The sequence below is a fragment of the Mesorhizobium sp. P2_C4 genome, from assembly GCF_056404575.1.
Genome location: NZ_JBFUDT010000012.1, coordinates 1 through 98,076, shown reverse-complemented (window position 1 = coordinate 98,076; position 98,076 = coordinate 1). Strand labels below are relative to the sequence as shown.

At 63.1% G+C, this 98,076-nt stretch carries 97 protein-coding genes, 1 tRNA gene, 1 other RNA gene and 1 pseudogene; 68 read left to right on the top strand and 32 right to left on the bottom strand.

The features are described from left to right. The 3 genes from AC1DX6_RS29660 to AC1DX6_RS29650 all read right to left on the bottom strand — a co-directional run. A partial coding sequence (locus AC1DX6_RS29660) for a DnaJ domain-containing protein (protein ID WP_477319974.1) occupies positions 1-276 on the bottom strand: 276 nt, incomplete at its 3' end. Positions 277-433: 157 nt separating this feature from the next. Next, a complete protein-coding gene (locus AC1DX6_RS29655; RefSeq protein WP_477319972.1) occupies positions 434-1,144 on the bottom strand; it encodes a pentapeptide repeat-containing protein in 711 nt (236 codons plus the stop codon). A 461-nt stretch (positions 1,145-1,605) separates the two neighbouring features. Next, positions 1,606-1,695 (bottom strand) — tRNA-Ser (locus AC1DX6_RS29650). Between the two features lie 371 nt (positions 1,696-2,066). On the opposite strand from AC1DX6_RS29650, the gene AC1DX6_RS29645 reads away from it, so the two are divergent. From AC1DX6_RS29645 to AC1DX6_RS29635, 3 genes are all read left to right on the top strand, one after another. Further along, positions 2,067-2,747: a 50S ribosomal protein L21 gene (locus AC1DX6_RS29645; RefSeq protein ID WP_477319970.1), complete on the top strand. Its 681-nt coding sequence runs from the start codon at positions 2,067-2,069 to the stop codon at positions 2,745-2,747. 101 nt (positions 2,748-2,848) lie between these two features. After that, positions 2,849-3,118 (top strand): 50S ribosomal protein L27, encoded by a 270-nt coding sequence (gene rpmA / locus AC1DX6_RS29640; RefSeq protein ID WP_013529063.1) that lies wholly within the window; start codon positions 2,849-2,851, stop codon positions 3,116-3,118. Positions 3,119-3,237: 119 nt separating this feature from the next. Further along, positions 3,238-3,825 carry a GNAT family N-acetyltransferase gene (locus AC1DX6_RS29635; RefSeq protein ID WP_477319968.1) on the top strand — a complete coding sequence of 196 codons (588 nt, stop codon included), beginning with the start codon at positions 3,238-3,240 and terminating at the stop codon, positions 3,823-3,825. Positions 3,826-4,006: 181 nt separating this feature from the next. Here the strand turns inward: AC1DX6_RS29635 and AC1DX6_RS29630 are convergent, their stop codons facing one another. After that, positions 4,007-4,870: an endonuclease/exonuclease/phosphatase family protein gene (locus tag AC1DX6_RS29630; RefSeq protein WP_477319966.1), complete on the bottom strand. Its 864-nt coding sequence runs from the start codon at positions 4,868-4,870 to the stop codon at positions 4,007-4,009. Positions 4,871-5,028: 158 nt separating this feature from the next. Between AC1DX6_RS29630 and obgE the strand changes: the two genes are divergently transcribed. Together obgE and proB are read left to right on the top strand one after the other, a co-directional pair. Next, positions 5,029-6,060 (top strand): GTPase ObgE, encoded by a 1,032-nt coding sequence (gene obgE, locus AC1DX6_RS29625; protein ID WP_477319964.1) that lies wholly within the window; start codon positions 5,029-5,031, stop codon positions 6,058-6,060. Position 6,061: 1 nt separating this feature from the next. Beyond that, on the top strand, positions 6,062-7,189 hold the full coding sequence (gene proB / locus AC1DX6_RS29620; protein ID WP_477319962.1) for a glutamate 5-kinase: 1,128 nt from the start codon (positions 6,062-6,064) through the stop codon (positions 7,187-7,189). Positions 7,190-7,236: 47 nt separating this feature from the next. Here the strand turns inward: proB and AC1DX6_RS29615 are convergent, their stop codons facing one another. After that, positions 7,237-7,692 (bottom strand): hypothetical protein, encoded by a 456-nt coding sequence (locus AC1DX6_RS29615; protein ID WP_477319960.1) that lies wholly within the window; start codon positions 7,690-7,692, stop codon positions 7,237-7,239. A 78-nt stretch (positions 7,693-7,770) separates the two neighbouring features. Between AC1DX6_RS29615 and AC1DX6_RS29610 the strand changes: the two genes are divergently transcribed. The 12 genes from AC1DX6_RS29610 (at position 7,771) to AC1DX6_RS29555 (ending at position 20,461) form a co-directional block, all read left to right on the top strand. Next, positions 7,771-9,051: a glutamate-5-semialdehyde dehydrogenase gene (locus AC1DX6_RS29610; protein WP_477319958.1), complete on the top strand. Its 1,281-nt coding sequence runs from the start codon at positions 7,771-7,773 to the stop codon at positions 9,049-9,051. 251 nt (positions 9,052-9,302) lie between these two features. Continuing rightward, complete coding sequence (locus AC1DX6_RS29605; RefSeq protein ID WP_477319986.1) at positions 9,303-9,890, top strand: nicotinate-nucleotide adenylyltransferase; 588 nt, start codon at positions 9,303-9,305, stop codon at positions 9,888-9,890. Continuing rightward, positions 9,887-10,657, top strand: a complete 771-nt coding sequence (locus AC1DX6_RS29600; protein WP_477319956.1) for a glycosyltransferase family 32 protein — start codon at positions 9,887-9,889, stop codon at positions 10,655-10,657. The genes AC1DX6_RS29605 and AC1DX6_RS29600 overlap by 4 nt, the downstream gene beginning before the upstream one ends. 76 nt (positions 10,658-10,733) lie before the next feature. Then, positions 10,734-12,023 carry an MFS transporter gene (locus tag AC1DX6_RS29595; RefSeq protein ID WP_477319954.1) on the top strand — a complete coding sequence of 430 codons (1,290 nt, stop codon included), beginning with the start codon at positions 10,734-10,736 and terminating at the stop codon, positions 12,021-12,023. A 179-nt stretch (positions 12,024-12,202) separates the two neighbouring features. Beyond that, on the top strand, positions 12,203-12,580 hold the full coding sequence (rsfS, locus tag AC1DX6_RS29590; protein WP_477246006.1) for a ribosome silencing factor: 378 nt from the start codon (positions 12,203-12,205) through the stop codon (positions 12,578-12,580). Between the two features lie 34 nt (positions 12,581-12,614). Then, positions 12,615-13,097, top strand: coding sequence for a 23S rRNA (pseudouridine(1915)-N(3))-methyltransferase RlmH (gene rlmH / locus AC1DX6_RS29585; RefSeq protein WP_477319952.1), 483 nt, complete (start codon positions 12,615-12,617; stop codon positions 13,095-13,097). A gap of 127 nt (positions 13,098-13,224) precedes the next feature. Further along, positions 13,225-14,568: a murein hydrolase activator EnvC family protein gene (locus AC1DX6_RS29580; protein ID WP_477319950.1), complete on the top strand. Its 1,344-nt coding sequence runs from the start codon at positions 13,225-13,227 to the stop codon at positions 14,566-14,568. Between the two features lies 1 nt (position 14,569). After that, positions 14,570-15,895, top strand: coding sequence for a S41 family peptidase (locus tag AC1DX6_RS29575; RefSeq protein WP_477319948.1), 1,326 nt, complete (start codon positions 14,570-14,572; stop codon positions 15,893-15,895). 204 nt (positions 15,896-16,099) lie between these two features. Beyond that, a complete protein-coding gene (locus AC1DX6_RS29570) occupies positions 16,100-17,281 on the top strand; it encodes a divergent polysaccharide deacetylase family protein (protein WP_477319946.1) in 1,182 nt (393 codons plus the stop codon). Positions 17,282-17,349: 68 nt separating this feature from the next. Further along, the gene (locus AC1DX6_RS29565; protein WP_477319944.1) at positions 17,350-17,868 is read left to right on the top strand and encodes an RNA pyrophosphohydrolase; all 519 of its coding nucleotides are present in this window, start codon (positions 17,350-17,352) and stop codon (positions 17,866-17,868) included. 85 nt (positions 17,869-17,953) lie between these two features. Next, positions 17,954-19,105 carry an alanine racemase gene (gene alr / locus AC1DX6_RS29560; protein WP_477319942.1) on the top strand — a complete coding sequence of 384 codons (1,152 nt, stop codon included), beginning with the start codon at positions 17,954-17,956 and terminating at the stop codon, positions 19,103-19,105. A gap of 99 nt (positions 19,106-19,204) precedes the next feature. After that, positions 19,205-20,461 carry a D-amino acid dehydrogenase gene (locus AC1DX6_RS29555; RefSeq protein ID WP_477319940.1) on the top strand — a complete coding sequence of 419 codons (1,257 nt, stop codon included), beginning with the start codon at positions 19,205-19,207 and terminating at the stop codon, positions 20,459-20,461. 103 nt (positions 20,462-20,564) lie between these two features. Here AC1DX6_RS29555 and AC1DX6_RS29550 read toward each other — a convergent pair whose 3' ends face one another. The 3 genes from AC1DX6_RS29550 to AC1DX6_RS29540 form a co-directional block, all read right to left on the bottom strand. Next, positions 20,565-22,703, bottom strand: a complete 2,139-nt coding sequence (locus AC1DX6_RS29550; RefSeq protein ID WP_477319984.1) for a phospholipase D-like domain-containing protein — start codon at positions 22,701-22,703, stop codon at positions 20,565-20,567. 14 nt (positions 22,704-22,717) lie between these two features. Continuing rightward, entirely contained in the window at positions 22,718-23,158 is a 441-nt protein-coding gene (locus tag AC1DX6_RS29545; RefSeq protein ID WP_477319938.1) for a hypothetical protein, read from the bottom strand. 143 nt (positions 23,159-23,301) lie between these two features. Further along, positions 23,302-24,183, bottom strand: coding sequence for a LysR family transcriptional regulator (locus AC1DX6_RS29540; RefSeq protein WP_477319936.1), 882 nt, complete (start codon positions 24,181-24,183; stop codon positions 23,302-23,304). A gap of 379 nt (positions 24,184-24,562) precedes the next feature. Between AC1DX6_RS29540 and AC1DX6_RS29535 the strand changes: the two genes are divergently transcribed. Both AC1DX6_RS29535 and AC1DX6_RS29530 read left to right on the top strand, forming a co-directional pair. Then, the gene (locus AC1DX6_RS29535) at positions 24,563-26,059 is read left to right on the top strand and encodes a CoA-acylating methylmalonate-semialdehyde dehydrogenase (protein WP_477319934.1); all 1,497 of its coding nucleotides are present in this window, start codon (positions 24,563-24,565) and stop codon (positions 26,057-26,059) included. Positions 26,060-26,339: 280 nt separating this feature from the next. Next, positions 26,340-26,657 (top strand): hypothetical protein, encoded by a 318-nt coding sequence (locus AC1DX6_RS29530; RefSeq protein WP_477319932.1) that lies wholly within the window; start codon positions 26,340-26,342, stop codon positions 26,655-26,657. Between the two features lie 9 nt (positions 26,658-26,666). On the opposite strand, the gene AC1DX6_RS29525 is transcribed toward AC1DX6_RS29530, so the two are convergent. Further along, a complete protein-coding gene (locus AC1DX6_RS29525) occupies positions 26,667-27,320 on the bottom strand; it encodes a GntR family transcriptional regulator (protein WP_477319982.1) in 654 nt (217 codons plus the stop codon). A 108-nt stretch (positions 27,321-27,428) separates the two neighbouring features. Between AC1DX6_RS29525 and AC1DX6_RS29520 the strand changes: the two genes are divergently transcribed. The 3 genes from AC1DX6_RS29520 (at position 27,429) to AC1DX6_RS29510 (ending at position 30,796) form a co-directional block, all read left to right on the top strand. Further along, entirely contained in the window at positions 27,429-28,322 is an 894-nt protein-coding gene (locus tag AC1DX6_RS29520) for a dihydrodipicolinate synthase family protein (RefSeq protein WP_477319930.1), read from the top strand. A gap of 141 nt (positions 28,323-28,463) precedes the next feature. Continuing rightward, on the top strand, positions 28,464-29,783 hold the full coding sequence (locus AC1DX6_RS29515) for an NAD(P)/FAD-dependent oxidoreductase (RefSeq protein WP_477319928.1): 1,320 nt from the start codon (positions 28,464-28,466) through the stop codon (positions 29,781-29,783). Positions 29,784-29,794: 11 nt separating this feature from the next. Beyond that, entirely contained in the window at positions 29,795-30,796 is a 1,002-nt protein-coding gene (locus AC1DX6_RS29510; protein WP_477319926.1) for a 4-hydroxyproline epimerase, read from the top strand. Here AC1DX6_RS29510 and AC1DX6_RS29505 read toward each other — a convergent pair. After that, positions 30,789-31,706 (bottom strand): LysR substrate-binding domain-containing protein, encoded by a 918-nt coding sequence (locus AC1DX6_RS29505; RefSeq protein WP_477319924.1) that lies wholly within the window; start codon positions 31,704-31,706, stop codon positions 30,789-30,791. The two genes, AC1DX6_RS29510 and AC1DX6_RS29505, sit on opposite strands and share 8 nt — an antisense overlap. A 174-nt stretch (positions 31,707-31,880) precedes the next feature. Here AC1DX6_RS29505 and AC1DX6_RS29500 point away from each other — a divergent pair, with 174 nt between their 5' ends. The 11 genes from AC1DX6_RS29500 (at position 31,881) to AC1DX6_RS29450 (ending at position 43,887) form a co-directional block, all read left to right on the top strand. Then, entirely contained in the window at positions 31,881-32,267 is a 387-nt protein-coding gene (locus tag AC1DX6_RS29500; protein ID WP_477319922.1) for an ectoine synthase, read from the top strand. Between the two features lie 435 nt (positions 32,268-32,702). Continuing rightward, a complete protein-coding gene (locus tag AC1DX6_RS29495) occupies positions 32,703-33,605 on the top strand; it encodes a branched-chain amino acid ABC transporter permease (RefSeq protein ID WP_477319920.1) in 903 nt (300 codons plus the stop codon). Positions 33,606-33,609: 4 nt separating this feature from the next. Beyond that, positions 33,610-35,232 carry a high-affinity branched-chain amino acid ABC transporter permease LivM gene (gene livM, locus AC1DX6_RS29490; RefSeq protein ID WP_477319917.1) on the top strand — a complete coding sequence of 541 codons (1,623 nt, stop codon included), beginning with the start codon at positions 33,610-33,612 and terminating at the stop codon, positions 35,230-35,232. Continuing rightward, positions 35,232-36,359, top strand: coding sequence for an ABC transporter ATP-binding protein (locus AC1DX6_RS29485; RefSeq protein WP_477319915.1), 1,128 nt, complete (start codon positions 35,232-35,234; stop codon positions 36,357-36,359). Before livM ends, AC1DX6_RS29485 begins: the two co-directional genes overlap by 1 nt. Next, positions 36,359-37,087 (top strand): ABC transporter ATP-binding protein, encoded by a 729-nt coding sequence (locus AC1DX6_RS29480; RefSeq protein ID WP_258606637.1) that lies wholly within the window; start codon positions 36,359-36,361, stop codon positions 37,085-37,087. The genes AC1DX6_RS29485 and AC1DX6_RS29480 overlap by 1 nt, the downstream gene beginning before the upstream one ends. A gap of 107 nt (positions 37,088-37,194) precedes the next feature. Continuing rightward, entirely contained in the window at positions 37,195-37,542 is a 348-nt protein-coding gene (locus AC1DX6_RS29475) for a DUF6867 family protein (protein WP_477319913.1), read from the top strand. 137 nt (positions 37,543-37,679) lie between these two features. Further along, entirely contained in the window at positions 37,680-38,798 is a 1,119-nt protein-coding gene (locus AC1DX6_RS29470; RefSeq protein WP_477246042.1) for a branched-chain amino acid ABC transporter substrate-binding protein, read from the top strand. Positions 38,799-39,088: 290 nt separating this feature from the next. Then, positions 39,089-42,547, top strand: a complete 3,459-nt coding sequence (pyc, locus tag AC1DX6_RS29465) for a pyruvate carboxylase (RefSeq protein WP_477319911.1) — start codon at positions 39,089-39,091, stop codon at positions 42,545-42,547. Positions 42,548-42,697: 150 nt separating this feature from the next. Beyond that, complete coding sequence (locus AC1DX6_RS29460) at positions 42,698-42,958, top strand: DUF2312 domain-containing protein (RefSeq protein WP_477246046.1); 261 nt, start codon at positions 42,698-42,700, stop codon at positions 42,956-42,958. Positions 42,959-43,135: 177 nt separating this feature from the next. Beyond that, entirely contained in the window at positions 43,136-43,582 is a 447-nt protein-coding gene (locus AC1DX6_RS29455; RefSeq protein ID WP_477319909.1) for a hypothetical protein, read from the top strand. After that, the gene (locus tag AC1DX6_RS29450) at positions 43,579-43,887 is read left to right on the top strand and encodes a hypothetical protein (protein WP_477319907.1); all 309 of its coding nucleotides are present in this window, start codon (positions 43,579-43,581) and stop codon (positions 43,885-43,887) included. Before AC1DX6_RS29455 ends, AC1DX6_RS29450 begins: the two co-directional genes overlap by 4 nt. Positions 43,888-43,949: 62 nt before the next feature. Here AC1DX6_RS29450 and msrB read toward each other — a convergent pair whose 3' ends face one another. The 4 genes from msrB to AC1DX6_RS29430 form a co-directional block, all read right to left on the bottom strand. Next, positions 43,950-44,354 carry a peptide-methionine (R)-S-oxide reductase MsrB gene (gene msrB / locus AC1DX6_RS29445; protein ID WP_477246052.1) on the bottom strand — a complete coding sequence of 135 codons (405 nt, stop codon included), beginning with the start codon at positions 44,352-44,354 and terminating at the stop codon, positions 43,950-43,952. A 217-nt stretch (positions 44,355-44,571) separates the two neighbouring features. Further along, positions 44,572-45,762 carry a vWA domain-containing protein gene (locus AC1DX6_RS29440; RefSeq protein ID WP_477319905.1) on the bottom strand — a complete coding sequence of 397 codons (1,191 nt, stop codon included), beginning with the start codon at positions 45,760-45,762 and terminating at the stop codon, positions 44,572-44,574. Between the two features lie 6 nt (positions 45,763-45,768). Then, a complete protein-coding gene (locus AC1DX6_RS29435; RefSeq protein WP_477319903.1) occupies positions 45,769-46,215 on the bottom strand; it encodes an N-acetyltransferase family protein in 447 nt (148 codons plus the stop codon). A 90-nt stretch (positions 46,216-46,305) separates the two neighbouring features. Next, a complete protein-coding gene (locus AC1DX6_RS29430; protein WP_477319901.1) occupies positions 46,306-47,145 on the bottom strand; it encodes an AAA family ATPase in 840 nt (279 codons plus the stop codon). 139 nt (positions 47,146-47,284) lie between these two features. Here AC1DX6_RS29430 and AC1DX6_RS29425 point away from each other — a divergent pair, with 139 nt between their 5' ends. The 7 genes from AC1DX6_RS29425 (at position 47,285) to AC1DX6_RS29395 (ending at position 51,593) form a co-directional block, all read left to right on the top strand. After that, positions 47,285-47,710 (top strand): DUF4345 domain-containing protein, encoded by a 426-nt coding sequence (locus tag AC1DX6_RS29425; RefSeq protein ID WP_477319899.1) that lies wholly within the window; start codon positions 47,285-47,287, stop codon positions 47,708-47,710. A 25-nt stretch (positions 47,711-47,735) separates the two neighbouring features. Beyond that, a non-coding RNA gene (ssrS, locus tag AC1DX6_RS29420) (6S RNA) lies at positions 47,736-47,891 on the top strand. A gap of 98 nt (positions 47,892-47,989) precedes the next feature. Next, positions 47,990-48,577 carry a 5-formyltetrahydrofolate cyclo-ligase gene (locus AC1DX6_RS29415; protein WP_477319897.1) on the top strand — a complete coding sequence of 196 codons (588 nt, stop codon included), beginning with the start codon at positions 47,990-47,992 and terminating at the stop codon, positions 48,575-48,577. A gap of 61 nt (positions 48,578-48,638) precedes the next feature. Then, positions 48,639-49,463: a TIGR00282 family metallophosphoesterase gene (locus AC1DX6_RS29410; RefSeq protein ID WP_477319895.1), complete on the top strand. Its 825-nt coding sequence runs from the start codon at positions 48,639-48,641 to the stop codon at positions 49,461-49,463. An 80-nt stretch (positions 49,464-49,543) separates the two neighbouring features. Beyond that, on the top strand, positions 49,544-50,308 hold the full coding sequence (locus AC1DX6_RS29405) for a TerC family protein (protein WP_477319893.1): 765 nt from the start codon (positions 49,544-49,546) through the stop codon (positions 50,306-50,308). Positions 50,309-50,528: 220 nt separating this feature from the next. After that, positions 50,529-51,278, top strand: a complete 750-nt coding sequence (locus AC1DX6_RS29400; protein ID WP_477319980.1) for a YebC/PmpR family DNA-binding transcriptional regulator — start codon at positions 50,529-50,531, stop codon at positions 51,276-51,278. A 24-nt stretch (positions 51,279-51,302) separates the two neighbouring features. Continuing rightward, positions 51,303-51,593 (top strand): Rdx family protein, encoded by a 291-nt coding sequence (locus AC1DX6_RS29395; protein WP_477319891.1) that lies wholly within the window; start codon positions 51,303-51,305, stop codon positions 51,591-51,593. Between the two features lie 158 nt (positions 51,594-51,751). Here the strand turns inward: AC1DX6_RS29395 and AC1DX6_RS29390 are convergent, their stop codons facing one another. Continuing rightward, positions 51,752-52,228 carry an anthrone oxygenase family protein gene (locus tag AC1DX6_RS29390; RefSeq protein ID WP_477319889.1) on the bottom strand — a complete coding sequence of 159 codons (477 nt, stop codon included), beginning with the start codon at positions 52,226-52,228 and terminating at the stop codon, positions 51,752-51,754. A gap of 1 nt (position 52,229) precedes the next feature. Beyond that, positions 52,230-53,063, bottom strand: a complete 834-nt coding sequence (locus AC1DX6_RS29385; RefSeq protein WP_477319887.1) for a Rossmann-fold NAD(P)-binding domain-containing protein — start codon at positions 53,061-53,063, stop codon at positions 52,230-52,232. Between the two features lie 111 nt (positions 53,064-53,174). On the opposite strand from AC1DX6_RS29385, the gene AC1DX6_RS29380 reads away from it, so the two are divergent. Continuing rightward, a complete protein-coding gene (locus AC1DX6_RS29380) occupies positions 53,175-53,816 on the top strand; it encodes a TetR/AcrR family transcriptional regulator (protein WP_477319885.1) in 642 nt (213 codons plus the stop codon). Positions 53,817-53,930: 114 nt separating this feature from the next. Here AC1DX6_RS29380 and rpmE read toward each other — a convergent pair whose 3' ends face one another. Beyond that, positions 53,931-54,152 carry a 50S ribosomal protein L31 gene (gene rpmE, locus AC1DX6_RS29375; protein WP_477319883.1) on the bottom strand — a complete coding sequence of 74 codons (222 nt, stop codon included), beginning with the start codon at positions 54,150-54,152 and terminating at the stop codon, positions 53,931-53,933. Between the two features lie 217 nt (positions 54,153-54,369). On the opposite strand from rpmE, the gene AC1DX6_RS29370 reads away from it, so the two are divergent. After that, on the top strand, positions 54,370-56,172 hold the full coding sequence (locus AC1DX6_RS29370; protein WP_477319881.1) for an ABC transporter transmembrane domain-containing protein: 1,803 nt from the start codon (positions 54,370-54,372) through the stop codon (positions 56,170-56,172). Between the two features lie 23 nt (positions 56,173-56,195). Here AC1DX6_RS29370 and AC1DX6_RS29365 read toward each other — a convergent pair whose 3' ends face one another. Further along, positions 56,196-57,683 (bottom strand): carboxypeptidase M32, encoded by a 1,488-nt coding sequence (locus AC1DX6_RS29365; RefSeq protein WP_477319879.1) that lies wholly within the window; start codon positions 57,681-57,683, stop codon positions 56,196-56,198. Between the two features lie 153 nt (positions 57,684-57,836). Here AC1DX6_RS29365 and AC1DX6_RS29360 point away from each other — a divergent pair, with 153 nt between their 5' ends. Next, a complete protein-coding gene (locus tag AC1DX6_RS29360) occupies positions 57,837-58,190 on the top strand; it encodes a DUF1304 domain-containing protein (RefSeq protein WP_477319877.1) in 354 nt (117 codons plus the stop codon). Between the two features lie 68 nt (positions 58,191-58,258). On the opposite strand, the gene AC1DX6_RS29355 is transcribed toward AC1DX6_RS29360, so the two are convergent. From AC1DX6_RS29355 to AC1DX6_RS29315, 9 genes are all read right to left on the bottom strand, one after another. After that, on the bottom strand, positions 58,259-58,678 hold the full coding sequence (locus AC1DX6_RS29355) for a hypothetical protein (protein WP_477319875.1): 420 nt from the start codon (positions 58,676-58,678) through the stop codon (positions 58,259-58,261). A gap of 248 nt (positions 58,679-58,926) precedes the next feature. Continuing rightward, complete coding sequence (locus AC1DX6_RS29350) at positions 58,927-59,955, bottom strand: peptidoglycan -binding protein (RefSeq protein ID WP_477319873.1); 1,029 nt, start codon at positions 59,953-59,955, stop codon at positions 58,927-58,929. Between the two features lies 1 nt (position 59,956). Further along, positions 59,957-60,982, bottom strand: coding sequence for a MotA/TolQ/ExbB proton channel family protein (locus tag AC1DX6_RS29345; RefSeq protein ID WP_477319871.1), 1,026 nt, complete (start codon positions 60,980-60,982; stop codon positions 59,957-59,959). Positions 60,983-61,144: 162 nt separating this feature from the next. Next, positions 61,145-61,831 (bottom strand): PAQR family membrane homeostasis protein TrhA, encoded by a 687-nt coding sequence (trhA, locus tag AC1DX6_RS29340; RefSeq protein WP_477319869.1) that lies wholly within the window; start codon positions 61,829-61,831, stop codon positions 61,145-61,147. A 114-nt stretch (positions 61,832-61,945) separates the two neighbouring features. Beyond that, positions 61,946-62,746 carry an inositol monophosphatase family protein gene (locus AC1DX6_RS29335; RefSeq protein ID WP_477319867.1) on the bottom strand — a complete coding sequence of 267 codons (801 nt, stop codon included), beginning with the start codon at positions 62,744-62,746 and terminating at the stop codon, positions 61,946-61,948. Positions 62,747-62,829: 83 nt separating this feature from the next. Continuing rightward, entirely contained in the window at positions 62,830-63,396 is a 567-nt protein-coding gene (efp, locus tag AC1DX6_RS29330; protein WP_477246089.1) for an elongation factor P, read from the bottom strand. A 113-nt stretch (positions 63,397-63,509) separates the two neighbouring features. Further along, the gene (locus AC1DX6_RS29325; RefSeq protein WP_477319865.1) at positions 63,510-64,601 is read right to left on the bottom strand and encodes a tetratricopeptide repeat protein; all 1,092 of its coding nucleotides are present in this window, start codon (positions 64,599-64,601) and stop codon (positions 63,510-63,512) included. Next, a complete protein-coding gene (locus AC1DX6_RS29320) occupies positions 64,573-65,220 on the bottom strand; it encodes a thiamine phosphate synthase (RefSeq protein ID WP_477319863.1) in 648 nt (215 codons plus the stop codon). The genes AC1DX6_RS29325 and AC1DX6_RS29320 overlap by 29 nt, the downstream gene beginning before the upstream one ends. Positions 65,221-65,350: 130 nt before the next feature. Further along, positions 65,351-66,256, bottom strand: a complete 906-nt coding sequence (locus AC1DX6_RS29315; RefSeq protein ID WP_477319861.1) for a DMT family transporter — start codon at positions 66,254-66,256, stop codon at positions 65,351-65,353. A 130-nt stretch (positions 66,257-66,386) separates the two neighbouring features. Between AC1DX6_RS29315 and AC1DX6_RS29310 the strand changes: the two genes are divergently transcribed. Then, a complete protein-coding gene (locus tag AC1DX6_RS29310; protein WP_477319859.1) occupies positions 66,387-66,839 on the top strand; it encodes an Lrp/AsnC family transcriptional regulator in 453 nt (150 codons plus the stop codon). Positions 66,840-66,935: 96 nt separating this feature from the next. Further along, positions 66,936-67,706 carry a sulfite exporter TauE/SafE family protein gene (locus AC1DX6_RS29305; RefSeq protein WP_477319857.1) on the top strand — a complete coding sequence of 257 codons (771 nt, stop codon included), beginning with the start codon at positions 66,936-66,938 and terminating at the stop codon, positions 67,704-67,706. 43 nt (positions 67,707-67,749) lie between these two features. Here the strand turns inward: AC1DX6_RS29305 and AC1DX6_RS29300 are convergent, their stop codons facing one another. Beyond that, positions 67,750-68,301, bottom strand: a complete 552-nt coding sequence (locus tag AC1DX6_RS29300) for a DUF2269 family protein (protein ID WP_477319855.1) — start codon at positions 68,299-68,301, stop codon at positions 67,750-67,752. 275 nt (positions 68,302-68,576) lie between these two features. Here AC1DX6_RS29300 and AC1DX6_RS29295 point away from each other — a divergent pair, with 275 nt between their 5' ends. The 6 genes from AC1DX6_RS29295 to AC1DX6_RS29270 all read left to right on the top strand — a co-directional run bounded on the left by AC1DX6_RS29295 (position 68,577) and on the right by AC1DX6_RS29270 (position 73,327). After that, positions 68,577-68,954: a hypothetical protein gene (locus AC1DX6_RS29295; protein WP_477319853.1), complete on the top strand. Its 378-nt coding sequence runs from the start codon at positions 68,577-68,579 to the stop codon at positions 68,952-68,954. Between the two features lie 368 nt (positions 68,955-69,322). After that, a complete protein-coding gene (gene rcdA / locus AC1DX6_RS29290; RefSeq protein ID WP_477319851.1) occupies positions 69,323-69,853 on the top strand; it encodes a protease adaptor protein RcdA in 531 nt (176 codons plus the stop codon). 218 nt (positions 69,854-70,071) lie between these two features. Continuing rightward, on the top strand, positions 70,072-70,581 hold the full coding sequence (gene ruvC / locus AC1DX6_RS29285) for a crossover junction endodeoxyribonuclease RuvC (protein ID WP_477319849.1): 510 nt from the start codon (positions 70,072-70,074) through the stop codon (positions 70,579-70,581). Between the two features lie 10 nt (positions 70,582-70,591). Then, positions 70,592-71,212, top strand: coding sequence for a Holliday junction branch migration protein RuvA (ruvA, locus tag AC1DX6_RS29280; protein WP_477319847.1), 621 nt, complete (start codon positions 70,592-70,594; stop codon positions 71,210-71,212). Positions 71,213-71,255: 43 nt separating this feature from the next. Beyond that, positions 71,256-72,293, top strand: a complete 1,038-nt coding sequence (gene ruvB / locus AC1DX6_RS29275) for a Holliday junction branch migration DNA helicase RuvB (protein WP_477319845.1) — start codon at positions 71,256-71,258, stop codon at positions 72,291-72,293. A gap of 131 nt (positions 72,294-72,424) precedes the next feature. Beyond that, on the top strand, positions 72,425-73,327 hold the full coding sequence (locus AC1DX6_RS29270) for a metallophosphoesterase (protein WP_477319843.1): 903 nt from the start codon (positions 72,425-72,427) through the stop codon (positions 73,325-73,327). A gap of 12 nt (positions 73,328-73,339) precedes the next feature. Here the strand turns inward: AC1DX6_RS29270 and AC1DX6_RS29265 are convergent, their stop codons facing one another. Then, positions 73,340-74,590: a glycoside hydrolase family 5 protein gene (locus AC1DX6_RS29265; RefSeq protein WP_477319841.1), complete on the bottom strand. Its 1,251-nt coding sequence runs from the start codon at positions 74,588-74,590 to the stop codon at positions 73,340-73,342. Between the two features lie 56 nt (positions 74,591-74,646). Here AC1DX6_RS29265 and ybgC point away from each other — a divergent pair, with 56 nt between their 5' ends. The 10 genes from ybgC (at position 74,647) to ppk2 (ending at position 85,745) form a co-directional block, all read left to right on the top strand. Then, positions 74,647-75,120, top strand: coding sequence for a tol-pal system-associated acyl-CoA thioesterase (ybgC, locus tag AC1DX6_RS29260; protein WP_477319839.1), 474 nt, complete (start codon positions 74,647-74,649; stop codon positions 75,118-75,120). Between the two features lie 299 nt (positions 75,121-75,419). Then, positions 75,420-76,130 carry a protein TolQ gene (gene tolQ / locus AC1DX6_RS29255; protein WP_477246118.1) on the top strand — a complete coding sequence of 237 codons (711 nt, stop codon included), beginning with the start codon at positions 75,420-75,422 and terminating at the stop codon, positions 76,128-76,130. 9 nt (positions 76,131-76,139) lie between these two features. After that, positions 76,140-76,595, top strand: coding sequence for a protein TolR (tolR, locus tag AC1DX6_RS29250; protein WP_477319837.1), 456 nt, complete (start codon positions 76,140-76,142; stop codon positions 76,593-76,595). Positions 76,596-76,603: 8 nt separating this feature from the next. After that, positions 76,604-77,758, top strand: coding sequence for an energy transducer TonB family protein (locus AC1DX6_RS29245; protein ID WP_477319835.1), 1,155 nt, complete (start codon positions 76,604-76,606; stop codon positions 77,756-77,758). Between the two features lie 40 nt (positions 77,759-77,798). Further along, the gene (tolB, locus tag AC1DX6_RS29240) at positions 77,799-79,103 is read left to right on the top strand and encodes a Tol-Pal system beta propeller repeat protein TolB (protein WP_477319833.1); all 1,305 of its coding nucleotides are present in this window, start codon (positions 77,799-77,801) and stop codon (positions 79,101-79,103) included. A 270-nt stretch (positions 79,104-79,373) separates the two neighbouring features. Next, on the top strand, positions 79,374-79,880 hold the full coding sequence (pal, locus tag AC1DX6_RS29235) for a peptidoglycan-associated lipoprotein Pal (protein WP_477246126.1): 507 nt from the start codon (positions 79,374-79,376) through the stop codon (positions 79,878-79,880). A gap of 176 nt (positions 79,881-80,056) precedes the next feature. Further along, positions 80,057-81,151, top strand: a complete 1,095-nt coding sequence (gene ybgF, locus AC1DX6_RS29230; RefSeq protein WP_477319831.1) for a tol-pal system protein YbgF — start codon at positions 80,057-80,059, stop codon at positions 81,149-81,151. 57 nt (positions 81,152-81,208) lie between these two features. Next, positions 81,209-82,576, top strand: a complete 1,368-nt coding sequence (gene tilS, locus AC1DX6_RS29225) for a tRNA lysidine(34) synthetase TilS (protein ID WP_477319978.1) — start codon at positions 81,209-81,211, stop codon at positions 82,574-82,576. A 123-nt stretch (positions 82,577-82,699) separates the two neighbouring features. Further along, complete coding sequence (gene ftsH, locus AC1DX6_RS29220; protein ID WP_477246130.1) at positions 82,700-84,628, top strand: ATP-dependent zinc metalloprotease FtsH; 1,929 nt, start codon at positions 82,700-82,702, stop codon at positions 84,626-84,628. A gap of 184 nt (positions 84,629-84,812) precedes the next feature. Continuing rightward, positions 84,813-85,745 carry a polyphosphate kinase 2 gene (gene ppk2, locus AC1DX6_RS29215; protein ID WP_477319829.1) on the top strand — a complete coding sequence of 311 codons (933 nt, stop codon included), beginning with the start codon at positions 84,813-84,815 and terminating at the stop codon, positions 85,743-85,745. 54 nt (positions 85,746-85,799) lie between these two features. Here the strand turns inward: ppk2 and AC1DX6_RS29210 are convergent, their stop codons facing one another. Together AC1DX6_RS29210 and AC1DX6_RS29205 are read right to left on the bottom strand one after the other, a co-directional pair. Then, the gene (locus AC1DX6_RS29210; RefSeq protein ID WP_477319976.1) at positions 85,800-86,252 is read right to left on the bottom strand and encodes a hypothetical protein; all 453 of its coding nucleotides are present in this window, start codon (positions 86,250-86,252) and stop codon (positions 85,800-85,802) included. Positions 86,253-86,494: 242 nt separating this feature from the next. Further along, positions 86,495-87,502: a hypothetical protein gene (locus AC1DX6_RS29205; protein WP_477319827.1), complete on the bottom strand. Its 1,008-nt coding sequence runs from the start codon at positions 87,500-87,502 to the stop codon at positions 86,495-86,497. Between the two features lie 367 nt (positions 87,503-87,869). Between AC1DX6_RS29205 and glmM the strand changes: the two genes are divergently transcribed. From glmM to serA, 5 genes are all read left to right on the top strand, one after another. Next, the gene (gene glmM / locus AC1DX6_RS29200; protein WP_477270667.1) at positions 87,870-89,222 is read left to right on the top strand and encodes a phosphoglucosamine mutase; all 1,353 of its coding nucleotides are present in this window, start codon (positions 87,870-87,872) and stop codon (positions 89,220-89,222) included. A 253-nt stretch (positions 89,223-89,475) separates the two neighbouring features. Then, positions 89,476-90,327: an outer membrane protein gene (locus tag AC1DX6_RS29195; protein ID WP_477319825.1), complete on the top strand. Its 852-nt coding sequence runs from the start codon at positions 89,476-89,478 to the stop codon at positions 90,325-90,327. 190 nt (positions 90,328-90,517) lie between these two features. Continuing rightward, positions 90,518-91,390 carry an outer membrane protein gene (locus AC1DX6_RS29190; protein ID WP_477319821.1) on the top strand — a complete coding sequence of 291 codons (873 nt, stop codon included), beginning with the start codon at positions 90,518-90,520 and terminating at the stop codon, positions 91,388-91,390. A 199-nt stretch (positions 91,391-91,589) separates the two neighbouring features. After that, the gene (locus AC1DX6_RS29185; protein WP_477319819.1) at positions 91,590-92,765 is read left to right on the top strand and encodes a phosphoserine transaminase; all 1,176 of its coding nucleotides are present in this window, start codon (positions 91,590-91,592) and stop codon (positions 92,763-92,765) included. A 67-nt stretch (positions 92,766-92,832) separates the two neighbouring features. After that, positions 92,833-94,434 carry a phosphoglycerate dehydrogenase gene (gene serA, locus AC1DX6_RS29180; RefSeq protein ID WP_477319817.1) on the top strand — a complete coding sequence of 534 codons (1,602 nt, stop codon included), beginning with the start codon at positions 92,833-92,835 and terminating at the stop codon, positions 94,432-94,434. A gap of 143 nt (positions 94,435-94,577) precedes the next feature. On the opposite strand, the gene AC1DX6_RS29175 is transcribed toward serA, so the two are convergent. After that, on the bottom strand, positions 94,578-95,492 hold the full coding sequence (locus AC1DX6_RS29175; protein ID WP_477319815.1) for a DMT family transporter: 915 nt from the start codon (positions 95,490-95,492) through the stop codon (positions 94,578-94,580). Between the two features lie 215 nt (positions 95,493-95,707). Here AC1DX6_RS29175 and AC1DX6_RS29170 point away from each other — a divergent pair, with 215 nt between their 5' ends. Both AC1DX6_RS29170 and AC1DX6_RS29165 read left to right on the top strand, forming a co-directional pair. After that, positions 95,708-97,006, top strand: a complete 1,299-nt coding sequence (locus AC1DX6_RS29170; protein WP_477319813.1) for an adenylosuccinate synthase — start codon at positions 95,708-95,710, stop codon at positions 97,004-97,006. A 75-nt stretch (positions 97,007-97,081) separates the two neighbouring features. After that, positions 97,082-98,076, top strand: a pseudogene (locus AC1DX6_RS29165) (hypothetical protein); the annotation flags it as partial.

Below are 98,076 nucleotides of genomic sequence, written 5' to 3'. Positions count from 1 at the left end.
GACGCTATCTCGTTCTAGGCCTTTGGTGTCGGTGGCTTCCTGGGTCAGCTCGCGATGTATGTTCAGCTGCTCATTGTAGTGAATGTCGTACTGCGCGCGCTTGACGGGATCCTTGAGCGTATCATGTGCCTCGACGATTTCGCTGAAGCGCGCTTCGTCCCCGGTATTCTGGTTGTCGGGATGATAGCGCATGGCAAAATAGCGAAACACGCGCTCTATCGTTTCTGAGTTGGCGTTTCGGCTGACTTCTAAAAGCTCGTAGTAGTCAACGAACAAAGCGGTGCTCCCTCCAGCGCTATTATAAAAGCACTCGCCGAACGGCACGGCAAATTAATCATTAGTAAAGGGTTAATCACCTCCACCAGCACCGCAGGCTTCGCCCCGCAAGGGCGTGCTTGACGATTTCAGCCCCGGCAGCGACACGGCGCCGAGCCTATGGCTCGCTACAGGGCCAATCTTCAGGCCTCGTCAAGCCAGAAGGCAACTCGGTCCGGGCGTCTCCGCAAGCCATGTTGAGCTGCCACTGGGACAGACCCGCCGAATCGGAAAGATCGAGGCCCTCGATACGGGTCAGAAAGAAAAAAGCGCTGTCAAAGTCTATCGGCGCGGTGAACGTCGCTCCTCGGAAGTCCGCCCGCGCGAGATTGGCAAACGAAAAGCGGCTGCCGCTGATATCGGCGTCATGGAACTGCGCTCGCCCCAATTCCGCCTTTGTGAAATCAGCATTGGTCAGATTGGCGTCCTGGAAATTCGAGCGCTGCACTTCCGCGCTCGTAAACACAGCGCCCTGCGCGTCCATACGGCTGAAGTCGGTCCTGTAAGCCTCGATTTTGTCGAACCGGGCGCCCTTGGCGGTCGAGTCGGCCAGGGAAGCACGCACAAGCGTTGCCTTCTCAAAATTTGCCCCAAGGAGATTGCTGTTCCTGAGGTCGGTCGAAGTGAAATCAACACCAAACAGGTTCGCCCCGCTCAGGTCCTGTCCTTTTAGGATGAGAAGCTTTTTGTCACAGTCCTGCCAATTGACGCCTGGCGTCGCCGCTGCGTCGCAATCTTGAGCGGCAGCGGCGTTCTGCCAAGCAAATACAATGCAAACCGCTAGAACCAAGCCGGATGCGCCGTAAGCTCTGGTTCGTCTCAAAGTCATTGTTGCTGGACCTCTGCTACTCGCCGACAATCAACCTTACCACATCTGCTGACACTCGAAAGCGACGGCGTTTTGCCCGCTAATCCCGCTAGTCCCCACCGCCAAATGAACAGCCCGCCACCGTTGAGGCAGCGGGCTAAAATGGTGGGCGTCGGACCTATTGAATGCAAGAGCCCGGTGGGTAGCGCTCAGGGTCGTAGTGCGACGGCGAGACGAGCATGAAATCGTCTTGAGTGCGCACAGGGATCATTCCGAAGTTGTCGCGGTAAGCGTGGTGGAACGGCAGAACGATCATGCTGGGTGCACAATTGCCAGTCACTGAGGGGCCATAACGTGCAGCCAAGAAAACGTGGGGGAAAGCCCGGAAGATAATTTGGTGGGGCACCGCCGTGGGGCATCAGCATCAGGTCGCGCCGTAAATCGCGAAGCAAAATCAATTAGTTAGGAGGACATCAGAAGAATGGCGGAGAGGGAGGGATTCGAACCCCCGATGGGCTTGCACCCATGCCGCATTTCGAGTGCGGTGCATTCGACCACTCTGCCACCTCTCCGCGGTCATGGTCGGCCGTTGCCGGCGCGGCGCACTAGATAACGGCTGCATCGGCAGGTTACAAGGCCCAATCTGCCTGTTATCCGGCTTCTTCGGCACAGCACCGTTTCCGAGGGGTGCGAACGTCCGGCGCCTTACCGTTTTGGGGGCGATTGCGGGACGTGGATGGTGTACAGCCGCAAACAGCCGGCGCAGAGGCGCTTGTCCTGGCCGATTGCCTTGACTTCACCGCAACCTTCGGTTAGGGACAGCGCGCAATCGGCGTGGAGGGTTCTTCCGCGCCGCTTGTTTTTTGAACCCGCAGACTGACAAAAAGACGGCTGAACCGCCAACGCGGTTCATCAAGGCCGACCGAACAGCGAAAGGCAAAAAATGTTCGCAGTCATTAAAACGGGCGGTAAGCAGTATCGCGTTGCCGCCAACGATCTCCTGAAGATCGAGAAACTCGAAGCCAATGTCGGCGATATCGTCGAAATTGGCCATGTTCTCGCCCATGGCGAGGGCGAGAATGTCACCTTCGGCGCACCGTTCGTCGATGGCGCTCTGGTCACGGCGGAAGTCGTCGAGCAGGGCAAGAACCGCACCGTCATCGCTTTCAAGAAGCGTCGCCGGCAGAATTCGCGCCGCAAGATCGGCCACCGCCAGCTTCTGACCACTGTGCGGATCGCCGAAATCCTGCTGGGTGGCGCCAAGCCGACGAAGAAGGCCGCCGTAAAGGCTGAGGCCAAGGCCAAGGCAGAAATTGCCCCCGAGGCGAAGGCCGAGGCCGCGCCGAAGGAGGCCAAGGCCAAGAAGGAAGCCAAGGTCGAGGCCGCTGAAGCCACCGCTGCGCCGCTGTTCAAGGCGCCGAAGGGCGAGCCGGACGACCTGACCGTGATCAAGGGCATCGGCCCGGTCGCCGCCAAGGACCTTGCCGAGCAGGGCATCATCACCTTCGCGCAGCTGGCCAAGCTGTCGGACAAGGATGTCGCCAAAATCGACGAGCACATGCCGTTCAGCGCCGAGCAGATCAGCGACTGGCGCGAGCAGGCCAAGGAACTGGCGAAGAAGTAAAACGAACCGGCGAAACGATCGCCGGATCGGACTTGAAACGGAACGCGAACGCGTTCATAAGACCATTCAAGCGCCCTCGAGGGCGCATCGGAGTTAGTTAGATGGCACACAAGAAAGCTGGCGGCTCGTCGCGCAACGGTCGCGACTCGCATTCCAAGCGCCTGGGCGTGAAGAAGTTCGGCGGCGAAGCCGTGATTCCGGGCAACATCATCATTCGTCAGCGCGGCACCACGTGGCATCCCGGCGTCAATGTCGGCATGGGCACGGATCACACCCTTTTTGCGCTCGAAACTGGCGCAGTCACCTTCAACAAAAAAGCCAACGGCCGAACCTACGTATCGGTCAATCCGATCGCCAAAGCCGCGGAGTAGCCGGTTCCGTACGAGAACACCGGCACCCATCTCGGGAACCGGTGTCTGGCCAAGCCAGGAAATGGATCAGGGGAGATGGGTTTTCCATCTCCCCTTTTTCTTGTGCCTGGAGGACTGACATGGTTGCCGAAGCGGAAGACACGGACGACGAAAGTTACGCGATAGACTGCCCGGTGCTGGCCACCGAGCGGCTGGTGATGCGTGCACCGCGTGAAAGTGACATCGGCCAACTGGCAGCACTCGCCGACAATCGTCATATCGCCGAAATGCTGGCCCGCATGCCGCACCCCTATGGCGAGGCCGAGGCGCGCGCCTTCCTGGCGATGACGGCGTCGCGCCGGGCGGGTATCGCCTTTGCCTTGACGCTGGCGGGAACCGACACCTTCGTCGGCTGCGCCGGTCTCAACACCACCGATCGCGGGCTGGAACTCGGTTACTGGATCGGCGAACCCTTCTGGAAGCGCGGCTATGCGACGGAGGCCGCGCACGCGCTGGTCGACCTCGCCTTCCAGAGGACGACAATCCAGGTGCTGCATGCCTCGACGCGGGTCATCAATCCGGCTTCGCGCCGGGTCATCCACAAATGCGGCTTCCAGTATGCCGGCCAGGGCATGCTGAACTCGATCGTCGCCGGTCAGGTGCCGGTCGAGCGCTACCGGCTTGATCGCAAGACCTGGACCAGCCTGCGCAACTGGGTCCACTTCTAGCTGTGTCGATATTCAGGTGATGCCGGCCTGCAAACGCTGGTTTTCTGCGCTTCCGGTGCTCACGTACTTTAAGTACGCTCCGCTCCGGTTCTCGAAAGCGAGCGTTTTCGGCTCGGCCTGACCTGAATCTCGACACACCTCACCGCACGGCGAAACCAAAGGTTGCGAACCAGGCTTGAGGTCAGGCCGTCTCGAGCCAGACCGGCAGATGGTCGGAGCCGACCGCTTGCCGGTCGACCCACAGGCGCTTCAGTGATCCGGCGAGCGAGGCTGAGGTGAAGACATAGTCGATGCGTTTGTGGCGGCTCGCATCGTCGGGCCGTTTGGGATCGACCCAGGTGACGAGATTGGGCGTGTCGAGGCGCTGGGCGGCGTCGACGGCGAGATCGGCGGTCAGCGGCATGCCGAACTCATGATCCGGGCGGCCGGCGAGTTCGACATATTCGGGCGATCCGGGCAGCATGTTGAAGTCGCCGAGCACGATGAAGGCCTCGGGATAGGGCAGATCCGGCAGGCCGATCTCGGGAATGCCGGAGAGACCGCCGCCCTCGAGCGCATAGTTCAACAGGCGCTGGCGCAAGAAACGGATTTGGCTGGTGCGTTCGACCGGGCTGCGATGGTCGAGATGCGTGGAGTAGAAACGGATGAAGCCGAGCGGCGTCTCGATCAGCGCTTCCAGTGCGCCGCGCTGGAAGTTCATCGCCTCGAAACTGCGGCTGCGCGGCAAAAGCAGGTTGCGCGATAGATGAATGGGGGTTTTCGACAGCACCATGTTGCCAAGCTGGAAGGTTGTGGTGACAGCCCGGCCGTTCTCGACGCGCGAGCCGACATTGACCTCGAAATTGCTGCCATAGGCGGCGAAATATTCAGGCAGGGCGTCGCCGATCTCGGCCACCATGTCACGGTTGCCGTTCCTGGGGTTGTTGCGGGTGACCTCCTGCAGCGCGATCACGTCGGCGCCACGCACGGCGTCGGTGATGCGGCCGACATCGTATTGCCCATCGAGGCCGATGCCATACTGGATGTTGTAGGTTACAACCCGCATTACACATCTCCCCGGCCCGGGCAAATTGCAACAGCGCCGCAAAAAATCGCGCGGCGCCGTTGTCGCAAAACGGCCTCGCCCTTCGCCCCACCTTGGTTTAGAGCAGTGCCGAGGGTTAGAGCAATGCCGCAAGGCCAATAGAGAAACTACGAAATCCGATGAAATTTCTCGATCAAGCCAAAGTTTACATCCGCTCCGGCGACGGCGGCGCCGGTTCGGTGTCGTTCCGGCGCGAAAAATTCATCGAATTCGGCGGGCCGGATGGCGGCGATGGCGGCCGTGGCGGCGATGTCTGGCTGGAGGCCGTCAACGGGCTGAACACGCTGATCGACTATCGCTACCAGCAGCATTTCAAGGCCAAGACCGGCATTCACGGCATGGGCCGCAACATGACCGGCGCCAAGGGCGCCGACGTGACGCTGAAAGTGCCGGCGGGAACACAGGTCTTTGCCGAGGACAATGAGACGCTGATCTGCGACCTGACCGTGGTTGGCCAGCGTTATCTGCTGGCCAAGGGCGGCAATGGCGGTTTTGGCAACCAGCATTTCAAGACCTCGACCAATCAGGCGCCGCGCCGCGCCAATCCAGGCCTGCCGGGCGAAGAGCTCAACATCTGGCTCAGGCTCAAGCTGATCGCCGATGCCGGCCTGGTCGGCCTGCCCAATGCCGGCAAGTCGACCTTTCTGGCGGCGGTCACCGCTGCCAAGCCGAAGATCGCCGACTATCCCTTCACCACGCTGCATCCCGGCCTTGGCGTCGCGCGCATCGATGCGCGCGAATTCGTCATCGCCGACATTCCCGGCCTGATCGAGGGCGCGCATGAGGGCGTCGGCATTGGCGACCGCTTTCTCGGCCATGTCGAGCGCACGCGTGTGCTGTTGCACCTGGTGTCCGCGCAGGAGGAAAACCCTGGGAAGGCCTACAAGACCGTGCGCGCCGAACTCGATGCCTATGGCAACGGGCTGATCGAAAAGGTCGAGATCGTCGCGCTTTCGCAGGTCGACATTCTCGATGCTGCCGAACGCAAGAAGAAGGTCGCGGCGCTGAAACGTGCCGCCGGCCGTGCGCCGATGCTGCTGTCTGCCGTCACCGGTGAAGGCGTCGAGGCGGTGCTGCGTGCGCTGATGGCGGTGGTCGGCGAAGCCCGCGCCGCCACAGCGGCTCCGGTCGAGACGCGCTGGGATCGCTAGCATGGCCGCGCAGTCGCTGAAAAAATACCGGCGCATCACCGTTAAGATCGGCTCGGCGCTGCTCGTCGACCGCACGAGCGGCCTGAAGCGCGACTGGCTGGCTTCGCTGGCCGACGATATTGCCGTTCTGGCCGAGGGCGGCGCCGAAATCCTCGTCGTGTCCTCCGGCGCGATCGCGCTTGGCCGCACGATTCTGGGCCTCGGCAAACGGGCGCTGAAGCTGGAAGAGAGCCAGGCGGCCGCTGCCGTTGGGCAGATCGCTTTGGCCGGCGCCTGGTCGGATGCGCTCGGCAAGGGCGGCCTGAAATCCGGCCAGATTCTCCTGACGCTTGGCGACACCGAAGAGCGCCGCCGCTATCTCAACGCACGGGCGACGATTTCCACGCTGCTGAAGATGAAAGCGGTTCCGGTCATCAACGAGAACGACACGGTGGCGACCTCCGAAATCCGCTATGGCGACAATGACCGGCTGGCGGCGCGGGTGGCAACGATGATGGGCGCCGACCTCCTGGTGCTGCTCTCCGACATTGACGGGCTCTACACGGCGCCGCCGGCCAGAGATCCTGATGCCAGGTTCATTCCGGTGGTCGACCGCATCACGCCAGACATCGAAGCGATGGCGGGGGCGGCGGCTTCCGAATTGTCGCGTGGTGGCATGCGGACAAAACTCGACGCCGGCAAGATCGCCACCGCCGCCGGCACCGCCATGATCATCACCGCTGGAACGCGGCTGTCGCCATTGATGGCGATCGAGCGCGGCGAACGCGCCACCTTCTTCAAGCCGAGCACCAATCCGGTGAAAGGCTACAAGACCTGGATCGCCGGGCAGCTCGAACCGGCGGGACGGCTTACCGTCGATGCCGGCGCCATCGGCGCGCTTTTGTCAGGCAAGTCGCTGCTGCCGGCCGGCGTCAAACTGGTCAGCGGCAATTTCTCACGCGGCGATACGGTGGCGATCCTGTCGCCCGAGGGCCGCGAGATCGCGCGCGGGCTCGTTGCCTACGATGCCGCCGATGCGGTCAGGATCGCAGGCCTGAAGACCGCGGAGATCGAAACCGTGCTCGGCTACGAGGCGCGCTCGGCGATGATCCACAGGGACGATCTGGTGGTGAGCGGCGCGCCGGACTGAGACGCGGCCTCGCGATAGAGGGCGCGCTACTTGTCAGGTTCACGCGGCTATTTGGGTGGGTTGATTCGTCCATTCTCAAGGTCTTGCCGCAGTTTCAGAAGCCCGCTGCAGCCTCCCCAATCTGCTTTAATGCTAGCCTTGGCGCGTCGATCCACCTCGGCTTGGGGAACATCCTTCTCAACTCCCAGGAGATCGCGTATCGTCCAGTCGGCCGTCGTTGCGCCTGGTTCCTCGTCCAGCTTCTTGTATTTAGCCTCGAGCCGCGCCCTCGGCCCACATCCGAAGCTCTCCTCAACAATGACCAGGATATGGGAAAGCGCTGTCGGTGGCGCGCCGCAATAGCGTTCGGCGAGCGCAAAGGACTGTATCGCACCTATCGTGGCCATGATCTTGCCGTCCACGCTCTCGCCGGGCTCCATCTTGTCGTCGCAGTAATCGGCTGCGCGCAGGCCGGTAGGCGCCAGCATCGTGGCCAAAGCAATCAAGACTGCGGCGTTCTTCATTCTGCTCCCCCGAATTTGCAGCCATTGCCGCGAAGGCCGGCCGCGTGTAAATCCACCAGGCTTCACCGGAGCGGTCAGATGTTGAACAAACACCAAGGCGAAGATGTAGCCAGTTTGATGGCACGGACAGGCCGTAAGGCCCGCGCCGCCGCCCGACCGTTGGCCATCGCCACCACCGCCGCCAAGAATGCCGCGCTGCTCGCCATGGCCGACGCGATCATTTCGCGTGAGCAGGAGATTCTCGACGCCAACGCCATCGACGTCTCGAACGGCCACGAATCGGGCTTGTCCGGCTCCTTCATGGACCGGTTGAAGCTCGATCCGGCGCGCATCCGCGCCATGGCCGACGGCATTCGTGAAATCGCCGAATTGAAGGACCCGGTCCGCGACGTCATTGCCGCCTGGGACCGGCCGAACGGCCTGCATATCGAGCGCGTGCGCACGCCGCTTGGCGTCGTCGGCGTCATCTATGAAAGCCGGCCGAATGTGACGGCGGATGCCGGTGCACTCTGCCTCAAGGCCGGCAATCCGGTGATCCTGCGCGGCGGCTCGGATTCGCTCAATTCATCGGCCGCCATCCATGCCTGCCTGGTCGAAGGGCTGAAGGCCGCCGGCCTGCCGGAAGACGCCATTCAGCTGGTGCCGACCAGCGACCGCGCCGCTGTCGGCGAGATGCTGAAGGGGCTTGGCGGCGTGCTCGACGTCATCATTCCGCGCGGCGGAAAAAGCCTGGTCGAGCGCGTGCAGACCGAGGCCCGGGTGCCGGTCTTTGCCCATCTCGAGGGCATCTGCCACCTCTACATCGACCGCTCGGCCAAGCTCGATATGGCGGTTCAGATCGCGGTCAACGCCAAGATGCGGCGCACCGGCGTCTGCGGTGCTGCAGAGACTTTGCTGGTCGACCGCGCGGTTGCCTCGACGCATCTGGTACCGATCCTCGACGCGCTGCGCGCCGCAGGCTGTGAGATCCATGCCGATCTCGAAGTGATGAAGCTGTTCTTCGACGCCAAGCCGGCGATCGATGCCGACTGGGTGACCGAATATCTCGATGCCATCATCGCGGTGAAGCTGGTCGACGGCGTTGCCGGCGCGATCGAGCATATCGAGACGTTCTCCTCGCATCACACCGAGGCGATCGTCGCCGAAGATGCCAAGGCGGTCGAAAAGTTCTTCAACGAAATCGATTCGGCAATCCTGTTGCACAACGCCTCGACCCAGTTTGCCGATGGCGGCGAGTTCGGCATGGGCGCCGAGATCGGCATCGCCACCGGCAAGATGCATGCGCGCGGACCGGTTGGCGTCGAGCAGCTGACCTCGTTCAAATACCGCGTGCGCGGGTCGGGGCAGGTGAGGCCTTGACGTTTTTTGCCCAAAGGGCCTGAGGGCCTTGCGCGCGTCGGCCCCCCTCTGCCCTGCCGGGCATCTCCCCCTCAAGGGGGGAGATCGGCTGTTGTTTCTGACTTCGCCAATCGCCGCCGCTGCAGAATTTTTGCGGTCAGTGAAGCTGCCAATCTCCCCCCTTGAGGGGGAGATGTCCGGCAGGACAGAGGGGGGCGCCTAGCACCATGCTGTCGTCCGCTCAGCCTGCAATCCCCGCCCCCTACCTCCGCATGCCGCATGCCGAAAAGGGCCTGACCGTCGGGCTGTTCGGCGGTTCGTTCAATCCGCCGCATGCCGGGCATGCGCTGGTAGCCGAGATTGCGCTGCGGCGGCTGGCGCTCGACCAACTGTGGTGGATGGTGACGCCCGGCAATCCGCTGAAGAGCACCAGGGAATTGGCGCCACTGGCCGAGCGGCTGCGCCTGTCGGAGCAGATTGCCAAGAACCCGCGGATCAAGGTCACCGCCTTCGAGGCGGCTCATCATATCCGTTTTACCGCCGACACGCTGGCGCTGGTCAAGGCGCGCAACCCAGGCGTCGATTTCGTCTGGATCATGGGCGCCGATAGTTTGCGCGATTTCCATCGCTGGCAGCGCTGGCGGCAGATCGTGATGACGTTCCCGATCGCGGTCATCGATCGTCCGGGGGCGACGCTTTCCTTCCTGTCGTCGGTCGTCGCCAAGACCTTCGACTATGCCCGCGTCGACGAGGGCGACGCGCCGCGGCTCGCTCGCATGAACGCGCCGGCCTGGACTTTTATCCACGGCCCACGGTCATCGCTGTCATCGAGCGCGATCCGCAACATGGCAAAGCCATGATCGATCCGGGCTTGCCCGCGGTTCATGCTTTCTGGATCGGCGGGCCGCTCGGGCAGATGCATGTCGCCTGCCTCAAATCCATCGTCCGCCTTGGGCATCGCACCGTGCTGCATGTCTACGACGATCCCGGCGATGCGCCGCCTGGCGTAGAGCTTGCGGACGCGACGAAAATCCTGCCGCGGGAGCGCGTTATCGTCCACCGCAACGGCAGCTACTCGCTGTTCGCCGACATTTTTCGCTACAAGCTGCTTGCCAGCGGAGCCGAGATCTATGTCGACTGCGACATGTATTGCGTGCGGCCTTTGCCGCGCCGTTCCTACATGTTCGGCTGGGAGAGCCAGACCCGCATCAACAATGCGGTGCTGAGCCTGCCCATCGGGTCGCCGATCCTGTGCGATCTCGCTGAAGCGGTGGATCATCCCGAGCGGCTTCCGGAATGGTTTTCATGGACCAAGCGCTTGCGCTTCGGCGCCCGGCGGGCGTTCGGACGGATGAAGGGGTTCGAGAACCTGCCGCATGCCTCGCTCGGCCCGCCCTTGCTGACCTATCTGGTGCGCAAGCACGGCCTCTTGGCCGAAGCCTCGCCGCTGGATGTTTTCTACACCAACATCGAGGGGCAAGGCACTCTGCTCGATCCGCAACAGTCTCTCGCGGACCTGGTCAGGCCGAACACGTTGGCTATCCACCTCTGGCACGGGTCGCTGCGCAAACTCTCCTTCGCCGATGTGCCGCCGACCTCGCCGCTGGGCGAAATTCTGGCCATGTGAGGATCCGCGCTGCTGGCCGTCCGGCGATGTCGCTTTTGCGGCGGCTTTTCGCCATGCGGTGGGCGATGGTGCGCGAATGCTGGAGAAGGACCGCGCCACAATCGATCAGGAGCAAGGCAAGCCGTCGGCGCCGCTGATCGCCATTGCCAGCGTCGTCTTGTCGATGGCGCTGATCGCGGTCGGCAACGGGCTGATGTTCGCCTACATTCCGGTCCGGCTCGGCGCCGAGGGTTTCGATCCGACCTGGGCCGGACTGATCATCACCGGGCTGTCGGCGGGCGGTCTCGCCGGCTGCATCCTGACCGGACCGCTGGTCAGAAGGGTCGGCCATGCCCGCGCCTTCATGGTGCTGTCGGCGCTGATCGCGCTCTCCAACGCCGCTGTCGGCGCCGGGACGCATCCCATCGTCTGGATTGCTGCGCGGGCTCTTTATGGCTTCTCGATCTGCGGTCTCTTCATCGTCGCGCAGAGCTGGCTGAACGACGCCGTCGCCAACGCCATACGTGGCAGGGTGATGGCGTTCTTCTACGTCGCCTATGTCGCCGGACTCGGTTTCGGCTATGCGACACTGGCGCTGGTCGACATCAATACGGCCGAGGCACCGCTGGTCGGCATCGCCTTCACCGCTTTGTCGATCCTTCCTGTCGGCATGACACGGCTGGCGCAGCCGCCGGCGCCCAGGGCGGCATCGGTGGCGCTCGGCCGCGCCTGGCGGATTTCGCCGGTGGGCGTTGCCGGCATGCTGGCCGTCGGCGGCCTGTCGATGGCGATCGCCGGCTTCGCGCCGATCCATGCCACGGCCAAGGGCTACAGCCAGGCCGATGTGGCGCTGCTGCTTTCGGCAATGCCGGTCGGCACGCTGATCCTGCAGATCCCGCTTGGCTGGATTTCCGACCGCACAGACCGGCGCTATGTGCTGATCGCCGCCTCGGCGCTTGCCGCCGGTGCGGGAGCGTTTGCCCTCGGTTTCGATGGCGGCGCGCTGGCGGCACTGATCGTCATCTATGTGGTCTGGGACGGCGCCTCGGAATCGATCTACTCGCTGGCCAGCGCGCATGCCGCAGACCGCGCCGGCAAAGACGATATGGTGGCGCTGTCCAGTTCACTTTTGTTTGCCTGGTCGCTGTCGGGTTTTGTCGTGCCCGGTATCGTGACGGCGCTTTCGGCCATCTACGGCACGCAGGCCTTCATCTATGTGGCGATCGTCATTGCCACCGGCTTTTGCCTGTTCGTGCTGTGGCGGGTGGCCACCACGCAGGCGGTTCCCGCCACTGAAACCGGCAGTTTCGCGCCGATGACGGCGCAGGCGCCGCTGCCGGTGGAGCTTGCCTTCGCGGGCGAAGAGCATGCCGGGAAAAAGGGCTGATCGCGCCAAAGCATCCGCCGTTTCCGGCGCTCCAGGCTAATGCTTTGGGAGCCCCGTCTTGAAACTGCAACGGAACTCTGCCTATCTAAGTGGTGTCACCTGCTTTGAAGGGTGATTTGGTTGTTCTTGCTGCGAAAGGAAATACACTGAGAACAGCACTGCGGAAGAAGGCCGACATCGTGCCTTCGCCGGCCGGGATCAGCGTAAACGACGCCGTGTCCCGCGCCATCAAGACAGTCCTTGCCAGTCTGGAAGACTCCAAGGCCGAAAACATCGTCTCAATCGACATTCAGGGGAAATCGAGCCTCGGCGACTACATGGTCGTTGCGTCGGGCCGATCGCACCGTCATGTCTCGGCTGTCGCCGACCATCTGCTCAAGGCGCTCAAGGATGCCGGTCTCGGCATGGCGCGCGTCGAAGGGCTGGCCGGTGCCGACTGGGTCCTGATCGATTCGGGCGACATCATCGTCCATGTCTTCCGCCCCGAAGTCCGCGACTTCTACAATCTTGAAAAGATGTGGCAGGCGCCGGATCTCGAGGAAGAGACCCTGCACTGAGCAGCTTTTGTTCTAGCTGCTTTTTGAGGCGAGGATGAAGATTACCGTTCATGCCGTGGGCCGGATGAAAGCCGGCCCCGAGAAGCAACTTGCCGACCGCTACTTCGGGCGTTTCGCCAAGAGCGGCCCGGCGGTGGGGCTCGAATTCTCAGGCGTCGTCGAGATTGCCGAAGGCCGCGCCCAGACCGCCAACGAGCGTCGCCGCGAGGAAGGCCAGAAGCTGCAGACGCTGTTGCAGCAAGGCAGCGCGCTGATCCTGCTCGACGAGCGTGGCAAAAACCTGTCCTCCGAGGATTTCGCCGGGCGCATCGGCCTGTTGCGCGACGGCGGCCGCAAGGCCCTGGTCATCGCCATTGGCGGTGCCGACGGTCACGACCAATCGCTGCGCGATCAGGCGGAATTGATGGTGTCGTTCGGCGCGCTGACCTGGCCGCATCAATTGGTGCGGGTGATGCTGGGCGAGCAGCTTTACAGGGCCGCCACCATTCTTTCCGGGCATCCCTATCACCGCTCGTAATCCCGCGAATTGGCGCGAACCGCACGGATTTCCGCCCCAATGCGCAGCGAGATTGCGTCGGAGACGGCCCACCTTTCGAACATGGTTGATTGTTCGTTAACGATGCCGCGCATAGAGTCGGGCTTCAATGTCTGAAGACTGGAAATCAAGAACGAGCTCCTGGCGCGCGCGCTGCGGCATCGCCGCGGCGGCGGTTGCGTTGTCGCTCAGTGCCGTGCGGGCAGAGAACACGCTCGACCTGGCGCCGGATCCCGATCAGAGCCGGGCCGAATACGAGCAGGTCTCGAAAGAGATCACGCTGTCGTCCGAGCGGCTGGGCAAGCTCGCCGCCGACATAGCGGCGGTCAAGAAGGACCATGCCTCGATCACCGCGGCGCTGATCCAGTCGGCGATGACCGAGCAGAAGCTCGGCCAGGACATCGAGGACATCGGCGCAAAGCTCGAAGGGCTGAAGGGGCAGGAGCAGAAGCTCCGCACTTCGCTGCTGGCGCGGCGCGACGTCCTGGCTGAAGTGCTGGGCGCGCTGCAGCGCATGGGCCTCAACCCGCCGCCGGCAATCCTGGTCAAGCCCGAGGACGCGCTGTCGTCGGTGCGCAGCGCCATCCTGCTCGGCGCGGTGGTGCCGGAACTGCGCCAGCAGACCGACAACTTGCTGGCCGACCTCAAGGAACAATCGCGGGTGACCGCCTCGATCGAGGCCGAGCGGGTACGGCTGACCGCGGCGGTCAGCGAGCAGGCGGCGGAAAAGAAGCGACTCAGCATGCTGCTCGAGGCCAAGCAGAAGCTCGAAGCGGACACCTGGACGGCTATGGTGGCCGAAAAGCAGCGATCCCAGGCACTTGCGGCCAAGGCCGGCAGCCTGAAAGAACTGATCGCCTCGCTCGAGGCCGACAAGAGCCGCAAGGCGGCGGATGCGGCTAAAGCCGGCGAGCAGAAGGCGGCTGACGCCGACAAGGCGGACGCTGGCACAACCGCGTCAACGGAACTGGCGTCGCTGCCCGTGCCGGAAGGCAACCAGTTGACCGCCGCGGTCCCGTTTTCGGCGCTCCAGGGACAGGTCGCGCTGCCGGTCACCGGCAAGATCAAGCGGCGCTTCGGAGCCGACGACGGTAACGGCGCAGTGATGCTTGGCGACATGGTTGCGACACAATCGGGCGCCATCGTCACCGCACCGGCGGATGGAAATGTGCTTTATGCGGGGCCGTTTCGCTCCTATGGACAACTCTTGATCCTGAACGCAGGTGACGGCTATCATGTCGTCCTGGCGGGGATGAGCAGAATCAGCGTCGCGTCTGGCCAGTCGGTGCTCGCAGGAGAGCCGGTCGGCGCGATGGGAGAGGCCCGGGTGGCAAGCACCTCGGCCTCGAAGAATGGAAATGCCACGCCGGAACTCTATGTCGAGTTCCGCAAGGATGGAAAACCCGTCGATCCGACCCCATGGTGGGCGGACCGTTTTTCTGGAAGGACGTGAAATGATGCGGAAACTGTCGCTTCTGTTTGCCGGTGCGCTGATGGGCGCATCAGCGATGAGCCTGGTCTACGGCGCGCCTGGCTCGACGGCGAACGCTGCGGGCTCCGAAACGTACAAGCAACTGGCGATCTTCGGCGACATCTTCGAGCGTGTGCGGGCGCAATATGTGACGCCTCCGGACGACAAGTCGCTGGTCGAAAACGCCATCAACGGCATGCTCGCCTCGCTTGATCCGCACTCGTCCTACATGAATGCCGAGCAGGCGCAGGACATGCGCGTGCAGACCAAGGGTGAGTTCGGCGGCCTCGGCATCGAGGTCACCATGGAGAACGACCTGGTCAAGGTGATCACGCCGATCGACGACACACCGGCCGCCAAGGCTGGCGTGCTGGCCGGCGACTATATCGCCAAGATCGACGGCGACGAGGTGCGCGGCCTGACGCTGAACGACGCGGTCGAGAAGATGCGCGGGCCGGTCAACACGCCGATCAAGCTGACCATCCTGCGCCAGGGCGCCGACAAGCCGATCGAACTGACGGTCGTGCGCGACATCATCAAGGTCAAGGCGGTCAAGTTCCGGGTCGAAAACGACGTCGGCTACATGAAGATCACCTCGTTCACCGAGAAGACCTATGACGACCTAGAGAATGCCATCGACACCATCAAGAAGCAGGTGCCGAACGACAAGCTCAAGGGCTATGTGCTCGATCTCCGGCTCAACCCGGGCGGTTTGCTCGACCAGGCGGTGAGCGTGTCCGACGCCTTCCTCGACCGTGGCGAGATCGTCTCGACCCGCGGCCGCGATCCCAAGGATGTCACCCGCTTCGACGCAAGGCCGGGCGACGACATCGGCGCCAAGCCGCTGATCGTGCTCGTCAATGGCGGTTCGGCCAGTGCCTCGGAAATCGTTGCCGGCGCGCTGCAGGATCTGCGCCGCGCCACGGTGGTCGGCACGCAGTCCTTCGGCAAGGGTTCGGTGCAGACCATCATTCCGCTCGGCGAGAACGGTGCGCTGCGTCTGACGACGGCGCTCTATTACACGCCGTCCGGCAAGTCGATCCAGGGCAAGGGCATCACGCCCGACATCAAGGTCGACCAGCCGTTGCCGCCGGAATTGCAGGGCAGGGACCTGACCCGCGGCGAATCGGACCTCAAGGGCCACATCAAGGGCGCCGACGAGAGCGATACCGGTTCGGGCTCGGCTGCCTATGTGCCGCCGGATCCGAAGGACGATCTGCAGCTCATCTATGCTGAGCAATTGCTGCGTGGCCAGAAGACCGATCCGGCGTTCCCGCCGAATCCGGACAAGGCTGTGCTGAACCAGTAAGTCAGCCGGCCGGGCAAACAGCTCTGGCCGCCTGATCGAAGCGATGCAATGCTGCCGGGACCGCGAGGTTCCGGCAGTTTGATTCGGGGGACGTCGTTTCTGTGGGGCGTCGCGTCTCTGACGCGCCATCAGGTTTGAATTTGCGCAGGGTCTTTGCGACAGGGGGCATCCCTCTTTCGCCGATGATGCGCCCGGGGATGCGGCTTGGCTGACATCGTAAAAGATATCGAACGCCCGCTTGGACAGACAGCCGCCCGGCCGCCGCGCGCGGCGTCGCGCCGGGTCAGCTCCGGTGCGGTTGCGGCCACGCTTGCCGTGCTGGCGGTGATTGGGGTTTCCGGTGCGATCGCGCTGCGCGAAAAGCCGTTCCGGAAACCAGAAGCGGCCACCGTGTCGACGCCGAAAGTGACGGCGGCGGCGGAACCTGCGAAAGCACCAGTCACTGCAACGGCGGCGCCGAAGGCCGACGCGCCGGTTAAAACAGGCGGGCCGCAGATCATCCATGTGCAGACGGAAGAGGGCGACGGTCCGCCCAAGGCGGGCATCGTCATTCACGATCCATCGACGCTCGGCCAGAACCTGAAAATCGCGCATATTCCCGACAAGGCGCTGATCGAGCCCAGCGATACCGGCCCGCTGCCGATCCGTGCCGCCGACGGAAGGCGGCCATTCGACGTCTATGCACGGCCATGGTCCGGTGCGCGCGGTGCCCGCGTGGCGATCGTCATTGGCGGGCTGGCCGTATCGCAGACCGGCACGCAGGCGGCGATTGCCAAGCTGCCGGCCGAGGTGACACTGGCCTTCGCCCCGCAAGGCAACAGCATTGGCCGCTGGATGCAGGCGGCGCGGCAGAGCGGCCACGAGATCGTCCTGCAGGTGCCGCTGGAGCCGTTCGACTATCCAAACGTCAATCCCGGCCGCAACACGCTGACCGTTTCGGCGACGCCGGAAGAGAATCTGAAGAGCCTGCACTGGGCGCTGTCGCGCACGACCAACTATACCGGCGTCATGAACTATATGGGCGCGCGTTTTTCGGCCGATGCGACAGCGATGGGGCCATTCATGGCCGAGCTCGGTAAGCGCGGCCTGGCCTATATCGACGACGGCTCGTCCGCGCGGAGCCTGGCGCCGGACCTTGCCTTGAAGGACGGCGTGCCGTTCGTCGCCGGCGACACGGCGATCGATGCCATGCAGGATCGCGGCGCCATCCTGAAAAAGCTCGACGCGCTGGAAGCCACCGCGCGGGCCAAAGGCTCTGCCGTCGGCATCGGCTCGGCTTTCGATCTGACGGTCGATACGGTGTCGTCCTGGGTGGTGGAAGCCAAGAAGCGCGGCATCGAGATCGTGCCGATCTCGGCGGTGGCCATAGACCCGCAAAAAGGGTAGCTCCAGCTCTCGAAACCACTCGCCACCTGCCTCGCCGGAGCGAATTCTCAAAACGGCTGTAAAATCTGATGGTTAAAAAGAAAATCGATCCCGAGACGCTGCCTTATCGTCCCTGCGTCGGGCTGATGATCCTCAATGGCGATGGCCTGGTCTGGGTCGGCCATCGCATTGCCGAGCCGGACAGCGAATTCGCCGGCACCACGCAGCTCTGGCAGATGCCGCAAGGAGGCATCGACAAGGGCGAGGAGCCGCAGCAAGCAGCGGAGCGGGAACTCTACGAAGAAACCGGCATGCGCTCGGTCTCGCTGCTGGCCGAGGCGCCCCACTGGATCAACTACGACCTGCCGGTCGACCTGGTCGGCATCGCCTTCAAGGGACGCTATCGCGGCCAGACGCAAAAATGGTTTGCCTTCCGCTTTCACGGCGAGGCAAGCGAAATCCAGATCAATCCGCCGCCGGGCGGCCATACGGCCGAGTTCGACAAATGGGCCTGGCGACCAATGCAGGACCTGCCCGAGCTGATCGTGCCATTCAAGCGCAGGGTCTATGAGGACGTGGTGGCGGCGTTCCGGCATCTGGTGGCGTAAGGCGGCCAGGAACGGCATCGTCTCCGCATGGTTGCCGCGCCCGCGCGGCGGCCCTATTGATGGGTTGACGCAACAAGGGGCTGGCATGAGCAACGCCGCCGAAGGGTCTTTCCCCGAACCTGTCGACACTGCCGGCGAGCCGGTCAGCGAAGCGGCGGCCGGCGCGATTCTGACCATCGACCTTGGTGCCATCAGGGAAAACTACCGGCGATTGAAGGCGCAACTGGGCGGCGTGCGATGCGCCGGGGTCGTCAAGGCCGACGGCTATGGTCTGGGCGCGGCGCCAATCGCACGGGCGCTGGCAGAAGAAGGCTGCACGATCTTCTTCGTCGCGCTTCTGGCCGAGGGTCTGGCGCTGCGCAAGGCGCTTGGACCCCAACCCGTGGTCCATGTCCTCAACGGCCTGCCGCCCGGCTCGGAAGCAGAAGCGGTTGCGGCGGGGCTTGTTCCCGTCATCAACAGCACTGGCCAGCTCAAAGCCTGGGGTGAAGCCGGCCGACAGGCCGGCCGCAAGCTGCCGGCAGCGATCCAGGTCGACAGCGGCATGTCGCGACTCGGCATGGCACCTGCGGAAGTGGAAGCGATTGCTGCTGATCCGCATGCCTTCGACGGCATCGTCGTTACCCTTGTCATGAGCCATCTCGCTTGCGCCGACGAGCCGGAGCATCCAGCCAACGAGCGGCAATGGCTGGTCTTCGGACGCCTGCGCAAGGTGCTGCCCGAGGCTCCCGCTTCGCTCGCCAATTCTTCCGGCATCTTCCTCGGGTCAGCCTTTCACTTCGACCTCGCCCGCCCGGGAGCTGCGCTCTACGGCATCAACCCGACGCCGGGCGAACCGAACCCGATGCTGCCGGTGGTGCGGCTGCAGGCCAAGGTCGTGCAGACGCGCCGACTCGAAAAGGGAGCCGGCGTCGGCTACGGCCACACTTTTCACGCGACGGGTCCGTTGAGCGCGGCGACGATTTCGCTTGGCTATGCCGATGGCTGGCATCGCCGCGCGGCCTCCGCCGCCTGGTTCGAAGGCGTGCGCTTGCCCTTCCTCGGGCGCGTGTCGATGGACTCGATCATCCTCGACATTTCCGCGCTGCCGGAGGGCAAGCTTGCGGAAGGTAACCTCGTCGAACTCCTCGGTCCGTCGCAGAGCGTCGACGATGCCGCCGGCCATGCCGGCACCATCGGCTATGAAATCCTGACCAGCCTCGGGCCACGCTTCCATCGCCGCTACCTGAACGGATAGCGGCAGAGCACGCAGGCACTTGGCGAGCACCATAAAATCCGGCAGACAGAAGTCAGGACGATCCGGGCCTGAAAAGACGTCGTCGTGGAGAATGGTGCGATGAAGATCCTGGTGTTGGGCGGCGGCGTGATCGGGGTCACCACTGCCTATTTTCTCGCCGAGGCCGGCCACGAGGTGACGGTGATCGATCGCCAGAAAGGTCCGGCGCTGGAAACCAGTTTCGCCAATGCCGGCGAGGTCTCGCCCGGCTACGCCTCGCCCTGGGCTGGACCCGGCATTCCGCTGAAGGCGATCAAGTGGCTGCTGATGAAGCATGGGCCGCTGGTGGTGCGGCCGGCCTTCGATCCGCATATGTGGATCTGGCTGCTCAAGATGCTGCGCAACTGCACGGCGGAACGCTACGCGGTGAACAAGGCGCGCATGGTGCCGCTGGCCGAATACAGCCGTGATACGCTGAAGGCGCTGCGCGAAACGACCGGCATTGCCTATGACGCGCGGGCCAAGGGAACGCTGCAGCTTTTCCGCACGCAAAAGCAGCTCGACGGCACATCCGGCGATATCGAGGTGCTGAAGACCTATGGGGTTCCCTACGAGGTGCTCGATCCCGAAGGCTGCGTCGCGGCGGAGCCGGCACTGGCCGGCGTGCGCGAAAAATTCGTCGGTGGCCTCAGGCTGCCGGGCGACGAAACCGGCGACTGCAAGATGTTCACCGACCGCATGGCGGAGCTCTGCGTGGCGCGCGGCGTCACCTTCGAATACGGAACGACGATCAGACGCGTCGTCAAGAACCGCAACCGCATCACCAACATCGCCACCGACAAGGGCTGGCGGGCGGCTGACGCCTATGTGATGGCGATGGGCAGCTATTCGGCGCGGTTCATGCGCCAGCTGAAACGGCCGATCCCGGTCTATCCGGTCAAGGGCTATTCGATCACCGTGCCGATCAAGGATGCGGCCGGCGCACCCGAATCCACGGTCATGGACGAAACCTACAAGGTGGCGATCACCAGGCTTGGCGACCGCATCCGTGTCGGCGGCACGGCGGAGATTTCAGGCTTCGATCTCAGCCTGCACGAATCACGGCGCCGCACGCTCGAGCACTCGGTCGGCGACCTGTTTCCCGAGGGCGGCGACCTCAAGGCGGCGACGTTCTGGTGCGGTTTGCGGCCGATGACGCCGGACGGGCCGCCGCTGATCGGCCGCACCGAGTTTTCCAACCTCTATCTCAACACCGGCCATGGCACGCTCGGCTGGACCATGGCCTGCGGCTCGGCCAAGGTGCTGGCCGACATCATCTCCAGCCGGGTGCCTGATATCAATGTCCGCGACCTTGGGCCGGAGCGATACGTCAAGTAACTAGAGCCTGTTCCATCCCGATGGAAATCGGGATGGGGCTCTATCTCTTTGTTTGAGCATGATCTTTTCCGAAAACCGGATTCCACTTTTCGGGATCATGCTCTTAGAACGCCTCCTTCACCCAGCCTTTGCTGAACAGCAGCCGGTAGGCCCACGGGATCGTCACCTTCGTTGACACCGGGTTGGAATGGGCGACATAGTCGTCGTAGATCGGCTGCATCTTGGCATAGAAGGCGGGATCGAGCACCATCATGCCGTTCTCCGAATCGTGGAAGAAGCTGCGGTTGTTGAGGTTGACCGACGAGATCGTCACCAGCCTTTCGTCGATCATCATGATCTTGGAATGCAGCACCACATCGGGCGCCTTGAACTCGCGGATGTTGATGCGGTCGCCGTATTTCTCGACGAACAGCTTGTTGAGCGCGGTCAGGAACTTGCCGCCAATGTCGCCCTTCAGGTCGATGCGGCCGACAATGTCGATCTTGACGCCACGCGCCAGCGCCCGGTCGAAAGCCAGAGCCAGCTTCGGCGTCAGATTGAGATAGGGATTGACGATCTCGATGTGGTGCTCGGCGGTGTCGATCAGTTCGACGAAATAGGCCTCCAGCGCATGCCCGTCTTCGTAGGGCACGGAGATGAAATGCCGCGCCGTGCCCAGCGGCCGCTTGCCGCCTGAGCGGACCGGAATGGAGAACGGCCGGGCGATGTTGGTGTCGGCGTCGCGCAGCCACAGCGTCGAAAGATGCGCGGCGAGCGTCTCGACCGTGGCCCGGTCTGATATCTCGATGTCGAAGTCGCTCCAGTTCGAATAGTAGTTCAGCGACAGCCCGTCGGTCCGGCCATATTGCTGGAGGTTCGGGTAGTGCGACAGGTCGACCGGCTTGTGGAACAGGAAGCCGTCATGGATGTTGCGGCCGCCGATGATGACGCGCGAGCGGCCTGGATCCTGCGCCAGCGTCGCCAGCATCTTGACGTGGTGGGTCTTGTGGAATTGCGACAGCTGCTCGTCGATCGGCGCGCCGTGGTCTGGCCGCCAGCGGTATTCCTGCAGCTCGACATTGGGGTAGTCGGCCGCCAGCCGGTGCAGCAGCGCATCGTCCTTGTCGCGCTCCAGCACGTCGGTCACCATGATACGCACCTTGGTGCCAAGTGCGGCGTGATGGCGGATCAGCCGCTCGATGATGCGGCCGGAAAAGTCCGCCTTGAACTCCAGCGACGACAGGTAGATCAGCTTGAGTTTTGGCGCGTGCGAGAAATCGAGCGGCAGTTCGGGGTCGCCCTTGTCGAAGGCGCTGTCGGGCAGGGCCGCGCCCATCAGCGCTTCGACCTTGGCATTGAAGCCGTCGCGCGACTTGCGCAACAGGCGGGGCTGTGCGAGCGGCAGAGCGCAGGTCTGCGACAGCCAGCGGCTGGCGTAGAAAACGCGGTCCAGTTCTTCGAGGCCGGCCGGATCTGGGACCGGACAGCGCTGGTAGCGGCTGTCGAAGGCGGCCAGCGCCGGGTCGGCTATTTCTTCGCGCAGGATGGAGAGCGGCGCTCCGGCAGGCGCAAGGCTGGAGCGGATTTGCAGGTCGCAGCGGTTCAGGCCGTCGCTCGGGAACAGGCTGACGGCGACGCTCTCCCCGGACAGGTGGAAGCGAAATGCCGCGCCCTTGGCGATGGTGCGCGAATGGCCGCCGGCGCGGAGCCCCAGCGCACCGTCGCACGTGCCTGATATGTCGACTGGTTGCTGGCCCGCCTGGCGCAGCAGGATTTCGACCGAGCGCGCCTGCAGGCCGGAAAAGCTGAAAGTCTTGGGTAGGGAAGGTCGGGCGGCCGCATCGACATAGAGTGTCTGCCGCGACACCCGCCAGCGACCCTCGAAACGGCCTTCGCCCGCTTTCTCGCTCGCCGGCGGCACCTGTGCGGTGGCGAGCGGCTTTGCCAATTGTTCCAGCGCCCGATAGGTCGCCTGGAAATCGCTGTTGGCGATGGCGTGACGATCATGGCCGAAAGGGCCGGTGCCGTTGGTGCGGTCGATGGCGCCGATCTGGTTGTGGGCGAGCAATGCCAGGAACTGCTTTTCGTAGTCGCTGGTGCCGGCATCGCCGAAGAACTGCGCAGCCGCGATTTGCGGTCCTGATGCGCCCGTCGACAGCGATGGTCTCGTGCAATCTTTCCCGTCTGGGAAGAAATCACAGCCATGGCGAAGTGGTCCGGCGCAGCCGGCAAGCGCGGCAAACGCTAGTCCGAGCAGGGCCATGCATGCGGCGCGGTTCAACCCGCCGCCTCGTTCAATTCCTTCAACTGGGCGGGATCGCGCGGCGGCATGAAGCCTTGCGGAAACACCTTGCAGACCGGCAGCGCGAAGGTGGCGATCAAAAGCTCAGCCTCGCTGCGCATCTTTTTTGGCGCCGTCCTGTCGTCACGGATTGTCTTCGCCGAGGCGACGAGGGCGCTGTCGCAATCGCAATGGTTGTGACGGGCGATGTAGCAGGCGTCATGGGTTTGGCAAGCGGTGTCGAGACGATCGACCGGCCTGGCCGAGAGGTCGCCGGTGCGGGTGCCTGGACCGCAGTAATTGCCGAAGACGAAAGGCGACGGGCGCGCCATGGCGGTGCGGATCGGCTTGGGCAATTCCGCTTCCGGCACCTCCGTCCATGGGTTGGCGCAAGCCGAGACGAAAACCAGCGGCAGGATGGCAAGAACGGCTCGCATTTTTTCCGCGCCAGTTTTCCGAAAATGTCCCACCCAACGCTTTGGCCGAGAGCGCCTGCAGCTGATGCCACACTGGCGGATTTTGTGGCAAGGGCAAGGCGCGGCATCGTTTGTGCTATGGCCGGCTCCGATGCGTCCTGATCCTATACAAACAGCCCACGCTCCCGCTCCACCGCCTTGGTGATGAAGTTGGCGACGATCTGGACGCGGCGCAGCGGCCTGACCGATTCGTGATAGACCAGCCAATAGGCGCGGCGGATGGGTGCGACGATGTCGACCGGCACCAGCTCCGGCATCGAGCGGGCGACGAAGGTGTGCAGGATGCCGATGCCGGCGCCCGAGCGCACTGCTTCGGCCTGGCCAAGTGCCGAGGAGATGGCAAAACTGGTGCGCCAGTCGGCGCTGAACTCGGCCGCATAATCGAGCGACGGGCTGACGATGAGGTCCGGCACGTAGCCGATCAGATTGTGTTGGCCGAGCTCGGCGGCTGTTTTGGGCAAGCCATGCGCCTGCGCATAGGCGCGGGACGCGAACAGGCCGAGCGTATAATCGACCAGCTTTCCCGCCACCAGCCGTCCCTCCGTCGGCCGCTCGACGGTGATGGCGATGTCGGCCTCGCGCCTCGACAGCGAGAAGGAGCGCGGCACCGGTACCAGCTGGATGGTCAGTTCGCGGTGAAGGGAGGTCAGCGCGCCGAGATGCTTCGCCAGGAAGGCGACGCCGAAACCGTCCGGCGCGCCGATCCGCACGGTACCAGAGACATCGTCGCCCTCGCCAGCAACGGTCGAGCGCGCGGCGATCATGTCGCCCTCCATGCGCTCGGCGATGTCGAGGAAGCGCTCGCCGGCCGGCGTCAGCTCGCTGCCGGTGGTAAGCCGGCGAATGAGTTTTGTGCGCAGGGCGTCCTCCAGCGCGGCGATGCGGCGCGAGACGGTGGCATGGTTGAGCTCGAGCCGCTTGGCCGCGCCAAGGATCTGGCCGGCGCGCGCCACGGCAAGGAAGATGCGGACGTCATCCCAGTTCATGGGGATGGTCCCGGGGACAATGATCAAAGCCGCGTTCCTTCGCGCCCCCCTCTGTCCTGCCAGACATCTCCCCCTCAAGGGGGGAGATCAGCAGTTTCGCCGCCGGTCTTTTCCCTGCGACGCTGGAGCTTGGCGAAAGCAGAGATGACAAGGCAATCTCCCCCCTTGAGGGGGAGATGTCCGGCAGGACAGAGGGGGGTGTGACGAAGCTCAACCTTGAGAATTCCTGTAAAGACAGGCGCATCCTATCATTTGCGGCAATTAATGCACACTCGACCATCGTTGTCTATTTCACGCACAACGGTTGCGTTCTCCCTCGCGTTGCCATCGACCGCGCAAAGGCGTTGAATGATCCCATCACAACAAAGGGAGAGAAATCATGATCGACTACGGTCATTTCATCGGCGGCAAGCATGTCGCCGGCACCAGCGGCCGCAAGCAGGATGTCATGCAGCCGATGGATGGCACCGTGCGTGGCACGGTAGCGCTGGCTTCGCAGGCGGAACTGCGCGCAGCGGTAATCAATGCCAGGGAAGCCCAGCCCAAATGGGCGGCAACCAACCCGCAGCGGCGCGTGCGCGTCTTGATGAAGTTCCTCGAACTGGTTGCAAGAGAATACGACTCGCTGGCCGAAATCCTGGCGCGCGAGCACGGCAAGACCATCGCCGACGCCAAGGGTGACATCCAGCGCGGCCTCGAAGTGGTCGAAGTCTGCATCGGCGCGCCGCATATGATGAAGGGCGAATTTACCGACGGCGCCGGCCCCGGCATCGACGTCTATTCGATGCGACAGCCGCTCGGCGTCGTCGCCGGCATCACGCCGTTCAATTTCCCGGCCATGATCCCGCTGTGGAAGATCGCGCCGGCCATTGCTTGCGGCAACGCCTTCATCCTGAAGCCTTCCGAGCGCGACCCGGGCGTGCCGATGCGCATTGCCGAGCTGTTCATCGAGGCCGGCCTGCCGGCAGGCATCCTCAACGTCGTCAATGGCGACAAGGATGTGGTCGACGCCATCCTCGACGACCCTGATATCAAGGCCATCGGCTTCGTTGGCTCGACGCCGATCGCCCAGTACATCTATTCGCGTGGCACCGCGTCGGGCAAGCGCGTGCAGTGCTTCGGCGGCGCCAAGAACCACATGATCATCATGCCCGACGCCGACATGGACCAGACCGTCGACGCGCTGATCGGCGCCGGCTACGGCTCGGCCGGCGAACGCTGCATGGCGATCTCGGTGGCGGTTCCGGTAGGCAACGACACCGCCAACCGGCTGATGGAAAAGCTGGTCCCGCGCGTTGAAAGCCTGAAGGTCGGTCCTTCTACCGACTCGTCCGCCGATTTCGGCCCGCTGGTCACGGCGCAGGCGCTGGAGCGGGTCAAGGGTTACGTCGACATCGGCGTCAAGGAAGGGGCCAAGCTGGTCGTCGACGGCCGCGGCTTCTCCATGCAGGGCTATGAAGACGGCTACTATATGGGCGGCTGCCTGTTCGACAATGTGACCGCCGACATGCGCATCTACAAGGAAGAGATCTTTGGCCCGGTGCTCTCGGTGGTGCGTGCACCGACCTATGAGAGCGCCATCAAGCTCGCCAACGACCACGAGATGGGCAATGGCGTCGCCATCTTCACCCGTGACGGCGACGCGGCGCGCGACTTCGCAAGCCGTGTCCAGGTCGGCATGGTCGGCGTCAACGTGCCGATCCCGGTGCCGATCGCCTATTACACCTTCGGCGGCTGGAAGGGTTCTTCGTTCGGCGACCTCAATCAGCACGGCCCGGACGCGTTCCGCTTCTACACCAAGACCAAGACGGTGACCTCGCGTTGGCCGTCCGGCGTCAAGGACGGTGCCGAATTCGTCATCCCGACGATGAACTGAGGTCGGTAGCATTTCAAAATAAAGAAAGAGGCGGGTTATCCCGCCTTTTTCGTTTTTGTAGGTCCGGTGGCGCAGGTGACGGCAAGGCAATGGTGCTTGTTTTCGGTTCGGGACCTCACCATATCGAATCCAGGGAATGTGATAAAATTCCCAGACGACAGACCGGAAACCAGAAGGAGTGACGTGATGACGACGTCGGACCCGGCCTGGAACGCTCCGGCATATTGAGGCTGCCTATGTGCCTCCCTTTGCCGGAACGTGAAGGCGAAGGAGGTGCCAAATGGCACACAAATTTTCGTTTCGATGGATCAGGATAGCCGCGATCGCCGCCGCGCTGGCGCTGTCGACGCTGCCCGCACAGGCGCAACTCGTCTGCGGCGGCCACAGTGATGTTATCGCCGGACTGGCGCAGGCCTTTGAACAGAGGCAGACTGGCTACGGTGTTGTCGGGCAAGCTGCCATTGTTGAAATCTATGTCTCGGCAAGTGGGACATGGACCTTGCTGATAACCGACGTAAACGGCCAAAGCTGCATCCTCGCGATCGGTGAGGGATGGGAGAATACCCAAACCGTGACCGCGATGGCGCACGGGAACTGAACAGCCTGATCAGCGCGTGGCCGCCATCTCGGCATGGCCGCGCAGCAGCGCCATCAGGCGCTTGGCATCCTTGGCGGCGGCCTCTTCGTCGCCGGCGAGGATCGAGCGGATCAGCGCGACGTGGTGCTCGGCGGATTCGGCTAGACCCGTATCGGCCTTGTAGCGGAACCAGAAGCGGCGGCTGTGGGTCTGCAAGGGCGCGGCCAGCCGAGCGGCGAACGGATTGTCGGCGGCCAGCGCCAGCGCCTCGTCGAGCGCCTTGTCGGCCTGGATGAAGGCAAGCACGTTGCCGGAGATCACTGCCCTCTGCATGGCCAAAGCCGCATCGTGGAACAGGTCGGCGGCCTCGCGGGTGACGAAGCGGGCGGCCGAGCGGGCCAGCACGACCTCGACACCGCGACGGGCGTCGAGTACGCGCAGCCAGTCGCCGGGATGGAGCGGGGCAATGGCAATGCCGGCGCGCGGCCGAACATCCAGCAGGCCTTCCCAGGCCAGCCGCTGGATGGCCTCGCGCACCGGTGTGCGCCCGAGCTTGAGCCGCTCGATCAACGCGCCTTCGGTGACGAAACTGGCGGGTGCCAGTTCGAGCGTCACGATCATGTGCTCGAGCACGCGGTAGGCTTTTGCCGCCACCGGCTCGGAGCTTTGGCTTTCATCGACCAACGCCAAGGGTCATCTCCTGATATATTTTGGATATATCACAACGGAATCTGCATTGACAGCGGCTTTCGCTTTAAATATATCACTGATATATCAGATGGAGAGATGACCATGTGGACTGGAGTTTTCCCCGCCGTCACAACCAAATTCACCGTGGACGACCGCCTCGACCATGCCGAGATGGAGCGCTGCTTTGCGCTGCAGATGGAGGCCGGCTGCGACGGCATCATCGTCTGCGGCTCGCTCGGCGAAGGGCCGATGCTGTCGCCTGACGAGAAGATCGAAGTGCTGAAGACGGCGCAGAAGATCGCCGGCAAGAAGCCGGTGTTGCTGACCGTCAACGAGGCCGGCACCCGCGAGGCTGCCAGCATCGCACGCCGCGCCGCGAAAGAGGGTGCCAACGGGCTGATGGTGGTGCCGAGCCCGATCTACCACACCAATGAGGAAGAGACGGTTGCGGCGTTGCGCGCCGTCGCTCAGGCCGGCGACCTGCCGGTCATGATATACTCCAACCGGCTTGCCTACCGCGTCGACGTCACCGTCGACCAGATGGAAGAGCTGGCGGCGGACAAGCGTTTTGTCGCCATCAAGGAATCCTCAGATGACATCCGCCGCTCGACCGAGATCATCAACCGTTTCGGCGACCGCTACGATCTGTTCACCGGCGTCGACAATCTGGCGTTCGAGGCGCTGTCGGTCGGCGCCATCGGCTGGGTGGCCGGGCTGGTCGTGGCGTTCCCGCGCGAGACGGTGGCCATCTACCAGCTGATGAAGCAGGGCCGCCGCGAGGAAGCCTTGAGCATCTACCGCTGGTTCCGACCGCTGCTCGACCTCGACGTGTCGACCTATCTGGTGCAGAACATCAAGCTCGCCGAAGTTTTTGCGATTCAAACCAACGACCGGGTGCGCATGCCGCGCCAGCCGCTGTCGGGCGAACGCCGCAAGGTGGTCGAGAAGATCGTCAAGGACGCGTTGGCGGTGCGGCCGAATCTGCCGCAGTTTTGAGGCTCTCTTCTCCCCGTTTACGGGGGTGAAGCGTGGTTCGCGTAGCGTTCGAAAAGCCAACAGCTTGGCTTTTCGAACGGTGAACGCCCGGAGCGACAGCGAAGGGCCAATAACGGCAGCCAGATGAGGGGCAGCGCCTACGTGCAAGGAAATTCGAAATCGGCAGAAGCGGGGCGCCGCCCCTCATCCGCCCTTCGGGCACCTTCTCCCCGTGAACGGGGAGAAGGGGAAGATATCGCCATTGTCGGTGGCGGCATCATCGGCATCTGCGCCGCGGCCTTTCTGGCGGAAGCCGGGCGTAACGTCACGATCTTCGACCGCACCGGCATTTGCGAGGAGACCAGCTCCGGCAATGCCGCCGCCTTTGCCTTTTCCGATGTGCTGCCGCTCGCCCACAAGGGCATGATCAGGCAACTGCCGAAATGGCTTGCCGATCCGCTCGGCCCGCTCAGCATTCCGCCGGCCTATCTGCCGAAGCTGCTGCCTTGGCTGTTCCGCTTCTGGCGCGCTGGGCGCAGCGACCGCTACGAGGGCAGTCTTGCGGCGCAAGTGGCGATGATGCGGCTTGCCGAGGCCGAATGGGCCGGGCTGATGGCGCGCTCCGGCACCGGAGACATGCTGTACGAGAACGGCTCGCTCGAACTCTATGAGAGCGAAGCCGAGTTCAAGGCATCGCTGTCCGGCTGGGCCGCGAGGCAGCGTTTCGGCATCGGCTTTCGCCATGTCGATGGCGAGGAGCTGGCGCGGCTGCAACCGGGGCTGTCTTCACGCTTCGTCAAGGGCACGTTCGTGCCGGGATGGAAGACCGTCGCCGACCCGAAATTGCTCGGCAAAGCCATCTGGGCCTATGCGCAGAGCAAGGGCGCCCACTTTGAAAAGGCGCGGATCGAGCGTGTCGATGCGGCTCAGAACGGCGCGACGCTGACACTGGCCGACGGCACGACGCGGCAGGCAAAGTACCTCGTCATCGCCGCCGGCGCCTGGTCGCATCTTTTGGCCAGAAATCTCGGCGACCGCATTCCGCTGGAGACCGAGCGCGGCTACAACACCACGCTGCCGAAGACTGCCTTCGATGTGAAGCGGCAGCTGATCTTCTCCGGCCATGGCTTCGTCATCACGCCGCTTGTATCAGGCGTGCGCGTCGGCGGCGCGGTCGAGCTCGGCGGCATCGAACGACCTCCCAACTATGCCCGCTCGAAAGCGCTGCTGGAAAAGGCGAAAACTTTCCTGCCCGGGCTCGATCAGTCAGGTGGCCGCGAATGGATGGGTTTTCGTCCCTCGTTGCCGGATTCGCTGCCGGTCATTGGCTGCGCGCAAAAAAGTCCGTCGGTGATCTATGCCTTCGGTCACGGCCATCTCGGCCTCACCCAGGCTGCGGCGACCGGACGGTTGATCCGAGAGCTTGTTCTCGGGCAAAGTCCGGCGCTTGATCTTTCTGCCTTTTCGCCAAACCGCTTCTGACAGGGTCCAAAATGGCACGCCATTCCTTCTTCTGCATCGACGGCCATACTTGCGGCAATCCAGTTCGGCTGGTCGCCGGCGGCGGGCCGCTGCTGCAGGGCTCGACGATGATGGAGCGGCGCGCGCATTTTTTGGCCGAGTATGACTGGATCCGCACCGGACTGATGTTTGAGCCGCGCGGCCATGACGTGATGTCGGGCTCGATCCTCTATCCGCCGACGCGTGAGGATTGCGACATCGCCATCCTGTTCATCGAGACGTCGGGCTGCCTGCCGATGTGCGGCCATGGCACCATCGGCACGGTGACGATGGCGATCGAGCACGGGCTGATCAAGCCGAAGACGCCGGGCATGCTGAGGCTCGATACGCCGGCCGGCCTGGTCACCGCCGAATACAAGCAGGTTGGCGAGTATGTCGAGGAAGTGCGCATCACCAATGTGCCGTCCTTCCTCTATGCCGAGGGGCTGACAGTCGACTGCCCCGGGCTCGGCGAGATCAGTGTCGATGTCGCCTATGGCGGCAATTTCTACGCCATCGTCGAGCCGCAGAAAAACTATCGCGACATGGCCGATCATTCAGCCGGCGACCTGATCGCCTGGAGCCCGGTGGTACGGCAGCGGCTCAACGAGAAGTACACATTCGAGCATCCGGAAAATCCCGGCATCAACCGGCTGTCGCACATGCTGTGGACCGGGGCGCCGACGGTGGCGGGTGCGGATGCGCGCAATGCCGTCTTCTACGGCGACAAGGCGATCGATCGCTCCCCGTGCGGCACCGGCACCTCGGCCCGGATGGCGCAGCTTCATGCCAAGGGCAAGCTCAAGGCGGGCGACGACTTCGTCCACGAATCGATCATCGGCTCGCTGTTCAAGGGCCGGGTCGAGAAAGAGGTCACACTTGCCGGCAAGCCGGCGATCATTCCGTCGATCGGCGGCTGGGCGCGGATGACCGGGCTGAACACCATCTTCATCGACGACCGCGATCCGTTCGCGCATGGGTTTATCGTCAAATGACGTCGAGTTGCCCGGCCCGGGAGTCACCTGCTTCCTTGTCAACCGAGACCTCCTGGCGAAACCAGTCGGCGAATTTGAACGCTGCCGGTGAGGCTTGCGCCAGCATGGTCAGGAAGTAGCCCTTGTCGCGATTGGTCGCGATCTCCGACAGGACGATCAGGTCGCCGCGCTTCAGCTCGTCGCGAAAAACTTCGACCGGACAGAGCGCCACGCCGTGACCGGCGATGACCGCCGTCGCAAGAATGTTGAAGTCGGCGAAAACCGGCCCATTGCCGACATCGACGGCGGGCAAGCCGGCTTGCGAAAACCATTCGCGCCAGCCGTCGCGGGTCTCGTCATGCAGCAGGTCGGCGCCGGCGATGCCGGCCGGCGTGCGCAGATGATCCTTGCCGGCGAGATAGTGGGGGCTGCACACCGGCCGGTTGAGGCGGGAGAACAGCTTGAGGCTGGTGACGTCGGGCGAGGGATCGGCGCCGAGCGTGATCAGCACATCGTTCTGGCCGTCGATGAACCTCTCATCGGCCTTGGCATAGGCGACCCGCATGCCGATGCCGGGGTGACGGGCGGCAAAGCCGGACAGACGCGGCACCAGCCAGCGGCTGGCGATGGAAGGAATGCAGCCGACGGACAAGGTTTCCTGGCCGGCGTTGCGGCGAATGCGGCGGCAAGTGGCGCCGAGTTCGGCAAGCGCACCACTGGCCGAGATCTGCAGGATCAACCCGGCTTCGGTCAGCCGCACCTTGCGGGCATCCCGGTGAAACAGCGAGACGCCCAGCCATTCCTCCAGCCGCCGGATCTGGTGACTGATGGCAGGGTGGGTGACGTGAAGCTCTTCGCCGGCGGCCGAAAAGCTGAGATGGCGGGCAGCGGCCTCGAAAGCGCGGACGGCATTCAACGGGATGTAGTCCATCTGTTAAATTTACTAACATATCGGGTGAGAAGCAATCATTTGAAAGCGCCTCGCAGCTGCGGCATTGCTGCGTTCGGATCTCGGGATCGTCGCGGAGGCAATAACAAAAATAGCGCGATTCCCTGTCCATTTTGCGTGTCGTGGCCCGTGGCCGTAGCTTTCGAGAGAGCGATCATGTTTACAAGACAACTGACTGATGTAGAAAAATCTGACTTCTTCGTCGATTGGGGCAATGGCACCAGCCATCGTCTGCTGACGCAGCAGGACGGCATGGGGTTCACCGTCTGCCATACCGTGGTGCGCGCCGGCAGCGAATCACGCCTCCATTACCGCAGGCATTTCGAGGCCTGCTACTGCATCGCCGGCGCGGGTGAGGTCGAGGACATGTCCGGCCTGGTGCATCGCATCGAACCGGGCACGATCTATGTGCTCAACGAACATGACGAGCATTTTCTGCGCGCCGACGCCGCCAGCGACATGGTCCTGGTCAGCGTGTTCAACCCACCATTGAAGGGTACCGAGCGGCACGTTCTTGGCCAGGACGGCGGCTCGGCCTATTGAGGCCGGGGCGGAGCGATCATTGCTTCGATTGGATGGCAGGGCTGAAGGCCATCTTTGTCGCCGACCACGATCCGTTTTCGCGCAAGTTTGTCGCCAGCTAACAGAATCCGGAGCCGCTGGGCGCAAAAGGCGCGAAAACCGGATCGCCTTCAATGACGCAACGATCCTGCTCATCACCTAATTTTTACGGTGATTTCTTCGAAACGAGGCGCATGATGCGGCTGAATCGTCAAAGACATTGCGTTATGCCAATGATAGGGTCCGCGATAGTCCAGGGACCGGATAAGAAAAAACGGGCAATCTGATGGCGTGTCGGGAAAACACGCATGGCCATCGAAAAATCACGTTGCAATCCGGGCTCGAAACTTTACGACTAGGGGAAATACGAAAAGGAATGCGTCTGCATGGGCGACATTCCAGGGGAGCCACGACAGCATGCAGTACTTTGTCCAGCAGCTTATCAATGGGCTGACGCTGGGATCGATCTATGGGCTGATCGCAATCGGCTATACGATGGTCTACGGCATCATCGGCATGATCAATTTCGCCCATGGCGACATCTTCATGGTCGGAGCCTTCACCGCCCTCATCGTCTTCCTCATCCTCGGCGCCATGTTCACTTCGGTGCCGATCGTGCTCGCGCTGCTGATCATGATGATCGTGGCGATGCTGCTTACCAGCCTCTACAACTGGACGATCGAAAAGGTGGCCTACCGGCCGCTGCGCGGTTCGTTCCGGCTGGCGCCGCTGATCACCGCGATCGGTATGTCGATCGCACTGTCCAATTTCGTCCAGGTGACGCAAGGGCCGCGCAACAAGCCGGTCCCGCCGATGGTGTCCAAGGTCTTTACGATCGACGGTGTCAGCGTTTCGCTGAAGCAGATCATCATCGTCGTGGTCACCGCGATCCTGCTGGCGCTGTTCTGGTACCTCGTCAACAGGACCGCGCTTGGCCGAGCGCAGCGCGCCTGCGAACAGGACCGCAAGATGGCGGCACTGCTCGGCATCGATGTCGACCGCACCATTTCGATCACCTTCATCATGGGCGCCGCCCTTGCGGCCGTCGCCGGCACGCTGTTCCTGATGTATTACGGCGTGGTGGTGTTTTCCGACGGCTTCACGCCCGGTGTTAAGGCGTTTACCGCGGCGGTGCTCGGCGGCATCGGCTCGCTGCCCGGCGCCGTGCTCGGCGGGCTGATGATCGGCTTCATCGAGAGCATGTGGTCGGCCTATTTCTCCATCGACTACAAAGACGTCGCCGCCTTCTCCATCCTGGCGATCGTGCTGATCTTCCTGCCGTCCGGCATTCTGGGCCGGCCAGAAGTCGAAAAGGTCTGAGATCATGGCGGTTACCGTTTCTCCGGAAAGCGACGTCGTCGCCAGCCCCATCCAGCGCGCCTTTCGCGAGGCGCTCTATGCCGGCGCCATCGCGCTTGGCCTGTTCGTCCTGTTTATCGGCCTGAAGACCGATCAGAACATCTCCAACGAACTGATCCTGGTGCAGCGCTGGGGCCTCCTCGCCGTTGTGGTCGTCGCCGTGGCGGCCGGACGTTTCCTCTACGTCGCCTATGCCTTGCCGTTCATGGCTCGTCGAACAGCGGCCGATGCCGGCACAGGCAGCCTGGCGACGCGATTCTTCACGCTCCCCTATTTCATCGTCGCCGTCGTCATAGCGACCGCTGTGTTCCTTCTGGCCTTGACCGGCTCGCTTGAGGAGTTGCTGGGACCGTTCCTGGCCGACTTTTCCCGATTCCTGCGCGGGCTGGCCATCGTCTATGCCTTTGCCTCGGTGCTGTATTACTTCCGCAGGTTCATCCGTGCCCGCGGTTCCATATTGGGCATCATCGCACTGCTGCTCTATCCAGTTTGCGTCGTGCTGGTTCTTGCCGCCTTGTCGCGGTCGTGGTCGGCCGGTTTCCAGGGTTCGCTGCTGCTGGTTGACAATTTCGGGATCCAGATCCTGATCTACGTGATGCTGGCCTGGGGGCTAAACATCGTCATCGGCCTGGCCGGGCTGCTCGACCTTGGTTATGTCGCTTTCTACGCGGTCGGGGCCTATGCCTATGCGCTGCTCGGCACGCATTTCGGCCTGTCGTTCTGGATCCTGCTGCCGGCCGCGGGCCTGATGGCGGCGTTCTGGGGCGTGATGCTCGGCTTTCCGGTGCTGCGCCTGCGCGGGGACTATCTGGCGATCGTGACGCTGGCCTTCGGCGAGATCATCCGGCTGGTGATCATCAACTGGCGCGAGGTGACCAACGGCTCGGCCGGCATTTCCGGCATCCCGAAGGTCTCTTTTTTCGGCCTGATGTCGTTCAACGTCTCGGACCCGAACTATATTTCCAAGGTGCTGGGCATCGCCCAGTCGGGCGCCTACTACAAGATTTTCCTCTATTATCTGATCCTGGGGCTGTGCTTCCTGACCGCCTTCGTCACCGTCAGGTTGCGCCGCCTGCCGGTCGGGCGCGCCTGGGAAGCGCTGCGCGAGGATGAGATCGCCTGCCGATCGCTCGGCATCAACACCACCACCACCAAGCTGACGGCGTTTGCCACCGGTGCCATGTTCGGCGGCTTCGCCGGCGCGTTCTTTGCCGCACGGCAAGGCTTCGTCAGTCCGGAATCCTTCGTCTTCCTGGAATCGGCGATCATCCTGGCCATCGTCGTGCTCGGCGGCATGGGCTCGCTGATCGGCATCGCCATCGCGGCGATGGTGATGATCGGCGGCACAGAAATCCTGCGCGAGTTGGATTTCCTCAAGAGAGGCTTGGTCTGGGGCGACGTAACGGTCATCCCCGGCTTCGGTCCCGACTTCACACCGGAGCTCTACCGCATGCTTTTGTTCGGCATGGCCATGGTTATCGTCATGCTGTGGAAGCCGCGCGGCTTCGTCGGCAGCCGTGAACCGACCGCCTTCCTCAAGGAGCGAAAAGCGGTCTCGGGGTCCTTTACCAAAGAGGGACACGGCTGATGAGCATGAACTCGATTCAGAAGACCAATCCGGGCATGAACGACGCCATCCTCCAGGTCGACCATCTGTCGATGAAATTCGGCGGTCTGGTCGCCATCGGCGACCTGTCCTTCCAGGCCAGGCGCGGCGAGATCACCGCGCTGATCGGACCGAACGGCGCCGGCAAGACCACGGTGTTCAACTGCATCACCGGCTTCTACAAGCCGTCGGAAGGCATGATCACGCTCAACCGCAGCGACGGCTCGAGCTATCTGCTCGAACGGCTGCCGAACCATGAGATCCCGGCGCGCGCCAAGGTGGCGCGCACCTTCCAGAACATCCGCCTGTTCTCGGGCATGACGCTGCTGGAAAACCTTCTGGTCGCCCAGCACAACAAGCTGATGAAGGCGTCGGGTTATACGATGCTGGGCCTGTTCGGCTTCCCGAGCTATCGCAAGGCATCGGCCGAATCGATCGACTTGGCCAAGCATTGGCTGGAGAAGGCCAATCTCGTCGACCGTGCCGACGATCCGGCCGGCGACCTGCCCTATGGCGCGCAACGGCGCCTGGAGATCGCGCGCGCCATGTGCACCGGTCCCGAGCTTCTGTGCCTCGACGAGCCGGCCGCGGGCCTCAATCCGAAGGAATCGGCGGCGCTCAACGACCTGCTGATGGACATCAAGAGCAGCACCTCGATCCTGTTGATCGAACACGACATGTCGGTGGTCATGCAGATTTCCGACCATGTCGTGGTGCTGGAATACGGACGCAAGATCTCCGACGGCAGTCCGCAATCGGTGCGGACCGACCCGCGCGTCATCGCCGCCTATCTCGGTGTCGATGACGAAGAGGTCGAGACGGTGCTGACCGAGGTCGGTGACGAAGCCGTCATCGAGCAGTTGGACACCGGTCCCGACAAGGCGCACGGGTCCGACATGTCGTCGTCGATGATGGCCGGCCCGGTGACCGACACGATCGGCCACAGCGAGGGCGAGCGCATCACAGTGGCGAAGGGCGCTTCGAAGGCAGCGCAGGTCGATGCGAGGGCCAACTTGCCAAGAAAGCCGTCCGAGCGGGCCACGGCCAAGCCGACCGGCAAGCCGACCGGGAAGTCCTCGACAACCAAGCCGCGCGGAGGACGCAAATAATGGCCGGGACAACGCTGCTCGATATCAAGGGCGTCCAGACCTACTACGGCAATATCCGGGCGCTGAACGGCGTCGATGTCACCGTCAACGAGGGTGAGATCGTCGCGCTGATCGGCGCCAACGGCGCCGGCAAGTCGACGCTGATGATGACCATCTTTGGCGCACCGCGCGCCCGCGCCGGCACCATCACCTTCGCCGGCACCGACATCACCCAGATGCCCACCCACGAGATTGCGCGCATGCGCATTGCGCAATCGCCGGAGGGGCGCCGCATCTTCCCGCGCATGACGGTGATGGAAAACCTGCAGATGGGCGCCAGCCTCGACAACCTCAAGCACTATGACGAGGACGTCGAGAAGGTGTTCACACTGTTCCCGCGCCTCAAGGAGCGCATCGCCCAGCGCGGCGGTACGCTGTCGGGCGGCGAGCAGCAGATGCTGTCGATTGGGCGCGCGCTGATGGCGCGGCCGAAGCTGCTTTTGCTCGACGAGCCGTCGCTGGGTCTGGCGCCGCTGATCGTCAAGCAGATTTTCGACGCCATCCGCGAACTGAACCGCACGCAGGGGTTGACCGTGTTCCTGGTCGAGCAGAACGCCTTCGGCGCGCTGAAGCTCGCCACTCGCGGCTATGTCATGGTCAACGGCAACGTGACGATGAGCGGCACCGGCAAGGAACTGCTCGCCAATCCGGAAGTGCGCGCCGCCTATCTCGAAGGCGGCCACCACTGAGTTTGGAGCGGAATGTGCTTCCGATATTCCGTTCCAAGTTGTTTGTTTGCATGATCTTTGTCCGAAAAGTCTGCAACTTTTCGGGACCATGCTAGGGAGTTTTCATCATGCAGGGCATTCTCTACGAGGAACCCTCGATCTGGCAGTTCTTCTTCGTCACCTGCCTGCTTGGCGGCTGGGCGGCATGGATGACCGGCAAGGCCAGTGCCCAGACATGGCGCAGCTTCATCCAGCTGTTCGCCTACATGCTGGGCCTCGGCATCGGCATCAGGTTCATCCACCATGCGCTGTTCGGCGGCACGATGTTCTCTCTGCATTACTACATCGTCGATACCATCGTGCTGCTGATTCTGGGCTTCATCGGCTATCAATACACGCGCACCAACCAGATGGTGACGCAGTATAATTGGCTCTACGAACGAGCCTCGCTTTTGAGCTGGAAGCCGAAAGCTTGACGTTCATCATAAACGCCGTTTCGGGGATGAATCGGCGTGACAAGCGCCTGAAAATCGGCAAAGTAAACTTTCTGCGAGCAAGGGTGGGCATCGCATGAAAGCATCATCCACGCCCACTCGGTAAATGGGAGCGTTATATGAAAAAGTCACTTTTGTCCGCCGTCGCCCTGACCGCGCTTGTCGCGTTCAGCGGTAACGCGTGGGCTGACATTCTGATCGGCGTAGCCGGTCCGATCACCGGCCCGAACGCAGCGTTCGGTGCCCAGCTGCAGAAGGGCGCCGAACAGGCCGCCGCCGACATCAACGCGGCCGGTGGCATCAACGGCCAGCAGGTCAAGCTCGAGGTCGGTGACGACGTGTCGGACCCGAAGCAGGGCATCTCGGTCGCCAACAAGTTCGTCGCTGACGGCGTCAAATATGTTGTCGGCCACTTCAACTCGGGCGTCACCATCCCGGCGTCGGAAGTCTATGCCGAGAACGGCATTCTCGTCATCACGCCTTCGGCGACCAACCCGCAGCTGACCGAGCGCGGCCTGTGGAACACGTTCCGCACCTGCGGACGCGACGATCAGCAGGGCAAGGTTGCCGGCGACTATCTCGCCGCGCACTTCAAGGATGGCAAGATCGCGGTCATCCATGACAAGACGCCTTATGGCCAGGGCCTCGCCGACGAAACCAAGAAGGCGCTCAATGGCAACGGCCTGACCGAAGTCTTGTATGAAGGCATCAATGTCGGCGACAAGGACTTCTCGGCCCTCATCGCCAAGATGAAGGACGCCGGTGTCAACGTCGTCTACTACGGCGGCCTGCATACCGAGTTCGGCCTTATCGAGCGCCAGGCGGCTGACCAGGGCCTCAAGGTCCAGTTCATGTCGGGCGACGGCATCGTGTCGAACGAACTGGCTTCGATCGCCGGCGACGCCGTCGATGGCACGCTGATGACGTTCGCTCCCGATCCGCGCAAGAACCCGAACGCCAAGGAACTCGTCGAGAAGTTCCGCGCTGCCGGTTTCGAGCCTGAGGCCTATACGCTCTACTCCTACGCCGCCCTGCAGATCGTCGCCGCCGCCGCCGCCAAGGTCGGCTCGTCGGACGATGCGCAGAAGGTTGCCGCAGAGATCAAGGCGAGCGGCCCCTGGAAGACCGCTATCGGCGACATCGGCTATGACGCCAAGGGCGACATCACCCGCCCCGACTATGTCATCTACAACTGGAAGAAGGGTGACGACGGCAAGTACACCTACTTCGAGCAATAAGCCGACAAACGTCTGAAATCGGAAAATGCCCGGCGCGCTGCGCCGGGCATTTTTCATGTCGGGTACGACCTCTATCCAAACCCGAAATCGATCCTCGATGCACCGGGCGAAAGGCATCCGCCTGGATTGCAAATCGGAGGCCGCTGACGCGTCCAGGCAAGAGCATGCCGCTTTCGCGCGAAGAATCGATTTAAATCGGTTTAATCGCCTCCTGATTTTGTTTGCACTGCAGCATTTTCGCGTTAATCATTGCCTTTAGCCCCCATCCTCTCGTGTCTGGAGCCCAGTCCTTGGCAATCACGAAGATCCTTGTCGCCAACCGGTCCGAAATCGCCATCCGCGTCTTTCGCGCGGCCAACGAACTGGGCCTCAAAACTGTGGCGATCTGGGCAGAGGAAGACAAATATTCGCTGCACCGTTTCAAGGCCGACGAAAGCTACCAGGTCGGGCGCGGACCGCATCTGACCCGCGATATGGGGCCGATCGAAAGCTATCTGTCGATCGAGGAGGTGATCCGCGTCGCCAGGCTGTCGGGCGCCGATGCGATCCACCCGGGCTACGGCCTGTTGTCGGAGAGCCCCGAATTCGCCGACGCCTGCGCCGAGGCCGGCATCACCTTCATCGGCCCGAAGCCGGACACGATGCGAAGGCTCGGCAACAAGGTTGCGGCGCGCAACCTCGCCATCGAGGTCGGCGTGCCGGTGATCCCCGCCACCGATCCGTTGCCGGATGACATGGAGGCGGTCAAGAAACTGGCCAAGGAGATCGGTTACCCGGTGATGCTGAAGGCATCGTGGGGCGGTGGCGGTCGCGGCATGCGCGCCATTCGCGCCGAAGCCGACCTTGCCCGTGAAGTCACGGAAGGCAAGCGCGAGGCGAAAGCCGCCTTCGGCAAGGATGAGGTCTATCTCGAGAAGCTGATCGAGCGCGCCCGCCATGTCGAGGTGCAGGTGCTGGGCGACCGCCAAGGCAACGCCGTGCACCTGTTCGAGCGCGACTGTTCGATCCAGCGCCGCAACCAGAAGGTGGTCGAACGGGCGCCGGCGCCGTATCTTGAGATGGCGCAACGCGAAGAGCTGTGCGGTTACGCGCTGAAGATCGCCCGCGAGACGGCCTATATCGGCGCCGGCACGGTCGAGTTCCTGCAGGATGCCGACACCGGCAAATTCTATTTCATCGAGGTCAACCCGCGTATCCAGGTCGAGCACACCGTCACCGAACAAGTGACCGGCATCGACATCGTCAAGGCGCAGATCCACATCCTCGACGGCTTTGCCATCGGCACGCCGGAATCGGGTGTACCGGCGCAGAAAGACATCAGGCTGAACGGCCATGCCCTGCAGTGCCGCATCACGACGGAAGATCCCGAGCACAATTTCATTCCGGACTATGGCCGCATCACCGCCTATCGCGGCGCCACCGGCTTCGGCATCCGGCTCGATGGCGGCACAGCCTATTCGGGTGCGGTCATTACCCGCTTCTACGATCCGCTGCTGGAGAAGGTAACGGCGTGGGCGCCGACGCCGGTCGAGACCATCGCCCGCATGAACCGGGCGCTGCGCGAGTTCCGCATCCGCGGCGTGGCGACCAATCTGACTTTCCTCGAGGCGATCATCAATCACCCGAGTTTCGCGGACAATTCCTACACGACCAAGTTCATCGACACGACGCCGGAGCTGTTCCAGCAGGTCAAGCGGCAGGACCGCGCCACCAAGCTGCTCAACTATCTGGCCGATGTCTCCGTCAACGGCCATCCCGAGACGCGCGGCCGGCCCAAGCCGAAGGCCGATGCGGCGGCCCCTGTGGTGCCCTATCTCAATGGCAATGTACCTGGCGGCAGCAAGCAGAAGCTCGACGCGCTCGGGCCGGAAAAATTCGCCGCGTGGATGCGCGCGCAAAAGGAGGTGCTGGTCACCGATACGACGATGCGCGACGGGCATCAGTCGCTGCTGGCAACGCGCATGCGCACGCATGACATCGCCGGCATTGCCGGCACTTATGCACGCGCACTGCCGCAGCTTTTGTCGCTCGAATGTTGGGGCGGCGCCACGTTTGACGTCGCCATGCGCTTCCTCACCGAAGACCCGTGGGAGCGGCTGTCGCTGGTGCGCGAAGCCGCACCCAATCTGTTGCTACAGATGCTGCTGCGCGGCGCCAATGGCGTCGGCTACACCAACTATCCCGACAATGTCGTGCAGCATTTCGTCCGTCAAGCAGCTGCCGGCGGCATCGACCTGTTCCGCGTCTTCGACTGCCTGAACTGGGTCGAGAACATGCGCGTCGCCATGGATGCGGTTGGCGCCGAGGGCAAGCTGTGTGAGGCGGCGATCTGCTACACCGGCGACATCCTCGATCCGGCGCGGGCCAAATACGATCTCAAATATTATGTCGGGCTGGCCAGGGAATTGCAGGCGGCCGGCGCCCACATCATCGCCGTCAAGGACATGGCCGGCCTGCTGAAGCCGGCCGCGGCCCGCGTGCTGTTCAAGGCGCTGCGCGAGGCGAGCGACCTGCCGATCCATTTCCACACGCACGATACCTCAGGCCTGTCGGCGGCGACGGTGCTGGCGGCGGTGGAGAGCGGCGTCGACGCCATCGACGCGGCAATGGATTCGCTGTCAGGCAACACCTCGCAGCCATGCCTGGGCTCGATCGTCGAGGCGCTGAAGGGCACCGAGCGCGACCCCGGCCTCGATCCGCTGTGGATCAGGAAAATCTCGTTCTACTGGGAGGCGGTGCGCAACCAGTACGCCGCCTTCGAGAGCGACCTCAAAGGTCCGGCCTCGGAAGTCTATCTGCACGAAATGCCGGGCGGGCAGTTCACAAATCTGAAGGAGCAGGCGCGCTCGCTCGGGCTGGAAACGCGCTGGCACGAGGTGGCGCAGACCTATCACGACGTCAACCTGATGTTCGGCGATATCGTCAAGGTGACGCCGTCGTCCAAGGTGGTCGGCGACATGGCGCTGATGATGGTGAGCCAGGATCTGACTGTCGCCGACGTCGAGAACCCCAGCAAGGACATCGCCTTCCCGGACTCGGTGGTGTCGATGCTGCGCGGCGATCTCGGCCAGTCGCCCGGCGGCTGGCCGGAGGCGCTGCAGAAGAAGGTTTTGAAGGGCGACAAGCCGATCACGGTCAGGCCAGGCTCGCTGCTGAAGGCCGCCGACCTGAAGGCCAGCCGCAAGGAGATCGAGGAGAAGCTCGAGCGCAAGCTGTCAGAATTCGAATTCGCCTCGTGGCTGATGTATCCGAAGGTTTTTTCCGACTTCGTCGGCGCGCAGGAAACCTACGGGCCGGTCAGCGTGCTGCCGACGCCGACCTATTTTTACGGCATGAAGTCGGAAGACGAGATCTTTGTCGATATCGAGAAGGGCAAGACGCTGGTGGTGCGCTGCCTGGCCATCGGCGATGTCGACGAGAAGGGCATGGTGACCGTGTTCTTCGAGCTCAATGGCCAGCCGCGCCGCATCAAGGTGCCGGACCGCGCGCATGGCGCTTCCGCCGCCAAGGCGCGGCGCAAGGCCGAGCCCGGCAATGAAGCACATGTCGGCGCGCCGATGCCGGGCGTGGTCTCTGCACTTGCGGTTGCCGCCGGTCAGGCGGTTAAGGCCGGTGACGTGCTGCTGTCGATCGAAGCCATGAAAATGGAGACGGCGCTGCATGCCGAGCGCGACGGCACGATCGCCGAGGTGCTGGTCAAGGCCGGCGACCAGATCGACGCGAAGGATCTGCTGATCGCGTTTAATTGACGCGCGGATCGATCGCTCCGGGGACGGCTGGCAGCAGCCGTTCTCGAAGCGCCGATAATGTCTTGACCCGCCGCGCCCGCTCGGGCATCGAACCCGCTCCAATTTCGCCGCACCAGAATCGCGGCGCTTAAAAAGAAGCGGAGAAGAAAAATGGCCGACGACATCACCGATACCAGCCAGACTGTTGCCGCCGGCCAGTTGCGCGCCTTCATCGAACGCATCGAGCGGCTCGAGGAAGAGAAGAAGACGATTTCCGACGACATCAAGGAAGTGTTCGCCGAGGCCAAGGGCACTGGCTTCGACACCAAGGCGATGCGGTCGATCATCCGGCTGCGCAAGAAGGACCAAGCCGAGCGCCAGGAAGAGGAAACCATCCTCGATCTGTACAAGGCTGCGCTCGGCATGGTGTAGAGACTGTCTGGAAATTCTACTCCAGCGGCCATCTGATGGCGTTTTCTGTGCTCACCTAGGCTCACGGACCCAAAAGTCCGCTGCGCTCCGGTTCTCGAAACCACCACCATATGACTCGCCGGAGCGAATTTCGAAACAGTCTCGGGCCGAGCATGATGCTGGAGCGGGCATCGAACCATGAGCGAATTCGATTTTGGCGCTCGCCGCGCCTCTGAATTTCGCCAGCGCAGCTTCTGGACGCTGTTCGCGGAACGGCATCCGGAAGAACGCGCCCTGATGGCGCGGCGCGGACCCTGGTTCTGGCAGCGCGGGCTGCCCGATTTCGCGTTGGTGCTTTCCATGTATGTCGCGCCGGCGCAGAACCATGTCGGCGTCTTCTTCGGCCGCAACGAGAAGTTCGGCGCCACGCAGGCCTGGACGCGGTTGAAGCCGTTCCAGCCGGCGATCGAAGACAGGCTGAAGCTCAGGCCGGAGCAGAGTTGCGACGGCCTCGGCATCAATTCGATGTGGCGGGTCAACTGCTATGCCGAGGACAACTGGCCGGCCATGGCCGACTGGCTGGTGACGGAATGCTCACGCATCGAGCGCGCCGTCACCGAGGTGCTGGGGCAGAGCAAGATATGAAATCCGGCGTCGGGTCCTTCTTTGGCTCGCGCTGGCAAGGCTTGGTACCGCTCGACCGGCTGTTCTGGCGCGACCTGGCCTTTGTCGGCACCGCCATCAACATCGCCTCGACGGTGGCGGCACTCATCCTGCTCGGGCTGAAGCTGCCGCTCGCGTTGGTTTTGGCAGTGCATTTTTCGCCGGTGCCCTACAACATCTTCCTGACCCTTGCCGTCTGGCGAACCGCCGAGAAGGCCGGTGGCGCCAAGGCCTCGGCGATGATGCTCGGTTCCGCTTTGTGGCTAATCCTGACGGCTGTTCTCTGAGGCCGTCGCTGAACGAAAAAGGGCGGCCGGAGCCGCCCTTCGCGCGATGACCGAGTTGCGGCTTAAGCCGCCGGCTCGAATTTCAGCGCCACGCCGTTGATGCAATAGCGCAGGCCGGTCGGCGGCGGGCCGTCGTCGAAGACGTGGCCGAGATGGCTGCCGCAGCGGGCGCAGTGGCATTCGGTGCGGACCATGCCGTAGCTGCGGTCGACCGTGTTCTCGACCGAACCCGGGACCGGATCGTTGAAGCTCGGCCAGCCGGTGCCGCTCTCGAACTTCAGCTTGGATTCGAACAGCGGCTGGTCGCAGCCGACGCAGGAAAAGGTGCCGGCGCGCTTTTCGTAGAGCAGCGCGCAGCTTCCCGGCCGCTCGGTGCCATGGTTGCGCATCACCGCATATTGCTCCGGCGTCAGCCGGGCGCGCCATTCGGCATCGGTGCGGGTCACGGGATAGGTGTGGGTGTCCATTTGATCTCCTCAGCCTTGCCGGCTCGTTGTTGATTGCAAGCTATATTCGCACCAACATAGGCATTTGTTACAGCGATATTCAGGTGAGGCCGGCCTGCAAATGGCTGATACCTGCGCTTCCGGTGCTCACGTACGAAAAGTACGCTCCGCTCCGGTTCTCGGTATCAACCATTTTCGCCTCGGCCTGACCTGAATCTCCACCGTTCGAGCAGGCAAATCAATGTTTCCTGGAAAGCTGTTTCGTAGCGCCTTCCAGCCCGGCGAGCGTCAGCGGAAACATGCGGCCGCCGAAGATGTCGCGGATCATCGCGATCGAATGGGTAAAGCCCCAATTCTTCTGGTTTTCCGGGTTGAGCCATACCGCGTTCGGCCATTGCTGCAGCAGGCGACCGAGCCAGACGACGCCGGCCTCCGGGTTCCAGTGCTCGACCGAGCCGCCGGGGTGCGCAATCTCGTAGGGGCTCATCGAGGCGTCGCCGACGACGATCACCTTGTAATCCGGGCCGTATTTGTGAAGCAGGTCGAAGGTCGGAATCACCTCCGCATGGCGGCGGCGATTGTCCTTCCACACGCCCTCGTAGAGGCAGTTGTGGAAATAAAAATATTCGAGCTGGCGGAATTCGGCGCGCGCGGCCGAAAACAATTCCTCGACGGTTTTGATGTGATCGTCCATCGAGCCGCCGACGTCGAAGAACATCAACAGCTTCACCGCGTTGCGCCTTTCGGGCCGCGTCTGCACGTCGAGATAGCCATGCTCGGCGGTGGCATGGATGGTGCCGGGCAGGTCGAACTCTTCCTCCGCGCCTTCGCGCACCCAGCGGCGCAAGCGCTTCAGCGCGATCTTGATGTTGCGGGTGCCGAGTTCGACGGCATCATCGAAATTCTTGAACTCACGCTTGTCCCAGACCTTGACCGCGCGGCGGTTGCGGCTTTCGTGCTGGCCGATGCGCACGCCTTCGGGGTTGTAGCCATAGGCGCCGAAAGGCGAGGTGCCGCCGGTGCCGATCCATTTCGAGCCGCCCTGGTGGCGGCCTCTTTGTTCCTCCAGCCGTTGCTTCAGCGTCTCCATCAGCTTTTCGAAACCGCCCAGCGCCTCGACCAGCTTTTTCTCCTCGTCGGTCAGGTGTTTTTCGGCAAGGCGGCGCAACCATTCCTCGGGAATACTGGCGACGTCTACCGCATCCGGCCCTCCCAGCGCCTCGACACCCCTAAAGACATGCGCAAACACCTGGTCGAAGCGGTCGATATGGCGCTCGTCCTTCACCAAAGCGGCGCGGGCAAGGTAGTAAAAGCCCTCGACATCATAGTCGACCAGTCCCGCTTCCAGCCCCTCCAGCAGCGACAGATATTCCCTTAGCGAAACAGGAACCCGCGCGGCCTTTAGTTCGAGGAAGAAGGGGATGAACATGTCTATCTATAGCAAATCATACTCGATGAAGCCCGTGCGCCGCGCCACATGGTCGTATAGCTTGCGCGCGGTGGTGTTGGTTTCGTGCGTCATCCAGTAGACATTTTTCACGCCAATCTTGGCCGCTTCCTGCTTCACCGCTTCGATGAGGGCCGCGCCGATGCCCTTGCCGCGCACGTCGGGGTCGGCGAACAGGTCCTGCAGATAGCAATTGTTTTTCTCCGACCAGCCGGAGCGGTGGTAGAGATAGTGGGTCAGACCAACCGCCTTGCCGTCGAGCGTGGCGATGAAGCCTTTCGGCTCGAACTCGCCTTGCGTGAACAGTCGTTTCCAGGTGAGGGCGTAGACCTCTTGCGGCAGTTTCGTCTCGTAGAAGGTGAGATAGGCAGTCCACAGCCGCTGCCAGTCTGCGTGATCGGACTGTGCCAGCGGGCGCACGGTGATTTCGGTCATTTCATTTCTCCGAAGTTTTAGAGCGCCAAGCTGCCTCGGTGCGCAGTCGCCGGCAACGGTCCACAGCAGGGAAAACCCTATTGCTGCCGCTTACCCCTGCCGTCTCGCCATAAAAGCCAGGCGCTCGAACAGGTGCACGTCCTGCTCGTTCTTCAGCAGCGCCCCATGCAGTTTTGGCAGCGCATTCTTCGGGTCGGCGCGCAGATCCTCCGGTGCGATGTCGTCGGCCACCAACAACCGGATCCAGTCCAGCGCTTCGGAGGTCGACGGCTTTTTCTTCAGGCCGGGGACGTCGCGGATTTCGTAGAACTGGGTCAGCGCCGCGCGCACCAGATTCTGCTTGATGCCGGGATAGTGGACGTCGACGATTTTGTGCAGTGTCTCGACGTCGGGAAAGCGGATGTAGTGGAAGAAGCAGCGGCGCAGGAAGGCGTCCGGCAGCTCCTTCTCGTTGTTGGAGGTGATGATGACGATCGGCCTGACCTCGGCGCGGATCGTCTCGCCGGTCTCGTAGACGAAGAACTCCATCCGATCGAGTTCCTGCAGCAAATCGTTGGGGAACTCGATGTCGGCCTTGTCGATCTCATCGATCAGAAGCACGACCTTCTTGCCGGCGGCGAAGGCTTCCCAAAGCTTGCCGCGCTTGATGTAGTTCCTGATGTCGTTGAACCTGTTATCGCCGAGCTGGCTGTCGCGCAGCCGCGACACGGCGTCATATTCGTACAGACCCTGCTGCGCCCGCGTCGTCGACTTGACGTGCCATTCGATCAGGTCGAGGCCGAGTGCGGATGCCACTTGCCTGGCAAGTTCGGTCTTGCCGGTGCCGGGCTCACCCTTGACCAGCAAGGGCCGCTCTAGCGCGATCGCCGCGTTGACCGCCACCATCAGGTCCTTGTCGGCGACATAGGCCGCCGTGCCTTCGAAACGCATTTTTGCTCCTTGGTTCTCTTCAGTTGAACCGTAAGGACGCGGCCTTGCCTGTGCAAGGCTGCGGCGAAGCTGCCGTGAAACCTCGTGCCGCCAAATACGTTGCTTCGTCAGGTCCAACCTCGGACCGGGGGCGACAGAGTTGAAAGAAAAGACGTTCGGCAAAGCGGCGCTACAAGTGGCTGTCGGGGTGCTGGCGGCGACGCCGGTGCTGGTCGGCTTCGAAGGCATGGTGTCGGGACCGCAGTTTCTGCATGTCGCACCGCCGTGGCCGGTCGATCTCGACAGCCATTTCCGTTTCCTCTCCGGCTTTTTCCTAGCCGTCGGCATCGCCTGGTACAGCTGCATTCCCGGCATCGAGACCAATACCGAACGGTTTCGCCTGCTCGCCGCCTGCACCTTCACCGGCGGGCTGGCGCGGCTTTTTTCGCTGCTGATGGCCGGCGCGCCGTCGGCGGGCCACATCGCCGGGCTCTGCGTCGAACTGCTGGCGGTGCCGGCGCTGGTCTGGTGGCAGGGGCGTGTCGCGAATAAAGCAGCCGAGAATGCCCTGGCATCTGGTCTATAGGCCGCAACAAGCCTATATCGGGGGTGACGGTCTGCGCTTCCCGGCAGGAGAACATTTTCCCCGGGGCCTTAATGATCCCTAGGGAGCTGTCCCTGGGAAGACCCGTGGGTTTTCTCATACGGCGCCCACCTACTTTGTAGGTTCCCGGGATCGCTCTCTCCACCGGTTGTGTGGATCGTCACTCAAACGCTTTGGATCCACTGACATTTCGGCGGATCATGCGGTAGAAACGTCGTTCCTGACACTCCGTTCAAACCCGACCTTTTCTACCTTGGCTCCATGACATCTCCAAAAGAATTGAAGAAACACCTCCGCAAGGAAGCACTCGGCCGCCGCGATGCGCTCGATGCGTTCTGGCGGGTGGAAGCGGCGCTCGAAATGGCCGAGACGGCGCGCGATCACCTCGCGATCGAACCGGGACAGATCGTCTCCGGCTTTTGGCCGATGCGCTCGGAGGTGGATGTGCGGCCGCTGATGTTTGCGTTGCGCGAGCAAGGAGCGCGGCTCTGCCTGCCGGCCATTCTCGACAAGACGACCATCGTCTTTCGCGAACTGGTGCGCGGCGCGCCGATGGTCGAGATGGGATTCGGCACCGTCGGGCCGCATGAAGAGGCCGAGGTGCTCGATCCCGCGGTGATGCTGGTGCCGCTGGCCGCCTTCGACGCGCGCGGCCACCGTATCGGCTATGGCGCCGGCTATTACGATCGCGCCATCGCCAGACTGATCGACAAGGGCCAGCCGCCCCGGCTGATCGGCATCGCCTTCGACTGCCAGGAAGTGGCGCTGGTTCCCGACGAGCCGCATGACGTCGTCATCTCGGAAATACTCACCGAGAGCGGGTTGCGCCGGTTCGCGCCAAAATTGTAGATAGATTATCTTTCAGACGCATGATCCTTTCCAAGGAGCCATGCAGCTTTTCAGGACGTAGATGAGACTTCTCTTTCTTGGCGATATGGTCGGCAAATCGGGACGCACGGCAGTGTGGGAACAGCTGCCCGGCCTGATCTCGGATTTCAAACTCGATTTCGTCATCGTCAATGGCGAGAACGCCGCCGGCGGCTTCGGCATCACCGAAGACATCTTTCGCGACACGATCGCGGCCGGCGCCGATGTCGTGACCACCGGCAACCATGTCTGGGACCAGCGCGACGCGCTGGTTTTCGCGCCGCGCGAGGAGCGCTTCCTGCGCCCGTCGAATTTCCCCAAGGGCACGCCGGGGCGTGGCTCCGGCGTCTACATCGCCAGGAACGGCGCGCGCGTTCTGGTCGCCAACATCATGGGCCGGGTGTTCATGCACCCCGAGCTGGACGATCCGTTCCAGGCCGGCGAGCGCGAGCTGGCCGCCTGCCCGCTCGGCGAACAGGCCGATGCGGTGGTCATCGATTTCCATGCCGAAGCGACCTCGGAAAAAATGTGTTTTGCGCATTTCGTCGATGGCCGTGCCAGCCTCGTCGTCGGCACCCACACGCATCAGCCGACCGCCGATCACCAGATCCTCAATGGCGGCACCGGCTATCTGTCCGACGCCGGCATGTGCGGCGATTATGATTCCTCGCTCGGCATGGACAAGGAAGAGCCGCTCAACCGGTTTCTGTCAAAAGTGCCGAAAGGCCGGTTCGAAGCGGCGACCGGACCGGCGACATTGTGCGGCGTCGGCATCGATATTTCCGACCGCACCGGCCTGGCCGAGAAGATCGCGCCGTTTCGCCGCGGGCCACGGCTGGAGGAAACCGCGCCGTCCTTCTGGTCGTGACATTGATATGGGTGCGCGCAGTACCTAACTGCCGGCCAACCGCGAAACTGCTCTAGATCGTTAAAGAGGGGACGACCTCCATGCAGCTCATCGAATTCCTGGCGCCGCATTTTGCCTTCGTCAATGATCCGACCGCGTGGATCGCGCTGCTGACGCTGGTGGTGCTGGAGATCGTGCTCGGCATCGACAATCTGATCTTCATCTCGATCCTGACCAACAAATTGCCGGAAGCGCAGCGGGCCCGCGCCCGGCGGCTCGGCATTTCGGCGGCGCTGGTCATGCGGCTAGTGCTGCTTGCCACCATCTCGATCATCGTCCAACTGACGACGCCGGTGTTCACCGCCTTCAGCCACGGCTTTTCCTGGCGCGACCTCATCCTAATCGCCGGCGGCCTGTTCCTGGTGTGGAAGGCGACCAAGGAAATCCACCATACGGTCGATCTCGACGATCATCAGGACTCGATGATGGGCGAGACGCTGCAGCTTTCGCTCGCCGGCGCGATCTTCCAGATCCTGCTGCTCGACCTCGTCTTCTCGATCGATTCGATCATCACCGCCGTCGGCATGACCGATGAGATCGCCATCATGTACATCGCGGTGATCGTGGCGGTGAGCGTGATGATGCTGGCGGCCGCGCCGTTGGCCAATTTCATCGCCAAGAACCCGACCATCGTCATGCTGGCGCTGGGCTTCCTGTTGATGATCGGCATGACGCTGATCGCCGACGGCATGGGCTATCATGTGCCCAAGGGCTACATCTACGCCGCCATGGGCTTTTCGGCGCTGGTCGAAGGCCTCAACATGCTGGCGCGCAAGCGCAAGAAGTCCCGGTCCGGCGGCCATTAGCCCAGGAAAAGGCCGCGGCCCTCAACGCTCGCGCCGCATACACGGCGCGGCTGGACGAATTGAGCCGATTTATCTATAAGCCGGCCATTCCGACAGAGAGCGCCGTTGTGTCCGTCCGGACGCACAAGGGCCGTTCTAAATTTTGAATTTGAGCATTGCGGAAGACGAGGTGAAATCACCTCGCTTCGGCATGCTCAGCCGAGAAGACGACAGGGGTGCCATGGCTGGCCATTCACAGTTCAAGAATATCATGCACCGCAAGGGCCGCCAGGACGCGGTGCGGTCGAAAATGTTTTCCAAGCTTGCGCGCGAAATCACCGTCGCCGCCAAGAGCGGTACGCCCGATCCGTCGATGAACCCGCGTCTGCGACTGGCAATCCAGAACGCCAAGGCGGTGTCGATGCCGAAGGACAACATCCAGCGCGCCGTAAACAAGGCGTCGATGGGCGATGCTGAGAATTACGAAGCGGTGCGCTATGAAGGCTACGGGCCGGGCGGCGTGGCACTGATCGTCGAAGCGCTGACCGACAACCGCAACCGTTCGGCCTCGAACGTGCGCGCCGCCTTCACCAAGGCCGGTGGTGCGCTCGGCGAAACCGGCTCGGTGTCGTTCATGTGGAACCGCGCCGGCGAGATCTACTATCCGGCGTCTGCCGGCAGCGCCGACAAGGTCATGGACGCGGCGATCGAGGCTGGCGCCGATGACGTTGAAACAGACGAGGAAGGCCACACCATTTATTGTGGCTTCGAGAGCCTCGGGGAAGTGTCCAAGGCACTGGAAGCCTCGCTCGGCGAGGCTGAGTCGGTGAAGCCGATCTGGCAGCCGCAGAACAATGTTCCCGTCGACGAGGAACGGGCACAGTCACTGATGAAGCTGGTGGCCACGCTCGAGGACGACGACGACGTGCAGAGCGTCTACGCGAATTTCGAGGTCGACGACGAGACCATGGCCAAGCTCAGCGCGGCGTAAGATATGAGCGGAGCTCAATCTGATATGAGCGAAAAACCGCTGCCCACCATCCGCATCACCTATTGCACCCAGTGCCAGTGGCTGCTGCGGGCCGGCTGGATGGCGCAGGAGCTGCTCTCCACCTTCGGCACGGATCTGGGTGAAGTAACGCTGGTGCCCGGCACCGGCGGCATCTTCACCATCAGCTGCAACGACACGCTGGTCTGGGACCGCAAGCGCGACGGCGGCTTTCCCGATGCCGCCAAGCTCAAGCAGCTGGTGCGAGACGTGATCGACCCGGACCGCGATCTGGGCCATTCCGACCGCAAGGCCTAATCTGCGTCGATATTCAGCTGAGGCCGGCCTGCAAATGGTGGATACCTGCGCTTCCGGTGCTCACGTACGAAAAGTACGCTCCGCTCCGGTTCTCGGCATCCACCATTTTCGACTCGGCCTGACCTGAATCTCAACGCAGCTTACTTGCTCAACGACTTTCAGAGCAGCGCGAAGATGAAGCAGGCCATCGCCACGATGGCGGTGATGGTTCGGACGTGGTTCCACATCACCCATTGGCTCAGATGGTTCGCCCACACGGCAGCGCCGTTGGCGCTGGCCGGGTCGACGGCGGCGAGCGCATCGTTGAGCGGCACATTGAAGACCATGGTCACGATCGGGTTGCCGATCAGGTAGATCACCGCGCCGGCAAGCAACCAGTACGAGCCTGACTGGCTCCAGCCCATGATGGCGGCGGCGATAAGCACCACACAGAGCAGGCCGGTGCCGAAAAGCGCCGTCATGAAGGTCGGGGTGATCACCGTGATGTTGATCGAATTCATCGCGGCGATGCCCGCTGGGACGGGCAACCGGGCGAGCGCCGCCATGACGAAATTGGAAAAGGCGAAAAACACGCCGCCGACGACGCCCGAGCCGATTGCGGCAATGATGGTGAGGGTGGGAAGAAGCTTGATCATCTCATTTGCTCCAGATGCCGGTGGCGGCGGTTTCGGTTGCATAGGTGAAGAAGTCCTTCGGCGCGCGGCCAAGCACGCGCTGGACGCCGTCGGTGAGCGCCTCGTTGCGGCCGTCGAGCACTTCGGTGAACAGCTCGTTGAGCAGCCAGGCGAACTCAGGCGGCATTTTGTGCGCGGCCACCGCGGCCGTGAACTCGGCGTGCGAAATCCTGACAAAGCGGATGTCGCGTCCGGTGGCCCTGGCGATCTCGGCGACCGCGTCGGCGAAGCTCAGCAGTCGCGGCCCGGTCAGCTCATAGAGCTGGCCGGCATGGCCCGGCTCGGTCAGCGCGACGAAGGCGGCTTCGGCGATGTCGTCGGCATCGACGAAAGGTTCGCCGACACCGCCGACCGGCAACGCCACCTCGCCGTCGAGCAAGGAATAGATGAGGAAGCCTTCGCTGAAGTTCTGGGCGAACCAGGCGCAGCGCAGGATCGTCCAGTCGGCGCCGGAGGCTTTTACCATCTCTTCGGCGCGTTGCGCTTCCGTCTCGCCGCGCCCCGACAGCAGCACCAGCCGGGTGACGCCGCTGGCCACGGCAAGCCTGGCGAAGGCACCGATCGCTTCGGCGGCACCCGGAACGGCCAGGTCTGGATAGTAGCTGATGTAGACGGCGCCGACGCCCTGCAGCGCCTGGCCCCAGGTCGCGGGGATTTCCCAGTCGAAGCCTGGGGTGCCGGTGCGCGAGCCGATCCGCACCGGCAGGCCGCGCGCGGTCAGCCGCTCGGCAAGGCGGCGGCCGGTTTTCCCGGTGCCGCCGAGTACCAGAATTGGTTTCGATGTCGTGTCAGTCATTTCGGGTTCCTCTGTTTTGCAAATATGAGCAATCCTCACATTTGCAAAACGTGATAAACCCTCGTATTTTGTGAGTCAAGTGATTTTGGCGGCGATTTTTGGGAGACAGTCATGGAAGACACCGCAGCATCCGTTTCGCCGCCGGAGCAGATCGCATCGCCGCGCCGGGCGCCGAGCCAGCAGCGCAGCCGCGAACGCGTCGAGCGGATGCTGGCCGCCGCCTCGGCCCTGATCGCCGAGCAAGGCAGCGACGCCATGCGCATGGGCGAAGTGGCGGAAAGGGCCGGCGTGTCGATCGGTTCGCTCTACCAGTTCTTTCCCGACAAGCGGGCGATCATCTGGGCCCTGGCCGAGCGCCATACCGCCGAAAGCCAGGCCTGCATTGCCGCCGCTTTGGCCGATGTCAGTGACGCCGAGGGCCTGCGACGGGCGTTTTCGGAGCTGGTCGATATCTATTACGGGCTGTTTCTGGCGGAGCCCGTGATGCGCGACATCTGGTCGGGCACACAGGCCGACAAGGCGCTGCGTGAACTCGAACTCGCCGACAGCCGCGCCAACGCCGAATTCCTCACCACGGTGCTGAAGCGGCTGCGGCCGGCCGCCGATCCGGCGGCGCTGGAAACCACGGCATTTCTCATCTGGCAGATGGGCGAGGCCGCCATGCGGCTGGCGATCTCGGTTGAGCGGCAAGAGGGCGATGATCTGGTCGCCGCCTACAAGCGCATGGCGCTCAGGGAACTGGTCGGTGAGTAGGACAGGGCTTTGACGGAATGGCCGAACCAGCAAGTTTCGCTGGATTTCAGCCAACAAAAAACCGCCAAAAGGGCGGGTTTTTGATCTGCGAGAAGCCGAAAGGGGCTATTTAGTTTAGAGGCCGAAGCCTTCGAAGCGCTTCTTGAACTTCGACAGGCGGCCACCGCGGTCGAGCAGGGTCTGCTGGCCGCCGGTCCAGGCCGGGTGGGTGGTCGGGTCGATATCGAGGTTCATCGTATCGCCTTCCTTGCCCCAGGTCGAACGGGTCATGTAGTCGGTGCCGTCGGTCATGACGACCTTGATGGTGTGGTAGTCGGGATGGATGTCGGTCTTCATTGTTCTGATCCTGGGCTTTGTTCGTGGCTTGCCGGAGCGGCCGACGGGCGCAAAGCCTGCGTCGATGCGCCCCTTTTTAAAACTCGAAGCCGCAGCTATTGAGGAGCCACGGCTTCTAAAACGGTCGGCGAGCCTATACATCAGCCGGAATTGAATCACAAGGCCGCGGCAGGCGCATATTGAAGCGCCCACCCGAAAGCGGCCAGAGGAAACGGTCATGGCGGATATCAGCGGCGGGGAAGACGAGCGTCGGCGCTCGCTCAGGCCGCTGCGGCGCCTGTTTCCCTATCTCACCCGCTACCGGAAAATGGTCATCGGCGCGGTCATCTCGCTGGTCGTCGCGGCGGCAACGACGCTGGCGCTGCCGCTGGCCGTGCGGCGCATGATCGACCACGGCTTTTCGGCTTCCGATTCCAATTTCATCGCCGAGTACTTCGCCATGCTGGTGGTGATGGCTGCCTTGCTGGCGGCGGCGTCGGCCAGCCGCTACTATTTCGTCATAACGCTGGGCGAGCGCGTCGTTGCCGACATCCGCAGCGATGTGTTCCGCCATGTCACCACGCTGTCGCCGTCCTTCTTCGACACCGCACAGTCGGGCGAGATCGTGTCGCGTCTCGCCGCCGACACGACGCAGGTGAAATCGGCTGTCGGGGCGACTGCCTCGGTGGCGCTGCGCAACGTCATCCTTGGCCTTGGCGCCGTTGCGATGATGGTCGTCACCAGCCCGAAACTGTCGGGGCTGGTCATCGCTGCCATTCCGCTGATCGTGCTGCCGCTGGTCGCCTTCGGCCGCTCGGTGCGGCGCAAGTCGCGGCTTGCGCAGGACACGCTGGCCAATGCGACGGCCTATGCCAGCGAGCAGATCGGCGCCGTGCGCACGCTGCAGGCCTTCACCAACGAAAAGCTGGTCACCAATCGCTTTTCGGCTGCCGTGGAAGCCGCGTTCGACGCGGCGCGGGCCTCGGTCTTTGCCCGCTCCTTCCTCACCTTCTTCGCCATCTTCATGATCTTCTCCTCGGTGGTGGCGGTGCTGTGGTTCGGCTCGCGCGACGTGCTCGCCGGCACGCTGTCGCCGGGCACGCTCGGCCAGTTCCTGCTCTATTCGGTGTTCGCCGCCGGCGCGCTCGGCGCGCTGTCGGAAGTGTGGGGCGAACTTGCCCAGGCGGCCGGTGCCGCCGAGCGGCTGACCGAGATCCTCGCTGAAAAACCGGCCATCCAGGCACCGGCCGATCCGAAGCCGCTGCCGGCGACGGCGAAAGGCGCGATCAGCTTCGACGATGTGTCCTTCTCCTATCCGGCCCGGCCGGATCGCGCCGCCGTCCATGGCCTCAGTTTCCAGGTCAAGCCCGGCGAAACGGTGGCGATCGTCGGTCCCTCGGGGGCCGGCAAGAGCACGGTGTTCTCGCTGATCCTGCGCTTCTACGACCCCGAGACCGGCAGGATCGTCATCGACGGCGTCGACGTGCGCGAAGCCGATCCTGCCGCGGTGCGGGCGCGCATCGCCATCGTGCCGCAGGATGTCACCATCTTCGCCGCGACCGCGCGCGAAAATATCGGCTTTGGCCGGCCGGGCGCCAGCGAGGCCGAAATCGAGGCGGCAGCGAAAGATGCGCTGGCCGACGAATTCATCCTGAAGCTCGAGAAAGGCTATGACAGCCAGGTCGGCGAGCGCGGCGTGACGCTGTCCGGCGGCCAGCGCCAGCGCGTCGCGATTGCCCGCGCGATCCTGCGCGACGCGCCGATCCTTTTGCTCGACGAGGCGACTTCGGCGCTCGATGCCGAAAGCGAGACGCTGGTGCAGATGGCACTGGAGCGCCTGATGCAGGGCCGCACCACCATCGTCATCGCCCACCGGCTGGCGACGGTGCTGAAGGCCGACCGCATCCTGGTCATGGATGGCGGCCGCATCGTCGAGGAAGGCACCCACCAGAGCCTCGTCGCCAAGGGCGGCATCTATGCGCGGCTGGCCAAGCTGCAGTTCGAAACCGGCGCCAGCGCATTCAGGGGCGCTGCCGAGTAGGCATGCGCATTCCGCCTATTTGCCTAGGCTTCCCCATATCGCTTGCGCAAATGATCGGTGAAATGCGCTGCATTGAGCTTTTCGCCCGTGGCGCGTTCGAGCAGTTCCGGTGTCGACCAATGCGACCCTTGCGACCAGATTTTCCTGCGGCGCCAGTCGTTGATGGCGGCGAAATCGCCCCTGGCAAGATCGTTGTCGACTGAGGGATGGTCTTTCGTCAGCGCCGCCCATTGCTGCGCCGCCATCATGGCGCCCAGCGTGTAGGAGGGGAAATAGCCGAAGGCCGCACCCGGCCAATGTACATCCTGCATCGGCCCGTCGGCCGGATTGTCGATGGTCGACAGGCCGAGATAGTCGCGCATCTTGGCGTCCCAGGCCTCGGGCAGGTCGGCCGCCTGCAGCCGTCCGGAGACCAGTTCCTGCTCGAGCTCGTAACGCAGGATGACATGCAGCGGGTAGGTCACCTCGTCGGCGTCGACGCGGATCAGGCCGCGCTCGACCCGGTGCACATGCGGCAGGATGTCGTCGAGCGTCCAGCTTTCGCCGAGATGCCGTTCGACCACCGGCAGTGCCCAGCGCCAGAATTCAGGGTTGCGGCCGAGCTGCTTTTCGACGAACAGGCTCTGGCTTTCATGCACCGCCATGCCGCGCGCCTTGCCGAGCGGCCAGTGCGCCCACGCCTTCGGCAGGTTCTGCTCGTAGAGCGCATGGCCGGTCTCGTGCAGCACGCCCATCAGCGCCGACAGGAAATCGGAAGTCTTGTAGCGGGTGGTGATGCGCACGTCGCTGGGCACGCCGCCGCAGAACGGATGGTGCGACACAGACAGCGAGCCGTGGGTAAGGTCGAAGCCGACCGCCGCCATCATGGCGAGGCCAAGCTCGCGCTGCCTGTCGATCGCATAGCTGCCTGACAGCGGCTTTAGCGGGCGTTTGCCCAGGCGCTCTTCCTGCACCGCCAGCGCCTCAGGGACAAAGCCTTTCAGAAAAGTCTTCAATTCGGCGAACACCGGCGTGATGTCGGCGGCGCGGTTGCCGGGATCGTACTGCTCCATCAGCGCGTCATAGGGATCGAGGCCGAGCACATCGGCGCGCAGTGCTGCCTCTTCGCGCACTAGCGTCACGATGCCTTCGAGCGCCGGCAGGAAACCGGCCCAGTCGTTCTTGGCGCGCAGGTCGCGCCAGAGCTGCTCGGAGCGCATGCGGGCGACCGTCTGCCGCTCGACGAATTCCACCGGCAGGCAGGTCAGGTTGGTGTATTGCCGGCGCAATTCCCTGACCGCCACCTGCTGTTCTTCGTTCAGCACTTCCTGTTCGGCCGCCGCGATCCAGTCGGCGATCTCCGGCGCTGTCGCCTGTCGGTGATGCATGCCGGCAAGGGCCGACATCGCCTCGGCACGCTTCTCGCCACCGCCGACGGCCATATGGGTCGCCTCGTCTGCGCCGAGGATGGCAAGCGCATGCTCCAGCGCTTCGAGCTTGTGGCCGAGGTCATCGAGTTTCTGAAAGGACATGGGCTGCTTCCGGTGAGTTTGGACGGCGGGAAAAGATACCAACGCACGTGTATTGGCAACCCTCCAGGGCCGGTCTCGTTGATGCACCTTGCGGAAGTGACGGCGCGCGTGGAATGCTGGTGACTGCAAAAGACGGCGATGGAGGGAGACGAGATGATCGGCAACATTCTGGTCGGGCTGGTGGCCCTGATCCATGCCTACATCGTCTATCTGGAGATGGTGCTGTGGGACACGCCGCGCGGCCACAAGGCGTTCAGCCTGACGCCGGAATTTGCAAGCGCCTCGAAAGTGCTCGCCGCCAATCAGGGGCTCTACAATGGCTTTCTCGCCGCCGGGCTGATTTGGGGACTGTATCTCGGCGCCGCCGGATTCCAGATCAAAGTGTTCTTCCTGCTCTGTGTCGCCATCGCCGGTCTCTACGGCGCGGCGACGGTGGGCAGGAAAATCCTGTTCATCCAGACAGTGCCGGCAGTGCTGGCGCTGCTGGCGGTGTGGATCGGCTGGTAAAAAAGACGCCAGCGGGGCAACAGCCCCGAGGCGCCAGGCAGTCCCTTCCTTGTCCGTGCCGGACAGCGTCAACCGTTCGGATAGTTTCCGCCGTCGGCACCGTCGCCGATGGCGAAGCCGCTGCCGGTATCGCTCATCAGCCGCTGATCGAGGTTGTCGAGCCGGTGCAGCAGCTGGGCGTATTGCGCTGCCGGTATCCTGCCATGGTCGGCGGCGGCGGTTTTTTCGGCGGCCTGGCTGATATGGGCAGCCCGCTGGTGCAGCTTTTGCGCCTCGGCCGGCGTGATGGTGTTCGCCTGCCTTGCGTCGGTGATGCCCTTGTCCACGCCTTGCACCTGCTCGATGAGGGCTGCAACGCGCGGGCCGGTTAGATCGGTCGGTGCAGCCTCATCGAGGGCGCCCTTGTGGTGTCCGGCGGCGTAGGCGCCTGCGAGTGGGACGGCGATGAGAAGTGCGGTGAGCGTTGCAGTCCTGTTGAAAGAGCGCATGGTTGCGTCCTCCTCTTATTGGGGAAGGCGGCGATTGTTTCGCCAGGCTTCCGTCCGGGCCGTCCGGTTCCGTCGCGTCGCGATGATGGGAGCCATCGCCGGCGGTTCTCGGCCCATGGCGGACGCTAGGATCGCGCTGCGGCAAAGTGTAATTAAAAAAAGATAATCTTTTCAGGCCTTGCCGGCCTCGGGCTGCGCCCTAGAGTTGAGCCGACGAACAAATTCGCGTGATACCGCGTGAAGATCGATCAACGTTCGGTGAGCTTCAATTCGATACGGCGGTTCTTGTTGCGCGCCTCTTCGGTGTCGGCGGGATCGAGCGGCTGGAATTCGCCGAAGCCGGCGGCGACCAGCCGGTTGGCCGGCACGCCGTTCTCGATCAGGAACTTCACCACCGAGGTCGAGCGCGCCGTCGACAGTTCCCAATTGTCGCGGTAGCGGCCGGCGCCGGACAGCGGCTTGTTGTCGGTGTGACCGTCGACGCGCAGCACCCAGTTGATCTCCGGCGGAATCTCTTTTTGCAATTCGATGATGGCGTCGGCGAGCTTCTTCATCTCAACCTTGCCGGCGTCGTTGATTTCTTCGGAGCCGGTCGGGAACAGCACTTCCGACTGGAAGACGAAGCGGTCGCCGACGATGCGGATGTTCTCGCGGTCGGCGAGGATTTCGCGCAAGCGCCCGAAGAAGTCGGAGCGGTAGCGGTTGAGTTCCTGCACGCGCTGCGCAAGCGCCACATTGAGGCGGCGGCCGAGATCGGCGATCTTGGTGTTGGAGTCGCGGTCGCGCGTTTCCGACACGTTGAGCGCATCCTCGAGCGCGCCGATCTGCTTGCGAAGTGCGGCGATCTGCTGGTTGAGGATCTCGACCTGGCTCAGCGCCTGCTGGCTGATCTGGCGCTGGCTGTCGAGTTCGCCGCCCAGCTGTATGGCGCGCTGGTTGGCGGCGTCGCCGGCGCCGGCACCTTGCGCCAGCAACTGTTCGAGCCGGCTCTTTTCCGCCTCTGACGCCGACAGCGATGCCTGCAGATTGGCGAGCGAATCATCCTTGTCCTGCGTCGTCGAGCGCTCCAGCGCCAGCAGTTGCGTCAGTTCGTTGATCTGCGAGTTGAGGCGGGTGAGCGCCGTATCCTTGCCGGAGAGTTCGCGACCGAGCAGGAATTGCGCCAGAACGAAGACGGTGAGCAGGAACATGATCGCCAGAAGCAGCGTCGACAGCGCGTCGACAAAGCCCGGCCAGTAGTCGATGCGACGATCGGTGCGCCGCTTGGCGAGCGCCATGTTAGTGGACCCCGGGCTTCTTCAGGGCGTCGGCGATCTTTTCCAGCGTGTTGCGCATCGCCTTCTGTTCGTCCGACTGGGCTTCGACCCAGTCGCGCATGATCTGCTGTTCCGAGCGCATGTTCTTGACCAGACCCGAAATGCCATCGGCGAGATTGGCCATGGCGGTGGCAACGCGCGGATTGGAGCCGCCGCCATTCTCCTGCATGCTGCGCAGCCTTTCCGACAGCACGCGGATCTCGTCGGAGGATTCGGTCTTGGCCGGATCGGCGACGACGATGTCGGACGACAGGTCAGTGACCGAGGACAACCAGTTTTCAAGTTCGGTGTAGAAACGGGTCTGGGCGCGGCCGGCCTGCAGGTCGAGGAAGCCGAGCACCAGCGAGCCGGAGAGGCCGAACAGAGAGGACGAAAACGCGGTGCCCATGCCGGCCAGCGGCGCCGACAGCCCTTGTTTCAGCGAATCGAGCACGGCGGCGGCATCGCCGGTGCCCGGATCGAGCGACTCGATGGTCTCGCGGATCGAGCCGATGGTGTTGAGCAGACCCCAGAAGGTGCCGAGCAGACCGAGGAACACCAGCAGGCCGACGAGGTAGCGCGAGGTGTCGCGGCTTTCGTCGAGGCGGGTGGCGATCGAATCAAGCATGGTGCGCATCGAGCTGGTCGAGAAGGCCACGGTCGACGAGCGGCCGATCATCGCCTTCATCGGCGCCAGCAGCACCGGTTCGGTGGTTTCGGAGCCGGCACGGAAGGAGTTGACCCAGCGCACTTCCCGAAACAGGCGCCCGACCTGGGCGAAGGCGAGCAGGATGCCGACCGCCAGCACGCCGACAATCAGGCCGTTGAGGCCGGGATTGCTGCCGAAAGCGGTCGAGATCTGGCGGGTCAGGATGGCGGCGATGAAAGCGACGATGGCCAGGAAGATGACCATGGTCAGCACAAAGACCTGCGGGCTCGACAGTTTGTGCGGATCGTAAATCAAGACGTCGGAACGCCTGCCCATGCCGAAGGATCTGAGAAAAGCCATCCGTGCCCCGTTTCCGATGCTCTATTTGCCTTGACGCAATTCCGAACGGGAAACCGCTCACACTTTCCCTTGAATTGCTCCAGTGCCGCCGATCACGTATTTCGCGACTTTAAACGGAATTGTGACCAAATTGAATGGCGCCTGGCAATATTGCCGGAGAGCCTAGAACCGGTTGATGACCAGGCAGTCGACCATGGCGGCCAGATGCAGGCCAGCGCCGGTGACGACAAAGCCGTGCCACAGCGCATTGTGGAAGCGCAGGCCTTTCCAGGCGAAGAAGATGACACCACAGGAATAGACGACGCCGCCGGCAACGATGAGCGCGATCGACGTCGTCGGCAGCGTCTCGACAAGCGGCTTGGCCACGACGATGCCGCTCCAGCCGATGGCGAGGTAGAAGACGATGGCCAGCCGGTCGAAGCGGCCGGGAAGCAGCACTTTTATGGCGATGCCGATGGCCGCCGCGGTCCACACCAGGACGATCATCGAAACGGCCAGCGGCGAGGTGTCGAGCTGGGCGAGGAAAGGCGTGTAGGTGGCGGCGATCAGCAGGTAGATCGCGGCATGGTCGAAGCGCCTCAGGATCCACTTCGCCGGTGACGACACAGGCCACAGATTATAGGCGAGCGACACCGACAGCACAGTCAGCAGCGAAACCACGTAGAAGGCGGCGGCGACATATTCGCCGGGACCGACATGGAAGGCGGCCAGCGCCAGCAACGCCGAGCCGGCTGATATCGCCAGCACGATGCCCACCGCGTGGACGACGCCGTCGGCGATCATTTCGGCGCGCGAATAGTGCCAGCGACCCACGAAGGGGATTTCAATCTCTGGCCGCGCGTCCGTCATGAATGATCCTGCATCACCCCTATTTGGGCGCTTGCCGGACAGTATTTCAAGCTTTGGTTGCGGTTTTGCGACTGCGGCGCTTCAGCGCGCCAGGTGCTTTGGGCGCCAAGCTTCTCAGCGTGGCGTGACCGGCTTTTTGACCGTCTTCAACAGCGCGCGATGGATGACCTCGTTGCCGGCGACGACCGAGCCGTGGTCCAGCATGTCCTGGCCGCCATCCATGTCGGAGACAAAGCCACCGGCTTCGCGGATCAAAAGAATGGCCGCGGCCATGTCCCAGGCCGACAGGCCGGTTTCCCAGAAACCGTCCATGCGGCCGGCGGCGACATAGGCGAGATCGAGCGAGGCGGAGCCGAGGCGGCGGACGCCGGAAACCTCGGCCATGACGTTGCGCAGTTCGACGAGGAAATTGCCGTGCTGGCCGCGCCCGAGATGTGGCACGCCGCAGCCGATGACGGTGTCGACCAGCTTGGTGCGGCCGGCGACGCGTAGCCGGCGGTCGTTCATGAAGGCGCCGCCGCCGCGCTCGGCGGTGTAGAGCTCGTCCATCGCCGGATTGTAGATGACGCCGGCGACAACCTGACCCTGGCGCTCCAGCGCGATCGAGATGGCAAACAGCGGAATACCGTGCAGGAAATTGGTGGTGCCGTCGAGCGGATCGACGATCCAGCGGTGCTGGCCGTCGTCGCCTTCGATGGCGCCACGCTCTTCCATCAGGAAGGCGTAGCCCGGCCGCGCCTTCGACAGTTCGGCAAACAGGATGTCCTCGGCCTTGCGGTCGGCCTGGCTGACATAGTCGCCCGGCCCCTTCATCGACACCTGCAGGTTCTGCACTTCGCCGAAGTCGCGCGCCAGCGAGCGGCCAGCCTTCATGGCGGCCTGAACCATGACGTTTAGAAGTGCGGAGCGTGCCATCGTTATTCTTCCTGCTGCGCTTTAACCTTTGATTTGATGCATGTCGTTGACCCAAAACCGGGGCCACTTTTGGGCGACATGCATCAGTCCGCGCGGCGCACGTAAGTGATTTCGTTGGTGTCGACGATGATGCGCTCGCCCGAACCGATGAAGGGCGGCACCAGCACGCGGATGCCGTTTTCCAGTACCGCGGGCTTGTAGGAGGACGCGGCTGTCTGCCCCTTCACCACCGGATCGGCCTCGGTGATGGTCAGCGTGACATAGTCGGGCAGCGAAATGCCGATCGGCCTGTCTTCATAGAGCTGAACTGTCACCATCATGCCGTCCTGCAGGAACGCAGCACGATCGCCGACGAAGTCCTTGTTCAATTCGAGCTGCTCGTAGCTCTGGGTGTCCATGAACACCAGCGCGTCTTCTTGCGCGTAGAGGAAGGAAAAATCCTTCAGGTCGAGCCGGATCTGCTCGACCGTCTCGGCTGAGCGGAAGCGCTCGTTGAGCTTGGTGCCGTTGATCAGGTTCTTGAGTTCCACCTGGTTGTAGGCGCCGCCCTTGCCGGGCTTGACGGTGTTGGTTCTGACCGCCACCCACAGGCCGCCATCGTGCTCGATGACGTAGCCGGGACGGATTTCGTTGCCATTGATCTTGGCCATGATGATTTTTGATCCGGAATGAGATGTTCGCCGCTGCGAATTCGGCCTCCAAGACCACAAATCGCCAGAAGAGGCAAGGGAGGCGGCCTCGAGGGGTAGACCAGGGGTAGGCCTTAGGGCAGGCGGTTTGCCTTCTGCAACGCCTGCTTGGTCTGGTCGTCGGTCAGGCCCTGCAGGAAATCGTCCATCTCGGGATCGATGAGCCCGGCGCGGCGGGCGACGATGTACCAGGCGCCGGCGAGGATGAGATCCGGATCGGTGCCGATGCCTTGCATATAGAGTTTGGCGAGGCGATTCTGGGCGGCGACATTGCCGCCCTCGGCAGCCTGTTTCATCCAGCCGAAGCCGGATTTCATGTCGCGCGCGCCGCCACGTCCCTCGATCATCCAGGCGGCAAGATCGATCTGCGCGGTGTCGTAATTCTGCCTGGCAGCCTGTGCCAGCAGGCGGCGGGCCTGGGCATCGTCGCGCGGCTTGCCGCCGGCGCCATTGGCATAGATCTGCGCCATCGCATATTGCGCATCGGCAAGGCCGGTGGCGGCGGCCCGCTCGTAGTAAGACGCCGCTTTTGCTATGCCGGCATCGCCGGGGTCCTGCTGGATCAGCAACTGCGCGAAATTGAACTGCGCCAACCGATTGCCGGCCTCGGCGGCAGCCTGCATCAGCGCATAGGCCTCTTTCTCATCCTTCTTGACGTAGCGACCGTCGAGCAGCATCAGCGCATACTGGAATTGCGATTCCGGCACGCCCTGCTCGGCGGCAAGCGCGTACCATTTGGCGGCCTCCGCCGCATTGAGCGGCACGCCCAGCCCGCGCGACAGGATCTCTGCCAACAGCGTCTCAGCCGCCGGATCGCCATTTTGCGCGCGGGTCAAAGCGAGGTTGTAGGCCGTCTTGTAGAGACCGCGCTGAAAGGCGCCGTAGGCCGGGTCCGCCGGCTTGGCGCCAAAGCGATCGGGATTGATGGTGTCGGCCGACGGCAGCGGGGCGGGTTCGGCGGTGGTGGCGGGCTGCGGCAGCGGCTTGTCGATGGGCTTGTCGACATGCACGCCGATATCGGGCACGCCGATGTCTGGCTTGGGCTGCGGCAGCGGTATGGTCTGCGCAGCGGTGGCGGCGCCCTGCATCATCAAGACCGCAACCAGGGCCTGGAGAGGAAGCATTGGCGAGGACATTTCAGTCCTCGAAACGCGGAGCTGTTTCATCGAGCAGCAAATTGGCGGCGGCGACCGCCGCCTTGGGGTCGACACCATCGGCGAAGACGGCGCTGGACAGGGCCACGAATTCGGCGCCGATGGCGGCCACCGCTGTCACCGAAGCGAGATCGGAACCGGCCATGACGATGCACGGGATCTGGATCACGTCGGCCCAGAATTGCCCAAGCGACAGGTTGCGGGGGTGCGGCTCCGGCTTGTTGTCGTAGCCGAAGCGGCCAAAGAACATGTAGTCGGGCCTGAGCTCGCCGAGCTCCAGCGCATCGTCGCGGGTCTTGGCGCCACCGGTGCCGACCATCATCTTTGCCTGGAAATGTCCGATCGTCTCGGCAAGTTCGGCCTTGCCGACCTCGACATGGATGCCGTCGGCCTGGACGCGGCCGGCAATACGGGTGTCGCCGGCAATGATGACCGCGACACCGGCCGCTTGTGCAACCGGCACGATCTCTTCGGCGAAGGCCTGGAAGGAGGCTTCATCCATGCCGTTTTCGGGCAGGATCAGCGAGGCGACGTCGCCGCCTTCGAATGCCGCCACAATACGTTGCGCAGGCGCACCTGGCGGCGCGATCAGCACGATGCGGCAGCGGTTTGGAGGTGTTGCTTCGTTCATAGGCCTTCGATCCCGGTTTTCGCCTATGCCGGGCGAAGATGGTTGGATTGCGGCATAGAGCAAACTGGCCGCCTTGAACAGGCGGGCAGCCGGGATCGCGATTTGAAAGTCTAATGCCTGCTTTATCGGTTCACTTGATCGCTTGCGGGCTTTCCAGCGGCGGCCTCGACTTCCACAGCGTCCAGCCGAGATTCATGCCGGCGGCGGCGATCAGGATGGCGGCGGCGCCGACGATCTGGAGGGGATGCAGCCGATGGCCGAAGGCAACGACATCGACCAGGATCGCGACCACCGGGTAGATGAAGGACAGTGACCCTTGCAGATGCGTCGGCAGCTTCTGGATGGCGCCGTACATCAATATGTACATGAAGCCGGTATGTACGACGCCGAGCGTTGCCAGCATGGCCCAGCTCCACGCATCGGTGGGAAGCTGGGTGAGATTGGCAAAGGGCGCCAGCATGACGACGCCGACGCAAACCTGGATGAGCGCGATCAGATGCGGCGGCGTGCCTTTGAGCTTCTTGGTGACGATGGCGGCGACCGCCCAGAAGAAAGCCGCCCCCAGCGCCATGGCGATGCCGGTGAAATAGTCGGTGCCGACGTCGCCAGCATCAGGCGTGGCCTGCATGATCAGCAGCATGCCGGCGAAGGCGATGCCAAGCCAGGTCAGCTTTGTCATGGTCAGCCGTTCGGAGAAGAACAGCGCGCCGAAGCCGACCAGCATGAAGGGCTGGGTGTTGTAGACCGCCGTGGCGATCGAGATCGAGGCACGGGAGAACGCGCTGAACAGCAGCAGCCAGTTGATGACGATGGCAGCGCCGCCGAGAGCCGCGATGCCGACAACACGCAGCGACAGCCTGCCGCGCAGCAACCCAAGGGCGGTACAAATGACCAGCAGCGTTATCGCACCGAAGGCGCAACGCCAGAACACCACGTCCATGATCGGCTGGCCTGAGAGCACGACGAACCAGCCAATGGTGCCCAGGATCGCCATTGCAGCGGACATTTCGATCGTGCCGCGTACCGTGTTGTCCATCAGAAACCTCTACAGTTTGAGGCTTTATGATCTCATGCCGGATCGTCTCTTTCTACGGTTTACAAAAAAGCGTATAGGAGATTTGCCTTATTATCTAAGGTAAATCCCGCTTTCACCTAAGGAATGCAAAATGCTGGACGAGCTGGACAGAAAGCTTCTCGAGATCCTGACCAAGGATTCGCGAACCTCGTTGAAGGAGCTGGCGAGCCAGGTCGGGTTGTCGTCGCCGAGCGTCTCGGAACGGCTTCGGCGGCTCGAGGAACGCGGCGTCATCCGGGCCTTCACCATCGAGATCGATCCGCAGGCGCTCGGCTTTACGTTGCAGGCGATCGTTCGCATCCGGCCTCTCCCGGGCAAGCTGCATATCGTGCAGAAGCTGATCGAGGAGATCCCGGAGTTTGGCGAATGCGACAAGGTCACCGGCGATGACTGTTTCGTCGCCCGGCTGTTCGTGCGCTCGATCGGCGACCTCGACCAGATTCTCGACCGCATCGCCGACAAGGCCGAGACCAGCACCGCCATCATCAAGGGGCAGCCGATCCGCCGCCGCCCGCCGCCGCTGGCGCCTGTGCCGAACATGTGACCGGCCTCGGCGCGCCGCGCGATGTTTGCAGTCGCGGCGTGACCATTTCTGGTCTATTCCAGAATTCCCGTCCTTCCCTCCAGCCTCCTCTCCCCCATGTCAGGTCTGCTCGCCGATCCCTGGTTTTATGCCGCCGCCCTTCCGGCGGTCATTCTCGTCGGCCTGTCGAAGGGCGGCTTTGGTGGTGCCGTCGGCTTTGTCGGCGTGCCGCTGATGGCGCTGGCCATGCCGCCGGTGCAGGCCGCCGCCATCCTGCTGCCGATCCTGTGCCTGATGGATATCGTCTCGGTGTGGACATGGTGGGGCGTCTACGACCGCAAGATGCTGGTCGACATGATGCCGGGCGCTTTGATCGGCATCGGCCTCGGCTGGCTGACGGCAGCCCTTGTCACCGAAGAGATGGTGCGGCTGATCGTCGGCGCGGTCGCGCTGATTTTCGTGCTGCGCTGGCTCTATCTGCAATTTCGCCACGGCGCCGATCATGCGGCGGCGCCAAACCGCATCGCTGCCGGCTTCTGGGGCACGGTCGCCGGCTTCACCAGCTTCGTCGCCCATGTCGGCGGACCGCCCTTCCAGGTCTACGCGCTGCCGATCCGGCTCGACCCGAAAGTGCTGACGGGCACATCGGCGATCTTCTTTGCCGCCACCAATGCGCTGAAGCTGGTGCCTTATTTCGCGCTCGGCCAGTTCGACACCGCCAATTTGACGGCTTCCGCCGTGCTGATGCCGCTGGCGCCGCTGGCGACCATCGCCGGCGCCTGGCTGGTGCGGCGCATGCGGCCGGAAATCTTTTATCCGTTCACCTATGCGACGGTCGCAGTCGTCGCGGTCAAGCTGCTGTGGGACGGCATCGCGGGGCTTATGTGATGCGGGCGGCTGCCTTGCAGGCCGCTCGCATCATCCGATGGCCTTAGGCCGCGCTCGGCACCATCCTGCGGCTGCCGCCCATGGCCAGCATGGCGCCCGCTGCCAAGACCATCGCCATGCCGGCGAGAACGCCGATGTCATGCACGGTCGGCTTGAGCGCCATGTCGGCGAGGATCACTAGCATCACCGCATAGTCGAAGCGCGCCGCACTCATCATGCGCTGGCCAATGGCGAGAACCTCGGGCGTTATGCCGTCTTTGGCGATCATGGCGCCCATCCGCTCGCCGGTCGGCTTGAAGATGAACATGCCGATCGAGAAGGTCGTGGCATAGCCGGCAAGACCGATCAGGATCCACAGGTCGGAGAAACCGACCCAGAAGCTGCACATGATGAGGCCGAACAGCAGTGTCAGCATCGACATCGGCGCAAAGAAGCGGCCGCCCAGCTGTCCGCTGGCGCGCATCGCCTGCAGCTTTTCCTCGATGTTGCCGGCGCGCTCGGCCATCACGCCAAGCAGGAACAGGACGAAACCGCCACCGACCCACAGGGTCGCCGAAACGATGTGCAGAAACTTGACGATCGAGTACCAGTCCATGGTTTTTATCCTTTGATTTCTTATGATTGCGAGCAGGGCTGGGGTGCGCTGCGTGGTTTCGAGGAGCGGCCGTTTAGCGCGGCCGCTGTTTCGGAACGATGTCGCGCGCAAAGCCGGTTTGTTTCGGCCGTCGTGTCTCGCGGCCGGGGGGCGCGATGCGGCATCATCCGGAAACATTGCCGATGCTATTGCGCCTGTGCCGGGAACCCGGTGGCGGGGAACCGCCTGACATCAACCCACTCCCAGCAATGGGGACAGGCAATTCGGGGGATACTATGCGAGGCGTAGCACGAAATTTCTTCACGCTGGCCATCATCTACGCGCTGTGCGGAATGGCGCTTGGCATTCACATGGCGATCAGCGACGACCATGGCCAGATGCCAACCCACGCCCACACGATGGTGGCGGGATGGCTGATGTCGGCGGTGTTCGCCTTCTTCTACCACCTGTTCCCGGCGATCGCGCAAAAGACGCTTGCCAGCGTTCATTTCTGGCTGACCGCGATCAGTGGCATTGGCCTTCTGATCGGGCTCTATTTTCTGCTTGCCGGTCACCCCGCGATCGAGCCGTTGGTGGCAGCGTCTTCGATGGCGTTCTATGCCGGCATGCTGCTGTTCGCCTTCATCGCTTTGCCGGCGGTGTGGAAGGCCTGAGCGCCGTCCTGATGTGCTGTTCCGGCACAGAAGGGTGGCGCTCGATCGAAAAATATCCGCCCCGTTAAGGCTTCATTAAGCTTTACAGGCGTTTACTACGTTCATCCAGTTATCTGGATTCTTACCGAGTGGTTGGAGCCACTTCGTTTGACGCCTCCCTGTTAAACTCCTGAGAGCCGCCTTATCCGCGGCTCTTTTTTTGTCCGCTTTCCCGGGTCGTCCGGCGTCAGTGCCGCCGTTAACCGTTTGTTAAACATGTGCTTGCCTTCACCGGTGACGAAGCGCATTTTCAAGCTTCAGTCGTTTAGGGTGCAGGGGTGACGGTGATGAAGCCGAATCAGCCAGCGGGTAGTGCAGGGGCGTCTCCAATGAACGAGCCTTCGAAGGGCATCGCGAAAACCATTAAGCTGGCGGAACGCCGGGTTTTCTCCCAATCCTTCAAGCCGCTTTACCAGGAGGGTATGGGCCTGGTCGAGCAGGCGGCAGAATATCTCGACGGCAAGGGCCGGGCCGAGGCGAAGAAGCTCTCCAGGCTGGCAGCAACGCTCTATGCCGCCGAATCGATGCGGCTGACCACGCGGCTGATGCAAGTCGCCTCCTGGCTGCTTTTGCAGCGAGCCGCGAACTCCGGCGAGATGACCCGCGACCAGGTCGCTTCCGAAAAATCCAAGGTGCGTCTCGACACCGCTTCCGCGCATGACGAAGCGGCAGGCTGGAGCGAACTGCCAAAGGACTTCCTTGACCTCGTCACCCGCTCGTTGCGGCTGCAGGCGCTGGTGCGCCGCATGGACGAGGAAATCTACGGCGGTGCGATGGTCGACACGCCGCCCATGGGCCGCCGCGCCAATCCGGTTTCCGACCAGATCACGCTGCTGAACACGGCTTTTGCCCGCGGCTGACAGACTGCTTGATAATTCTACTCTGACGGCCATCTGACGCGGTTTTCTGCGCTTCCGATGCTCGCGTACTTATGTACGCTCCGCTTCGGTTCTCGAAAACCACGCCATATGCCTCGTCAGAGCGAATTCTGAAGCAGCCTGCGCACCGTTGCGGTAGGTTGTTTCTGGTTTGTTCACATTTCGCTGGCATCGCTGTCCGCCGGAGGTAAAGTCCGCGTATGGGGGAAGCGATTCGCATCATCGGCATCGATCCGGGGCTGAGGCGCACCGGCTGGGGCATCGTCGAGAGCCTCGGCAATTCGCTGCGCTTCATCGCCTCCGGCACCGTGCGGTCCGACGACAAGGCGGCGCTGGCGACGCGGCTGTGCCAACTGCATGACGGGCTGGCCGAGATTCTGCACGCCGCAATGCCGCACGAGGCGGCCGTCGAACAGACCTTCGTCAACAAGGATGCGGTGGCGACGCTGAAACTCGGCCAGGCGCGCGGCATTGCCATGCTGGTGCCGGCGCGCGCCGGCCTTGTCGTCGCCGAATATGCCCCCAATGCCGTCAAGAAGGCGGTGATCGGTGTTGGCCATGGCGACAAGAAGCAGATCCATATGATGGTGAAGGTGCTGTTGCCGAAAGCCACTTTCGACACCGAACATGCCGCCGACGCACTGGCCATCGCCATCTGCCACGCGCACCACCGGCAGAGCGTCGCCTACAGGATGGCGGCGCTGGCATGAGGGATCGCCCATGATCGGCAAGCTCAAAGGCACGCTGGACGAGATCGACGAGGATTTCTGCCTCGTCGATGTGCATGGCGTCGGCTATGTCGCCTATTGCTCGGCGCGCACGCTGGCGGCGTTGCCGGCGCCGGGCGAGGCGGTGGTGCTGTTCATCGAGACCTATGTGCGCGAGGACATGCTGCGGCTCTATGGCTTCCAGTCGGTGCTGGAGCGCGAATGGTTCCGGCTGCTGATGACCAATGTGCAAGGCGTCGGCGCCAAGGTGGCGCTGGCCATCCTCTCGACCCTGGCGCCGTCCGACCTCGCCAACGCGATCGCGCTGCGTGACATCGCCATGGTCAGCCGTGCGCCCGGCGTCGGCAAGAAGGTGGCCGAGCGCATCGTCACCGAACTGAAGAACAAGGCGCCGGCCTATGCGGGCTCCGCCTCCGGCACCATCGGCCTCAAGCAGGAACTCGGCGAAGGCGTGGCACCGGCGCCGATCACCGATGCCGTCTCGGCGCTGGTCAATCTCGGCTATTCGCGCGACACCGCAGCCAATGCCGTGGCGGCGGCTCTGAAGACGGCAGGCGAGGATGCCGATGCCTCGAAGCTCATTCGATTTGGGCTGAAGGAACTGGCACGGTGAGGCGTCGCTTGTCCCGTCCCCAGCGCTATGCGAGTAAGGCTGGATGAGCCTTTCCCCCCGTCTCATTGCCCCGGAAAAGCGCGGCGAGGATGCCGAGCAAACCTTGCGGCCGCAGACGCTTGCCGATTTCGTCGGCCAGGCGGCGGTCAGGGCCAATCTCAAAGTGTTCATTGAGGCTGCCAAGGGCCGCAGCGAGGCGCTCGACCATGTGCTGTTCGTCGGGCCGCCGGGGCTGGGCAAGACGACGCTGGCGCAGATCATGGCGCGCGAACTCGGCGTCAATTTCCGCTCGACCTCAGGGCCGGTCATCGCCAAGGCCGGCGACCTGGCGGCGTTGCTGACCAACCTCGAAGACCGCGACGTGCTGTTCATCGACGAAATCCACCGGCTGAACCCGGCGGTCGAGGAAATCCTCTATCCCGCCATGGAGGATTTCCAGCTCGACCTGATCATCGGCGAGGGACCGGCGGCGCGCTCGGTCAAGATCGATCTCGCCCGGTTCACGCTGGTCGCCGCGACCACGCGGCTCGGGCTGTTGACCAACCCGCTGCGCGACCGTTTCGGCATCCCGGTGCGGCTCAATTTCTATTCGGTCGAGGAACTGGAGCAGATCGTGCGCCGTGGCGCCCGCATCCTGCAAATGCCACTTGGTGACGATGGCGCGCTGGAGATCGCCCGCCGCGCCCGCGGCACGCCGCGCATCGCCGGCCGGCTGCTGCGCCGCGTGCGCGATTTCGCCTCGGTTGCCGGCGACGGCCATGTCGATCGCAAGATCGCCGACGAGGCGCTGACGCGGCTGGAGGTCGACGCGCTGGGCCTCGACGCGCTCGATCGACGCTATCTCTCGATGATTGCTCGCAACTTCGGTGGCGGCCCGGTCGGTATCGAGACCATCGCTGCCGGCCTGTCGGAGCCGCGCGACGCCATCGAGGACATTATCGAGCCCTATCTGATCCAGCAGGGGTTCATCCAGCGCACGCCGCGCGGCCGCGTGCTGACCGCCAATGCCTGGCGGCATCTCGGCCTCGACGCGCCGAAGGATCTGGCGCAGCAGCAGATCAGCCTGTTCCAGGAAGAGTAACGGAGAGTTGTTCGCCGGTTGCGCGAGGAACGGCCCACCTGCGCAGAATCTGCTCGCCTCGGCCAAGTTGAAGGCACAATTGCCGCCTGTAAGGTAATCTTGCGTGCAATCGCAAGGGCAGGGGTCGACCGATGATCACCAGACGTGGCTTCCTGCGCCTCATCGGCGGTTCGTTCCTGTCTATAGCGTCGCTCAGCGCCTACGCGGTCGGCATCGAGCCGATGCTGTTGACGCATGTGAAGCGCTATTTTCTGACACCGCCGCATTGGCCGGCGGGCCGCAAACTGCGCATCGCGGCACTTGCCGATATCCATGCTTGCCGGCCTTGGATGACGCGCGAACGGATCGCCTCGCTGGTTGTCCGCACCAATGCCCTGCAGCCCGACCTGATCGTGCTGCTCGGCGACTATATCGCCGGCATGCGCCTGGTGACAGACCAGGTGGCGGCGCCGGACTGGGCCGCGGCCCTGTCCGGCTTGAAGGCGCCACTCGGCGTCAAGGCGATCCTCGGCAATCACGACTGGTGGCACGATCCCGTCGCGCAAAGGGCGGGGGCCGGACCAACGGTGGCGCGCAGGGCGCTCGAGGGCGTCGGCATAACCGTGCTCGAAAACGACGCCTTGCGGCTGGAGAAGGACGGGTTCGGCTTCTGGCTTGCAGGCCTTGCCGACCAGCTTGCCCTACTGCCGGGAGAGGGCCGTGAGGAAGCCAAGGGCCTCGACGACCTCGACGGCACGCTGGCCAGGGTGCCGGGCGACGAACCGGTCATCCTGCTTGCGCATGAGCCGGATATTTTTCCGAAAGTGCCGTGGCGGGTGTCGCTGACGCTCTCCGGCCACACCCATGGCGGACAGGTCAGGCTGTTCGGTTATTCGCCGGTGGTGCCGTCCCGCTTCGGCAATCGTTTTGCCTATGGCCATGTCGTCGAGCACGACCGCCATCTCATCGTTTCCGGTGGGCTCGGCTTCAGCATCGCGCCAGTGCGCTTTGGTATGCGCCCGGAGATCCTGCAGATCGACCTCGGTTCAGCCTAGGATCTTTCTTGGTCAAGGCAGCGAGCGGATCGCGTCCAGAACGTTGGGCTCGGCTTTCTCGCCATTGAACGCGTCAACAATGCCGAAGGCGCCGCCATAGCTCCATACAGACCAGGAGAAGCTGTGCGCTTCGGCGCGGGCGACCATATCCTTGACATAGGCAGCCCGGTACTGCGCCGGCATCACATAGGCATTGCCATATTCCTGGCGGATCATGCCGAACTCGCCCAGCGTGATGTTTTCGGGCTTGATGCCGTTGGCCTTGGCCCAGGCTTCAACCAGGGTGAACGGCGCATCCATTGCCGCGAGCAGCTTTTCATTCGTATCCAGGCTGGCCACCTGCTCGTCGAGATAGGCGAGCAGCCCGCTCCGCCGCGCCCAAGGCGCTTCGGCCTTGATCCTGGCGCGGATGGTGTCGAGCGTCACGTCGAGTTGGGCGCGCGGTACCGCCGTCAACGGATAGGGCAGACCAGTCACATAGGGAATGAAATCGCCTGCCCAGGTCGCGCCTTGATGGGTGAGCAGGAACGGATCGTAGGAATGGAAGGTCCAGATGATGTTGTCGTCGGGGACCGTTTTTGGGTCGATTTTCGTCAGTGACGCCGCGTTGGAATAGCAGGCGCCGGTCAGGATCAGCGTCAGCCTGGTGGCCGAAGCACGCGCCGCCGCGAACAGTTTGCGCTGGCGATCCGGCCACAGGCTGGTGCCGTCGGTATCACAATCCACGATCGGCTCGTTCATCGGTTCGAAGGCGACCTGGCGTGGGTCCTCGGCGGCGAGCGTATGGGCCATCTTGCGGATCATCTCGACATAGGCGTCAAAGGTTCGCGGGTCGTCCATCACCTCGCCCATGCCGATCTTGCGGCTAGCGCCGGACGGGATCAGGTGCATGTCGACGATCACCTTCAGCCCGGCACGGTTGATCATGCGTACCGAGTCCAGCACGCTGGCATAGAGGTCGTCGCGCAGCGCCGGCGTCTGGTCGGAAAGGAAGGGCGACGGGTCGACCGGCATGCGCAGGAAATCGAAGCCGGCGTCTTTCAGCGCCTTGAGGTCGTTCTCGTTGAGAAACTTGCGCCATTCCGGATAGGGCAGGATGGCACTGGGATCGTTCCATTTGTCCTCGCCTGGCCAGGTCGTCCACTGGTCGAGGTTGAGGCCGCGCTTCATCGAAAAGCTCGCGGCGTGGCCCGGCATGGCGAGGGCAGCCAGCACAAGCAGGGCTGCTATCAAGGTCTTGATCATCGTCGTCAACAGTGCCATCGGGTTGCTGCGCCACCACGAGCAGGTGCCCCGTCAGGGCCAAAAAGGAAAGCGCAATGGACGATCATGGTGAATCGGCAGCGCTTTCCGCAGGTCTTTCCGGCGCGCTGACGGCGTTCGGCCATCGGTTGATGGCGCGGGTCTATTACGCCGACACCGATTTTTCCGGCGTCGTCTACCACGCGCGCTATCTCGAATTCTTCGAACGCGGTCGTTCCGACTATCTCAGGCTTACCGGCGTCCACCACACCGAGCTAGCCGAGGGCAAGCATGGCGAAAAAATCGTCTGGGTGGTGCGGCGCATGGAGATCGATTTTCGAGGGTCCGCCCGCATCGACGACATCCTGACCATCGACACGCGTACCGAGGAGATTTCCGGTGCCCGCATCTTCATGGCCCAGCAGCTGAAGCGTGGTGATGACGTGCTGGTCGAGGCGCGGGTCGAGGCGGCGATCATCGGCGAGAACGGCCGGCCGCGCCGCTTCCCCAGGGAATGGGTGGCAGCATTTATGTCCAAGGCAAGCGCCTAGAAATCGCTCCTTCGTCATTTCCGGCAGTCGCGCGAGGCGAAAGCAGACCCTCTGCTTGGCGTCGAGGGCGCGGCAATGCGCCGCGCCTTATTTCCTAACCCATCCTTAACCATAACGGTTCATGAAGAGATTGGTGAAGATTGGAAGAATCCAAGCGCCTTCCTTTCACCAATATTTGCCCTGAAAAGGCCGCCAACGCTGCATTTTGGGGTTATTCCGCGAGCCTCGCGCGAACGGACCACAAGGGATGCCCAGGGGCCAGCCGCCAGCCATGCCCGGAAAATCTTAAGGACGTAATCATGGAAAACATCGCACTCGCCGAACCGGGCGCGCAATTGTCGATTTGGGCGCTGTTCATGCAGGCCAGCTGGGTGGTCAAGCTGGTGATGATCGGCCTGCTCGGCGCTTCGATCTGGACCTGGGCGATTGTTGTCGACAAGCTCGTCGCCTACGCCCGCATGCGGCTCGCGCTCAACCGCTTCGAGCAGGTGTTCTGGTCGGGACAGTCGCTGGAAGAACTTTACCGCACGCTGGCCGACCGCAAGACGGCCGGCATGGGTGCGATCTTCGTCGCCGCCATGCGCGAATGGAAGAAGAGTTTCGAGAAAGGCGCCAAATCGCCACTCGGCCTGCAGACCCGCATCGACAAGGCCATGGATCTGGCGCTGACCCGCGAAATGGAGAAGCTGGAAGGGCGTCTCGGCTTCCTCGCTACGGTCGGCGCGGCCGCGCCCTTCATTGGTCTGTTCGGCACCGTCATCGGCATCATGACCTCGTTCCAGGCGATCGCCGGATCGAAGAACACAAGTCTTGCCGTCGTGGCGCCCGGCATTGCCGAAGCGCTGCTGGCGACGGCCATCGGTCTGCTCGCCGCCATCCCGGCGGTCATCGCCTACAACAAGCTGTCGTCCGACGCGAGCAAGATCGCGGTGCGCATGGAGGGGTTCTCCGACGAGTTCTCCGCCATACTCTCGCGCCAAATCGATGAAAAAGTCGCGCAGAAGGCCTGAGGAACGATCATGGGAATGTCTGTAAGCGCGGGTGGTGGACGTGGCGGGCGCGGGCACAGGCGACGTGGCCGTCACCATGGCCTGATGGCCGAGATCAACGTCACGCCGATGGTCGACGTGATGCTGGTGCTGCTGATCATCTTCATGGTCGCGGCGCCCTTGTTGACGGTCGGCGTGCCGATCGACCTGCCGGACACGCAGGCCAAGGCGATGAACGCCGACACGCAGCCGATCACCGTCTCGATCAACGCCGCTGGCCAGATCTATCTCCAGGAAACCGAGATTCCGATCGACGAGTTGGTGGCCAAGCTGCAGGCAATCTCGAAGACCGGCTATGACGAGCGCATCTTCATCCGCGGCGACAAGCTGACCGACTATGGCACGGCGATGAAGGTGATGGCCCGCATTTCGGCCGCCGGCTACAAGAATATCGGCCTCGTTTCGCTCCAGGAACAGGATCAATAGACAAGAAGATGAAGACCGGCCTCACCACATCGGTGATCTTGCATGCTGTCGTGCTCGGCTTCGGTCTGTTCACGCTGTCGGCGCCGGCTGCGCTTCCGAGCGCCGAAGAGTCGGTCGCGGTCGACATCGTGCCGATGGAAGCGATGTCGCAAGTCCTGCAAGGCGACAAAAAGGCCGTGATGCACGAAAAGCCGGCGCCGTTGCCGACCCAGCGTCCGGATATCGTACCGGCCGCCCAGAAGGTCGGCGAGAACAGCGTCGACACCGACAAGCCGATAACGCCGGAAGCCAAGCCCAGGCCGGTCGATACCACGTCGGCTCCGCCGCCGGCGCCGACACCGGTGGAAAAGCCGAAGACCGAGGACGTGCCGAAGCCGCAGGAAAAGCCAAAGCCTATTCCGGCTACGGAAGTGGCGCCGGCGCCGCAGCCGAAGGAAGAGGTCAAGCCCGAGCCGGTCAAGCAGACCGACCCCAAGCCGACACCGGCCAAGGAGCCGACGCCGACGCCGCCGGAGGATAAGACCGCTGCGATCGAGCCGACGCCGGAGGTCAAGCCCGATGCGGTGGCTGAAGCGATAGCGCAAGAACCACCCACCGAAGCGACGCAGCTTCCGGATTCCGCACCGGCGCCGGAAGCACGGCCCAAGCCGCAGCCAGCCCAGGCCGAAAGCGCCAAAGCGCCAGAGCGCAAGGATGCCGACAAGCCGGTCAAGGAGGCGTCGTCCAAGCCGAAATCGGATGACAAGCAGTTCAACGCCGACGAGATTTCCGCTCTCCTCGACAAGCAGAAGCCGTCGGGCGGCGGCGCCAAGCGCTCGACCCAACAGGCGTCGCTGGGCGGTGACAAGGACCAGGGCCAGAAGCTGTCGCAAAGCGAAATGGGCGCATTGTCCGATCAGCTTGGCGGTTGCTGGACCCTGCCGGTAGGGCTCGAGGGTTCGGAGAACTTCGTCGCGGTGGTGCTCTTCAACCTGGACGCCTCCGGTAAACTCGATGGCCGGCCCACCGTCGAGAAATCGAGCGGAAACCGTCAGTTCGACGAGAGTGCCGTGCGTGCCGTTCAGAAATGCAACATGGCCGGCCTGCAAGTTCCTCCCGGTAAACAGGATATCTGGGCCCAGGTCCGGGTTACTTTCGATCCGAGGGAGATGCTTGGCCTCTAGGCCTGGCGTCCCCAGAATCAGTTAAGAGAAGCGAGAAGACATGAAATTCATCCTCAAGCCACTCCTGATGATCACAGCGATGGCGCTGGGCATGACCGCGAGCGCCATATTGCCGGCGTGGGCGCTGGTCGAGATCAACGTCAACAAGGGCAATGTCGAGCCGCTGCCGATCGCCGTTACCGATTTTCAAGGTGAGCTTGGCGCGCAGATCTCCGATATCGTCAGCGCCGATCTGAAACGCTCCGGCTTGTTCGCGCCGATCGACAAAAGCGCCTTCATCGAGAAGATCGCCAATCCGGATGCTGCCCCCCGCTTCGAAGACTGGAAGGTGATCAATGCGCAGGCTCTGGTCACAGGTAGCGTCAGCAAGGAGGCGGACGGCCGCATCCGCGCCCAGTATCGGCTATGGGATACCTTTGCCGGCCAGCAGATGTCGGGCGAGCAGTTCTTCGCCAACGATGCCAATCAGCGCCGCGTCGCCCACATCATCGCCGATGCCATCTATGAGCGGCTGACCGGCGAGAAGGGCTACTTCGACACCCGCGTCGTCTTCATCGACGAATCGGGCGCCAAGAACGCCCGCAAGAAGCGCCTCGCCATCATGGACCAGGACGGCGCCAATGTTCGCTATCTCTCCGACGGCAAGTCGATCGTGCTGACGCCGCGTTTCTCGCCGAACCGGCAGGAAATCACCTATATGTCCTATGAAAGCGGCCAGCCGCGGGTCTATCTCTTGCAGATCGAGACCGGGCAGCGCGAACTGGTCGGCAATTTCCCCGGCATGACCTTTGCGCCGCGCTTCTCGCCCGACGGCCAGAAGGTGATCATGAGCCTGCTGCGCGACGACGGCAATTCCAACATTTTCGCCATGGATCTGAGAAGCCGCTCGACGACGCGGCTGACCAATTCGACCGCCATCGACACCTCGCCATCCTATTCGCCGGACGGCAGCCAGGTGGTGTTCACCTCCGACCGCGGTGGCCGCGCGCAGATCTATGTGATGGGCGCCGATGGCTCGGGCCAGAACCGCATCTCCTTCGGCGACGGCGTCTACTCGACACCGGTATGGTCGCCGCGCGGCGACCTCATCGCCTTCACCAAGCAAACCGGCGGCGAATTCCAGATCGGCGTCATGAAGACCGATGGTTCGGGCGAGCGCATCCTGTCTTCTGGCTTCCAGCAGGAGGGTCCGACCTGGGCACCCAACGGCCGGGTGCTGATGTTCTTCCGCGACTCTGCCGGCGGCCCGAAACTCGTTTCTGTCGATCTCACCGGCCGCAACGAACAGTCGATCCCGACCGCGAACTTCGCTTCCGACCCGGCTTGGTCGCCCTTGCTCGAATAAACCATGTTGGGTTTTTCGGTCGAGCCTCCGCTCGCTTCGTTGCAACTTGGCAACAGTACCTTAAAAGCCCCGTTTCGGGGCTTTTTTCACGTCAAAGTCGCGTTTTGGCCGCATTTCCGCCTACGGTCCGCGCACATTGTGGCCTTCGGTCAAAGCGACTGCGGACGGCAGCCGAAACCAAATCTTAACCGTGTTTGTTGAATGCCGGTTAACCCAAACGTGGTTACTGGGTGATCAATGAAATCACTCGAAATACGAAGGAGAGGCGGCATGGGCCGTATCGCAGCACTTACCAGAAACCCGGTCATGATCGCACTCGTCGCGATGCTCGCCATTACCGGTTGCGCCTCGAAGAAGACGCCGAACAGCGCCGCCGATCTCGGCCTCAACGGCGCCGGCGCGGCAACGCCCGGCTCGGCGCAGGACTTCACCGTCAACATTGGCGACCGCATCTTCTTCGACACCGACTCGACCGCGATCCGCGCCGACGCGCAGACGACGCTTGCCCGCCAGGCGCAGTGGCTGAACCAGTACAAGCAGTATGCCATCGTCATCGAAGGCCATGCCGACGAGCGCGGCACGCGTGAATACAATCTGGCTCTCGGCGCCCGCCGCGCCGCCGCCACCCGCGACTTCCTGGTGGCAAAGGGTGTTTCGGCCCAGCGCCTGAAGACGATTTCCTACGGCAAGGAACGTCCGGTCGCGGTTTGCGACGACATCTCCTGCTGGTCGCAGAACCGCCGCGCCGTCACCACGCTCAGCGGCGCCGGCTCCTGATCGGCAAAAATACAACACATCCATGCGAAAGGCGGCCAAATGGCCGCCTTTTTCATATCTGGACCAGCGAAACAAAATTTGGCCGAAGTCTCACGTCCTGCTAAGAGCCGAGGGTGCCTGACCGGTCCACCCTGACCGGAAAGGCGCATACCAACGATTTTCACGGCGAGAGGCACATGCATTTCAGAACGGTCTTGAGCGGCACCCTTGCGCTGCTGCTCGTATCAAGCGTCGCCGCTCCGGCAAGCGGCATCGGGCAACCGGCGGAAAGCGGGTTTTCCTTCCATCTGCCCAACCTCGGCATTTTCGGCGAAAAGAAGAAGCCGGAACAGCTGCAGGTCGCGCAGCAGTCCGACGGCACCACCGCCACGGCGCTCGAGGAACAGCTGCGGCAGATGAACGGCAAGATCGAGGAGCTCAACTTCCAGGTGCTGCAGATGCAGGAGCAGATCCGCAAGCAGCAGGAAGACAACGAGTTCCGCTTCCAGCAGCTGGAAGGCGGCTCGCAAGGCGCGCAGCAGCCTCCGGCACAGAAGAAGTCGGACGCCACCACCAACACCGACGACAGCGTCGCCGAGGCGCCGGCAACGCCAGCGCCGGCCGATGCCGGCACGGCGCCTGGCGGTGATCAAGCCGCAGGGGGCCAGAGTGTCCAGGATGTCATTATCGAATCGCCGACCGGCGATCCCGGCACCACCGTGACGGGCACGCCGCCGAAGACGTTCGGCACCATCACCGTCGACAAGAACGGCAATGTGATCGATGCCAACGGCAACACGCAGGCGACGGCGCCGGCGGAGACCGCCGCTCCCGCGACAACGGCCCCGGCCGCTAGCGCCAAGGCCGGCAAGTCGGATGGCACGGTCGTTGCGGCGCTGCCCTCCACAAAGGACCCGGAAGAGCTTTATCGCAATTCCTACCAGTTCATCCTGTCGGGCGACTACAGCACCGCCGAGGAAGGGTTTCGCGATCATATTTCCCGCTTCCCCAAGGACGCCAAGGCGGCGGACGCGCATTACTGGCTGGGTGAATCGCTGCTCGGCCAGCAAAAGTACCACGATGCGGCCGAGGTTTTCCTTGCCGCCAGCAAGGACTACCCGAAGGCCAAGAAGGCACCTGATATGCTGTTGAAGCTCGGCGTGTCGCTGGTTGGCCTCAAGCAGAAGGATGTTGCCTGCGCCACCTTCAGCGAGATCGGCAAGCGCTATCCAGACATTTCCGGTGCGCTCAAGGAACGCGTCAAGCAGGAGAAGGCGCTCGCAGCTTGCTAGTCTTTCCCTTGCATGTCGTTGTCCCAAAACCGGGACCACTTTTGGGCGCCATGCATGATGCTCGATACCGAGCCTGACCTTTCGGATTTTTCGCAGATCGACTTTACCAACGGCGCTGTTGCGGCCGTGTCCGGCGGCAGCGACTCGACCGCCCTTCTCCTCCTCCTCAAAAACCATCTCGACCGTACCGCACCGGCAACCAAGCTGCTGGCGGTGACGATCGACCACGATTTGCGGCCGGGTTCGGCAGCAGAGGCGCAAGCCGTGGCCGGGCTCTGTGCGGGGCGCGGCATTGCACATCGCACTCTGCTCTGGTCCGGGCCAAAGCCGTCGACCGGCCTGCCCGCCGCCGCGCGCGAGGCGCGCTACCGGTTGCTGGCGCAGGCCGCACAAGCCGCTGATATCGGCCTGATCCTTACTGGCCACACCGCAGACGACCAGGCCGAGACGGTGCAGATGCGACACGCGCGGGATGACGGCCGCGGGCTTGCCGAAACGGCAGGCCGCGGCCTGGCGGGCATGGCGCCGGCAACCCTCTACGATTGGCGCATCTGGATCGTGCGGCCGTTGCTCGGCATGCGGCGGACCCTGCTGCGTGACGCCCTGCGGCGCGAACATGTCGGCTGGATCGAAGACCCGACCAACACTGACGTGCATTTCGAACGCCCGCGTATCCGCGCCGCACTCGCTGGCGACGGTGGGCAGCGTTTTGCGGCAGCGATCGTCTTGGCCAAGCAGGCTGCCACCGAGCGCGAACAGCTCGGCCATCGCGCGGCCGGGCTGATCCGTGCCTTGGCCAGCCAACCAGCCCCCGGTCTCATCCGTCTTGATCCCGGCTTTGCTGCATCCGGCGACGACCAGGCTGCAATCTACGCCTTGCGCATCCTGCTGGCCGCCTGTGGCGGCGTCTCCTTTCTGCCGGACCAGGCCCGCAGCGAAGCGCTGTTCGACAGCCTAAGGGCCGGACCGCTTTGCGCCACATTGTCGCGGACGGTGGTCGACGCAAGGCGGGCCGGCATCTTCCTGCACCGTGAAACCCGCGATCTGCCGTCAGCAGGACCGGTGCCGGACACTGCCCTTTGGGACAGCCGCCGGTGGATCACATCGAACGACAAGTCCGATGCATTGTTGATCGCGCCGTTGGGAGCGGCTGCTGCCGCCAGGCGCACTCTTGCCGAAGACGGCACGCCACCGAGCCTTGTCCGCGCCGCGCTTGCCGCCGAGCCAGCGCTGTGGCGCGACGGCGAATGCCTTGGCTTGGCGCAGCACAGCCCGGTGCTGCCGGCGATCGCGGCACATCCGGTCGTTGCGCCCTTTGCCCGCTTCCTGCCATCCTTCGATCTGGCACCGGCCGACGCTGTCGCCGGGCTGATCGGCGCGCCGCCTGTTCCGGCCCCGCCTTTCCACGGCCACACTGCCGGTTGATCATGGGCGAAAGCTTAACCCAGACGTGCTGTTATGCTTGGCAAGGGGAAGCGCTCTCCCTATGTTAGGCCCAAGTTTCCTCTCATGACGTGTGTCCGCCAGCGGACGCCAACGGGACAATTGATGAATCCGAATTATCGCAATCTCGCGCTCTGGGCGATCATAGCGGTCCTGCTCATCGCACTCTTCAATCTGTTCCAGACGCCGCAGACGCGTGGAGCCTCGAGCGACGTCCCCTATTCGCAGTTCCTGCAGGAAGTTTCGGCCGGCCGGGTCAAGACGGTGACGATCGCCGGCGCTCGTATCTCCGGCACCTACACCGACAGCGCAAGTGGCTTCCAGACCTACTCGCCCGGCGATCCGCAGCTGGTGTCGAGGCTGCAGGAGAAGAACGTGACCATCAATGCCCGTCCTGAATCCGACGGTTCGAACACGCTGTTCGGTACCCTGATCGGCTGGCTGCCGATGCTCCTCATCCTCGGCGTCTGGATATTCTTCATGCGCCAGATGCAGTCCGGCTCCGGTCGTGCCATGGGCTTCGGCAAGTCGAAGGCCAAGCTTCTGACCGAGGCGCATGGCCGCGTCACCTTCCAGGACGTCGCGGGTGTCGACGAAGCCAAGGAAGATCTGGAAGAGATCGTCGAGTTCCTGCGCGACCCGCAGAAGTTCCAGCGTCTCGGCGGCAAGATCCCGCGCGGCGTGCTTCTGGTCGGCCCTCCGGGAACCGGCAAGACGCTTCTCGCGCGCTCCGTCGCCGGCGAAGCCAACGTGCCGTTCTTCACCATCTCGGGTTCTGACTTCGTCGAGATGTTCGTCGGTGTCGGCGCATCCCGCGTCCGCGACATGTTCGACCAGGCCAAGAAGAACGCACCCTGCATCATCTTCATCGACGAAATCGACGCAGTCGGTCGCCATCGCGGCGCCGGTCTTGGCGGCGGCAACGACGAGCGCGAGCAGACGCTGAACCAGTTGCTGGTCGAGATGGACGGCTTCGAGTCCAACGAAAGCATCATCCTGATCGCCGCCACCAACCGGCCCGACGTGCTTGACCCGGCGCTGTTGCGTCCGGGCCGTTTCGACCGCCAGGTGGTGGTGCCGAACCCCGACATCGTCGGCCGCGAGAAGATCCTCAAGGTGCATGTGCGCAACGTGCCGCTGGCGCCCAATGTCGACCTCAAAGTGATCGCACGCGGCACGCCGGGATTTTCCGGCGCCGACCTGATGAACCTCGTCAACGAATCCGCCCTGATGGCGGCGCGCCGCAACAAGCGTCTCGTCACCATGGCCGAATTCGAGGACGCCAAGGACAAGATCATGATGGGCGCCGAGCGTCGCTCGTCTGCGATGACGCAGGCCGAGAAGGAGCTGACCGCCTATCACGAGGCCGGCCACGCCATTCTGGCGCTCAACGTGCCGTCGGCCGATCCGCTGCACAAGGCGACGATCATCCCGCGCGGCCGGGCACTTGGTATGGTCATGCAGTTGCCGGAAGGCGACCGCTACTCGATGAGCTACAAATACATGATCTCGCGTCTCGCCATCATGATGGGCGGCCGCGTTGCCGAGGAGTTCAAGTTCGGCAAGGAGAACATCACTTCGGGCGCCTCCTCTGATATCGAGCAGGCGACCAAGCTGGCGCGCGCCATGGTCACGCGCTGGGGTTTCTCCGACAAGCTCGGCCACGTCGCCTATGGCGACAACCAGGAAGAGGTGTTCCTCGGCCATTCGGTGGCGCGCACGCAAAACGTTTCGGAAGAGACGGCGCAGATCATCGACGCCGAAGTGCGCCGGCTTATCGACGAGGCCTATGTCTCGGCCAAGTCCATCCTGACCAAGAAGAAGAAGGAATGGATTGCGCTGGCGCAAGGCCTGCTCGAATACGAGACGCTGTCGGGCGAGGAGATCAAGCAGTTGATCGCCGGCCACAAGCCAGCCCGCGACCTTGGCGACGACACGCCGCCGAGCCGTGGCTCGGCCGTGCCGAAGTCCGGTGGCCGCCGCAAGAAAGGCCCGGAGCCGGAAGGCGGCATGGAGCCTCAGCCATCAAGCTGAGGTCCGGACAGGACAGGTTTTGTAAAACGCCGCGGCTCAAACCGCGGCGTTTTCGTTTCCGGCTGGCCATTTCCGTCAGGGCAGGCGTTGCACTCCATTGGCTTGACTCCCCTCACAGTCGGTATTGAATCGATTAGCCGGCTGCCGTCGGATCAACCGGCGTGGCTGCGTGGGAGGTGTGATCATGGGCAAGAGGGACAAGCAGGCCAGAAATGCGCCGGTCGGAGGCGATATTCATCTCGACGCCGTTGAAGGCGCGGCAAAGGAAGCAGCCTGGAAATTGCCGAACGGCGATGCCGGCGGGGGCAAGAAAAAGAAGAAGAAAAAGGCCAAGCAGGCCAAGGCCAAAAAGCCCTACCGTTATGTCGACGAACTGGTCCGGCTGCAGTTCGAACTGATCAAGCTGCAGGATTGGGTGCAAAAGGAAGGATTGAAGGTCGTCGTGATCTTCGAAGGCCGCGACGCGGCCGGTAAGGGCGGTGTCATCAAGCGCATCACCGAAAGCCTCAATCCGCGCGTCTGCCGAGTCGTTGCACTGGGCACGCCGACCGAGCGCGAACGCAGCCAGTGGTATTTCCAGCGCTATGTCCAGCACCTGCCCGGCAAGGGCGAGATCGTCCTGTTCGACCGCTCCTGGTATAACCGCGCCGGGGTCGAGCGCGTCATGGGCTTCTGCACCGACGAAGAGTATGGCGAATTCCTGCGCTCGTGCCCGCTGTTCGAGGAGATGCTGATCAAGTCCGGCATCATCCTGGTCAAATACTGGTTCTCGGTTGGCGACGACGAACAGGAACGCCGGTTCAAGGAGCGTATCGACAATCCGATCAAGCGCTGGAAGCTATCACCCATGGACCTGAAGTCGCGCGAACACTGGGTCGAGTATTCCCGGGCCAAGGACATGATGCAGAAATTCACCGACACCGATCAGTCGCCGTGGAACATTGTCGATGCCGACAACAAGAAGAAGGCGCGGCTCAATTGCATCAGCCATCTGCTGACGCGGATCCCGTACAAGGAAATCCGTCCGGCGAAGATAAGGCTCAGCCCGCGTCAGAAGGACGACGGCTATGTCCGTCCGCCCAAGACCAGCCAGCACTGGGTGCCGACTGTCTACTGATTGCCGTGCTCAAATGAAAACCCCGCGGACCTGACAGGCCCGCGGGGTCCTGTATCAGCTCTTCAGCTTGGCGTTGCAGAGACTGTAATAGCCGCCGCCCTTCTGGATCCAGCGAAGGCCGTTCAACGTACCTGCATCCTTGTTGCCGTGGTAACCCTGCAGGCAGGTCTTCATCCGCGCCTTCGCGGGCTTTTCGGTCTTGAACTCGGAGGCGAGGGTGGTCGGGAATGTCACGCCCGCCGGCGCTACAGCGGGGGCGACCGCCGCGCTGGTTTCCTTCGTCGGCTGCGGCTCGGTTTTGACCGTATCCGCGCTGGCACTCTCCGCAGCTGACGTCGCGCACTTCTCCGTGCGGAAAGCGGTCCAATCCATGCCGTTCAGAGTGCCGCCTTCCTTGGCTGTGCGATAGGCCTCGCCGCATTCCTTCATCGTCAGTGCGCTTGCAGGGGCGACGCTCCAAGCAACCCATGCCGTCACAGCCAATGCCGCCAATTTCAATCTGGACATAAGACCCTCCTGGTTGACAAGAAGTTCGATGTCCTTTTGTATACTGTTTGTTCTGTATATGTTCAATTGGAATCTTTGCAAACCACCGATAAGTCTGGCGGTGGGCAGTGTGGGCGAACAGATGACGCCGACAGCTTCCGCGATATGTAGACGCGAGCAAAGCCGGGCGTCTTCGAGCGCAACAAAATGGCCCGCGCATGTTGCGATGCGCGGGCCTTTGTCTGGAGAATATGGCTACGCGATCAGCTCTTCAGCTTGGCGTTGCAGAGACTGTAGAAGCCGCCGCCCTTCTGGATCCAGCGCAGGCCATTCAGCGTGTTGGCATCCTTGTTGGCGTAGTAGAGCTCGAGGCAGGTGTGCATGCGGCCCTTGGCCGGGGTCTCGCTGGTGTATTTCTTCGAGATCGCCGTCGGGAACTTCACACCTTTGGGAGCGGTGACCGAGGGCTTCTCGGGCTCGCTGGTATAGGTCGCCTCGCTCGGAGCCGGCACGGTGTCGTCGTCATCTGCGCCGGCGCCGCATTCGGCCTTGCGGAAGTCGTTCCACTTCTTGCCGCCCAGCGTGTTGGCGGTCTTGGCCGCCTGATACTTGGCGCTGCATTCGGCCATCGTCAGGCCTTTGCCGGCGTCGGCTGCCTTAGTCGTTGCTTTCACGGGTTCAGCCGTGGCCGACGCGCCGGCGGCGCATTCGGTCTTGCGGAAGTCGTTCCACTTCACGCCGCCCAGCGTGCCGGCGGCCTTGGCCGCCTGATACTTGGCGCTGCACTCTTTCGTCGTCAGGCCCTTTGCCTCGTCGGCAGACGCGGCAGCCGCCTTGGTCGCTTTGGTTGTCGCCTTGGCTGGTTCTGCGGCAGCGGACGCGCCAGCGGCGCATTCGGTCTTGCGGAAGTCGTTCCACTTCACGCCATTCAGCGTGCCGGCGGCTTTTGCGGCCTGGTATTTGGTGCTGCATTCCTTCGCCGTCAGGCCCGGCGCCGCGTCGGTGGTGGCTGCCTTGGTGTCGGGCTTGGCCGCGTCGGTGGCCTTTGCCGTCTTCTTGGCTGGCTTGGTATCGGTGGTGGTGGCGCTGGCGTCGGTGCCGCATTCAGCCTTGCGGAACTGGTTCCAGGTTGCCCCGTTCAGTGTGCCGGCATCCTTGGCGGTGTTGTACTTGGTGCTACACTCGGCCATGGTCAGCGCATTGGCTGGCGCTGCCAGAAACAAGGTCACGACGGCAAGGCCCGTCAAAGTGGTTAGTCGGTGGATGAGCATAGCGTTTCTCCGTTGCTGCAGCCCATAATATGTCCCTTGCAGATCAGTAGCTCTCAACGATCGGTTGCGCCAGATGCAACTGGTGTGGATGCAGCCAGAAACTGCACTCCTCCCGATAAGGTGATGAAATTGTTGTGTCCTGCGCCGTCGGCGCAAGGTGTTCCGGGGGAATCTACAGCGGCCGGCACGCCGTGGCCGGGTGTATTGCCGAAACCCCGTGTTGCCATGGTAAGCTGTCGAATCATTTTAACAGCCGACACAATGCTTTTCTAAGGAATCGTAATATATAATCATACAATGTGATGATCGGATGCGGCCCAATTGTGGCACTAGGGGCGGCTGAAAAACCGACGGGGATCTGGCAAACATGGCAGGGCGTTATTTCGGCACGGACGGCATTCGCGGGCGCGCCAACAAGTTTCCGATGACGGCGGAGATCGCCATGCGGGTCGGCATGGCCGCTGGCCTGTCGTTTCAGCGTGGCAGCCATCGCCACCGCGTCGTGCTTGGCAAGGACACAAGACTTTCCGGCTACATGATCGAGAACGCGATGGTGTCGGGCCTGTGCGCCGCCGGCATGGACGTATTCCTGCTTGGCCCCATTCCGACGCCTGCAGTCGCCATGCTGGTGCGGTCGCTGCGCGCCGACATCGGCGTGATGATCTCGGCCTCGCACAATCCCTATTACGACAACGGCATCAAACTGTTCGGTCCCGATGGCTACAAGCTCTCCGACGAGATCGAAGAGCGGATCGAGGGAATGCTTGACAAGGATATCGAACTGGCGCTCGCCGATTCGGACGGGCTTGGCCGCGCCAAGCGTGTCGATGGCGTGCATGACCGCTATATCGAATTCGCCAAGCGCACCTTGCCGCGCTCGATGTCACTTTCGGGCCTCAGGATCGTTGTCGATTGCGCTAACGGCGCCGCCTACAAGGTGGCGCCCGAGGCGCTGTGGGAATTGGGCGCCGAGGTCGTCGCCATCAATGTCGAGCCCAACGGCTTCAACATCAACAAGGAATGCGGCTCGACCCATCCGGCCGGGCTGCAGAAGAAGGTGCATGAGGTGCGTGCCGATATCGGCATCGCGCTCGACGGCGATGCCGACCGCGTCGTCATCGTCGACGAAAACGGCGCCATCGTCGATGGCGACCAGATCATGGCGCTGATCGCCGAGTCCTGGCACCAGAGCGGCAGGCTGGCCGGCGGTGGCGTCGTCTCCACGGTGATGTCCAATCTCGGCCTCGAACGCTTCCTCGGCGGCATGAACCTGCAACTGCACCGCACCAAGGTCGGCGACCGCTATGTCGTTGAACATATGCGCGCGCACGGGCTGAATGTCGGCGGCGAACAGTCGGGCCACATCGTGCTCTCCGATTTCTCGACCACCGGCGATGGCCTGGTCTCGGCGCTGCAGGTGCTGGCCTGCATCAAGCGCCAGAACCGGCCGGTCAGCGAACTGTCGAAGAAGTTCGAGCCGGTGCCGCAGCTGCTGAAGAACGTGCATATTTCCGGCGGCAAGCCGCTTGAGGAGGCGCCGGTCAAGGCGGCAATCGAAGACGCCCGCAATCGCCTCGGCAAGGCCGGGCGCCTGGTCATCCGGCCCTCGGGCACCGAACCGCTCATCCGCGTCATGGCCGAAGGTGACGATCCGCAACTGGTCGAGGCCGTCGTCAACGATATCGTCGAGGTCATTTCGGAAACACGCAGCGCCGCCTGATCCCGGCGCGTCCACGGACGCGCAGCGCCGTCGGTTCGAGACGTTGCAAAGCCCGCCTTCAGGCGGGCTTTTTTTGTCGAGTCGAGGCAATTCCCCGCCCCGGACAGGCAGCGTCTTCCCGCTAAAATTGTATAGATTCGTAGTTAACCGACACGGTTAAACGCGTTTTAACCTTTGCAATTCATTATCCACAACTGAGGTCAATCACATTCGGGCGGGTTCGATGGTCCGAGAGTTCTCAGGGGTGACAAGCATGTTCAATACAGCACGAAAGGCCCTCTTTGCCGCGCTGCTCGCGGGAATGGCCGGACCAGTATTCGCCGCCGATTTGGCGGAGCCGCAGGTCGAAGAAGCACCGCCGCCGGTCGCCTACGAGCAGCCGGCCGACATTGGTGGCTGGTACATTCGCGGCGACATCGACTATCACTGGTCGAAGTTCGGTGGCGGCGACTACACCACTTACAATGCAGCACCGCCACAGCTTCCCGGCAGCTTCGCCACCGGCTCGCTGAAGAGCGCCTTCTCCGCCGGTGCCGGCGTCGGTTACCAGATCAACCAGCATTTCCGCACCGACCTGACGGCCGACTGGATGTCCAGCTCGAAATTCCGTGGCTCGACCAACGGCTTCTGTAACACGCCCGCTCCCGGCACGCCTTGCGTTTCGAGCGACACCTCGTCCTATTCGGCACTGCTGCTTCTCGCCAACGCCTATGTCGATATCGGCACATGGCACGGTGTGACGCCTTATGTCGGCGCTGGCATCGGCGGTGCATGGGTCAAGTGGGACACGCTGCACAACACCGATGCAGACGGCTCCTTCGAGCATGCCGGCGGCAAGGGTTGGCGCTTCGCCTATTCCCTCATGGCCGGTGGTTCCTACTGCCTGACCGACCGGGTCAAGCTCGATCTCGGCTACCGCTTCAGCCATATCACTGGCGGCAAGATGTTCGAGTATGCCGCCGACAGCAATGTCGGCCCGGGCTACGACCGTGGCATCAACGTCCACGAAGTGCGCGGCGGTCTGCGCTACCAGTTCGGCAGATCGGATTGCGCCCCGGCGCCGGAGCCCTACGTCCCGGAGCCGCAGCCGATCTACACCAAGTAGCCGCTTCGAAATTCTCACCTTCGCGAACCGCCCGGCCCCTGCCGGGCGGTTTTCGTTTGAGCCGAAAGCCCATCGAAATCAATTTGGTAACTCTCCGTTATCCTTAACCGGCACTTAACCACTATGGTTAACAATGCTGTCAAACGGCGCTCGTGAATGCGAGTAGCGCCAACTTCGGGAGCCGGGGACCATGACCTTCAAATCGCGTATCGCATTGATGCTCGCCGCAATCGTCCTTATGCCGCTGGCGCCCGTGCAGGCCGCCGACTACGACCCGCCGATCTATGTCGACCAGGCGCCGGACTATCAACCGGTCGAGGTCGGCTCCGGATGGTATCTGCGCGGCGATCTCGGCTATTCCTTCAGCCATCCGTTCACCGACGAAACCAACGCACTTGGCGCTATCAACTTCTCCCAGAGCAGCAGCCTTTTCACCGGCAGTGTCGGCATCGGCTACCATCTCAACGACTATCTTCGGCTCGAGCTGAATGGCGGAATCCTGCCGAGCAACGAGTTCGGCGACCATGCATTGGTGCCAGCCGGGTGCGCTGGAACGACAAACTCTCTGTTCCCTGACGGGAGTGGCGGGTTCATCATCGTTCCGGTAGCGGCGACCCAGGATTGTATGGCCTCGAACTTCGCTACCAACAAGGGCTACAGTGTCATGGCCAATGGCTATTTTGACCTCGGCACCTATGTCGGCATCACTCCGTACGTCGGTGGCGGCGTCGGTCTCGCCTACAACAAGTATTTCAAGACCCAGGGCGAGCGCGATTGCGTTGAAATTGCTCCTGATCCGACATCGGGCGCTGGTGGCTTCGCGTGTAACGATCCGGCCGGATACAAGGGGTCGGAAGACTCCCAGGCCAAATTCAATCTCGCCTACTCGATCGGTGGAGGCCTTTCCTACCAGGTGTCCAAGAATCTCTCGCTCGACCTCGGCTACGAGTACTTCTCGATCCCGAGCGGCAAATATGTTGCGTATGACAGCGGTGCCTTCAACATCCACAAAGGTATCAACTATCAGACGGTCAAGCTCGGCCTGCGCTACGACCTCTGGTAGGTGCGGCGAATCCGAAGAATCAGGACGGCGGATCGGTGGATCCGCCGTTTGCTTTTTGCGGCCGGCATTTCGCCGCATGCGGCCAGTATCCTGGCCGCGACAAAAACTTTCCTCTTGACGCCTGAAGCCTGAACGAATATCGCCGTCCGTGGGCCACCCCTCCCCAACGAGGGGCCACTATCTGGAAGGATAGACCACGATGACGACGCATGCGAAGCCTGGACTCTGTCCGGCAACCCCCAATTTTTCCTCAGGTCCCTGCGCAAAACGCCCCGGCTGGTCGGTCGAGGCCTTGAGAAACGCTGCGCTCGGCCGCTCCCACCGCGCCAAGATCGGCAAGACCAAGCTCGAACAGGCGATCGAGCTGACGCGCGAAATTCTCCAGGTCCCGGTGGATTACCGCATCGGCATCGTCCCGGCGTCGGACACCGGCGCCGTCGAGATGGCGCTGTGGTCGCTGCTCGGCGAGCGCGGCGTCGACATGGTCGCCTGGGAGAGCTTTGGCTCCGGCTGGGTCACCGATGTAGTCAAGCAGCTGAAGCTCGCCGACGTGCGCAAGATCGAAGCTGGCTACGGCGAATTGCCTGACCTGGCGAAGATCGATTTCGACCGCGATGTGGTCTTCACCTGGAATGGCACCACGTCAGGCGTGCGCGTGCCGAACGGCGATTTCATCCCCGCAGATCGCCAAGGGCTGACCATCTGCGACGCCACCTCGGCGGCGTTCGCACAAAGGCTTGATTTCCAGAAGCTGGATGTCGTCACCTTCTCCTGGCAGAAGGTGCTGGGCGGCGAGGGCGCGCACGGCATGCTGATCCTGTCGCCGCGCGCCGTCGCGCGGCTGGAGAGCTACAAGCCTGCCTGGCCGCTGCCGAAAATCTTCCGCCTGACCTCGGGCGGCAAGCTGATCGAAGGCATCTTCAAGGGTGAAACCATCAACACGCCGTCGATGCTGTGCGTGGAGGATTATCTCGACGCCTTGCACTGGGCGAAGTCGATCGGCGGCCTCGAGGCGCTAGTCGCCAGAGCGGATGCCAATGCCGCCATCCTCGACGGCTTCGTCCGTAAATCGACATGGCTCGGCCATCTCGCCGTCGAGCCGGCAACGCGCTCGAACACCTCGGTCTGCCTGTCCTTCACCGACCCCGATGTTGCTGCACTCGATGCCGACGGACAGGCGGCTTTCGCCAAGGGGCTGGTGTCGGTGCTCGACAAGGAAGGCGTTGCCTATGACATCGGCGCCTATCGCGACGCACCGCCGGGCCTGCGCATCTGGTGCGGCGCAACGGTCGAGACATCCGACCTCGAAGCGCTGCTGCCCTGGCTCGACTGGGCCTTTGCCGCACAGAAGGCGTCGCTGAAAGCGGCGGCCTGAAGATTTCTGTGGCGGCCCTCGGGCCGCCCATTCCCCACGGATCAAATCCCAGTTGAAGGAGGTCGCCATGGCGCCCCGCGTTCTCGTCTCAGACAAACTCTCCACCACCGCCGTGCAGATCTTCAAAGACCGCGGCATCGAGGTCGACTACCTGCCCGATCTCGGCAAAGACAAAGAAAAACTGCTGGAAGTCATCGACCAGTATGACGGTCTCGCCATCCGCTCGGCCACCAAAGTCACCGAAAAGCTGATCAACGCCGCCACCAGGCTGAAGGTCGTGGGCCGCGCCGGCATCGGCGTCGACAATGTCGACATCCCGGCTGCGAGCCGCAGGGGCATCATCGTGATGAACACTCCCTTCGGCAATTCGATCACCACCGCCGAGCATGCGGTGGCGATGATCTTCGCGCTCGCCCGCCAGATTCCGGAAGCCAACGCCTCGACCCATGCCGGCAAATGGGAAAAGAACCGCTTCATGGGGATCGAGATCACCGGCAAGACGCTGGGTGTCATCGGTTGCGGCAATATCGGCTCGATCGTTGCTACGCGCGGCGTCGGACTGAAGATGCATGTCGTCGCCTTCGATCCGTTCCTGTCCGACAAACGCGCCGAGGAGCTTGGCGTCGACAAGGTCGAACTCGACGAGCTGCTCGCCCGCGCCGACTTCATCACCTTGCACACACCTTTGACCGACAAGACGCGCAACATCATCGACGCGGCCGCAATCGCCAAGATGAAAACAGGCGTGCGCATCATCAACTGCGCGCGTGGCGGGCTGGTCGTCGAGGCCGATCTGGTCGCGGCGCTGAAGAGCGGCAAGGTTGCCGGCGCCGGCATCGATGTGTTCGAGGTCGAACCGGCGGACCAGAATGAACTGTTCGGCATGGAAAACGTCGTGGCGACACCGCATCTCGGTGCTTCGACCGCCGAGGCGCAGGAGAATGTGGCGTTGCAGGTCGCCGAGCAGATGGCCGACTACCTGATCAAGGGCGCCGTCTCCAACGCCATCAACATGCCGTCGATCACCGCCGAGGAAGCGCCGCGGCTGAAGCCTTTCGTCAAGCTCGCCGAAGTGCTCGGCGCCTTTGTCGGCCAGGTGACCGAGGACCCGATCACGGAGGTCGAGATCCTGTTCGACGGCTCGACCGCGACGATGAACACGCGCGCGCTGATCAGCGCCACGCTTGCCGGCCTGATCCGGCCGCAGGTCTCCGACGTCAACATGGTGTCGGCGCCGATCATGGTGAAGGAGCGCGGCATCATCGTTGCCGAGGTCAAGCGCGACAAGTCGGGCGTGTTCGACGGTTACATCAAGCTGACGGTCAAGACCGAGCACAAGACGCGTTCGATCGCCGGCACCTGCTTCTCCGACGGCAAACCGCGCTTCATCCAGATCAAGGGCATCAATCTCGACGCCGAGGTCGGCCAGCACATGCTCTACACCACCAACGCCGATGCGCCTGGCATCATCGGTCTGCTCGGCACGGTCTGTGGCGAGAACGGCGTCAACATCGCCAACTTCCAGCTCGGCCGCAACCGGCCGGGCGGCGACGCCATCGCGCTGCTCTATCTCGATGCGCCGTTCCCGGAAAAAGTGCTGGAACAGGTGCGGGCGCACAAGTCGATCGACTCGGCCAAAAGGCTGCAATTCGATGTCGGCGGCGTATAGGCCGGGCTTGCTTTAAAGCTGGAAATGGCGCGAACCCGTTCGCGCCATTTCGCTTTCTATGTCTTTGTTTGAGCGTGATCTTTGGACAAAACGGTTCCCGTTTTTGTCCGAGAAAACCGGATTCCACTTTTCGGGATCATGCTCTAGAGACCTGTTCGCACTGCCGAGCGCTTCGCCGCCTTGCGCCCGCTATGTTCGGCAAGGCCGATGCCGCCCAGCACCAGCACCAGCGCCAGCGCCTGATAGAGCTGGAATGTCTCGCCGACGATCAGCACTGAAAGCAACGTGCCGAAGATCGGCACCAGATTGATGAACAGGCCGGCGCGGTTGGCGCCGATCAGTTCGTTGCCCCTGATGTAGAAGATCTGCGAGATGATTGAGGCGCCGACCGCGGTGTAGATCGTCACCGCCCAGCCGCGCGCATCGGGAACGATGACCTTGCCGGCGGCGATTTCCCACAGGAAGAAGGGCAGCGCTGTGATGAGCGCAGCGACCGACAGTGCCAGCATCAGGCTCTGCCAGCGCATGACCGGTTTCAATCGCAATCCGACCGAGTAGCCGCTGTAGAGTACAACCGCGACCAGCATGATCGCATCGCCAAAGTTGAGCTCCAGCGTCAGCAGTCGCCGCGGATCGCCGTGGCAAGCGGTCAGGATCACGCCGGCGATGGTCAGCACGACGCCGACAATCTGGGCCCAGTTCACGCGCAAGCGGAAGAAGAGGAAATTGGCAACGATAATCAGGATCGGCATCGCCGCCTGCTCGATCGAGACATTGATCGCCGTCGTGTAGTTGAGCGCGGTGTAAAAGATGGTGTTGAAGAAGGTGAAGCCGCTGGCGCCAAGTGCCGCCAGCACGAGCCAGTGCTTGCGCACGATCGGCCAATCCTCACGCAGCGTGCGCCAACCGATCGGCAGCATAATGAGAACCGCCAGCACCCAGCGCAGAAAGACAAGCATCATCGGCGAGATGTGACCGACCGCCAGCTTGCCGGCCACCGAGTTGCCGCCCCACAGCAAGGTGGTGAACAGCAGGAACAGATAGGCGTTTCGATGCATGGCGAAATCCAGCCGGAGGAAGGCATGGCGAGGGTCACTGCCGACCTATTGCGGCTGCTCGGCCAAGTAAATGATGCGGATAGCGAAAATTGTTGTGCCTCAGGGCGTTTTCGGCTGCAAAGAATGGTCGCGCCCGCCGGGTCTTGACGTTATAGAGGCCTGTCGTTTCGAACCGTCTTCAAGCCGCAATGGCGGCATCTCAAGGGAAAAGAAACATGGCCAATGTGGTGGTCGTCGGCTCGCAGTGGGGCGACGAGGGCAAGGGCAAGATCGTCGACTGGCTTTCGGAACGCGCAGACGTTGTCGTGCGCTTTCAGGGCGGCCACAATGCCGGCCATACGCTGGTCGTCGACGGCAAGGTCTACAAACTGTCGCTGCTGCCGTCCGGCGTGGTGCGACCAGGCAAGCTGTCGATCATCGGCAATGGTGTGGTCTTCGATCCGCACGCTTTCGTCGCGGAAGTGGCGAAACTGAAGGCGCAGGGCGTTGAGGTGACACCAGACCGCCTGAAAATAGCCGAAAACACCGCGCTTATCCTGTCACTGCACCGGGAGCTGGACGGATTCCGAGAGGACGCCGCCTCCAATTCCGGGACGAAGATTGGCACGACCCGTCGCGGCATCGGCCCCGCCTATGAAGACAAGGTGGGCCGGCGCGCGGTTCGGGTGATGGATTTGGCGGATTTGGAAACGCTGCCCTTGAAGGTCGACAGGCTGCTGACGCACCACAATGCGCTGCGCCGCGGGCTCGGCCATGCCGAAGTCACGCATGACGCCATCCTGGGTGAACTGACCTCGGTTGCCGATCAGATCCTGCCCTATATGGACCGTGTCTGGAAAATCCTCGACGACAAGCGCCGCGCGGGCGAGCGTATCCTGTTCGAGGGTGCGCAAGGCACGCTGCTCGACATCGACCATGGCACCTATCCGTTCGTCACCTCTTCGAACACTGTCGCCGGCCAGGCTTCTGCCGGTTCCGGCGTCGGTCCGGGCGCCATCGGCTATGTGCTCGGCATCACCAAGGCCTATACGACGCGCGTCGGCGAAGGTCCGTTCCCGACCGAACAGAAGAACGAGATCGGCGAATTCCTCGGCACGCGCGGTCATGAGTTCGGCGTCGTCACCGGCCGCAAGCGCCGCTGCGGCTGGTTCGACGCGGTGCTGGTGCGCCAGGCCGTCGCCGTCAACGGAATCAAGGGCATCGCCCTGACCAAGCTCGACGTGCTCGACGGCCTCGATGAAATCAAGGTCTGCACCGGCTACCGGCTCGACGGCGAGATGATCGACTATCTGCCGGCCAGCCAAGGCGCGCAGGCCCGGGTCGAACCGGTCTACGAGACGCTGGAGGGCTGGAAAGGCACCACCGCCGGCGCCAGAAGCTGGAACGATCTACCGGCCCAGGCGGTCAAATATGTCCGTTACATCGAGGAGCTGATCGGCGCGCCGGTCGCACTCCTTTCCACGAGCCCGGAACGGGACGACACAATACTTGTGACCGACCCGTTTCAAGACTAGTTTCTCAGCCTTTCCGGGGCATCGCGGCCGATTTGCGGGGGCCGGCCCAGGAACAAAATGCAGGTCGACTGAAGCATGGCAGATTTTGTTGCTGTTCTGAAAAAGACGCTCGACAATCTCGGCGAAACAACGCCGGAGGTGCGTGCCAGGGTCTATGACAAGGCCCGCTCGACCATCGCGGCCAAGCTCGCGGCCATCACGCCGCCGCCGCCGTCGTCGGTCGCCGACCGGCAAAAGCGCGCGCTGGAAGATGCCATATCGAGCGTCGAGCGGGACTACGCCAAAACCGTGCCGGCGTCCGATCCGCTGGCGGAACTGGAACACATCTTCTCCTCGATCGACCGCAACAAGAACCAGCCCAGCCACACCAGGCAGCCAGCGAAGACCGAGCCGGCCTGGCAGCCGGCGGCACCAGCTGCCAAGGCTGAGCCGAGTTGGCAGAAGGCGACTCCGGCTGCCAAGCCGGAGCCGAGCTGGCAGAAAGCGCCGCCGGCTCCGTCGCCTTTCGATCCCGCCGACAACCGTCTTCCGGACTTCGACGCGGTGTCGAACGACAAGGGCGATGTCTTTGCCAATGACGAGGAACCGGCTGAGAATACCTTCCAGCGGCTGCGTCCGGCCGAGCGCAAGCGCAGCTATGGCGGGTTGATTGCCGCCGCCGTCGCGCTGCTGGTGATCGCCGGTGGCGGCTATGGCATCTGGCTGAACAAGGATGCGTTCGGCAAGATGTTCAGCGGCAAGGGCACTGAAGTCGCCAAGGTCGAACCGGCAAAGCCGGCTCCGGCCAAGCCAGCGACCACCGATGCCGCGGCACCGGCTGCGGCAGACGCCGAGGGAACGAAGTTTACACAGCGCCTGACGCCCGAGGGCGGCGAGGTCGACCCCGGTCCGGCGGCAGGGCAAAGCGGCATTGGCGAAGGCGAATCCGTCGCCGCGCTGACCACGCCTCCTCCCCCGGCGCCTGCGCCGGCGACGCCCGCTGCGCCCGCCGGCGATGCGGCAGCCACGGCTGCGCCAACCGCAACGCCGCCCGCCGATGCGGCTGCGCCGGCGACGCCGCCCGCCGAGGG

Excerpts from the sequence above, each read along its gene's own strand:
- AC1DX6_RS29195 (WP_477319825.1), top strand. The coding sequence starts at position 89,476 with ATGTTCAATACAGCACGAAAGGCCCTCTTTGCCGCGCTGCTCGCGGGA.
- AC1DX6_RS29270 (WP_477319843.1), top strand. The coding sequence starts at position 72,425 with ATGATCACCAGACGTGGCTTCCTGCGCCTCATCGGCGGTTCGTTCCTG.
- tilS (WP_477319978.1), top strand. The coding sequence starts at position 81,209 with ATGCTCGATACCGAGCCTGACCTTTCGGATTTTTCGCAGATCGACTTT.
- AC1DX6_RS29400 (WP_477319980.1), top strand. The coding sequence starts at position 50,529 with ATGGCTGGCCATTCACAGTTCAAGAATATCATGCACCGCAAGGGCCGC.
- AC1DX6_RS29600 (WP_477319956.1), top strand. The coding sequence starts at position 9,887 with ATGATCGATCCGGGCTTGCCCGCGGTTCATGCTTTCTGGATCGGCGGG.
- trhA (WP_477319869.1), bottom strand. The coding sequence starts at position 61,831 with ATGACGGACGCGCGGCCAGAGATTGAAATCCCCTTCGTGGGTCGCTGG.
- AC1DX6_RS29435 (WP_477319903.1), bottom strand. The coding sequence starts at position 46,215 with ATGACCGAAATCACCGTGCGCCCGCTGGCACAGTCCGATCACGCAGAC.
- AC1DX6_RS29470 (WP_477246042.1), top strand. The coding sequence starts at position 37,680 with ATGAAAAAGTCACTTTTGTCCGCCGTCGCCCTGACCGCGCTTGTCGCG.
- AC1DX6_RS29645 (WP_477319970.1), top strand. The coding sequence starts at position 2,067 with ATGTTCGCAGTCATTAAAACGGGCGGTAAGCAGTATCGCGTTGCCGCC.
- AC1DX6_RS29390 (WP_477319889.1), bottom strand. The coding sequence starts at position 52,228 with ATGATCAAGCTTCTTCCCACCCTCACCATCATTGCCGCAATCGGCTCG.
- AC1DX6_RS29655 (WP_477319972.1), bottom strand. The coding sequence starts at position 1,144 with ATGACTTTGAGACGAACCAGAGCTTACGGCGCATCCGGCTTGGTTCTA.
- AC1DX6_RS29505 (WP_477319924.1), bottom strand. The coding sequence starts at position 31,706 with ATGGACTACATCCCGTTGAATGCCGTCCGCGCTTTCGAGGCCGCTGCC.
- AC1DX6_RS29350 (WP_477319873.1), bottom strand. The coding sequence starts at position 59,955 with ATGGCGCTCGCCAAGCGGCGCACCGATCGTCGCATCGACTACTGGCCG.
- AC1DX6_RS29410 (WP_477319895.1), top strand. The coding sequence starts at position 48,639 with ATGAGACTTCTCTTTCTTGGCGATATGGTCGGCAAATCGGGACGCACG.
- AC1DX6_RS29205 (WP_477319827.1), bottom strand. The coding sequence starts at position 87,502 with ATGCTCATCCACCGACTAACCACTTTGACGGGCCTTGCCGTCGTGACC.
- AC1DX6_RS29355 (WP_477319875.1), bottom strand. The coding sequence starts at position 58,678 with ATGCGCTCTTTCAACAGGACTGCAACGCTCACCGCACTTCTCATCGCC.
- ruvA (WP_477319847.1), top strand. The coding sequence starts at position 70,592 with ATGATCGGCAAGCTCAAAGGCACGCTGGACGAGATCGACGAGGATTTC.
- obgE (WP_477319964.1), top strand. The coding sequence starts at position 5,029 with ATGAAATTTCTCGATCAAGCCAAAGTTTACATCCGCTCCGGCGACGGC.
- AC1DX6_RS29545 (WP_477319938.1), bottom strand. The coding sequence starts at position 23,158 with ATGCGAGCCGTTCTTGCCATCCTGCCGCTGGTTTTCGTCTCGGCTTGC.
- AC1DX6_RS29610 (WP_477319958.1), top strand. The coding sequence starts at position 7,771 with ATGTTGAACAAACACCAAGGCGAAGATGTAGCCAGTTTGATGGCACGG.
- AC1DX6_RS29555 (WP_477319940.1), top strand. The coding sequence starts at position 19,205 with ATGAAGATCCTGGTGTTGGGCGGCGGCGTGATCGGGGTCACCACTGCC.
- rpmA (WP_013529063.1), top strand. The coding sequence starts at position 2,849 with ATGGCACACAAGAAAGCTGGCGGCTCGTCGCGCAACGGTCGCGACTCG.
- AC1DX6_RS29405 (WP_477319893.1), top strand. The coding sequence starts at position 49,544 with ATGCAGCTCATCGAATTCCTGGCGCCGCATTTTGCCTTCGTCAATGAT.
- proB (WP_477319962.1), top strand. The coding sequence starts at position 6,062 with ATGGCCGCGCAGTCGCTGAAAAAATACCGGCGCATCACCGTTAAGATC.
- AC1DX6_RS29415 (WP_477319897.1), top strand. The coding sequence starts at position 47,990 with ATGACATCTCCAAAAGAATTGAAGAAACACCTCCGCAAGGAAGCACTC.
- AC1DX6_RS29365 (WP_477319879.1), bottom strand. The coding sequence starts at position 57,683 with ATGTCCTTTCAGAAACTCGATGACCTCGGCCACAAGCTCGAAGCGCTG.
- glmM (WP_477270667.1), top strand. The coding sequence starts at position 87,870 with ATGGCAGGGCGTTATTTCGGCACGGACGGCATTCGCGGGCGCGCCAAC.
- AC1DX6_RS29335 (WP_477319867.1), bottom strand. The coding sequence starts at position 62,746 with ATGGCACGCTCCGCACTTCTAAACGTCATGGTTCAGGCCGCCATGAAG.
- AC1DX6_RS29455 (WP_477319909.1), top strand. The coding sequence starts at position 43,136 with ATGAGCGAATTCGATTTTGGCGCTCGCCGCGCCTCTGAATTTCGCCAG.
- AC1DX6_RS29310 (WP_477319859.1), top strand. The coding sequence starts at position 66,387 with ATGCTGGACGAGCTGGACAGAAAGCTTCTCGAGATCCTGACCAAGGAT.
- AC1DX6_RS29500 (WP_477319922.1), top strand. The coding sequence starts at position 31,881 with ATGTTTACAAGACAACTGACTGATGTAGAAAAATCTGACTTCTTCGTC.
- AC1DX6_RS29630 (WP_477319966.1), bottom strand. The coding sequence starts at position 4,870 with ATGCGGGTTGTAACCTACAACATCCAGTATGGCATCGGCCTCGATGGG.
- AC1DX6_RS29635 (WP_477319968.1), top strand. The coding sequence starts at position 3,238 with ATGGTTGCCGAAGCGGAAGACACGGACGACGAAAGTTACGCGATAGAC.
- tolB (WP_477319833.1), top strand. The coding sequence starts at position 77,799 with ATGAAATTCATCCTCAAGCCACTCCTGATGATCACAGCGATGGCGCTG.
- ruvB (WP_477319845.1), top strand. The coding sequence starts at position 71,256 with ATGAGCCTTTCCCCCCGTCTCATTGCCCCGGAAAAGCGCGGCGAGGAT.
- AC1DX6_RS29360 (WP_477319877.1), top strand. The coding sequence starts at position 57,837 with ATGATCGGCAACATTCTGGTCGGGCTGGTGGCCCTGATCCATGCCTAC.
- AC1DX6_RS29430 (WP_477319901.1), bottom strand. The coding sequence starts at position 47,145 with ATGCGTTTCGAAGGCACGGCGGCCTATGTCGCCGACAAGGACCTGATG.
- AC1DX6_RS29300 (WP_477319855.1), bottom strand. The coding sequence starts at position 68,301 with ATGGACTGGTACTCGATCGTCAAGTTTCTGCACATCGTTTCGGCGACC.
- AC1DX6_RS29460 (WP_477246046.1), top strand. The coding sequence starts at position 42,698 with ATGGCCGACGACATCACCGATACCAGCCAGACTGTTGCCGCCGGCCAG.
- AC1DX6_RS29565 (WP_477319944.1), top strand. The coding sequence starts at position 17,350 with ATGGTTAAAAAGAAAATCGATCCCGAGACGCTGCCTTATCGTCCCTGC.
- AC1DX6_RS29185 (WP_477319819.1), top strand. The coding sequence starts at position 91,590 with ATGACGACGCATGCGAAGCCTGGACTCTGTCCGGCAACCCCCAATTTT.
- AC1DX6_RS29320 (WP_477319863.1), bottom strand. The coding sequence starts at position 65,220 with ATGAACGAAGCAACACCTCCAAACCGCTGCCGCATCGTGCTGATCGCG.
- AC1DX6_RS29175 (WP_477319815.1), bottom strand. The coding sequence starts at position 95,492 with ATGCATCGAAACGCCTATCTGTTCCTGCTGTTCACCACCTTGCTGTGG.
- AC1DX6_RS29380 (WP_477319885.1), top strand. The coding sequence starts at position 53,175 with ATGGAAGACACCGCAGCATCCGTTTCGCCGCCGGAGCAGATCGCATCG.
- AC1DX6_RS29440 (WP_477319905.1), bottom strand. The coding sequence starts at position 45,762 with ATGTTCATCCCCTTCTTCCTCGAACTAAAGGCCGCGCGGGTTCCTGTT.
- ybgF (WP_477319831.1), top strand. The coding sequence starts at position 80,057 with ATGCATTTCAGAACGGTCTTGAGCGGCACCCTTGCGCTGCTGCTCGTA.
- AC1DX6_RS29395 (WP_477319891.1), top strand. The coding sequence starts at position 51,303 with ATGAGCGAAAAACCGCTGCCCACCATCCGCATCACCTATTGCACCCAG.
- rcdA (WP_477319851.1), top strand. The coding sequence starts at position 69,323 with ATGAACGAGCCTTCGAAGGGCATCGCGAAAACCATTAAGCTGGCGGAA.
- ftsH (WP_477246130.1), top strand. The coding sequence starts at position 82,700 with ATGAATCCGAATTATCGCAATCTCGCGCTCTGGGCGATCATAGCGGTC.
- pal (WP_477246126.1), top strand. The coding sequence starts at position 79,374 with ATGGGCCGTATCGCAGCACTTACCAGAAACCCGGTCATGATCGCACTC.
- AC1DX6_RS29480 (WP_258606637.1), top strand. The coding sequence starts at position 36,359 with ATGGCCGGGACAACGCTGCTCGATATCAAGGGCGTCCAGACCTACTAC.
- AC1DX6_RS29495 (WP_477319920.1), top strand. The coding sequence starts at position 32,703 with ATGCAGTACTTTGTCCAGCAGCTTATCAATGGGCTGACGCTGGGATCG.
- AC1DX6_RS29485 (WP_477319915.1), top strand. The coding sequence starts at position 35,232 with ATGAGCATGAACTCGATTCAGAAGACCAATCCGGGCATGAACGACGCC.
- livM (WP_477319917.1), top strand. The coding sequence starts at position 33,610 with ATGGCGGTTACCGTTTCTCCGGAAAGCGACGTCGTCGCCAGCCCCATC.
- AC1DX6_RS29615 (WP_477319960.1), bottom strand. The coding sequence starts at position 7,692 with ATGAAGAACGCCGCAGTCTTGATTGCTTTGGCCACGATGCTGGCGCCT.
- AC1DX6_RS29385 (WP_477319887.1), bottom strand. The coding sequence starts at position 53,063 with ATGACTGACACGACATCGAAACCAATTCTGGTACTCGGCGGCACCGGG.
- AC1DX6_RS29295 (WP_477319853.1), top strand. The coding sequence starts at position 68,577 with ATGCGAGGCGTAGCACGAAATTTCTTCACGCTGGCCATCATCTACGCG.
- ybgC (WP_477319839.1), top strand. The coding sequence starts at position 74,647 with ATGGACGATCATGGTGAATCGGCAGCGCTTTCCGCAGGTCTTTCCGGC.
- AC1DX6_RS29535 (WP_477319934.1), top strand. The coding sequence starts at position 24,563 with ATGATCGACTACGGTCATTTCATCGGCGGCAAGCATGTCGCCGGCACC.
- AC1DX6_RS29245 (WP_477319835.1), top strand. The coding sequence starts at position 76,604 with ATGAAGACCGGCCTCACCACATCGGTGATCTTGCATGCTGTCGTGCTC.
- AC1DX6_RS29510 (WP_477319926.1), top strand. The coding sequence starts at position 29,795 with ATGGCACGCCATTCCTTCTTCTGCATCGACGGCCATACTTGCGGCAAT.
- AC1DX6_RS29475 (WP_477319913.1), top strand. The coding sequence starts at position 37,195 with ATGCAGGGCATTCTCTACGAGGAACCCTCGATCTGGCAGTTCTTCTTC.
- AC1DX6_RS29550 (WP_477319984.1), bottom strand. The coding sequence starts at position 22,703 with ATGGCCCTGCTCGGACTAGCGTTTGCCGCGCTTGCCGGCTGCGCCGGA.
- efp (WP_477246089.1), bottom strand. The coding sequence starts at position 63,396 with ATGGCCAAGATCAATGGCAACGAAATCCGTCCCGGCTACGTCATCGAG.
- AC1DX6_RS29370 (WP_477319881.1), top strand. The coding sequence starts at position 54,370 with ATGGCGGATATCAGCGGCGGGGAAGACGAGCGTCGGCGCTCGCTCAGG.
- ruvC (WP_477319849.1), top strand. The coding sequence starts at position 70,072 with ATGGGGGAAGCGATTCGCATCATCGGCATCGATCCGGGGCTGAGGCGC.
- tolQ (WP_477246118.1), top strand. The coding sequence starts at position 75,420 with ATGGAAAACATCGCACTCGCCGAACCGGGCGCGCAATTGTCGATTTGG.
- AC1DX6_RS29325 (WP_477319865.1), bottom strand. The coding sequence starts at position 64,601 with ATGAAACAGCTCCGCGTTTCGAGGACTGAAATGTCCTCGCCAATGCTT.
- ppk2 (WP_477319829.1), top strand. The coding sequence starts at position 84,813 with ATGGGCAAGAGGGACAAGCAGGCCAGAAATGCGCCGGTCGGAGGCGAT.
- rpmE (WP_477319883.1), bottom strand. The coding sequence starts at position 54,152 with ATGAAGACCGACATCCATCCCGACTACCACACCATCAAGGTCGTCATG.
- AC1DX6_RS29580 (WP_477319950.1), top strand. The coding sequence starts at position 13,225 with ATGTCTGAAGACTGGAAATCAAGAACGAGCTCCTGGCGCGCGCGCTGC.
- alr (WP_477319942.1), top strand. The coding sequence starts at position 17,954 with ATGAGCAACGCCGCCGAAGGGTCTTTCCCCGAACCTGTCGACACTGCC.
- rlmH (WP_477319952.1), top strand. The coding sequence starts at position 12,615 with ATGAAGATTACCGTTCATGCCGTGGGCCGGATGAAAGCCGGCCCCGAG.
- AC1DX6_RS29305 (WP_477319857.1), top strand. The coding sequence starts at position 66,936 with ATGTCAGGTCTGCTCGCCGATCCCTGGTTTTATGCCGCCGCCCTTCCG.
- AC1DX6_RS29315 (WP_477319861.1), bottom strand. The coding sequence starts at position 66,256 with ATGGACAACACGGTACGCGGCACGATCGAAATGTCCGCTGCAATGGCG.
- AC1DX6_RS29450 (WP_477319907.1), top strand. The coding sequence starts at position 43,579 with ATGAAATCCGGCGTCGGGTCCTTCTTTGGCTCGCGCTGGCAAGGCTTG.
- AC1DX6_RS29575 (WP_477319948.1), top strand. The coding sequence starts at position 14,570 with ATGATGCGGAAACTGTCGCTTCTGTTTGCCGGTGCGCTGATGGGCGCA.
- serA (WP_477319817.1), top strand. The coding sequence starts at position 92,833 with ATGGCGCCCCGCGTTCTCGTCTCAGACAAACTCTCCACCACCGCCGTG.
- AC1DX6_RS29190 (WP_477319821.1), top strand. The coding sequence starts at position 90,518 with ATGACCTTCAAATCGCGTATCGCATTGATGCTCGCCGCAATCGTCCTT.
- AC1DX6_RS29170 (WP_477319813.1), top strand. The coding sequence starts at position 95,708 with ATGGCCAATGTGGTGGTCGTCGGCTCGCAGTGGGGCGACGAGGGCAAG.
- AC1DX6_RS29345 (WP_477319871.1), bottom strand. The coding sequence starts at position 60,982 with ATGGCTTTTCTCAGATCCTTCGGCATGGGCAGGCGTTCCGACGTCTTG.
- tolR (WP_477319837.1), top strand. The coding sequence starts at position 76,140 with ATGGGAATGTCTGTAAGCGCGGGTGGTGGACGTGGCGGGCGCGGGCAC.
- AC1DX6_RS29530 (WP_477319932.1), top strand. The coding sequence starts at position 26,340 with ATGGCACACAAATTTTCGTTTCGATGGATCAGGATAGCCGCGATCGCC.
- AC1DX6_RS29540 (WP_477319936.1), bottom strand. The coding sequence starts at position 24,183 with ATGAACTGGGATGACGTCCGCATCTTCCTTGCCGTGGCGCGCGCCGGC.
- AC1DX6_RS29210 (WP_477319976.1), bottom strand. The coding sequence starts at position 86,252 with ATGTCCAGATTGAAATTGGCGGCATTGGCTGTGACGGCATGGGTTGCT.
- AC1DX6_RS29595 (WP_477319954.1), top strand. The coding sequence starts at position 10,734 with ATGCTGGAGAAGGACCGCGCCACAATCGATCAGGAGCAAGGCAAGCCG.
- AC1DX6_RS29605 (WP_477319986.1), top strand. The coding sequence starts at position 9,303 with ATGCCGCATGCCGAAAAGGGCCTGACCGTCGGGCTGTTCGGCGGTTCG.
- AC1DX6_RS29265 (WP_477319841.1), bottom strand. The coding sequence starts at position 74,590 with ATGGCACTGTTGACGACGATGATCAAGACCTTGATAGCAGCCCTGCTT.
- msrB (WP_477246052.1), bottom strand. The coding sequence starts at position 44,354 with ATGGACACCCACACCTATCCCGTGACCCGCACCGATGCCGAATGGCGC.
- AC1DX6_RS29520 (WP_477319930.1), top strand. The coding sequence starts at position 27,429 with ATGTGGACTGGAGTTTTCCCCGCCGTCACAACCAAATTCACCGTGGAC.